General features: G+C 64.2%; 108 protein-coding genes, 2 tRNA genes and 6 pseudogenes (2 of these 116 cut by a window edge). 56 read left to right on the top strand and 60 right to left on the bottom strand.

Annotation, left to right across the window (positions count from 1 at the left end):
* Positions 1-738, top strand: partial view of an iminosuccinate reductase BhcD gene (gene bhcD / locus OU426_RS07030; protein WP_267633219.1) — the 3' portion only. It extends 222 nt beyond the left edge of the window; 738 of the gene's 960 nt are visible here — the last part of the coding sequence; the start codon falls outside the window, past its left edge; it ends in the stop codon at positions 736-738.
* A gap of 68 nt (positions 739-806) precedes the next feature.
* Positions 807-1,799, top strand: coding sequence for a type I glyceraldehyde-3-phosphate dehydrogenase (locus OU426_RS07025; protein ID WP_267633218.1), 993 nt, complete (start codon positions 807-809; stop codon positions 1,797-1,799).
* Between the two features lie 2 nt (positions 1,800-1,801).
* On the opposite strand, the gene OU426_RS07020 is transcribed toward OU426_RS07025, so the two are convergent.
* A complete protein-coding gene (locus OU426_RS07020) occupies positions 1,802-2,449 on the bottom strand; it encodes a ribonuclease T2 family protein (protein ID WP_267633217.1) in 648 nt (215 codons plus the stop codon).
* 151 nt (positions 2,450-2,600) lie between these two features.
* On the opposite strand from OU426_RS07020, the gene OU426_RS07015 reads away from it, so the two are divergent.
* From OU426_RS07015 to OU426_RS07000, 4 genes are all read left to right on the top strand, one after another.
* Positions 2,601-3,353 (top strand): DUF1013 domain-containing protein, encoded by a 753-nt coding sequence (locus tag OU426_RS07015; RefSeq protein ID WP_267633216.1) that lies wholly within the window; start codon positions 2,601-2,603, stop codon positions 3,351-3,353.
* A gap of 49 nt (positions 3,354-3,402) precedes the next feature.
* A complete protein-coding gene (locus tag OU426_RS07010) occupies positions 3,403-4,182 on the top strand; it encodes a helix-turn-helix transcriptional regulator (protein WP_267633215.1) in 780 nt (259 codons plus the stop codon).
* 98 nt (positions 4,183-4,280) lie between these two features.
* Positions 4,281-4,826, top strand: a complete 546-nt coding sequence (locus OU426_RS07005; RefSeq protein ID WP_324289802.1) for a YbhB/YbcL family Raf kinase inhibitor-like protein — start codon at positions 4,281-4,283, stop codon at positions 4,824-4,826.
* Between the two features lie 59 nt (positions 4,827-4,885).
* The gene (locus OU426_RS07000; RefSeq protein ID WP_267633214.1) at positions 4,886-5,257 is read left to right on the top strand and encodes a methylglyoxal synthase; all 372 of its coding nucleotides are present in this window, start codon (positions 4,886-4,888) and stop codon (positions 5,255-5,257) included.
* A gap of 3 nt (positions 5,258-5,260) precedes the next feature.
* Here OU426_RS07000 and OU426_RS06995 read toward each other — a convergent pair whose 3' ends face one another.
* The 8 genes from OU426_RS06995 to OU426_RS06960 all read right to left on the bottom strand — a co-directional run bounded on the left by OU426_RS06995 (position 5,261) and on the right by OU426_RS06960 (position 9,612).
* The gene (locus OU426_RS06995) at positions 5,261-5,635 is read right to left on the bottom strand and encodes a nuclear transport factor 2 family protein (protein ID WP_267633213.1); all 375 of its coding nucleotides are present in this window, start codon (positions 5,633-5,635) and stop codon (positions 5,261-5,263) included.
* Complete coding sequence (recR, locus tag OU426_RS06990; protein WP_267633212.1) at positions 5,635-6,234, bottom strand: recombination mediator RecR; 600 nt, start codon at positions 6,232-6,234, stop codon at positions 5,635-5,637. The genes OU426_RS06995 and recR overlap by 1 nt, the downstream gene beginning before the upstream one ends.
* A gap of 94 nt (positions 6,235-6,328) precedes the next feature.
* Positions 6,329-6,598 carry a hypothetical protein gene (locus OU426_RS06985; protein WP_267633211.1) on the bottom strand — a complete coding sequence of 90 codons (270 nt, stop codon included), beginning with the start codon at positions 6,596-6,598 and terminating at the stop codon, positions 6,329-6,331.
* The gene (locus OU426_RS06980; protein ID WP_267633210.1) at positions 6,595-7,278 is read right to left on the bottom strand and encodes a hypothetical protein; all 684 of its coding nucleotides are present in this window, start codon (positions 7,276-7,278) and stop codon (positions 6,595-6,597) included. Before OU426_RS06980 ends, OU426_RS06985 begins: the two co-directional genes overlap by 4 nt.
* Before the next feature lie 70 nt (positions 7,279-7,348).
* Positions 7,349-8,785: an APC family permease gene (locus OU426_RS06975; RefSeq protein ID WP_267633209.1), complete on the bottom strand. Its 1,437-nt coding sequence runs from the start codon at positions 8,783-8,785 to the stop codon at positions 7,349-7,351.
* Positions 8,786-8,794: 9 nt separating this feature from the next.
* Positions 8,795-8,962 carry a hypothetical protein gene (locus OU426_RS06970; protein WP_267633208.1) on the bottom strand — a complete coding sequence of 56 codons (168 nt, stop codon included), beginning with the start codon at positions 8,960-8,962 and terminating at the stop codon, positions 8,795-8,797.
* 6 nt (positions 8,963-8,968) lie between these two features.
* On the bottom strand, positions 8,969-9,352 hold the full coding sequence (locus tag OU426_RS06965) for a hypothetical protein (RefSeq protein ID WP_267633207.1): 384 nt from the start codon (positions 9,350-9,352) through the stop codon (positions 8,969-8,971).
* Between the two features lie 2 nt (positions 9,353-9,354).
* Positions 9,355-9,612, bottom strand: a complete 258-nt coding sequence (locus tag OU426_RS06960) for a hypothetical protein (RefSeq protein ID WP_267633206.1) — start codon at positions 9,610-9,612, stop codon at positions 9,355-9,357.
* A gap of 278 nt (positions 9,613-9,890) precedes the next feature.
* Here OU426_RS06960 and OU426_RS06955 point away from each other — a divergent pair, with 278 nt between their 5' ends.
* The 5 genes from OU426_RS06955 to OU426_RS06935 are packed head-to-tail and all read left to right on the top strand — an operon-like array spanning position 9,891 to position 15,161.
* Entirely contained in the window at positions 9,891-10,787 is an 897-nt protein-coding gene (locus tag OU426_RS06955) for a class II glutamine amidotransferase (protein ID WP_267633205.1), read from the top strand.
* 4 nt (positions 10,788-10,791) lie between these two features.
* Complete coding sequence (locus OU426_RS06950; RefSeq protein ID WP_267633204.1) at positions 10,792-11,481, top strand: GXGXG domain-containing protein; 690 nt, start codon at positions 10,792-10,794, stop codon at positions 11,479-11,481.
* A gap of 9 nt (positions 11,482-11,490) precedes the next feature.
* Positions 11,491-12,816 (top strand): FMN-binding glutamate synthase family protein, encoded by a 1,326-nt coding sequence (locus OU426_RS06945; RefSeq protein WP_267633203.1) that lies wholly within the window; start codon positions 11,491-11,493, stop codon positions 12,814-12,816.
* A 32-nt stretch (positions 12,817-12,848) separates the two neighbouring features.
* Positions 12,849-14,156: a type III glutamate--ammonia ligase gene (glnT, locus tag OU426_RS06940; RefSeq protein ID WP_267633202.1), complete on the top strand. Its 1,308-nt coding sequence runs from the start codon at positions 12,849-12,851 to the stop codon at positions 14,154-14,156.
* A 33-nt stretch (positions 14,157-14,189) separates the two neighbouring features.
* On the top strand, positions 14,190-15,161 hold the full coding sequence (locus OU426_RS06935; RefSeq protein ID WP_267633201.1) for a GlxA family transcriptional regulator: 972 nt from the start codon (positions 14,190-14,192) through the stop codon (positions 15,159-15,161).
* 57 nt (positions 15,162-15,218) lie between these two features.
* Here OU426_RS06935 and OU426_RS06930 read toward each other — a convergent pair.
* Together OU426_RS06930 and OU426_RS06925 are read right to left on the bottom strand one after the other, a co-directional pair.
* A pseudogene (locus OU426_RS06930) lies at positions 15,219-15,928 on the bottom strand (IS6 family transposase).
* A gap of 71 nt (positions 15,929-15,999) precedes the next feature.
* Positions 16,000-17,661, bottom strand: a complete 1,662-nt coding sequence (locus OU426_RS06925) for a winged helix-turn-helix domain-containing protein (protein ID WP_267633200.1) — start codon at positions 17,659-17,661, stop codon at positions 16,000-16,002.
* Between the two features lie 152 nt (positions 17,662-17,813).
* Between OU426_RS06925 and OU426_RS06920 the strand changes: the two genes are divergently transcribed.
* The 3 genes and pseudogenes from OU426_RS06920 (at position 17,814) to OU426_RS18180 (ending at position 19,275) form a co-directional block, all read left to right on the top strand.
* Positions 17,814-18,278 (top strand): YybH family protein, encoded by a 465-nt coding sequence (locus OU426_RS06920; protein WP_267633199.1) that lies wholly within the window; start codon positions 17,814-17,816, stop codon positions 18,276-18,278.
* A gap of 106 nt (positions 18,279-18,384) precedes the next feature.
* A pseudogene (locus tag OU426_RS06915) lies at positions 18,385-19,094 on the top strand (IS6 family transposase).
* A gap of 61 nt (positions 19,095-19,155) precedes the next feature.
* On the top strand, positions 19,156-19,275 hold the full coding sequence (locus tag OU426_RS18180) for an FNR domain-containing protein (protein WP_506737133.1): 120 nt from the start codon (positions 19,156-19,158) through the stop codon (positions 19,273-19,275).
* Positions 19,276-19,590: 315 nt separating this feature from the next.
* Here OU426_RS18180 and nadE read toward each other — a convergent pair whose 3' ends face one another.
* Positions 19,591-20,379, bottom strand: coding sequence for an NAD(+) synthase (gene nadE / locus OU426_RS06910; RefSeq protein ID WP_267633198.1), 789 nt, complete (start codon positions 20,377-20,379; stop codon positions 19,591-19,593).
* 179 nt (positions 20,380-20,558) lie between these two features.
* On the opposite strand from nadE, the gene OU426_RS06905 reads away from it, so the two are divergent.
* Positions 20,559-21,050 (top strand): BrnA antitoxin family protein, encoded by a 492-nt coding sequence (locus OU426_RS06905; protein WP_267633197.1) that lies wholly within the window; start codon positions 20,559-20,561, stop codon positions 21,048-21,050.
* A 26-nt stretch (positions 21,051-21,076) separates the two neighbouring features.
* On the opposite strand, the gene OU426_RS06900 is transcribed toward OU426_RS06905, so the two are convergent.
* From OU426_RS06900 to OU426_RS06875, 6 genes are all read right to left on the bottom strand, one after another.
* Entirely contained in the window at positions 21,077-21,286 is a 210-nt protein-coding gene (locus tag OU426_RS06900; RefSeq protein ID WP_267633196.1) for a hypothetical protein, read from the bottom strand.
* 897 nt (positions 21,287-22,183) lie between these two features.
* The gene (locus OU426_RS06895; protein ID WP_267633195.1) at positions 22,184-22,726 is read right to left on the bottom strand and encodes an ImmA/IrrE family metallo-endopeptidase; all 543 of its coding nucleotides are present in this window, start codon (positions 22,724-22,726) and stop codon (positions 22,184-22,186) included.
* Positions 22,716-23,081: a helix-turn-helix domain-containing protein gene (locus OU426_RS06890; protein WP_267633194.1), complete on the bottom strand. Its 366-nt coding sequence runs from the start codon at positions 23,079-23,081 to the stop codon at positions 22,716-22,718. The genes OU426_RS06895 and OU426_RS06890 overlap by 11 nt, the downstream gene beginning before the upstream one ends.
* 229 nt (positions 23,082-23,310) lie before the next feature.
* Positions 23,311-26,217, bottom strand: a complete 2,907-nt coding sequence (locus OU426_RS06885) for a DNA translocase FtsK (RefSeq protein ID WP_267633193.1) — start codon at positions 26,215-26,217, stop codon at positions 23,311-23,313.
* A gap of 11 nt (positions 26,218-26,228) precedes the next feature.
* Positions 26,229-27,404 (bottom strand): aminotransferase class I/II-fold pyridoxal phosphate-dependent enzyme, encoded by a 1,176-nt coding sequence (locus OU426_RS06880; RefSeq protein ID WP_267633192.1) that lies wholly within the window; start codon positions 27,402-27,404, stop codon positions 26,229-26,231.
* A gap of 231 nt (positions 27,405-27,635) precedes the next feature.
* Positions 27,636-28,967, bottom strand: coding sequence for an amidase (locus tag OU426_RS06875; protein WP_267633191.1), 1,332 nt, complete (start codon positions 28,965-28,967; stop codon positions 27,636-27,638).
* Between the two features lie 80 nt (positions 28,968-29,047).
* Between OU426_RS06875 and OU426_RS06870 the strand changes: the two genes are divergently transcribed.
* From OU426_RS06870 to OU426_RS06860, 3 genes are all read left to right on the top strand, one after another.
* The gene (locus OU426_RS06870) at positions 29,048-30,268 is read left to right on the top strand and encodes an FAD-dependent monooxygenase (protein ID WP_267633190.1); all 1,221 of its coding nucleotides are present in this window, start codon (positions 29,048-29,050) and stop codon (positions 30,266-30,268) included.
* Positions 30,269-30,513: 245 nt separating this feature from the next.
* A complete protein-coding gene (locus tag OU426_RS06865; RefSeq protein ID WP_267633189.1) occupies positions 30,514-31,056 on the top strand; it encodes a ClbS/DfsB family four-helix bundle protein in 543 nt (180 codons plus the stop codon).
* A gap of 272 nt (positions 31,057-31,328) precedes the next feature.
* The gene (locus tag OU426_RS06860) at positions 31,329-31,691 is read left to right on the top strand and encodes a nuclear transport factor 2 family protein (RefSeq protein WP_267633188.1); all 363 of its coding nucleotides are present in this window, start codon (positions 31,329-31,331) and stop codon (positions 31,689-31,691) included.
* Positions 31,692-31,785: 94 nt separating this feature from the next.
* Here OU426_RS06860 and OU426_RS06855 read toward each other — a convergent pair whose 3' ends face one another.
* From OU426_RS06855 to trxA, 3 genes are read right to left on the bottom strand one after another with little or no spacing between them, the layout of a single operon-like run.
* Positions 31,786-31,968 carry a Trm112 family protein gene (locus OU426_RS06855; protein ID WP_267633187.1) on the bottom strand — a complete coding sequence of 61 codons (183 nt, stop codon included), beginning with the start codon at positions 31,966-31,968 and terminating at the stop codon, positions 31,786-31,788.
* The gene (locus OU426_RS06850; protein ID WP_267633186.1) at positions 31,965-32,606 is read right to left on the bottom strand and encodes an LON peptidase substrate-binding domain-containing protein; all 642 of its coding nucleotides are present in this window, start codon (positions 32,604-32,606) and stop codon (positions 31,965-31,967) included. The genes OU426_RS06855 and OU426_RS06850 overlap by 4 nt, the downstream gene beginning before the upstream one ends.
* A 6-nt stretch (positions 32,607-32,612) precedes the next feature.
* Positions 32,613-33,530, bottom strand: a complete 918-nt coding sequence (gene trxA / locus OU426_RS06845) for a thioredoxin (protein WP_267633185.1) — start codon at positions 33,528-33,530, stop codon at positions 32,613-32,615.
* 212 nt (positions 33,531-33,742) lie between these two features.
* On the opposite strand from trxA, the gene OU426_RS06840 reads away from it, so the two are divergent.
* Positions 33,743-34,393, top strand: coding sequence for an SH3 domain-containing protein (locus OU426_RS06840; protein ID WP_267633184.1), 651 nt, complete (start codon positions 33,743-33,745; stop codon positions 34,391-34,393).
* A 106-nt stretch (positions 34,394-34,499) separates the two neighbouring features.
* On the opposite strand, the gene OU426_RS06835 is transcribed toward OU426_RS06840, so the two are convergent.
* From OU426_RS06835 to OU426_RS06805, 7 genes are all read right to left on the bottom strand, one after another.
* Positions 34,500-36,323, bottom strand: a complete 1,824-nt coding sequence (locus tag OU426_RS06835; RefSeq protein WP_267633183.1) for an aminopeptidase P family protein — start codon at positions 36,321-36,323, stop codon at positions 34,500-34,502.
* Positions 36,316-37,314, bottom strand: coding sequence for an ABC transporter ATP-binding protein (locus tag OU426_RS06830; RefSeq protein WP_267633182.1), 999 nt, complete (start codon positions 37,312-37,314; stop codon positions 36,316-36,318). The genes OU426_RS06835 and OU426_RS06830 overlap by 8 nt, the downstream gene beginning before the upstream one ends.
* Positions 37,311-38,300 (bottom strand): ABC transporter ATP-binding protein, encoded by a 990-nt coding sequence (locus OU426_RS06825; protein WP_267633181.1) that lies wholly within the window; start codon positions 38,298-38,300, stop codon positions 37,311-37,313. Before OU426_RS06825 ends, OU426_RS06830 begins: the two co-directional genes overlap by 4 nt.
* Position 38,301: 1 nt before the next feature.
* Positions 38,302-39,156 carry an ABC transporter permease gene (locus OU426_RS06820; protein ID WP_267633180.1) on the bottom strand — a complete coding sequence of 285 codons (855 nt, stop codon included), beginning with the start codon at positions 39,154-39,156 and terminating at the stop codon, positions 38,302-38,304.
* Positions 39,153-40,094 carry an ABC transporter permease gene (locus tag OU426_RS06815; protein ID WP_267633179.1) on the bottom strand — a complete coding sequence of 314 codons (942 nt, stop codon included), beginning with the start codon at positions 40,092-40,094 and terminating at the stop codon, positions 39,153-39,155. The genes OU426_RS06820 and OU426_RS06815 overlap by 4 nt, the downstream gene beginning before the upstream one ends.
* Positions 40,095-40,166: 72 nt before the next feature.
* Complete coding sequence (locus tag OU426_RS06810) at positions 40,167-41,753, bottom strand: ABC transporter substrate-binding protein (RefSeq protein WP_267633178.1); 1,587 nt, start codon at positions 41,751-41,753, stop codon at positions 40,167-40,169.
* Positions 41,754-41,985: 232 nt separating this feature from the next.
* Positions 41,986-42,585, bottom strand: coding sequence for a helix-turn-helix domain-containing protein (locus tag OU426_RS06805; RefSeq protein WP_267633177.1), 600 nt, complete (start codon positions 42,583-42,585; stop codon positions 41,986-41,988).
* Between the two features lie 159 nt (positions 42,586-42,744).
* On the opposite strand from OU426_RS06805, the gene OU426_RS06800 reads away from it, so the two are divergent.
* The 6 genes from OU426_RS06800 (at position 42,745) to OU426_RS06775 (ending at position 48,957) form a co-directional block, all read left to right on the top strand.
* A complete protein-coding gene (locus OU426_RS06800; RefSeq protein WP_267633176.1) occupies positions 42,745-43,923 on the top strand; it encodes an MFS transporter in 1,179 nt (392 codons plus the stop codon).
* 9 nt (positions 43,924-43,932) lie between these two features.
* Entirely contained in the window at positions 43,933-44,979 is a 1,047-nt protein-coding gene (locus OU426_RS06795; protein ID WP_267633175.1) for a glycosyltransferase family 4 protein, read from the top strand.
* Positions 44,976-45,602, top strand: coding sequence for a glycosyltransferase family 29 protein (locus tag OU426_RS06790; RefSeq protein ID WP_267633174.1), 627 nt, complete (start codon positions 44,976-44,978; stop codon positions 45,600-45,602). Before OU426_RS06795 ends, OU426_RS06790 begins: the two co-directional genes overlap by 4 nt.
* An 88-nt stretch (positions 45,603-45,690) precedes the next feature.
* A complete protein-coding gene (locus OU426_RS06785) occupies positions 45,691-46,713 on the top strand; it encodes an aspartate-semialdehyde dehydrogenase (protein WP_267633173.1) in 1,023 nt (340 codons plus the stop codon).
* Positions 46,714-46,755: 42 nt separating this feature from the next.
* Positions 46,756-47,271, top strand: a complete 516-nt coding sequence (locus OU426_RS06780; RefSeq protein WP_267633172.1) for a hypothetical protein — start codon at positions 46,756-46,758, stop codon at positions 47,269-47,271.
* 63 nt (positions 47,272-47,334) lie between these two features.
* A complete protein-coding gene (locus tag OU426_RS06775; protein ID WP_267633171.1) occupies positions 47,335-48,957 on the top strand; it encodes a DUF4139 domain-containing protein in 1,623 nt (540 codons plus the stop codon).
* A 102-nt stretch (positions 48,958-49,059) separates the two neighbouring features.
* On the opposite strand, the gene dapD is transcribed toward OU426_RS06775, so the two are convergent.
* Positions 49,060-49,887, bottom strand: coding sequence for a 2,3,4,5-tetrahydropyridine-2,6-dicarboxylate N-succinyltransferase (gene dapD / locus OU426_RS06770; protein WP_267633170.1), 828 nt, complete (start codon positions 49,885-49,887; stop codon positions 49,060-49,062).
* 60 nt (positions 49,888-49,947) lie between these two features.
* The gene (locus tag OU426_RS06765; RefSeq protein ID WP_267633169.1) at positions 49,948-50,880 is read right to left on the bottom strand and encodes a threonine/serine dehydratase; all 933 of its coding nucleotides are present in this window, start codon (positions 50,878-50,880) and stop codon (positions 49,948-49,950) included.
* A gap of 118 nt (positions 50,881-50,998) precedes the next feature.
* On the opposite strand from OU426_RS06765, the gene OU426_RS06760 reads away from it, so the two are divergent.
* On the top strand, positions 50,999-51,874 hold the full coding sequence (locus OU426_RS06760) for an LOG family protein (RefSeq protein WP_267633168.1): 876 nt from the start codon (positions 50,999-51,001) through the stop codon (positions 51,872-51,874).
* Between the two features lies 1 nt (position 51,875).
* Here the strand turns inward: OU426_RS06760 and OU426_RS06755 are convergent, their stop codons facing one another.
* Both OU426_RS06755 and OU426_RS06750 read right to left on the bottom strand, forming a co-directional pair.
* Positions 51,876-53,063, bottom strand: coding sequence for a TIGR03862 family flavoprotein (locus OU426_RS06755; protein WP_267633167.1), 1,188 nt, complete (start codon positions 53,061-53,063; stop codon positions 51,876-51,878).
* Positions 53,060-54,370, bottom strand: a complete 1,311-nt coding sequence (locus OU426_RS06750) for a mechanosensitive ion channel family protein (protein ID WP_267633166.1) — start codon at positions 54,368-54,370, stop codon at positions 53,060-53,062. Before OU426_RS06750 ends, OU426_RS06755 begins: the two co-directional genes overlap by 4 nt.
* A gap of 72 nt (positions 54,371-54,442) precedes the next feature.
* On the opposite strand from OU426_RS06750, the gene OU426_RS06745 reads away from it, so the two are divergent.
* Together OU426_RS06745 and OU426_RS06740 are read left to right on the top strand one after the other, a co-directional pair.
* The gene (locus OU426_RS06745) at positions 54,443-54,733 is read left to right on the top strand and encodes an HNH endonuclease family protein (protein WP_267633412.1); all 291 of its coding nucleotides are present in this window, start codon (positions 54,443-54,445) and stop codon (positions 54,731-54,733) included.
* A 109-nt stretch (positions 54,734-54,842) separates the two neighbouring features.
* Positions 54,843-55,103: a YMGG-like glycine zipper-containing protein gene (locus OU426_RS06740; protein WP_267633165.1), complete on the top strand. Its 261-nt coding sequence runs from the start codon at positions 54,843-54,845 to the stop codon at positions 55,101-55,103.
* A 2-nt stretch (positions 55,104-55,105) separates the two neighbouring features.
* On the opposite strand, the gene OU426_RS06735 is transcribed toward OU426_RS06740, so the two are convergent.
* Positions 55,106-55,729: an enoyl-CoA hydratase/isomerase family protein gene (locus OU426_RS06735; RefSeq protein WP_267633164.1), complete on the bottom strand. Its 624-nt coding sequence runs from the start codon at positions 55,727-55,729 to the stop codon at positions 55,106-55,108.
* 130 nt (positions 55,730-55,859) lie between these two features.
* Between OU426_RS06735 and OU426_RS06730 the strand changes: the two genes are divergently transcribed.
* From OU426_RS06730 to lpxK, 6 genes are all read left to right on the top strand, one after another.
* Positions 55,860-57,374 (top strand): DUF2125 domain-containing protein, encoded by a 1,515-nt coding sequence (locus OU426_RS06730; protein WP_267633163.1) that lies wholly within the window; start codon positions 55,860-55,862, stop codon positions 57,372-57,374.
* Between the two features lie 107 nt (positions 57,375-57,481).
* Positions 57,482-58,825: a TldD/PmbA family protein gene (locus OU426_RS06725; RefSeq protein ID WP_267633162.1), complete on the top strand. Its 1,344-nt coding sequence runs from the start codon at positions 57,482-57,484 to the stop codon at positions 58,823-58,825.
* Positions 58,812-59,594, top strand: a complete 783-nt coding sequence (locus tag OU426_RS06720) for a 3'(2'),5'-bisphosphate nucleotidase CysQ (protein ID WP_267633161.1) — start codon at positions 58,812-58,814, stop codon at positions 59,592-59,594. Before OU426_RS06725 ends, OU426_RS06720 begins: the two co-directional genes overlap by 14 nt.
* Positions 59,595-59,646: 52 nt before the next feature.
* Entirely contained in the window at positions 59,647-59,892 is a 246-nt protein-coding gene (locus OU426_RS06715) for a DUF4170 domain-containing protein (RefSeq protein ID WP_267633160.1), read from the top strand.
* Positions 59,893-59,899: 7 nt separating this feature from the next.
* Positions 59,900-61,117 (top strand): 3-deoxy-D-manno-octulosonic acid transferase, encoded by a 1,218-nt coding sequence (locus tag OU426_RS06710; protein WP_267633159.1) that lies wholly within the window; start codon positions 59,900-59,902, stop codon positions 61,115-61,117.
* Positions 61,117-62,115, top strand: coding sequence for a tetraacyldisaccharide 4'-kinase (gene lpxK / locus OU426_RS06705; protein ID WP_267633158.1), 999 nt, complete (start codon positions 61,117-61,119; stop codon positions 62,113-62,115). The genes OU426_RS06710 and lpxK overlap by 1 nt, the downstream gene beginning before the upstream one ends.
* 54 nt (positions 62,116-62,169) lie before the next feature.
* On the opposite strand, the gene OU426_RS06700 is transcribed toward lpxK, so the two are convergent.
* Genes OU426_RS06700 through OU426_RS06690 form a run of 3 tightly spaced genes read right to left on the bottom strand, consistent with a single transcriptional unit; the run spans position 62,170 to position 64,532 of the window.
* On the bottom strand, positions 62,170-63,306 hold the full coding sequence (locus OU426_RS06700) for a CaiB/BaiF CoA transferase family protein (protein ID WP_267633157.1): 1,137 nt from the start codon (positions 63,304-63,306) through the stop codon (positions 62,170-62,172).
* Entirely contained in the window at positions 63,303-63,977 is a 675-nt protein-coding gene (locus OU426_RS06695; protein WP_267633156.1) for a DsbA family protein, read from the bottom strand. The genes OU426_RS06700 and OU426_RS06695 overlap by 4 nt, the downstream gene beginning before the upstream one ends.
* Positions 63,978-63,983: 6 nt before the next feature.
* Positions 63,984-64,532: a DUF721 domain-containing protein gene (locus OU426_RS06690; protein ID WP_267633155.1), complete on the bottom strand. Its 549-nt coding sequence runs from the start codon at positions 64,530-64,532 to the stop codon at positions 63,984-63,986.
* A 56-nt stretch (positions 64,533-64,588) separates the two neighbouring features.
* On the opposite strand from OU426_RS06690, the gene mutY reads away from it, so the two are divergent.
* From mutY to OU426_RS06675, 3 genes are all read left to right on the top strand, one after another.
* Positions 64,589-65,680 carry an A/G-specific adenine glycosylase gene (gene mutY, locus OU426_RS06685; RefSeq protein WP_267633154.1) on the top strand — a complete coding sequence of 364 codons (1,092 nt, stop codon included), beginning with the start codon at positions 64,589-64,591 and terminating at the stop codon, positions 65,678-65,680.
* A 25-nt stretch (positions 65,681-65,705) separates the two neighbouring features.
* Positions 65,706-66,848, top strand: a complete 1,143-nt coding sequence (locus tag OU426_RS06680) for an alkane 1-monooxygenase (RefSeq protein WP_267633153.1) — start codon at positions 65,706-65,708, stop codon at positions 66,846-66,848.
* Positions 66,849-66,943: 95 nt separating this feature from the next.
* Positions 66,944-67,153 (top strand): hypothetical protein, encoded by a 210-nt coding sequence (locus OU426_RS06675; protein ID WP_267633152.1) that lies wholly within the window; start codon positions 66,944-66,946, stop codon positions 67,151-67,153.
* Between the two features lie 106 nt (positions 67,154-67,259).
* Here the strand turns inward: OU426_RS06675 and OU426_RS06670 are convergent, their stop codons facing one another.
* The 3 genes from OU426_RS06670 to OU426_RS06660 form a co-directional block, all read right to left on the bottom strand.
* Positions 67,260-68,384, bottom strand: coding sequence for a site-specific DNA-methyltransferase (locus tag OU426_RS06670; RefSeq protein WP_267633151.1), 1,125 nt, complete (start codon positions 68,382-68,384; stop codon positions 67,260-67,262).
* A gap of 80 nt (positions 68,385-68,464) precedes the next feature.
* Positions 68,465-69,100, bottom strand: coding sequence for a ribonuclease HII (gene rnhB, locus OU426_RS06665; protein ID WP_267633150.1), 636 nt, complete (start codon positions 69,098-69,100; stop codon positions 68,465-68,467).
* Between the two features lie 169 nt (positions 69,101-69,269).
* Entirely contained in the window at positions 69,270-69,725 is a 456-nt protein-coding gene (locus OU426_RS06660) for a hypothetical protein (protein WP_267633149.1), read from the bottom strand.
* 215 nt (positions 69,726-69,940) lie between these two features.
* Here OU426_RS06660 and OU426_RS06655 point away from each other — a divergent pair, with 215 nt between their 5' ends.
* The 5 genes from OU426_RS06655 (at position 69,941) to OU426_RS06635 (ending at position 73,811) form a co-directional block, all read left to right on the top strand.
* Complete coding sequence (locus tag OU426_RS06655) at positions 69,941-70,186, top strand: hypothetical protein (protein ID WP_267633148.1); 246 nt, start codon at positions 69,941-69,943, stop codon at positions 70,184-70,186.
* A 33-nt stretch (positions 70,187-70,219) separates the two neighbouring features.
* Positions 70,220-70,924 carry a winged helix-turn-helix domain-containing protein gene (locus OU426_RS06650; protein WP_267633147.1) on the top strand — a complete coding sequence of 235 codons (705 nt, stop codon included), beginning with the start codon at positions 70,220-70,222 and terminating at the stop codon, positions 70,922-70,924.
* Between the two features lie 57 nt (positions 70,925-70,981).
* Positions 70,982-71,341, top strand: coding sequence for a DsrE family protein (locus OU426_RS06645; protein WP_267633146.1), 360 nt, complete (start codon positions 70,982-70,984; stop codon positions 71,339-71,341).
* An 81-nt stretch (positions 71,342-71,422) separates the two neighbouring features.
* Positions 71,423-72,517 (top strand): carboxynorspermidine decarboxylase, encoded by a 1,095-nt coding sequence (locus tag OU426_RS06640; protein ID WP_267633145.1) that lies wholly within the window; start codon positions 71,423-71,425, stop codon positions 72,515-72,517.
* Positions 72,518-72,569: 52 nt separating this feature from the next.
* Positions 72,570-73,811 (top strand): saccharopine dehydrogenase family protein, encoded by a 1,242-nt coding sequence (locus OU426_RS06635; RefSeq protein ID WP_267633144.1) that lies wholly within the window; start codon positions 72,570-72,572, stop codon positions 73,809-73,811.
* Positions 73,812-73,874: 63 nt separating this feature from the next.
* Here the strand turns inward: OU426_RS06635 and OU426_RS06630 are convergent, their stop codons facing one another.
* The 3 genes from OU426_RS06630 to OU426_RS06620 form a co-directional block, all read right to left on the bottom strand.
* On the bottom strand, positions 73,875-74,627 hold the full coding sequence (locus OU426_RS06630; protein ID WP_267633143.1) for a heparan-alpha-glucosaminide N-acetyltransferase: 753 nt from the start codon (positions 74,625-74,627) through the stop codon (positions 73,875-73,877).
* Positions 74,617-75,204, bottom strand: coding sequence for a VOC family protein (locus OU426_RS06625; protein ID WP_267633142.1), 588 nt, complete (start codon positions 75,202-75,204; stop codon positions 74,617-74,619). Before OU426_RS06625 ends, OU426_RS06630 begins: the two co-directional genes overlap by 11 nt.
* Positions 75,205-75,225: 21 nt before the next feature.
* Positions 75,226-75,301 (bottom strand) — tRNA-Arg (locus OU426_RS06620).
* A 211-nt stretch (positions 75,302-75,512) separates the two neighbouring features.
* Between OU426_RS06620 and OU426_RS18150 the strand changes: the two are divergent.
* Both OU426_RS18150 and OU426_RS06610 read left to right on the top strand, forming a co-directional pair.
* Positions 75,513-75,668, top strand: a pseudogene (locus OU426_RS18150) (transposase); the annotation flags it as partial.
* A 411-nt stretch (positions 75,669-76,079) separates the two neighbouring features.
* On the top strand, positions 76,080-77,093 hold the full coding sequence (locus tag OU426_RS06610; RefSeq protein WP_267633141.1) for a ShlB/FhaC/HecB family hemolysin secretion/activation protein: 1,014 nt from the start codon (positions 76,080-76,082) through the stop codon (positions 77,091-77,093).
* A gap of 338 nt (positions 77,094-77,431) precedes the next feature.
* Here OU426_RS06610 and OU426_RS06605 read toward each other — a convergent pair whose 3' ends face one another.
* Positions 77,432-79,000, bottom strand: a complete 1,569-nt coding sequence (locus OU426_RS06605) for a winged helix-turn-helix domain-containing protein (protein ID WP_267633140.1) — start codon at positions 78,998-79,000, stop codon at positions 77,432-77,434.
* Between the two features lie 334 nt (positions 79,001-79,334).
* Between OU426_RS06605 and OU426_RS06600 the strand changes: the two genes are divergently transcribed.
* Positions 79,335-80,837, top strand: a complete 1,503-nt coding sequence (locus tag OU426_RS06600; protein WP_267633139.1) for a response regulator — start codon at positions 79,335-79,337, stop codon at positions 80,835-80,837.
* 28 nt (positions 80,838-80,865) lie between these two features.
* On the opposite strand, the gene OU426_RS06595 is transcribed toward OU426_RS06600, so the two are convergent.
* From OU426_RS06595 to OU426_RS06580, 4 genes are read right to left on the bottom strand one after another with little or no spacing between them, the layout of a single operon-like run.
* Positions 80,866-82,470, bottom strand: a complete 1,605-nt coding sequence (locus OU426_RS06595; protein ID WP_267633138.1) for a response regulator — start codon at positions 82,468-82,470, stop codon at positions 80,866-80,868.
* Entirely contained in the window at positions 82,391-82,750 is a 360-nt protein-coding gene (locus OU426_RS06590) for an Hpt domain-containing protein (protein ID WP_267633137.1), read from the bottom strand. The genes OU426_RS06595 and OU426_RS06590 overlap by 80 nt, the downstream gene beginning before the upstream one ends.
* A gap of 9 nt (positions 82,751-82,759) precedes the next feature.
* Complete coding sequence (locus OU426_RS06585; RefSeq protein WP_267633136.1) at positions 82,760-85,585, bottom strand: response regulator; 2,826 nt, start codon at positions 85,583-85,585, stop codon at positions 82,760-82,762.
* On the bottom strand, positions 85,585-86,493 hold the full coding sequence (locus tag OU426_RS06580; protein ID WP_267633135.1) for a substrate-binding periplasmic protein: 909 nt from the start codon (positions 86,491-86,493) through the stop codon (positions 85,585-85,587). The genes OU426_RS06585 and OU426_RS06580 overlap by 1 nt, the downstream gene beginning before the upstream one ends.
* A gap of 101 nt (positions 86,494-86,594) precedes the next feature.
* On the opposite strand from OU426_RS06580, the gene OU426_RS06575 reads away from it, so the two are divergent.
* Positions 86,595-87,026, top strand: coding sequence for a PEP/pyruvate-binding domain-containing protein (locus tag OU426_RS06575; RefSeq protein WP_267633134.1), 432 nt, complete (start codon positions 86,595-86,597; stop codon positions 87,024-87,026).
* A gap of 85 nt (positions 87,027-87,111) precedes the next feature.
* Here the strand turns inward: OU426_RS06575 and OU426_RS06570 are convergent.
* Positions 87,112-87,546 (bottom strand): annotated as a pseudogene (locus tag OU426_RS06570) (IS6 family transposase); the annotation flags it as partial.
* Positions 87,547-87,756: 210 nt separating this feature from the next.
* Between OU426_RS06570 and OU426_RS06565 the strand changes: the two are divergent.
* The 3 genes and pseudogenes from OU426_RS06565 to OU426_RS06555 all read left to right on the top strand — a co-directional run bounded on the left by OU426_RS06565 (position 87,757) and on the right by OU426_RS06555 (position 89,600).
* Positions 87,757-88,770: an NAD-dependent epimerase/dehydratase family protein gene (locus OU426_RS06565; RefSeq protein ID WP_267633133.1), complete on the top strand. Its 1,014-nt coding sequence runs from the start codon at positions 87,757-87,759 to the stop codon at positions 88,768-88,770.
* Between the two features lie 71 nt (positions 88,771-88,841).
* Positions 88,842-88,918: transfer RNA gene (locus OU426_RS06560), tRNA-Met, on the top strand.
* A 203-nt stretch (positions 88,919-89,121) separates the two neighbouring features.
* Positions 89,122-89,600: pseudogene (locus OU426_RS06555) on the top strand (transposase).
* Between the two features lie 57 nt (positions 89,601-89,657).
* On the opposite strand, the gene OU426_RS06550 reads toward OU426_RS06555, so the two are convergent.
* Together OU426_RS06550 and OU426_RS06545 are read right to left on the bottom strand one after the other, a co-directional pair.
* Positions 89,658-90,332, bottom strand: a complete 675-nt coding sequence (locus OU426_RS06550) for an SDR family NAD(P)-dependent oxidoreductase (RefSeq protein ID WP_267633132.1) — start codon at positions 90,330-90,332, stop codon at positions 89,658-89,660.
* A 3-nt stretch (positions 90,333-90,335) separates the two neighbouring features.
* Positions 90,336-91,715, bottom strand: a complete 1,380-nt coding sequence (locus tag OU426_RS06545; RefSeq protein ID WP_267633131.1) for a GH1 family beta-glucosidase — start codon at positions 91,713-91,715, stop codon at positions 90,336-90,338.
* Between the two features lie 302 nt (positions 91,716-92,017).
* On the opposite strand from OU426_RS06545, the gene OU426_RS06540 reads away from it, so the two are divergent.
* The 3 genes from OU426_RS06540 (at position 92,018) to OU426_RS06530 (ending at position 95,603) form a co-directional block, all read left to right on the top strand.
* A complete protein-coding gene (locus OU426_RS06540; RefSeq protein WP_267633129.1) occupies positions 92,018-93,112 on the top strand; it encodes a LacI family DNA-binding transcriptional regulator in 1,095 nt (364 codons plus the stop codon).
* Positions 93,109-93,852, top strand: a complete 744-nt coding sequence (locus tag OU426_RS06535) for a basic amino acid ABC transporter substrate-binding protein (RefSeq protein WP_267633128.1) — start codon at positions 93,109-93,111, stop codon at positions 93,850-93,852. The genes OU426_RS06540 and OU426_RS06535 overlap by 4 nt, the downstream gene beginning before the upstream one ends.
* An 86-nt stretch (positions 93,853-93,938) precedes the next feature.
* Complete coding sequence (locus OU426_RS06530; protein WP_267633126.1) at positions 93,939-95,603, top strand: amino acid ABC transporter permease; 1,665 nt, start codon at positions 93,939-93,941, stop codon at positions 95,601-95,603.
* Positions 95,604-95,716: 113 nt separating this feature from the next.
* Here OU426_RS06530 and OU426_RS06525 read toward each other — a convergent pair whose 3' ends face one another.
* Genes OU426_RS06525 through OU426_RS06510 form a run of 4 tightly spaced genes read right to left on the bottom strand, consistent with a single transcriptional unit; the run spans position 95,717 to position 99,632 of the window.
* Positions 95,717-97,033, bottom strand: coding sequence for a TRAP transporter large permease (locus OU426_RS06525; protein WP_267633125.1), 1,317 nt, complete (start codon positions 97,031-97,033; stop codon positions 95,717-95,719).
* Complete coding sequence (locus tag OU426_RS06520; protein ID WP_267633411.1) at positions 97,030-97,584, bottom strand: TRAP transporter small permease; 555 nt, start codon at positions 97,582-97,584, stop codon at positions 97,030-97,032. The genes OU426_RS06525 and OU426_RS06520 overlap by 4 nt, the downstream gene beginning before the upstream one ends.
* A 3-nt stretch (positions 97,585-97,587) precedes the next feature.
* On the bottom strand, positions 97,588-98,622 hold the full coding sequence (locus OU426_RS06515; RefSeq protein ID WP_267633124.1) for a TRAP transporter substrate-binding protein: 1,035 nt from the start codon (positions 98,620-98,622) through the stop codon (positions 97,588-97,590).
* A gap of 59 nt (positions 98,623-98,681) precedes the next feature.
* A complete protein-coding gene (locus OU426_RS06510; RefSeq protein ID WP_267633123.1) occupies positions 98,682-99,632 on the bottom strand; it encodes an MBL fold metallo-hydrolase in 951 nt (316 codons plus the stop codon).
* A 228-nt stretch (positions 99,633-99,860) separates the two neighbouring features.
* Here OU426_RS06510 and OU426_RS06505 point away from each other — a divergent pair, with 228 nt between their 5' ends.
* Positions 99,861-100,298 (top strand): MarR family winged helix-turn-helix transcriptional regulator, encoded by a 438-nt coding sequence (locus tag OU426_RS06505; protein ID WP_267633121.1) that lies wholly within the window; start codon positions 99,861-99,863, stop codon positions 100,296-100,298.
* Here the strand turns inward: OU426_RS06505 and OU426_RS06500 are convergent.
* Positions 100,295-100,909, bottom strand: a complete 615-nt coding sequence (locus tag OU426_RS06500) for a MarR family winged helix-turn-helix transcriptional regulator (protein ID WP_267633120.1) — start codon at positions 100,907-100,909, stop codon at positions 100,295-100,297. The genes OU426_RS06505 and OU426_RS06500 overlap by 4 nt on opposite strands.
* Between OU426_RS06500 and OU426_RS06495 the strand changes: the two are divergent.
* From OU426_RS06495 to OU426_RS06485, 3 genes and pseudogenes are all read left to right on the top strand, one after another.
* Positions 100,889-101,437, top strand: a pseudogene (locus tag OU426_RS06495) (VOC family protein). The gene OU426_RS06500 and the pseudogene OU426_RS06495 sit on opposite strands and share 21 nt — an antisense overlap.
* Positions 101,430-103,043 (top strand): FAD-dependent oxidoreductase, encoded by a 1,614-nt coding sequence (locus OU426_RS06490; protein ID WP_267633119.1) that lies wholly within the window; start codon positions 101,430-101,432, stop codon positions 103,041-103,043. Before OU426_RS06495 ends, OU426_RS06490 begins: the two are co-directional and overlap by 8 nt.
* Positions 103,040-103,225, top strand: a complete 186-nt coding sequence (locus tag OU426_RS06485; RefSeq protein WP_267633117.1) for a DUF2783 domain-containing protein — start codon at positions 103,040-103,042, stop codon at positions 103,223-103,225. Before OU426_RS06490 ends, OU426_RS06485 begins: the two co-directional genes overlap by 4 nt.
* 25 nt (positions 103,226-103,250) lie before the next feature.
* Here OU426_RS06485 and OU426_RS06480 read toward each other — a convergent pair whose 3' ends face one another.
* From OU426_RS06480 to OU426_RS06460, 5 genes are all read right to left on the bottom strand, one after another.
* A complete protein-coding gene (locus OU426_RS06480; RefSeq protein WP_267633116.1) occupies positions 103,251-106,286 on the bottom strand; it encodes an efflux RND transporter permease subunit in 3,036 nt (1,011 codons plus the stop codon).
* On the bottom strand, positions 106,283-107,356 hold the full coding sequence (locus OU426_RS06475) for an efflux RND transporter periplasmic adaptor subunit (RefSeq protein ID WP_267633115.1): 1,074 nt from the start codon (positions 107,354-107,356) through the stop codon (positions 106,283-106,285). Before OU426_RS06475 ends, OU426_RS06480 begins: the two co-directional genes overlap by 4 nt.
* Positions 107,353-108,420 (bottom strand): efflux RND transporter periplasmic adaptor subunit, encoded by a 1,068-nt coding sequence (locus tag OU426_RS06470; protein WP_267633114.1) that lies wholly within the window; start codon positions 108,418-108,420, stop codon positions 107,353-107,355. The genes OU426_RS06475 and OU426_RS06470 overlap by 4 nt, the downstream gene beginning before the upstream one ends.
* Positions 108,421-108,543: 123 nt before the next feature.
* Entirely contained in the window at positions 108,544-110,052 is a 1,509-nt protein-coding gene (locus OU426_RS06465) for an aldehyde dehydrogenase family protein (protein ID WP_267633113.1), read from the bottom strand.
* A 5-nt stretch (positions 110,053-110,057) separates the two neighbouring features.
* Positions 110,058-110,126, bottom strand: the 3' portion of a protein-coding gene (locus tag OU426_RS06460; RefSeq protein ID WP_267633111.1) for a cupin domain-containing protein. It continues 279 nt past the right edge of the window; the window shows 69 of its 348 coding nt (coding positions 280-348); its start codon lies off the right edge, out of view; it ends in the stop codon at positions 110,058-110,060.

The raw sequence follows: 110,126 nt of genomic DNA, 5'->3' as shown, positions 1-110,126 counted from the left end.
CTCGCGCGCGGCATGACCAACCACCAGTCGACCGTCTATCTCTTCGACCCCGAGACCGGTCGGCCCGTCGCGATGGTGGGCGGCAACCTTCTGACCGCGCTGCGCACCGCGGCCGCCTCGGCCATCTCGATCGACCGGCTGGCGCGCAAGGACGCCAAGGTTCTGGGCATGGTCGGCGCCGGGCATCAGGCGGCCTTCCAGCTGCGCGCCGCCGCGCGCGTGCGGAGGTTCGAGAAGGTCATCGGCTGGAACTACCATGCCGATATGCTGCCGAAACTGGGGGAGGTCGCGGCAGACCTTGGCCTGCCGTTCGAGGCCGTCACGCTCGACCGGATGGTCGAGGCGGACGTGATCGTCACCATCACCTCCTCGCCCGCCGCCTCGCTGATGTCGGCCCATGTCAGCCCCGGCACCCATCTGGCCTGCATGGGCACCGACACCAAGGGCAAGCAGGAGGTGGAACCCTCGCTTCTCGCCCGCGCCCGGCTCTTCACCGACGAGGTCGCGCAATCTGTCACCATCGGCGAGGCACAGCATGCGATCGCCGCGGGCCTGATCCGCGAGGCGGCTATCACCCCCATCGGCGCGGTGATCGCGGGCATGACGCCGGGGCGGCAGAGCGCGGAAGAGATCACCCTTTTCGACGGCACCGGTGTCGGTCTGCAGGACCTTGCCGTCGCGGGCGCGGCGGTCCGGCGGGCCGAGGCACGGGGCCTCGGCGTATCGGTTACAATATAAGGGTTTTCCGGCGGTTGCCTGCGGATATGCTTCATGATCTGTGAAGGCGGATCAGGGCGGAGGACATCATGCCGGTTCGGGTAGCGATCAACGGGTTCGGCCGCATCGGCCGTTCCGTCCTGCGTGTCTGGGCCGAGAACCCCGCGCGAGCCGGAATCGAGGTTGTCGCGATCAACGATATCGCCCGGCCGGACATGGCGGCCTATCTTTTCGAATATGATTCCACCTTCGGCCCGTTCCGGGGCGAGGTGCGGCTGGACCCCGGCGCGCTTGTCGTCAATGGCCATCCGATCCGCCTGACGGGCGAACGCGACCTCTCCGCGCTCGATCTTTCCGATATCGATCTGGTGATGGAATGCACCGGCCGGGCGGGGGCAAGGGCGGTGGCGGACGCCGGGCTGAAGGCCGGGGCGGGGCGGGTTCTGGTGTCGGGCCCGGCGCTGACGGCGGACTATACCGTGGTGCTTGGCGCGAACGAAGGCGGGCTGACGGCGGCGCACCGCGTGGTCTCGAATGCCTCCTGCACCACCAATGCGCTTGCGCCGCTCGCACGTCTTCTGGATCAGGCGTTCGGGGTCGAAACCGGCTGGATGACCACCATCCATTGCTACACCGGCAGCCAGCCCACGGTCGACGCGCCCGCCGCCGATTTCGCCCGCTCGCGTGCGGCGGCGCTGTCGATGGTGCCGACCACGACCTCGGCGCAGAAGCTGCTGGATGTGGTGCTGCCCGGGCTTGCCGGGCGGATCGAGGGCGCGGCGGTCCGGGTGCCCGTCGCCTCGGTCTCTGCTGTCGATCTGACGGTGACGCTGGCTGCGAGGCCCGGTGTGGCGTCGGTGAATGCCGCGCTGAAGGCCGCAGGCGGGGTGATCGGCGTCACCGACCGGCCGCTCGTCTCTTCCGATCTCCGGGCGCGGCCGGAAAGCATCGTGATGGCGCTGCCCGAGACACGGGTGACGGCGGGCGGCCTTGTCCGGGTCTTCGGCTGGTACGACAATGAATGGGGCTTTTCCAACCGCATGATCGATATCGCGCGGATGATGGGCGGCTTCGGGCGCTGACCTCAGCGGACACTGTCCATCAGCGCATCCTTCAGCCGACAGTCACGCGCCGCATTCGGAGCGCAGGCACGGAAGCCAAGGTCGGGGTCCAGGCAGAGGCGCACCTCGTCGATCCGGTCGTCTTCGCAAGTGACGGTGATCATCCCCGGCGCCAACCCCGGGTTCGCCTCGATGAACGCCTCTTCCACCACGCTTGCGGGCAGGCGGATATCGCGCGCCAGATCGCGCAACGCGGCGGGTATCGTCACCGCCCGATAGGCCTCGCGGGACAGCGCGAAATAATCCCCGGCCGACAGGCCCGAACAGCGGCCGTGCTTCTTCCATTCATGCCAGGCAAGTCCTGCCGACCCCATAATGTCCACCATCGCCGCCGTCTCTGCCCGCGTCGCCTCGCGCACGACACTCCGGCAATAGCTCGGCCAGCCCTCCTCATACTGCGGCCAGAGACCGTGGAGCGTGAAGCCGAACCCCCGGCCCGCGTCGCACTGGCGGTCGCCGCGCGCGTCGCCTTCCAGTGCGCACCAGCTCGGCGACCAGCCGAGCGACAGGATGTAATAGTCGAAATCGCCCGCCCGTTCCCCCTCGGCCCGCGCGGGGCCAGCGGCCGAAAGGCCAAGCGACAGACAGAAGGCAATGAGGCTTACGCGCATTTTCTCTTTCCATGGCAGTCGTCCGCGACTATATAGCGCCCAACCTTTCCCTGAAAACGTGGAATGGCGGCGCCCAAGGGCCCGCAGCCGTTTTCCCGGCACAGGAAAGATTTGTCCGGCCCCCCGGGGCATGAAGCGAAGGAGAGATCCGATGACGAAACCCCTGATGGCCAAGGCGACTGCCGTCTGGCTGGTGGACAATACGACGCTGAGCTTCAAGCAGATCGCGGATTTCTGCGGGCTGCACGAGCTGGAAGTGCAGGGCATCGCCGACGGCGATGTGGCGGTGGGCGTGAAGGGTTTCGACCCGATCGCGAACAGCCAGCTTGAAGCGTCCGAGATCGAGAAGGGCGAAAAGAACCCGCTTCACAAGCTGAAGCTGAAGTTCAACGCGGCCGCGCTCGGCGAGGAAAAGCGCCGCGGCCCGCGCTACACGCCCTTGTCGAAGCGTCAGGACCGCCCTGCCGCCATCCTGTGGCTGGTGAAGTTCCACCCCGAACTGGCGGATGCCCAGATCGGCAAGCTCGTTGGCACCACCAAGCCCACGATCGCCGCGATCCGCGAGCGGACCCACTGGAACATCGGCAATATCCAACCGATCGACCCGGTCGCGCTTGGCCTCTGCCGCCAGTCGGAACTTGATGCCGCCGTGCAGAAGGCCGCGAAGAAAAAGGCCGCCGAAGGCGCGATCATGTCGGACGACGAGCGCCGCAAGCTCGTCTCGACCGAACAGTCGCTCGGCATGGCGCCCGATGCGCGCCATGATCCGGCAATGGCCGCGATCGAAAGCTTCATGGCCGAGAGCCGCGAGGCCGAAGAGGCCGCGCCGCAGGATTTCTCGAACGCCGACGCCTTCTTCAACCTGCCCGACGAGGGCGAGGATGACGACGAGGACGACAACTGATCTTCAAAGACCCCGGCCCAGCGCCGGGGTTTTGCTTTCTGGGGCGCACATGGACGGCAACCGGGCGACAGGCCCTTTCGGCCAGACCATCCGGCAGGTGCGTGAAGCGACCTTCCGCCAGCTCTGCCTGCCCGCGCCTGCCCTGATCCTCGTCGATGCCGGGGAAAAGCGAATCGGCCGGGCGGGTCGGATCACGGCGGCGTTGCCTGGTCAGATCCTGCTACTGCCCGAGGACGAGCCGCTTGCTGTCACGAACCTGCCGCCGGAAGGCGGCCACTATCGGGCGCGCGTGATCCCGATCGAGCGCGAGAGGGTAGAAACCGCCTATGAACGGCTTCAAATCGCGCGCCGACCGTCTGCGGGTGCCGTTCAGGCGGTGGCGCCCGGCGCAAGAAGCCGGGAAACCTTCGAGACGCTCTTTGCGATGGGTGACGCACTGCCGTCCGCCATTCGGGCACTTCGCGTCGAAGAGCTGCTTCTTTGGCTGGCAGAGGATGGCGCGCTTCTGCCGCTTGCGCCGCCGCCGTCGATCACCCAGCGCCTGCGGAACCTGATGGCGCCGGATCCCGGTTCCGAATGGACGGCGGGCCGCGCCGCCAAAGCCTTAGCCATGAGCGAGGCGACCTTGCGTCGGCGGTTGAGGGCGGAGAGCGCCAGCTTTGCCGCGCTTCTCGTCGATCTGCGCATGGCCCAGGCGCTGAGCCTTCTGCAAGGCACCGACCTGCCGGTCGGTGCGGTGGCGGCGGCGGTAGGATATGACTCGCCCTCGCGGTTCGCGGTGCGCTTCCGGGCGCGGTTCGGGCTCTCTCCGCGCGAGATAAGGGCATAGGCCGGGCGGATTGATCGGATCGGCACAGTGGGTGATCGGTGCGGGCGCGCATCTAGAGGTGCCGCAGGTTAGGAAGGCTCCGGCTAACGGAGGTTTCCATGAAACGAATGACGACTGCTGTCCTGGCACTGCTGGCTGCATCGGTAACGACGGCGCGGGCAGAGATGCAGCTGACCTCGCCCGACATGGCGGAAGGTGGCAGCCTTTCGCTCGCGCAGGTTTTCAACGGTTTCGGCTGCGAGGGCGGCAATCTTTCGCCCGCGTTTGACTGGACCGGCGCGCCGGAGGGCACGAAGAGCTTTGTCCTCACCGCCTATGACCCGGACGCGCCGACCGGGTCGGGCTGGTGGCACTGGACGGTCTTCAACATTCCCGCCGACACAACAGACCTGCCGGGAGGCGCGTCTGTCGGCGCGGGTCTGCCCGAGGGCGCGGTCGAGGGCCGCACCGATTTCGGCGCGCCTGGCTTCGGCGGGGCCTGCCCGCCGCCGGGCGATGCGCCGCACCATTACGTCTTCACCCTTTTCGCGCTGAAGGAGGCAAGCCTGCCGCTTGATGAAGGCGCGTCGGGCGCGATGGTCGGTTTCATGGCACGCGCCAATGCCATCGAAAGCGCGACGCTTACCGCCACCTACGGGCGCTGAGGGCTGGATTTCGATGCGGGCCGGGGGCAGAACGGGCAGAGATGACCCGGGAGGTTCCGATGGCACTCAGGCTCGCACTCGTCGCGCATGACGCGAAGAAGGAAGAGATGATCCTGTGGGCCGGGCGGCATCTCGCCCGGCTTCAGGCCTGTGACCTCTACGGCACCGGTACCACGGGCGCGCGTGTTGAGGAGGCGACCGGCCTTCCGGTCACGCGGATGAAGAGCGGCCCTCTTGGCGGTGACGCCCAGCTTGGCGCGTTGATCGCCGAAGGGCGGCTTGATGCGCTGATCTTCTTCACCGACCCCTTGTCGGCGCTGCCACACGACGTCGATGTAAAGTCCCTGATCCGGCTTGCGGTCCTGTACGATATCCCGCTGGCCATGAGCCCGGTCACCGCCGATCTGCTGCTGGCGGGGCTGCTGCCCTAGACCTCAGTACCTTTCGACCCACTGCCGACGCCAGGCAGGCGCGGGATAATCGTCGGGCCAATATTCGGTCTGCTGTCGGATCAGACCGTCGGCTACTTCATGAAAGGTCACCGCGCGGGCAATGACCGTGCCATCGCTGACAGTGACATCCGTCACGACCTCCGCCCCCTCGGCGACGATCCGGTTCAGCGTGAACGTCCATCGCCCGCTGGTCGGATAGGCATGGTTCAGCGCCGCAAAGTTGGCCCGGCCATTGACCCTTTCGCGGCTTTGCGGCCAGTCGATCACCACATCTTCGGCCAGCCAGCGGGCGGCAGCGGCGAAATCGTTCGTACGCATCGCATCCCAGTAGGCCAGTACAGTCGCGCGCGCCTCCATCAGAAGCGTTTCCGCGCGCGGAGCGCTGCACTGATCGTGCCGTCGTCGAGATAGTCGAGTTCGCCACCGATCGGCACGCCCTGCGCGAGCGAGGTCACGGCGACGCCGGTCCCCTCCAGCGCCTCGGCAATGTAGTGGGCGGTGGTCTGGCCGTCGACCGTGGCGTTCAGCGCGAGGATCACTTCGCGCGTGCCCTCCTGTGCCACGCGGGCTGCAAGCCGCGGAATGCCAAGCTCGTCCGGGCCGACGGCATCTAGCGCCGACAAGGTGCCGCCCAGAACGTGATAGCGGCCGCGGAAGGACTGGCCGCGCTCCATCGCCCAGAGGTCGGCGACATCCTCGACGACGCAGATCTCGCCGGTCGCGCGGCGCTCGTCGGAGCAGATGTCACAAATGTCAGAGGTGGCGATATTGCCGCAGACCGCGCATTCGCGGGCATTGCGGGCGACGCCTGCCATCGCCTCGGCCAGGGGCGCCATCACCTGACCACGCCTCTTGATCAGATGCAGGACCGCGCGCCGGGCCGAGCGCGGCCCGAGGCCCGGCAGGCGGGCCATCAGCTCGATCAGAGCCTCGATTTCGCGGGTGGCGTCGGACATGGGCGGGCCTTCGCGGGGCAGGTTGCGGTTTCGGGCGACGATGAATCTCTCCGGCGCCGAAGTCCAGCCCCCCAGGCTACGCTCGCGGGAGGGCTTAGCCGCGACTGTGCGCCCAGACGGCGGCGCGGATGCGGGCGGTCTTGTAGGCATCAAGCGCCGCCATCGCCCAGACGAAGAGGCCGCCCGCCATCTTGCCCACGAAGGACACGTCGGGGGAAGCGGTCTTCAGCGTGAAGGCGCCAAGCAGGATGATGAAGAACAGGAAGATCAGACCGCGCATCGGCTGGCGGTTCATGACCTGGCCGACGCCGGGCAGAAGAAGAGCGACGGCGAGGACGAGATGGGGATTGGGCGGCGGCTTCATGCGGCTTCCTTCAGTTGGTCGAGAAGGTCGGCGCGCAGCGCTTCCAGCCGGTCGAGGTAGGGTGCGATGCGTGCCGCAGCGAGCGGCTCCTGCCCCATTTCGGCGTCGCGGAAGATCAGATAGCGCGAGCGATCAGCCTCTTCGGCGAGGAAGACGATGCGCAGACCCTTGGGGGAGATGAGCAGTTCCTTCACGCGGGGATCAGCGAAGAGCGAAGCCGCATGGCGCGCGATGAGCGCCTCGTCCGGCACGGCGGCAGCATTGTCAGATCGGACGGCGATCCCGTCCGGCAGCGAGACAGGGCGCGGCAGGATCTGGGGCAGGCGGGTGAAATGCGTGAAGGGCTCCTGCCCCGATGGCCGTGCCATCAGGTCGAGCGTCGCGGCCAGCGGCAAGGGCTCGGGCAGGCTGACCATCACCCAGAGCGCTGGCAGTTTGCGGAAGGTCAGGCTGTCGGGCACGACCTGCAGGTCGAACGACCGTTCGCCACGCCGCCCGGTCATCCGAGGAAACCCACCGGGCTGCAGGCGGCTCTCGCCGCCGTCGAACAGCTGCCGCACCTCGTCGAAATAGCCCGCCCGCGCCCGTGCCCGCACGCCTGTCGCGCAGAACAACCGCCAGGCTAGAAATATCGCCAAAAGGGCGGCCAAGGCGGCGAGCGTCGGGGTGAGCGCAGGCAAGAACGTCCTTTCTCATGGCTCGACCCGCCCTTGCGGGCGGGCCTTTAAGTCGTGGGCCGGCAAGGGCCGATCAGTACCCCTGCGGTTTCGGCCAGGGCATGGTGAACTGCGCCCCGCGGTTCACGAAACGGTAGCGCCAGAAGTGGAACCAGAGCGAGACGACGATGTAGAAACCGATCATCGCCACGAGCTGGGTCCCGTAGCCCAGGAACACCGCGAAGAAGGTCAGCGCGCAGAGGGCGAGCAGGGTCACCGCAGGCAGCGGGTGGAACGGATGTTCATAGCCGCGCTTGATCGAGTTCAGCGGCCATTTGCGGCGGAACATGATGATGTTCAGCGGCATGAACGTGTATTCCAGAAGCCCCGACAGGATCGAGAAGGTGATCACCTGATCGAGCGGCGCCCCGAGCGCGAATATGAGCGCGATCGGCACGAGGAAGATGATCGACCGGTAGGGCGTGCGGTAGCGCGGATGGACCGCGCCGAACCAGCCCGGCAGATACTTGTCACGGCCCATCGCGAACCAGGCGCGGCTGGCGTCGTTGATGCAGCCGTTGGCGCTGGCGAGCGTCGCAAAGAGCGTGCCGAAGCCCAGAAGCCAGATCAGCCCGTTCGACCCCGAGAGGCGTGCCGTATCGAACAAAGGCGCGACCGAGCCGTTCACACCATCGCCGAGGAATTCCCACGGCAGCACGCCCGAACAGACATACCAGGTGAGCGTCGCTGCGATCAGCAGCGTCATGATCCCGGCCAGCGTACCGAAGGGCAACGCGCGGGCGGGCGAGCGCACTTCTTCGGCCGCCTGCGTCGTGCCTTCGATCCCGAGGTAGTACCACAGGCCGAAATGCATGGCCGCCAGCACGCCGATCCAGCCATAGGGCATCTCGTGCCCTTCAAATAGCGCCGTGTGCTGCATAATGCCGCCGCCGAGGATGCCGGAGGTCGAAAGGAACAGCACGAGGATCGCAAGGAAGGCGATGGCGGTGATCACCAGGTTGAACGTCAGCGTCGCAAGCACGCCGCGATAGTTCAGCCAGGCCAGGAACATGATGACGAGAATGATGAACGGCCGCTGGTCCAGCTCTCCGGCATAGCCCGTCATCCCTGCCACGACCGAGATCAGGTAGCCAGCGGTGATCGCGTTCGCCGCTTCCAGCATCGTGTAGGCGAAGACGAGATAAAGTCCGACGTTGAAGGCCATCAGCGGCCCGACGATATGCTTGGCCTGAGTATATTGCCCGCCCGCCGCAGCCACGGTCGAGGTGACCTCGCTGTCGATCATGGCGACGCAGGTGTAGAGGATGCCCGCGAACCAGCAGGCAATGAGCGCCGCATAGGCGCCACCTTTGCCGACCGCGAAGTTCCAGCCCATATACTCGCCGACCAGAACGATGCCCACGCCCAGCGCCCAGACATGTGCCGGGCCGAGAACCCGCAGTAGCCCGACCTTGGTGCCGTGCGGACCCATCCCGTCCATGGTCTGAGAGGTAATGTCGATATCAGCCATGATCCGCCCTCACCTGTGCTGTTCTTCGGTCATGGCCTCGAGCTCGCCTTCGCGCGAGGAGGTCAGGACATCTTCGGAATAGCTTGAATCGACCTTCATCCAGTCGATCACCATATAGAGGCCAAGAAGCGCCGAGACGCCCCAGGCCACATATTCGAGGATTTGCCAGGTTTCCATTTTCCCCTACCTCCTGTCGCCGAACTTTTCCGCGATCACTTCGCGGTATTCGACTTCCGAGAATTTCAGCATCAGCACATAGTAGAGGACGATCACGACGATCATCGCGATCAGCGCCCCAGCCGAGAAGCTGTAGTCGAACCGCGCGAGGATCAGATCGTGAGCGGAGGCCGGGTCATAGCCCAGCGCCTCGTACTGGGCGGCCTGCGCAGCCGTCTGACCGAGCGATTCCCAGGTCGGGCTGTCGACCGGCTCAGCGACGATCTTCGCCGCGCCGGCCATGCCAAGCCAGAGCGGCACGAACAGCGCGCCAACCGTGAGAATGACCAGCACGATCACATCGAAAAGCTGGCTCGCCTTGCCTTGTTTCGGAGGTTCGTAATGCGCCATCTCTACCCCCTGCCTTTGCGGGCTTCATCAAGGAACTTGATGTCGAGCCCGTACATGAAGTCCCGGTCCTCGCGGTAATGCCTGAGCATCGCTAGGATCGCGCCGGTGTTGAACAAAAGCACGATCGCGCCGCCGATCAGCAGGATCGTGCGCGCCGCGCCGCTGGGCGCGAGGTTCCAGGTGGCGAGTGCCACGAAGATGATCGCGAACCACAAACCGATCACGAAGGCCCAGGCAACGCGCACGTCGCGTCGGTGCATGGACTGAATTCTATCATTCAGCTGACTCACCTTTTCCTCCCCTGGGCCGGATCGTTACCGAAGGTGGCGAGGCCCGTCGCCTTTTTCTCTTCGGCAAAATTGTTTGCCCGAAAGGAAACATGGGGTGCGACAATCTGTCAAGGAAAACCCGACTGGGCCGCGGAATGCTGACAATCGCCCCGCGTTTTTCCCGTAAGGTGAAAATTGTTTCTTGCCAGTTGAACGTCGCAAATCTCGGTGCTAGCGTTCGGACAAGCGGAGAAAAGGAGACGAATCCGATGTGCGGCATCGTTGGGCTGTTTCTGAAGGACCCAAAGCTGGAACCGAAGCTGGGCGCCATGCTGACGGATATGCTGATCACGATGACCGACCGGGGGCCGGATTCGGCCGGGATCGCCATCTATTCCGGCGCCAAGGACGGGCTGGGCAAGATCACGATCCAGTCGGCAGCCCCCGATGAGGACTTCGAAACGCTCGACGCCGATCTGCGCAACGCGATCGGTCAGCCGGTAGCCCTCCTCGTCAAGAACACGCATGCGGTTCTGGAAGTGCCGCTCGATCAGCTGGACGCGGCGCGCTCGGCGCTCCTGCATTTGCGCCCGAACGTGAAAGTCATGAGCGTCGGCGACAGTATTGAGATTTTCAAGGAGGTCGGCCTGCCGAAGGACGTGGCCGCGCGCTTCGATATCGCGAAGATGAAGGGCTCGCATGGCATCGGCCATACCCGCATGGCGACCGAATCGGCCGTTACCACCATGGGCGCGCATCCTTTCTCGACCGGATCGGACCAGTGCCTTGTCCACAACGGCTCGCTTTCGAACCACAATTCGGTCCGTCGCGAACTTCGCCGCCATGGCATGACCTTCGAGACCGAGAATGACACCGAAGTTGCCGCTGCCTTCCTCAGCCACAAGCTGCAGGATGGTGAAAGCCTCGGAAATGCGATGGAAGCGACGCTGACCGACCTTGACGGGTTCTTCACCTTCGTTGTCGGCACCAAGAATGGCTTTGGCGTGGTGCGCGACCCGATCGCCTGCAAGCCTGCCGTCATGGCCGAGACAGACGAATATGTCGCCTTCGGCTCGGAATATCGCGCGCTCGTCAACCTGCCCGGCATCGAGGACGCCCGCGTCTGGGAACCGGAACCGGCCACCGTCTATTTCTGGGAGCGTTGAGCGAATGCAGAGCTTCGATCTGGGCAAGGACGGCCTGAGGGCGCTGAACAGCGCCCTTCACGCGCTGAAAGGCCAGACCAACATGACCGCCTGGGAGGTCATCAATCCCAAGGGCGCCCACGCGATCGCCGCCGGGGTCGATGCGCCGGTGGACATCACAGTGCGCGGGTCGACCGGCTATTACTGCGCGGGCATGAACAAGCAGGCGACGATCCGCATCAAGGGATCGGCGGGGCCGGGCGTGGCCGAAAACATGATGTCGGGCGCCGTGATCGTCGATGGCGACGCCAGCCAATATGCGGGCGCGACAGGGCGCGGCGGCCTTCTGGTGATCAAGGGCAATGCCTCTTCGCGCTGCGGCATCTCGATGAAGGGGATCGACATCGTGGTGCATGGCAATATCGGCCACATGTCCTGCTTCATGGCGCAATCGGGCAATATCGTTGTCCTCGGCAACGCGGGCGAGGCGTTGGGGGATTCGCTCTATGAGGCGCGTATCTTCGTACGCGGCACGGTCAAGTCATTGGGCGCCGACTGCATCGAAAAGGAGATGCGCGACGAGCATCTTCTGATCCTCGAAGACCTGCTGCGCCGGGGCGAGGCCGACGCGAAGGCCAAACCCGAGGAGTTCCGTCGCTACGGTTCGGCGCGCAAGCTCTACAATTTCAACATCGACAATGCGTCGGCATATTGAGGCGCCCGGATGAGCGATTTTCCCCATACGCCCCCGAAATTTTCCTGGACCTTCTCGCCCGAGGCGAATGCCGAGATACGTCGCGCAGCGGCGTCCGGCATCTATGACATTCGTGGCGGCGGCTCGAAACGGCGCCTGCCACATTTCGACGACCTTCTCTTTCTCGGCGCGTCGATCAGCCGTTATCCGCTGGAAGGCTACCGCGAGAAATGCGGCACCGATGTCTGGCTCGGGACGCGCTTTGCCAAGAAACCGATCCATCTGGATATACCGATCACCATCGCGGGCATGAGCTTCGGCTCGCTTTCTGGACCGGCAAAAGAGGCATTGGGCCGGGGCGCGAGTGCCGCGGGCACCTCGACCACCACCGGCGACGGCGGCATGACCGAAGAGGAACGCGGCCATTCCAAGACCCTTGTCTACCAGTACCTGCCCTCGCGCTATGGCATGAACCCCGACGATCTGCGCCGCGCCGACGCGATCGAACTGGTGGTGGGCCAGGGCGCGAAACCTGGCGGCGGCGGCATGTTGCTTGGCCAGAAGATTTCCGACCGGGTCGCGATGATGCGCAACTTGCCAAAGGGCATCGACCAGCGGTCGGCTTGTCGCCACCCCGATTGGACCGGGCCGGACGACATGGAGATCAAGATCCACGAACTGCGCGAGATCACCGACTGGCAGATCCCGATCTATGTGAAGATCGGCGGCGCCCGGCCCTATTACGACACGGCGCTCAGCGTTAAGGCCGGGGCCGATGTCGTGGTTCTGGACGGGATGCAGGGCGGCACAGCGGCGACGCAGGACGTGTTCATCGAACATGTGGGCCAGCCTACGCTTGCCTGCATTCCTCAGGCAGTGAAGGCCCTGCAGGACCTCGGCATGCACCGAAAGGTGCAGCTGATCGTCTCGGGTGGTATCCGCAATGGCGCGGACGTGGCCAAAGCGCTAGCACTTGGTGCCGATGCCGTGTCGATCGGCACGGCGGCGCTGATCGCGCTTGGCGACAACGACCCGGCACTCGAGGCCGAATACCGGAAGCTCGGCACCACGGCCGGGGCCTACGATGACTGGCACGAGGGCCGAGACCCCGCCGGGATCACCACCCAGGACCCGGAGCTATTCAACCGCTTCGACCCGATCCTCGGCGGGCGGCGCCTGAAGAATTACCTCAAGGTCATGACGCTGGAGGCGCAGACCATCGCTCGGGCCTGCGGCAAGAACCATTTGCACAATCTGGAACCCGAGGACCTGTGCGCGCTGACGATCGAAGCCGCCGCAATGGCTGGGGTGCCAATCGCGGGAACGAACTGGATACCCGGACGCAACGGGTACTGACCAAGGAAAAAAGACAACAGGGAGCTACGAGAATGGCGAAAGACCTTGCCAAATGGGCCAAGGAACACGGCGTCAAATACTTCATGATCTCCTATACCGATCTCTTCGGGGGACAGCGCGCGAAACTTGTGCCCACCCAGGCGATCGGTGACATGTCGGTCGAGGGCGCGGGCTTCGCCGGGTTTGCGACCTGGCTCGACCTGACGCCTGCCCACCCCGACCTGATGGCGGTGCCCGACCCCGACAGCGCCATCCAGCTGCCCTGGAAGAAAGAAGTGGCCTGGGTCGCTGCCCGCGCCACGATGGAGGAAAAGCTCGTCGATCAGGCGCCGCGCAACGTGCTGGAGCGGCTGATCGCCGAGGCTGCGAAAGACGGTCTTCGGGTCCGCACCGGGGTCGAGCCCGAATTCTTCATCCTGAATGCCGAAGGCTCGGGCGTGTCCGATATCTACGACACGGCGGAAAAGCCCTGTTACGACCAGCAAGCGGTGATGCGCCGCTATGACGTGATCTCGGAAATCTGCGACTATATGCTGGAGATGGGCTGGGAGCCCTACCAGAACGACCATGAGGATGCGACCGGCCAGTTCGAGATGAACTGGAAATATGATGACGTGCTGCAGACCGCCGACAAACATTCCTTCTTCAAGTTCATGGTCAAGTCGGTGGCCGAAAAGCACGGCTTCCGTGCCACCTTCATGCCCAAACCGTTCAAAGGCCTGACCGGTTCGGGCTGCCACGCCCATATCTCGGTCTGGTCGCTCGACGGTAAGACCAATGCCTTTGCCGACAAGAAGGCGGAACTGGGCCTTTCCGATCGTGGCCGCCATTTCCTTGGCGGGATCATGAAGCACGCCTCCGCGCTTGCGGCGATCACCAACCCGACGGTGAACAGCTACAAACGCATCAATGCGCCCCGCACCACATCCGGCGCCACCTGGGCACCGAACACCGTCACCTGGACTGGCAACAACCGCACCCATATGGTGCGCGTCCCCGGCCCCGGCCGGTTCGAGCTGCGCCTGCCCGACGGCGCCGCCAACCCCTATCTCATGCAGGCGGTCATTCTTGCCGCCGGGCTCGACGGGGTGCGCACCAAGGCCGATCCGGGCAAGCGGCACGATATCGACATGTATCAGTTCGGCCATACGGTGAAGAACGCGCCAAAACTGCCGCTGAACCTTCTCGACGCTCTGCGCGAGTACGACAAGGACAAGCTGCTGAAGGCGATGATGGGCGAGGAGTTTTCTGCGGCCTATCTCAAGCTGAAGCACCAGGAATGGAACAGCTATTGCTCGCACTTCTCCCGCTGGGAAACCGAGAATACGCTGGATATCTGACCCCCAGCCGGAAGAAGCCGGGCCTTGAGACCTATGACCGACACCAGCCCCATCCAGTTCGGCTTTCTTCTCTTCCCCGGTTTTCCGATGGCCTGCATGACCTCGGCCATCGAACCCCTGCGTGCGGCTAACGAGATCACCGGTCGCCGTATCTTCGCCTGGCGGCTGATCGCAGAGACGCGCGCGACCGTCCGGTCCTCGGCCGAGATCGGCTTTGAGCCCGACGCGACGCTGCAGGAGGTGGTGGGGCTCGACCATCTCTACCTCCTCTCGCCCCCGACGGCGGACTATGGCGACCCCCGCCGCAGCCCGGCGCGGCTGCGCTGGCTCGACCGGACCGGCGTGACGCTTGGCGCCTTTTCGGGCGGTATCTTCCCCCTGGCGCGGGCTGGGTTGATGGAGGGGCGCACCTGCTCGGTTCACTGGTGCTATGAGGCTGCCTTCAAAGCCCGGTTCCCCGATGTGGACACCACCGAGACTGTCATCTGCCGCGACCGGCGCCGTGCCACCGTGTCCGGTTCTGGCGCGGTCTTCGGCCTGATGCTGCGCCTGATCGAGGAAAGGCTGGGCCGCGATTGCATGACCGAAGTCGCCTGCTGGTTCCAGCACCCGGTCCCGCATGAGGAAGACATGGCGCAAAAGACCCCTGTCGGCCGATCAGACAGCCTTTCTGAGCAGCTGGCAGCGCCCGTCCGCCGGGCGATCGACCTATTCTCGACCCATATCGAGGATCCGCTGCGCATTCCCGACGTGGCCGAGGCGGTCGGCCTGTCGAACCGCCATTTCGAGCGTCTCTTCAAGCAGGAAACCGGGCAAAGCCCGCTGAGATATTACCACCAGCTCAGGCTCAGAAAGGCTCGCCAGCGCGTCCTCTATTCAAAAGATGGCCTGCGCGATATCGCGGTGTCGGTCGGCTATCTCACGACTGCGACGCTCGCGCGCCATTATACCGAGATGTTCGGCCTGTGCCCGCGCGACGAGCGTCGCCTGGCCCAGGCCGGATAAGTTCGGGGGATTGCCAACTTATTTTCGCCTGGTTGAGAGGAGTGAGATCCTTGCCGGTCAAGCGGCCATTTCCGCAGCATAGTCTTCCCAGATGCCAAAAGCATCGGTCCTGGCGTGGCGGTATGAGATTGCGGAGAGTTGATAGCGGCGGGGTCGAAAGACGGTGTTGATCTGATCATGGGCAGCCAAAAATCTCTCTGCCTGCCGGGATGATTTGAACCGGCCCATGAGCTTCTCTTGCTTCCGGGTCGGTCGGTGCGAACCCTCGATCCGATTATTGATCCCCTTGTGGGCGCGGTGGTCGGCGTCCGGGGCCAACTGACGGATCGGTTTGATATAGCTGCGTAACTTGTCCGTGATGATACCGCGGGGCTGGCCAAAACGGGCGATCAGTTGCCGCAAGAAGCGTTTGGCCGCTTTGGCATTTCGCCTTGGCTGCACCAGAATGTCGAGCACATCCCCGCGCCCATCCACGGCCCGCCACAACCAAATCTTCACGCCGTTGATCGGCACGACGACTTCATCAAGGTGCCACCTATCCGCCGCAGCGGGCCGATCACGCTTGATGCAATGTGCGAGTGCCGGCCAAACCGGTTCACCCATTTGCGAATGGTCTCCCGACTGACCATGACGCCCCGTTCGGCGCGCAGATCCTCAACGTCCGCCGTGCTCAGCGCGAACCGGTGGTAGACCCACACGGCGTAAGCGACGACTTCGCGGGGGAACCTGTAACCTTTCAGGCGGGGCATCTCGGCTGGTATCCTCATGACGACCGCCTAAACTCCACCACAGGCGACGGCAAGTTGGCTATGCCGTTTGGCGTGATAGCGCAGCAGAATCAGGTTTCCGGAAACCCTGCCGCCAGCAAACCTCGTCGCAAGCGGTCGGCATAGGCTTCGTCCGAGATCCGGATGTAGGCCAACCATTTCTCAACAGTGAAGCCTGGGACGAGCGCGTTCACCTCCGCGACGAGGTCCTTCAACGAGTTCGTTTCGCCGATTTCCGCCAGAAGTGCCGCGAGCAGCACGTGGGACGGCTGGTGAGCCGGCATCTGGGCCGCCGCCTGACGGATCAGCGGTAAGCCTTCGTCATAGCGACCCTGGAAGTAGTAGGCTTTGCCCAAGAGATACCTGTATCGGGGAGGATGAAGCGGATCGGAGATCATGATCTGCTTCATGTAGGCTTCGGCTTCCTCTGCGCGGCCACCGTGAGACAATAGTAGGCCGTACCGCCAGTCGACGAGTCCTGGGTTCAGCTGAAGGGCCTGATCGTACAGAGTGAGGCCCGCGGACGGGCCACTCTGCCAGTTGAGGATCCAGCCGAGCGTCGCGCGGGCAGTTGCGCTGGTCTCGTCAAGTTCGACGGCCTTGCGGGCATAATCGCCGGCCCATTTCAGGGCATTAGGGGTCTGGAATTCGCCGGCAAGGGGAGAGGAGGAATGCGGCTCCAGCCAGGCCAGCAGATAGGTGTTGGCGATGCCCTCAACAGCTTCGGAATAGCGAGGGTCGATGGCCGCGGCCCGTTCGTAAAGGTCGCGCGCCGTTGCTATGTTTTCGCCCCGTTCCCTGCCTTCGGTGTTCCGTAGCAAGGCGTCGCCCTGCAGGACCAGATCGTAGGCGGTCATGTCCGGCGGCTGACTGCGCGCGATACGGTCAAGCTCTACCTTGGTGATCTGACGGTCTAGGATGCTGGCAATTGTCCCGACAAGAGCAGTCTTCGCGCCGAAGAATCCGTTGACCTCGCCGTCATATTGACCGGACCAGACTTGAACGCCGTCTGCAACATCTGTCAGCTGCAGATTGAGGATGATCCGGGCATCGTCACGCCGGGTGCTTCCCGTCAGGAGGAACCGGGCGTTAAGCTGGTCTCCGATGTCGCGTATCGACGCGGTACTGCCCTTGAAGCGAACCGTCGAAGACTGGGCAATCACAAGAATAGACCCGAACCGCGACAACGCAAGCGAGATGTCTTCGGTCAGTCCATCTGCGAAATAGTCGTCGTCGGCTTCTGTCGCCGCGCCCTCCAAGGGCAGCACCGCCAGGAGCGGCCTGCTGTGAATCTTCGGCTGGGCTGAAGAGAGCGCCCATGTGCCGAGCAGCGCGACAATCAGCGCCAGGATGCCGAACATTGCCGTCAAGGCCATGCTCTTGCGCCGGGCAGGCGTCGGGATCTTGCTTGGTCCGGTCTCAACCTCTGCCGCGAAGAGGTAGCCACGGCGAGAGACGGTCTTCAGCATGCGCCGCTCGCCGTCCGAAAGCGCAGAGCGGATGTCGCTGACGCAGCGCGTCAGGGATTCCTCTGACACCGTCACGTCGGGCCAGATCGCGTCCAGAAGTTCCTCCTTGGAAACAACTCGTCCGGCAGAGGAGACAAGGTAGATCAGGACGCTGAGGCTGGTCGGGCGCAGTTCGATGGGGCCTTCACGCCCTCTCAGCATCCGCTGCGAGGGTAGAAGCTCGAATTCCCCGAACACCAGCTTTTCGGACGCCGCGAATGTCACGCCACCCTCCACAGATGACCGAAGATACCATGAACTTTCAGAAGGTTTCACGGATTTTTCAGGACTTGATGCGCCGAAGCGCCACCCTTTTGGCAAGCCCCGGGGGCATTCCGCCCTGGGGCGCGCAACCTCGTGCTGAAAAGGACACTCCGATGAAAGCTCTTAAGACACCGATCGTCGCTGCGCTGCTATTCGTGGTGCAGGGCTCGATCGCCCATGCCGACGACGTCGCGGACGCGTCAGCGGCCAGCGATGCATTCTACGCGAACCTGTCGGTCCTGGACGACGGCTCGGCGATGTCCACGGTCTTCGCGCAGACGCCCTACATCACTTTTGTGGGGCCTATGTCGAAGGACATCGTCGTCGGCTGGCCCGCGCTCAAGAACTACTTCGCCAATGCGAACGAGCGGTTCAATCGGCGCGAGGCGCGGATCGAGAACCGGTCACTCCATGTCAGCGGGTCCGTCGCCTGGGAAGTCGGGCTGGAAGTCGGTGAATTCGAGCTGAAGAACGGCTCGGTCCTGCCGGTAAACTGGGTGGTTACGAACATCTATGAGAAGCAGGCGGACGGGACATGGCTCATCGTCTCTCATCACGTCCAGCCCGGAGCGAAATAGCGCCGCGCGATCACGTGACCTTGGCGGGCGCATGACGGGCGCACTCTAACTCCGGCGCGGGCATTGCCAACTTGCCGCCGCCTGTGGTGGAGTTTAGGCGGTCGTCATGAGGATACCAGCCGAGATGCCCCGCCTGAAAGGTTACAGGTTCCCCCGCGAAGTCGTCGCTTACGCCGTGTGGGTCTACCACCGGTTCGCGCTGAGCACGGCGGACGTTGAGGATCTGCGCGCCGAACGGGGCGTCATGGTCAGTCGGGAGACCATTCGCAAATGGGTGAACCGGTTTGGCCGGCACTCGCACATTGCATCAAGCGTGATCGGCCCGCTGCGGCGGATAGGTGGCACCTTGATGAAGTCGTCGTGCCGATCAACGGCGTGAAGATGTGGTTGTGGCGGGCCGTGGATGGGCGCGGGGATGTGCTCGACATTCTGGTGCAGCCAAGGCGAAATGCCAAAGCGGCCAAACGCTTCTTGCGGCAACTGATCGCCCGTTTTGGCCAGCCCCGCGGTATCATCACGGACAAGTTACGCAGCTATATCAAACCGATCCGTCAGTTGGCCCCGGACGCCGACCACCGCGCCCACAAGGGGATCAATAATCGGATCGAGGGTTCGCACCGACCGACCCGGAAGCAAGAGAAGCTCATGGGCCGGTTCAAATCATCCCGGCAGGCAGAGAGATTTTTGGCTGCCCATGATCAGATCAACACCGTCTTTCGACCCCGCCGCTATCAACTCTTCGCAATCTCATACCGCCACGCCAGGACCGATGCTTTTGGCATCTGGGAAGACTATGCTGCGGAAATGGCCGCTTGACCGGCAAGGATCTCACTCCTCTCAACCAGGCGAAAATAGGTTGGCAATCCCCCTTTAGGCGGTGCGCGACAGCGGCGCCGAGGCGGTGATCGTCATATCGAACCAGAAGCTCACTCGCAGGGTGGTTCATGACATGGAAACCCACGGCATTCCCGCCTTCGGCGCAATCTGGGACAGCTGATATGACGGCCCATGCTTTCGTGACTCCATGGCCGAATGGACCGTCCCGCTTTCGCGGCAGCGCGCATGGACGCCAGAAGCGGCTCAAATGCGCGAGCCAAACTCGCCGTCGCCATATTGCCGCCCTGACAGCGTGTCCGTTCGTGGCGCAACGAGCGGCATCTGTCCCATGATACGCCCATCTATCCGCGAGAGGATCACAGCATCGGATCGCGACAACAAGCACCCGTACATCCGGGACAGTAGCGGCAGACCGATGCTCAGGGGTTGGCCCGCCGCTCGCGGGCGGGCGCTCGCTTGTGGCCCTTCAGTCAGGCTAAGCCGGTCGGCGCAGCGTCTCGGGGATGAGGCAGACTGGGATCGGTTCCATCTTGTGGCGGTTGGCGGCGTTCAGGCGGCGGTAGATGGCTAGGACTTCGGTCTGACGTTTGGTCAGCGCCGCTTCGTCACCTGAGAAGGTCATCGCCCATTCGAGCTCGGGATAGGAGGCGCCGATCTGGTCTTCGTCGGTGCGCGCGTCGCCCCAGAGCCCGTCGGTCGGCGCGGCCTTGAGGATCGCCTCACCGACGCCGAGGACCCGGCCGAGAGCAAAGACATCGGTCTTCATCAGATCGGCGATCGGGCTGAGATCGACGCCGCCATCCCCATATTTGGTATAAAAGCCAATGCCGAAATCCTCGACCTTGTTGCCGGTACCGGCAACCAGAGAACCGTGAAGCCCCGCAAGATAATAGAGCGTCGTCATCCTCAGACGCGCCCTTGTATTGACCAAAGCCATGTCACGCGAGGGAGAATCAGGGGAGTTTGGGAGGGCGTTAACGAGGCGGTCGTAGGGCTCGGTCAGGTCTACCTCGGCGCCTTCGACATTGGGGTGGCGGGCGGTGAGATTTGCGATGTGGGCGCGGGCGCGGGTGACCTGGTCGGGGGACTGGTGGATCGGCATCTCGACCACGAGCGTTGGCAGGCCGGTTCGGGCGCAAAGGCTTGAAACGACTGCGGAATCTATGCCGCCGGACACGCCGACGACGAAGCCTTTCATGCCGGCTTTCCGGGTATACTCCCCCAGCCAGCCGGTGATGTGATCCGCTACTTTTTCTGCCTGCATCTGCCCTGCTCCGCTAACCCCGACCAGCATAGCAAGCCGCGCCCGGGGCCGCCAGCATCCGTCCCGCCCCCGTCTGGCATCCGTCCCGCATCCGTCCCGACAGGATCGCGCGCGCCCTTCACCGCTTCTTTCCCCCTGCCCCGCCATCCTGCCCGCCGCCAGAACAGCCGGAGAACCGGATGCCCGCCCTGACCAAAGCCGAACGCGACCGCGCCATCGCCTATCACGACCTCGCCTGCACGATGCGCGATCTGGAGGCCGACCTGCGCTGGGGGCTGAACGGCTCGCTCCGCATCCCGCGCGACTGGCAGGAGATGCTGCGCGAACCGGCGCTTCCCCGGAAGGTGAAGCTGACGCTGAGGCTCGACGAGGATGTGGTGGCCTTCTTCCGCGCCATGGGCGGCTTTCACCTGACCAGGATGAACCGGGTCCTGCGCAGCTTCATGCTGACGCGGCTCGCGGGCGTGGCGACGGGGCCGGAGATGGTGGGCTACCGCCCGACGGCGGAGGAGGAGGAACGGAGCCTGCGCCGCGAGGTGCTGGCGCTCGTGGAACGCGAGCACGAGGCACGGGCGGCGGCGGAGCACCAGGCCTCCGATGCCGAGAAACGGCGGGCAAGGATCGCCTATCTGAAAGGGGTGAAGGCGGCGAAGGAGGGTAAGCCGGGCTGAAGCCCGGCCTACGCTTGCTATGCCGACTATGTTTGCGGCGTCGCCCCGGCGCCGCGCAGCTTTTCCGCACCCTCGTGATTCGAGACAAAGACGTGGATATCCTCGCCGAACTCCGATTTGAGACGCGCGATTGCGTCATCGCCGTCATGGGCCATAACCTCCACATGACGCCCGACACTATCGGGTTCCTTGCGCCAGTAGATGGCGTAGTAGGTCCGCAGTCCTTGCTTTTGCATTGCCGCCCACAAACCTTCCGACCAGTGACCAAGTCACTGATCTCATTGTTAGCCGCATGCAGCCCGCGCCACCAGTGCGTTCACGTCATCGGCGCTGCGCCCCGCCCGATCAGGTGGCCTGCCAGTGGCAGGACACCCGGGCGGTTGGCTGGAGGCGCAAGCTGGAGGCCAAGGGGTTAACCACCCACTCCGGACGGTGCCAAATCGGGGCGCGTCTGCCTGGGCGGGCGCGGTTACGCGCCTGCCGGGGGCAGGCAGGCGCGGCCCGATTTCGTCATATCGCCGAAATCGGGCGAAGGCGTCGCGCAAGGAGAAGGTAGGGTGCGTGATTTCTCGCGCCTTGCACACCGGGATGGATGGGTGCGCGCTTGCACGCACCCATCCAGTTCCACTTACTTCGGCTTCTTGATTGTCTCGACCACATGAGTCGACTTCTTTTGCTCAGCTTTCTTGACCGTCGTGAAGCGCCCAGTGGTCGCGCTGCGGCCAATCTTGAAGGTAGATTTTGCCATTTGGATTCTCCGTATTTGGCATTTTCAGATTGGGTGGGCGATCATCGCCCACCCGAGCCTCATCTGAGGATGGCCTTACTCAGGAATGAGAATTGGCCAAGCGCGCAGACCGAACGCTTTCGCGAACAGCGTCTGGCCGGTCGCCGGGCATTTCCGCACAGAGCGGAAGATGTACCGGAAACCGGGGGGAGCCGGGGGAAGCGAGTGCTTTTCCAAGGCTACCATTCCTTCGGCAGGGCGTATCTTGCCAAATCAGCAATATCGACTTATCTTCAGTGTTTGCGAAGCACTGAATTCTTCTGCTGATCGGCTCGGCATCGTCGAGCCCCTCATGCACGATGCAGAATTCGATTGGGGCTCAGGGGCCAACCTGAGCCTCTTTCGTTTACAGTTCTCCCTTGTTCTTTAGGTCGGAAAGTCGGTTGCTGGCGGCCTCCCACGACACGCCGAAGCGTGTCATCAGGTCGGCAGACTCATCGGGGGCGAAGATATGCGCGCGCGGCATAAGAAGGGCTGCCGCGAAGCGGTTTGCTTGAGGTTCAGCGAGCATATAAGCGCGTGTACCATCTCGCTTTGAAGCACGGGCCATTGGAGCATTCTTGTGCAGAGCGAGATGCCCCAGTTCATGCGCGAAAGTGAACCTTGCACGCCCATCGCCCTCGCACGCTCGCTCGTACACATCTTCCCTGAAACGAATAAATGTGCCTTGCGGGCAAGTCAGCCCTTCAGCCCGGCCCATCTCTTGCTTCGTTCCAATTTGGAATTCAGCCACCTCCATGAGGTTGCATAAGACATTCTCAACAATACGAACGACATCTAGATAGGGAGTATTGCCAACCTTCAACATGTCGCGCAGGGCGGCGGCGCGCGCGTCAATCTGACTCCACTTCATCGGTGGCACCAAGTAGTCATCCGGATCAATCGTCATGACCCTCTCCCTTCTTTAGGATAGAAAAGATCTGGTTCAATTCTTCTTCTGAAAGAGTATTCATGCGACGCGCCATCAACCCGAAAGTGTCTCGCTGAAGCTCTGTATCGCCTTCAAGTGTGAAGGCCTTGCGCGACCGGTCGGCGGCCTGCTTGACGCGATTGGCGGCCTCTCCTGCCAAACGATACACACGAATTACGAGGTCTTCGAACCGGGCCGGCGGGGACTTTCTTCCCGTCTCGACTGCGGAAATAAAGGCGGACGAGACCTCGAGCTTCTCCGCCATGTCCAGCAGTCGTTCGTCTTCGTTGATGCGAATTCGCCGCAATTCCTTTCCGATTTCTGTGGTTGCCATAGTGGTTCTCCCGTTCTCTTCACGCCAAATATAGTGCGGCGGCGCGCAAGCGCAACCCATAAGGTTAATTTTTTTCCGTCGCAGGTTAATCGTGCGTCCGCGCCTCGGCCCCGCAGAACTGGCGTAGAAGTTGGGTGAACACTATCTGTGGCTTCGGATTTGGGCGTTAGCAAGGTTGGCGACCTTACGCCGACCCCTTGGTGCGCGGTTGGAGAGGTGTAGTGCGGCCCTACTGCTCCGGCACCAAGATCTCCCGCTTGCCCACGTGGTTGGCCGAACTGACGAGGCCCTCTTCCTCCATCTGCTCCACCAGCCGGGCGGCCTTGTTGTAGCCGATGCCGAGTTTGCGCTGGATGTAGGAGGTACTGACCTTGCGGTCCTTCAGGACCACCGCCACCGCCTGATCGTACAAGGCATCGTCGCCGTCGCCGCCGCCGAGGCCGAGGACGAGGTCGATGTCGGCCTCATCCTCCTTGTCCGGGCCGTCGACGACGCCGGACATATATTCGGGCGGGCCGAAGCTCTTCAGATGCGTCACGATCTCCTCGACCTCTTCGTCGGAAACGAAGGGCCCGTGGATGCGGGTGATGCGGCTGCCGCCGGCCATGTAGAGCATGTCGCCCATGCCCAGAAGCTGTTCGGCCCCCATCTCGCCCAGGATCGTGCGCGAGTCGATCTTCGAGGTCACCTGGAAGGAGATGCGGGTGGGGAAGTTCGCCTTGATCGTGCCGGTGATGACATCGACCGAGGGGCGCTGGGTGGCCATGATCAGGTGGATTCCGCTGGCGCGGGCCATCTGGGCGAGGCGCTGGATGCAGGCCTCGATTTCCTTGCCCGCGACCATCATCAGGTCGGCCATCTCGTCGACGATGACGACGATGTAGGGGAGTTTCTTCGGCTCGATTTCCTCGGTCTCGAAGATCGGATCGCCGGTGTCCTCATCGAACCCGGTCTGGACGGTGCGCTTGAACATCTCGCCATTGTCCAAGGCTTCCTTCACCCGGCCGTTGTAGCCGTCGATGTTGCGGACGCCCATCTTCGACATCTTGCGGTAGCGCTCCTCCATCTCTCCGACCACCCATTTCAGCGCGACGACGGCCTTCTTGGGGTCGGTGACGACGGGGGAGAGAAGGTGCGGGATGCCGTCATAGACGGACAGTTCCAGCATCTTGGGATCGATCATGATCAGGCGGCATTCCTCGGGCGAGAGCTTGTAGAGGAGCGAGAGGATCATGGTGTTGATGGCAACGGATTTGCCCGAACCGGTGGTGCCCGCGATGAGAAGGTGGGGCATCTTGGCGAGGTTTGCCACGACCGGCTGGCCGGCGATGTCCTTGCCAAGGGCCAAGGGCAGCTTGTGGTTGCCGTCGCCGAAGTCGCGGGCCGAGAGGATCTCGCGCAGCACGACCTTTTCGCGGTGGGCGTTCGGGAGTTCGATGCCGATGACGGACCGACCCGGGACGGTCGAGACGCGGGCGGAGAGGGCCGACATCGACCGAGCGATATCGTCGGCCAGGCCGATGACGCGGGAGGCCTTGAGGCCCGGGGCGGGTTCGAGTTCGTACATGGTGACGACCGGGCCGGGGCGGACCGAAACGATGTCGCCTTTCACGCCGTAATCGTCGAGGACCGATTCCAGCATGCGGGCGTTTTCTTCCAGCGCCTCGTCGGAAAGCTGGTGGCGCTGGATCGTGGTGGGGCTGGACAGCAGCGACAAGGGCGGCAGTTCGTAGGCCGGGCCCGCCGGTTCCTCGAACTTCAGCCGCGGCTGGCTTTCCGCCTCGGCCTGGCGCGAGGGGGCGGGCTTGCGGGCGGAATGGCGGATGACGCTGCGCTTGGCGTCGGCCGCGGCAAAGCCGCCCGGCTGGGCAAGGCGGGCGGGCGCGGGCGCGTAATTCGCGTCGGGGTCGATGGAGAAGGCGTCCACATCGGCCTCGTCCCATTCCTCAAGCGGCTCACCTTCCATGGCCGGCGCCAGAGGCGCGGAGGCCAGAGAAGTGACGAGCGGTTGAACAGAGGGCTTCGATAGAGGCGGCTCGACCCGGCCGGACGGCGAGGGAGCGCTGCCGCGCGCCTTCACGGCATCGGCGATGCGCGAGCGGATGCGCTCGGCGCTTGGCGCCTCGGTCTGCCAGATCATCTCGGACGGGGCCTGTTCGACCAGTTCCGGTTCCAGCTCGATTTCATCCACCGGATCTGCCGCGGTGAAGCGGCGCAGAAGGCCGGAGAAGAGCCCGCCCGACACGGGTTCCGGCGAGACCGAGAGTGGCTGCGCCCCGACATCACCGAAGCGCGGCTCCGCCCGGAGAACCGAGGCACGGCGCTGACCCACCGCAGGCGCAGCGGAGGCAAAATCCTCGGCTTCCGCCTCGTATCCGGCACTCGCCGAATAGCGGGCAAGGGCTGCGGCGCGCTCGGCCTCCTGGGCCTCGCGCCGGGCGCGGTGCCTGTCCTGCAGCCCTTGCGCGGTGCGGGCCGACATTGCGGCGCCGGTCGTCAGCGCGCGCAGGATACGGTCATAGGAGAGGATGGTCGCGAACAGGGCGCGGCGGCCGATCTGCACCAGCTCGCGCCGGTCGAAGCCCAGAACGAAGAGCATCATGGCCATGGCCAGCGCCATCAGCAGCAGCCCGGTCATCGCGAAGCTGACATTGCCAGAAGCCGGAACAACACCCATGAGCGAGCCAAAGACCGTATCGCCGAACATGCCGCCATAGCCGAAGACCTGGTTCCAGTCGGCACCCGGCTCCCGCGCGGCGAAGGCAACGGAGAGGACCGCAATCGCGATGGGCGCAAAGATCGCCCGGCCCATGGCGCGTTCCTCGCCCCGATGGGCCATGAAGCGCACCCCCCAGGTGACAAGCACGAGCGCCACGCCCCAGGCGCCGCGTCCGGCGATCACGTAAAGCGGCGCGGCGATGGCGGCGCCGATCCGGCCGAGAAGGTTCTGCACCGGCTGATCGGAGGCAGTGAACCAGCTTGGATCGTCCGGCGAATAACTCACCAGCATCAGACCCACGACGAGGCCAAGGCCAAGAAGGGCGGCGCCCATCAGCTCTTTCCCGCGCCGTTCGATCGCGGCCTGGGTCTTCTGGTCGACCAGAGGATCGCGCCTGCGTGCCTGATAAGATGCCATACGAACCGTCCCTACCTGTAAATGCAGTCGCGGAGCCGCCTGAGCCCCTGCCGCATGTCTTCCTTTGGCGCGACCATGGCCACGCGGATATAGCCCCTGCCGGGATTGTCGCCCGCCACCTCGCGGGCGAGATAGGCGCCGGGCAGCACCCGGACGCCGGTTTCTTTCCAAGCCTTCAGCGCCGCCTGCTCGCCATCCTCGACCGGAAGCCAGAGGAAGAAGCCGCCTTCCGGGCCTTTGTAGCCCTGGATCCCGGCAAAGACCTCGTCGGCGATCTTGAACTTTTCCTGATAGAGCGCGCGGTTTTCATCGACATGCGCCTCGTCGGCCCAGGCGCGCGCGCTGACCCTCTGGATCGGCAGCGGCAGCGGCGCGCCGCCATAGGCGCGGAGCTGGCGGAAACGGCGGATCGCCTCGGACCCGCCCGCGACGAAGCCTGACCTGAGACCGGCGAGGTTCGACCGTTTCGACAGGGAATGAAAGACCGCAACCCGTTCGGGGTCGGTGCCGAGTTTCGCCGCCACATCAAGCGCGCCAGTTGGGGGCGCCGTGCGCCAGATTTCAGAATAGCACTCGTCAGAGAGAAGCGTGAACCCGTAGGTCTCTGCGAGCGCGAGGAGCGTTTCCAGATAGGCGCGCGGCGCGACGGCGCCCTGCGGATTGGCGGGCGAGCAGAGATAGACAAGTGCCGTGCGTTTCAGAATATCGGGCGAGAGGCTTTCGTAATCGGGCAGAAAACCGGTCGCGGCCGTCGCGGGCACGAAGATGGGCTCGGCGCCCACCGAAAGCGCGGCCGCCGCATAGGGCTGATAGAACGGGTTCGGCATCAGGACGGCGGGTCGGCCACCCTTCGCCTCGGGGCAAAGGGCGAGGCAGGCATCGAAGAGCCCCTCGCGCGTGCCGTTCAGCGCCATGATCCGGTCGGGTGTTACGGCGGCGCCGTAGCGCCGCGCGATCCAGGCGGAGATGGCGGCCAGAAGCTCGGGCGCGCCCTCGTTCGGCGGGTAGAGCGAGAATTCGGAGAGATGGTCGTTCATGACCTCGCCCACGAAGGGCGGCATCGGATGGCGCGGCTCGCCGATGGTCATGGCAATGGGCTCGCCGCCCGGGGGATGGGCGTCGATGAGTTTCCGCAGACGCGGAAAGGCATATTCGGGCAGGTTCGAAAACCGCTCTGGAAACGCCATTCTTGCCTCAATCGCCGGGGTCGTTGCGCCCCGTTTGACGGGGACTCTAGCCAATGGCCCGGTGCGGGTCCAGAAAAAGCGAAGGTTTTGCGGCGCTTGGGATCGTACCCTGTGGCTTTTCGGCCCCGGCCGGGGCGCTTGCCCCCGAACTGCGTGCTGCCTCGCGCCCCTTTCCCCACGTTCTGTCCCGAAATACTCCGGGGAGCGCGAGGGGCAACGCCCCTCGCCTCTTCAGGCGGAAAGGGTGGTCTCCGCCGCCGCCCCGAGGCGAAGAAGCGCCTCTTCCCCCATCGCCCGGCCCATCAGCATCAGCCCGCAGGCGGGTGTGGCGGTCGGCAGGGTCAGTGCGGGCAGGCCCATCAGGTTGGCGATGCGGGTGTTGCGCAGGGCCAAGAGGTTTTCGGCGGTGAAATAGTCCGGATCGGTCTCTAGCCGGCGGGCATCGGGCGGCAGGATCGCCGCCGTCGGGGCGAGGACAGCGTCATATCCCGCGACCAGGGCCGCCCAGTCGGTGCGGATCGCATGGAGGCGGCGCCAGGCGGCGACGAAATCGGCGCCGCTGTACTGGGCGCCCGAACGGAAGCGTTCGCGCACCGGGGGATACATCCTGTCTGGCGCGGCCTCGATCACCTCGCGCCAGATGCCGTAGGCTTCGGTGGTGAAAAGGACACCGGCAAGCGCGAAGGCCTCGGTGAGGGCCGGGAAGGCAACGCGTTCGATGCGGGCGCCACGGTCGCTGAGACGCGCCAAGGCTTCATCGAAGGCGGCAAGCGGTGTGTCGCGGCAATTTTCCAGCGCAACGGTTTCGATCACGGCAAGGCGGGCGCCCTTTAGGCTCGCTCCGGTCAGATCGGCAGGCTTCGTCCCTTCGAGCGCCGCAAGCATCAGGGCGGCGTCCTCGACCGTGCGGGTCAGGGGCCCGACCGTATCGAACCGTTCGACCAGCGGCACGACCCCGCCTTTCGCGACCCGGCCATGCGTGGTCTTCAACCCGACGAGATTGTTCCAGGCCGCCGGAATGCGCACCGATCCGCCGGTGTCGGAGCCCACAGCGGCGGCGGCGAGGCCGAAGGCGACCGAGGCCGCCGCACCCGAGGAGGAGCCGCCGGGTACGAGGGCTGCGTCGTTCACGTTGGGCGGCGTCGCGGTCATCGGGTTGAGGCCGAGACCCGAGAAGGCCAGCTCTGTCATATGGGTCTTGCCGAGGCAGACGAGGCCCATGGCGGTCGCGTTCCGCAAGACCTCGGCATCGCGGCCGGGCACCCGGCCCGCGAGCAACTGCGAACCGGCTTCGGTCGCGACGCCCGCCGTATCGAAAAGATCCTTCCAGCTGACCGGCACGCCGTCGAGTGGCGAGAGCCTGAGGCCCGCCTTCGCCCGCGCCTCGGCAGCTTCCGCCTCGGCCAGCGCGCGATCCTCGGTCAGGCGGGCATAGATCCGGTCGGCGGCGGGGTCGGCATGGATCGCTGCGAGATAGTCCTCGACGAGCCATGTGGGGATGAGGTCCCCGCGCCCGATCGCCCGGCCCTGTTCCGCCGCGCTCATCCCCCGCCAATAGGTCATCCGCCCCTCCCGCTTTCGCCATGACGGTAGCGGCAAGGCGGCGCATGGACAATCCCGCGCGGGCCGCGCCATAAGGGGATATGGATCATGATGTCATCCTCATCGGCGGCGGTCTGAACGGCCCGGGTCTTGGCCTCGCGCTGGCCCGCGCGGGCCTTTCCGTCGCGGTCATCGACGCGCAACCGGCCCGGGCGCGGGCCGAGGCGGCGTTCGACGGGCGGGCCTATGCGCTTGCCATTGCCTCAAAACGGCTCCTGACGGCGATCGGCGTCTGGCCCGCACTGGCGGCAGAGGCGCAGCCGATGCTGAAGGTCGTGGCCTCGGACGGGCGACCGGGCGAAGGCGCCTCGCCCCTGCGGCTGACCTTCGACAGTGCCGAGATCGAGGAAGGGCCTGCGGGTTTCATGGTCGAGGACCGGCATCTTTACGCGGCCTTTCTGGATGCGATGCAGAGGACGCCGGGCCTGACCCATATCCCCGGTACCACCGTCACCGGCCACGAACCCGGCCCGGCGGGCGTCACCGTCTCGCTCTCGGACGAGCGGCAGCTGAGCGCGCGGATGATCGCGGCCTGCGACGGGCGCGCCTCGCCCACCGCCGCCCGCGCGGGCATCCGCCGGGTCGGCCATGCTTATGGCCAGACCGCGCTGGTCGCCGCCATCGCCCATGAACGCCCGCATAATGGCGAGGCGCATCAGTTCTTCATGCCCGCCGGACCGCTGGCCATCCTGCCCTTGACCGGCAACCGGTCGTCCATCGTCTGGAGCGAGCGGGAAGAGAGCGCCCGCGCCATCGCGGCGCTGGATGACGAAGGGTTCCTCGACCTCCTCCGCCCGCGCTTCGGAACGTTCCTTGGCGAGATTTCGCTGGCCGGTCCGCGCTTTTCCTATCCGCTGACCCTGACGCTTGCCGAACGCTATGTCGCGCCCCGGCTGGCGCTGGTGGGCGATGCTGCGCATGGCGTCCATCCGATTGCCGGACAGGGGCTGAACCTCGGGCTGCGCGACGTGGCGGCACTGGCCGAAGTGCTGGTGAATGCCCACCGCCGGGGCGAGGATATCGGCGCCGAAGACGTGCTGGAACGCTATCAGAGCTGGCGGCGGTTCGACGCCACGACGCTCGCACTCGGCATGGATGCGGTGAACGGTATCTTTTCGAACGACAATTCTCTCCTGCGCACCGGCCGCGACATGGGCCTCGGCCTCGTGAACCGTATCGCCCCCCTGCGCCGCGCCTTCATGCGGCAGGCGGCAGGCCTCACGGGGCAGACAGCGAAGCTGCTGGCGGGACAGTCGTTGTAGCCCGTCACCCGGGATTTGCCTGTGGGACGGTCCCCATCGCGGGAGCCTGGGCTTTGGCCGTGGCATTCGGCGCGCGGCAGGCCTCAGGCAACGCTGGCCAGTAATATCTAACAAGATCAATATGTTCCGGTATGATGCGGCGTAAAGTGCCACAAGCTTTGGCAGCGTGCCGCCTGCCGGAATCGCGCAAAACGTGCTAAGGGCTCGATTGACGCGCCAGCAATGACCAGAGGTACGATAGCCCCATGGCCCGACCGACGACCAAGACCGAACTGATCGAGGCGGCAGACACGCAGTTCGGGAAGCTCCTCAAACTGATCTCTTCGATGAACCCGGCAGTGCGCGCGGCGCCGCTCTTCTATGGTCCGGGCTTTGTGGGCAAGGAAGCCCACTGGGCGCGCGACAGGAACCTGCGCGACATTCTCGTGCACCTGTATGAGTGGGACCAGCTTCTGCTCAACTGGATCGCGTCGAACCGGGCCGGAGAGAACAGACCCTTCATTCCCGCGCCCTACAACTGGAAGACCTACGGCGACATGAACGTGGAGATCTGGCGCAAGCACCTGAGCACGCCTTGCGAGGAGGCGATGCGATTGCTCGAAGAGAGCCATCACAAGGTCATGGCGGCGCTCGGGCAGTTCAGCAATGAGGAGTTGTTCAGGAAAGGGGTTCTCACCTGGACGGGCACGACGACGCTCGGGTCCTACTGCGTCTCGGCCACGTCGAGCCACTACGACTGGGCGATGAAGAAGATCAGGGCGCATATCAAGGCGTCCGCCGACCTTTAGGGAGCTTGGGCCGAGGGCCTTCTCAGCGGGATCGAAGCTGGCGGCGGTTCGACGTGACCGCGCTGGCGCCGGGTATGGATGGGTAAATGGGTTTGCCCGAACGTCCGTTCGTTTCTGCGCACCAATGTGAGCCGGAATAAAGAATGTTTGGGACCTGAGCGGTTTCAAGCGTAGCATGGCCATCGAAGAGGCGCTTTTGATGTGCGCTTTCTGGTGAGCGTCTTGTCGGGTCTTCACACCTGAGGGGCTCGCGCGCAGGGGGAAATGAAGCCATGACCGACCAAGAAACTGTCGCTGCCATCGTCGACGTCGTCCACACCTACGTGACGGCCATGACCGCGGGCGATCGTCCCGCGCTTGAGCGGATATTCTTCGAGAAGGCGAGCGAAGTGGGTCACTTCGATGGCGAACTTCTCTGGAATTCTCGCGATGCGTTCATTCGTATGTGCGAGGAGGCGGCGAGTGGTGCGGCAAACGTTTCCTGGTCGATTCGCAGCCTTGCGGTTCACGGTGACATTGCGGTCGCGCATGTCGAGGATGATTGGGCGGGAATGCGTTTTGACGACCTGCTGACCCTTGTCCGCCACGAAGGAGCGTGGCGCATCGTCTCGAAGGTCTACCGGGTCCAGTCCTGACAGGGTTTGTGATGCTTGCACTCGACTCCGGACGGTAGGATCGAATGGGCCTGAGGGGCAGAAGGGCAGTGAGCGGATTGGAAAGCCCCGCCTCTCACCCGATCTCGCGCGCTTCATCCACCAGCATGATCGGGATGCCTTCGCGGATCGGGAAGGCGAGTTTGCCGGAGGTCGAGATCAGTTCCTGCCGCTCGGCATCGTATTTCAGCGGCGCCTGCGTCAGCGGGCAAACGAGGGCTTCCAGCATGCGGCGGTCGAACTCGGGGCGGTCGGTCATTGCAACTGTCCTTCCCCGTCGGCGCGGAGTGCGAATTCGATCAGCATTTGCAGGGTTTCGCGTCTGAGGGGCAGGGTCGGCGCCTCGAGTAGCGCCTGCTTGTCCTCGTGGTCGAAGGGGCAGAGCATGGCGAGCGCGTTGATCAAGACCTCGTCAGGCGCATCTTCCAGCCCCTCCCAGTCGGTGGCGAGCTTCTTCTGGGTGAAGAAGCGGCGGAGGAGATCGAGGAAGGCGGGGCGGTCGAACCGTTCGTCGGTCTCTGGTTGGCCAAGGTCACGCTCGAACCCTTGCCAGCTGATCTCGGCGCGGAGGTAGGGGGTGAAGCCGGTGACTTCGCGGGTCAGGCGGAAGCGGCTTATGCCGGACAGCGCGATCATGTAGCGGCCATCCTCGGTCTCGTTGAACGAGGTAAGGCGACCGGCGCAGCCGATGGCCGAGAGGCGCCTTTGCCCTTCGGGGGCGGGGCGGGGCTGGATGATGCCGATGAGGCGTTCGCGCGATTTCAGCACATCGTCGAGCATCGCGAGATAGCGCGGTTCAAAGATATGGAGCGGCAGCCGCCCGCGCGGCAGGAGGAGAGCGCCCGGCAGCGGGAAGAGCGCGATCACCTCAGGCAGGTCTGCGGGCTTCAGGAGCATAGGGCCTCAGACGAAGACCATGGACGACAGCTTGCGGCGGCCCTTCAGCACGATCGGATCGTTGGGTTTCAGCGCGTCGAATATCTTGAAGAGCTGGGCCTTGGCGGCGCCGCCGTTCCATTCGCGGTCGCGGCGGAAAAGCTCGAGAAGTTCCTCGACCGCGCCTTCGACCTTGCCCGCGGCGTGCAGCGCGAGCGCGAGGTCGTAGCGGGCCTGATGGTCGTCGGGCGCGGCGAGCGTGCGGTTGAGAAGCTCGGTCACCGGGCCGGCGCTTTCGGCCTGGCGGGCGAGGTCGAGCTGGGCGCGGGCGGCTTCGACCTCTTGCGCTTTCGCGATCTTTTCCGGCGCGGATTTCAGAAGCGCCTCGGCCTGGTCGAGATTGCCCATGGCGAGATGCGCGCGCACGAGGCCGCCGAAGGCGGGCGCGCTTTCGGGTTCCTCGCCCAAGATCGCGGCGAAGGTTTCGGCGGCATCGACGGCGGCGCCTTCGGCGAGCATCTCTTCGGCCGCCGCGATCGCGTCGGAAAGGCCACCGTCACCGGCGAGCGTCGCGAGTTTGGCCACGAATTCCTTGATCTGCGAGCCGGGAATCGCGCCCTGGAAGCCGTCGACGGGCTTGCCCTGCCAGAAGGCATAGACCGTGGGGATCGACTGGATGCGCAGCTGCGCGGCGATCATCTGGTTTTCGTCGACATTGACCTTGGCCATGCGGACCTTGCCGCGCGCCGCCGTCACCTCGGCCTCGAGCGCGGGGCCGAGCGTCTTGCAAGGCCCGCACCAGGGTGCCCAGAAATCGACGATCACCGGGATCTCGCGCGAGGTCTCGATCACATCCTTCATGAAGGTCGCTTCGGTGACGTCGCGGATGAGATCACCCACAGACGGGCTGTCGGACGGGGCGGGCTTCTGGCCGAATTCCAGCATGGCGGTCCTCTTAGAGCGTATGGATCCTATATGAGCGCTTCGCCCGCAAAGGCCAAGAGGGGCTGACTGGCGAATTCCCGCCCGTTCAGGGACATGGGCCGTAGAGCGCGGGAACCGGACTCTCCGGCCGGGGGTTCTTTCGTCCGAGCGCCGCAGTTCAACCCCGAACAGTCGGGACCGCGGTGCGGGCACGAACATTGAAGGAGTATATCATGTTCAAGAAGCTTGTGATCTCGGCCGGTATTGTCGGCCTGATGGGTTCCGGCGCCGCGATGGCGATGGAATCGGCGGCGACGACCGATCTGAACCTGCGCCAGGGCCCCGGCCCGCAATATGCAATCGTCGGCGTGATCCCGGCGGGTGCCGCCGTCGAGGTCGAAGGCTGCGTGGACGCCGCCAACTGGTGTCAGGTGACCTATGAGGGCAACACCGGCTGGTCTTTCGGCGACTATCTGACCACGAAGGTCGGCGAAGAACCGATGATCCTGACGATGGACCGCACCAAGACCCAGGTGAAGACGGTGGTCTATGAGGAAAACAAGGATGCCGCGGCTGCGGCGGGTGGCACGATGGGTGCCATCGCTGACGCGCTGATCGCCGGTCCGGCCGGCGCCGCGGTCGGCATGGTCGCCGGTGCGGCGGCGGGCGGCGAGTCTGCCCCTGACACCAAGGTAACCACCTACGTCACCGAGAATCCGGTCGATTACATCTATCTGGACGGTGAGGTTGTGGTCGGCGCGGGCGTTCCCGATACCGTGACTGTCTATCCGGTTCCGGAAAGTGAATATTCCTATGCCTATATCAACGGCGTTCCGGTCGTGATCAACAATGCGGACCACAGCATCGTCTATATCGTCCGCTAAGGTGGGACAGGCTGTCGAGCGCAGCCGCCGTCCGGTCCGCCTCTGGACCGGATGACGGGGAAACCCGGGTCAGAGATGACCCGGGTTTTCTTATGCCTTCGCCCCGTCAGAGCGCCGCGGGGGTCTGGCCATGCAGCCAGGCCAGCGCGCGGGCGCTGAGGGACGGGCCGATGCGCCGCGCGACGTCGGCGTGGTAGGCAGAGAGCCAGGCGCGTTCGGCGGCACTGAGCGCGGAGAGGTCTATCAGATCGCGCTGGAAGGGCACGAGCGTGAGCGATCGGAAGGCGAGGAAACCGTCCGGTTCTTCGACGATCTCGACGGTATTCTCCAGCCGGATGCCGAATTTGCCCTCGCGGTAGAGGCCGGGCTCGATGGTCATGACCATGCCGGGCTGCAGGTCGACCGGATTGTATCTGCGCCCCAGCCGGGCGGGATGTTCGTGGACCGACAGGCAGTGACCGACGCCATGGCCGGTGCCATGGTCATAGTCGGCACCGATATCCCAGAGCGGGCGGCGGGCGATGGCATCGATATGATGGCCCTGCGTGCCGCGCGGGAAGCGCAGCGAGACAAGGGCGTGGAAAGCGCGGAAGACCGCCGTCGCGGCGGCGCGATAGCCGTCTGGCAGCGGGCCGCCGAAGGTGAAGATGCGTGTCGCGTCGGTGGTGCCGATGTCATATTGCGCGCCCGCGTCCAGAAGGTAGGGCGTGCCGGGGCGGAGGATCGCGCCGCCGGAGGCCGGTGCATGATAGTGGCACATGGCGGCATTGGCGCCGGAGGCCGAGATGGTGGCGAAGCTCTCGCCGAGATAGCCTTCATGTGCTGCCCGGAAGGCAGCCAGCCGTTCGGCGGCCTCGTGCTCGTTCACCGGTTTGCCAGCGGCGGCGCGGGCGGGCACGGATTCCGCCAGCCAGGCGGAGAACTCGGTCCAGGCGATGCCGTCGGAGATGTGGCAGGCGCGCATGCCAGAGAGTTCGGCCGCATGTTTCACCGACTTGGCAGCGGTGGCCCAGCCGGGTTCGGCCAGCACCTCGGCGCCCTGCGCCTGAAGGGCAAGGCGGACGGCGGCGGGCGAACGGTCTGGGTCGATCAGGGCGCGGGTTCCTGGCGCCGTCGCCGCGATATGGGGCAGGAAATCGGCGGGCGGCGCGAGGGTGAGGCTCGCAGGCAGATGATCGGCGAGGTCAGTGCCGATCTTGGCCGGATCGACGAACCAGCGGATATGGCCATTTGCGTCGACGGTCAGGAAGGACTGCGGCGCGGGCAGGAAACGCGTGTCGGCGCCGCGCACGTTCAGAAGCCAGGCGATATTGTCGGGCTGGGTCTCGACATAAAGCCCCGCGCCGCGCGCCGCCATATGAGCGAGAAGTGCGGTGCGTTTGTCGGCGGCGCTGCGGCCCGCATATTGCAGCGGCATCGGCCAGACCTTGCCTTGCGGCGCGTCTGGCCGGTCGTGCCAGATCGCATCGACCGGGTTCTGATCGAGCGGGATCAGCGCGGCGCTGGTCGGGGCAAGCGCCGCCGCGAACCGGTCGTGCCACGAGGGCGGCAGAAGCATGGCATCGAAGCCGACGCGCCAGCCGGGCCGGGCGGCGGTGGCGAGCCAGGCCTCGGGCGGCTCTGCCTCGATATGGTAATGCTGGAAGAGACGCGGCGGACATTCGGCCAGCGCCTGCACCCGGTAGCGGCCATCGACGAACAAGGCCACCGTATCGGCGGTGACGATGGCCAGCCCCGCGGTGCCGGTGAAACCGGTGACATGGGCGAGCCTCTCGTCGCAGGGCGCGAGATATTCGCCCTGATGGGCGTCGTAGCGCGGGACGAGGAGGGCATCGAGCCGCCGCGTCGCCAGTTCGGCGCGCAGGGCGGCAAGCGTCGCAGCAATATGCGCGGCGGTGGGCACCGCAGCCCGGGACAGGTCGTCAGCCATTCAGGGCAATCTCATCGGCATGGTGGCAGGCCACTTCGCCACGCCCGGCGATCGGACGCAGGTCGGGGCGCGCCGTGCGGCAGATGTCGGTGGCGCGTGGGCAGCGCAGGTGGAAGGGGCAGCCGGGCGGGATATTCAGCGGCGAGGGCAGTTCGCCTTGAAGCCGTGCCCCCCGGCCCCGGTCTGCCGGATCGAGCGAGGGCGCGGCGGAGAGAAGCGCCTGCGAATAGGGATGGGTCGGCGCGGAAAAGAGGCTTTCGCTGTCACCGATCTCGACAATCCGGCCGAGGTAGATGACCGCGACCCGGTTCGAGACATGGCGGACGAGCCGCAGGTCGTGGGCGACGAAGAGGATGGTGAGGCCGAGCCTTTCCTGCAGTTCGAGAAGCAGGTTCACCACCTGCGCCTGAACCGAGACATCGAGGGCCGAGACGAGCTCGTCTGCGATCAGCACCTCGGGCTCGACGGCGAGCGCGCGCGCGATGGCGATCCTTTGGCGCTGGCCGCCGGAAAACTCGTGCGGGAGTTTTTCCGCCGCGTCCTGCGGCAGGCGGACGAGGTCGAGGAGTTCGGCCACGCGGGCCGGGATCTCGGCAGCCGGGCGCATGCGGTGGACGCTCAGCGCCTCGGTCAGGATCTGGCCGCAGGTCATGCGGGGATTGAGCGAGGAATAGGGATCCTGAAACATCATCTGGACCCGGCGGTTGTAGGTCCGGTCGCGGCGGGTATGGGCGGCAAAGATGTCCTCGCCGCCGAAGCTGACGGTTCCGGCGGTCGGGCGGTAGAGCCGGACGACGGCGCGGGCAAGCGTGGACTTGCCACAGCCCGATTCACCGACGATGCCCAGGGTTTCGCCGCGCCGGAGGTCGAGGTCGATACCGTTCAGCGCCCGCACCGCCCGGCCGGGGCGGCGGGCGATCAGATCGGCGAAACTGCGGCCGAGCGGGAAGGCAAGATGCAGGTCACGGATTTCGAGGACCGGGGCGCTCATGCCGCGTCTCCCTTCGCGAGGCTTACCGGATGGTGGCAGGCCGCGGAGCGGCCGGGGGCAAGGCGGTTCAGAGCCGGATCGGTCGCGGTGCACTGGGCGCTGGCCGAGGGGCAGCGCGGCGCGAAGGCGCAGCCTTGCGGCAGCGCGTCGAGCGCGGGCGGGGTGCCCGGCACGGAATAAAGCGCCGTGCGCGGCGCGACGCCTTCGGGGACGGACCGCATCAGGCCCATCGTATAGGGATGGCGGGGGTCGGAAAGGAGGGGGGCTACCGGCGCCTCCTCGACGATCCGGCCGGCATACATGACCGCGACCCGGTCGCAGGTCTGGGCGACGACGCCGAGATCGTGGGTCACGAGGATCACCCCCATCTCATATTCGCGGGCAAGCCCGAGGATCAGGTCGAGGATCTGCGCCTGGATCGTCACGTCGAGCGCGGTCGTGGGCTCATCGGCCAGAAGAAGCTGGGGCCGCGCGGCCAGCGCGATGGCGATCATCACGCGCTGGCGCATGCCGCCCGAGAACTGGTGGGGATAGTCATCGAGCCGTGCGGCCGCCGAGGGGATGCCGACATGGTCAAGCATCTCGATTGCGCGCCTGCGGCGTTCGCTGCGGCCAAGGTCTGTGTGCGCCTTCAGGACCTCGGTCAGTTGCATCCCGACGGTGAGAAGCGGGTTCAAGGAACTCATCGGTTCCTGAAAGATCATCGCGATCTCTCGGCCACGCACCGAGCGCAGCGCGCGTTCGGACAGAGACGCGATGTCGCGGCCCTTCCACCGGACCTCGCCGGTGACGGTGCCGTAATGGCGCGAAAGGCCGAGGATCGAACGCAGTGTCACCGACTTGCCCGAACCGCTTTCGCCGACAAGGCCCAGAACCTCGCCGCGGCCAAGGGTGAAGGACACGTCGCGCACCGCAGGCAGGGCGCGGCCAGCGCGGGCGAAGGTGGTGGATAGGTTCCTGACCTCAAGGATCGTGTCGCGTGTCATGTCAGCCCCTCGGCCTCAGAAGGTCTGCCATGGCGTCGCCCAGAAGCGAGAAGCCGAGGCCGGTCAGGACGATGGCGATGCCGGGCATCAGGCTGAGCCACCAGGCGGTGGTGAGGAAATTGCGGCCCTCGGCGATCAGGACGCCCCATTCGGCCTGCGGCGGCTGGGCGCCGAGGCCGAGATAGCCGAGCGACGAGCCGAGGAGGATCGCGAGCGCCATGTCGGTCATCCAGTAGACGATGACCGGGGTGATGGCGTTCGGCAGAAGGTGGCGGAAGATGATGCGCCGGTCGGAATAGCCCATCACAAGGCCCGCGGCGGCATAATCGTTGCCCATCTGGCCGATCACCTCGGCGCGCATCAGCCGGGCATAATAGACCCAGCCCACCAACGTGATCGCCACATACATGTTCACGAGCCCCGGCCCCAGAACCGCGACGACGGCGATGACGAGAACGAGAAAGGGGAAGGTGATGATCGCATCGACGAAGCGGCCGAAGATCATGTCGGCAACACCCCGGTAATAGCCCACGAGCGCGCCGACCGTCACGCCGATCAGAAGCGCGAAGATTGTGGCGAGGATCGCCATCTGCATGTTGATCCGGTAGGCCCAGATCACCCGGGACAGGGCATCGCGCCCCAGCATGTCGGTGCCGAACGGATGGGCGGCGGACGGCGGCTGGCCGACCGCGGTATAGTCGATGAAATTCGGATCATAGGGCGCGAAGAGCCCGGGAAAGAGCGCCAGAAGCGTCGATAGGCCGATGATCGCCGCGCCCAGAAGGAAGCCCGGGCGGCGGAGCGCGAGCGCGAGGCGCGAGCGGCCTTTGGGCAAGGATAGGGTCACATCACTCATGTCAGCCGCATCCTCGGGTCGAGCCAGCTTTGCACAAGGTCGGTCAGCAGGAAGACCGCCGAGACAAGGACGGCGAAGGTGAGCGTGAGGCCCTGGATCAGCGGATAGTCGCGGGCGAAGATCGCTTCCAGCATCAGCCGCCCGACGCCGGGCACGGCGAAGACCGTCTCGGTCACCAGTGTCCCGCTCATCAGGTTGCCGATGGAAAGCCCGAGGAGGGTGACGGTCGAGATCAGCGCGTTCCTCAGCACATGGCGGCCGAGGATCAGGCGCGACGGCAGGCCCTTGGCGCGGGCGAACTGGACATATTCGGCGTCCAGAACCTCGATGATCGCGGCGCGCAGGTTCCGCATCACGATGGCGGATGTGTAAAGCGCGATGGTCATCGCAGGCAGGAAGAGCTGGTGGAGGTTTTCAAGGAAACCATGCCCGATGCCGCCGACCGGAAAGAGCCGCGCGCGGGCGGCAAGGAAGGTCAGAAGGACGAGGCCGATATAGAAGACCGGCATGGAAAGGCCGACCTGGAAGATGGCGCGGATCGCCGCGTCGGGCCAGCGGCCGCGATTGAGCGCGGCAACGAAAGCCAGAGGCCCGGCGATCAGGAGCGAGAGGGTCACGGCATAGAGGGTCAGGAAGGCGGTGGTAGGCAGCCGGTCGAGGATCACGCCGAGTGCGGGGGCCTTCATCAGGATCGAGCGGCCGAGATCGCCTTGCAGCGTGTTGGTCAGGAACAACCAGAACTGTACGAGCAGGGGCTGGGTCAGCCCCAGCCGTTCGCGGATCGCCGCGAGGTCGGCGTCGGAAGCCTTGTCACCCGCGATGGCAATTGCCGGATCGCCGGGCAAGAGCCGCACGAGCAGAAAGATGATCACCATCACGATGGCAAAGGTCGGCACCATGAGCAGGAGCCGCTTCGCGATATAGGCCAGACTTTGCATGGAACCTCTGGAAAGAAGGCGCCGCCGCAGGGGGCGTTCGGGGGAACGGTGCGGCGGCGCTTGCGGCCAGCCTCAGCGGCTGACCGTCGCCTCTTCGAAGACATTGGCGCCGAGAGGGGTCTGGACATAGCCCGAGACCTGTTTCGACACTGCGACCGCGAAGGGGGTTTCGTACATGAAGAGAAGCGGCGCGGCTTCGGCGTAGATCTTCTGCATCTGCGCGAATGCGTCGCCGCGTTTGGCCGGGTCCATCTCGGTCTGGGCCGCTTCATAGAGGCTGTTGAAAGTCGCATCCTCCCAGCCGGTGCCCACCGCTTTCGCGGTCGGCGTATGGCCGAGCCAGCCGACGACCTGGCTGGCGTCGTTCACGTCGTTCACCCAGCCGTAGGTGTGGATGTCGAACTCGCCTGCGCGGTTCTTGGCGCCGCGGGTCGGGCCGTCGACCTGCTCGACCACGAGGTCGATGCCAAGGGGCGCCCACATCTGCTGAAGGGCGGCAAAGATCGTCGCATCGTCGGCGGAACCGGCGAGCGTGGTGAAGGTGATCTTGGTGCCTGCGGGCAGACCGGCTTCAGCAATGAGCGCCTTGGCCTTTTCGAGGTCATAGCCGTAGAGCGGATCCATGTTGATCGAATCCTGCGTCGCTGCCGCCATCAGAGGCGAGGACATCGGTTTGCCCGCACCATGCAGGACGAGGCCGATCAGCGCCGCCTTGTCGGTCGCGTAGTTCAGCGCCTGCCGCACGCGGACGTCGGCCAGCGGGTTGGGCGAGCCGTCTGCCCGCGTGGCGCGGACGTTGATCGGCGAATAGATGATCCGGGTCGAGGGGAAGAGCTCCATATTGAGCTTCCCGTCGGCCTTCAGTTCCGCCACCCGAGCGAAGGGTACGAACTCGGCCACGTCGACCTCGCCCGCCTGCAGCTTCAGGATGCGGGTCGCGTCATCGGGGATGACCTGGAAATGCACGCCGTCGAGATAGGGCAAGGGCTTGCCGTCGGCGCCCTGGCGCCAGTAGCCCTTGTTGGCGCAGAAATCCATCGTGGCGCCCTGTTCGAAGCCACAGAGGTAGAAGGGGCCGGAACCGACGCCCGGCCCGCCCTTGGCGAAGATCGCGGCGGATTTTTCCTGATCGGTGGCGCCCGGCGCGGAATCGAAGGCGGCCTTCGAAACGATTGCGGTGTTGAAGGTCGCGAGCATCGTGAGGATGGTCGGGTCGGGGGTCTTGAGCGCGATGGTGATCGTGTCGCCGTCGGCGGTGATGCTGTCGATCGAACCGATGAGACCGGCCCAGGACGAGAGATCGCCGTTCCTCGCCCGGTCGAGCGAGAAAACCACGTCGGTGCCGGTGAGCGGGCTGCCATCGGCGAAGGTCACGCCGGAACGGAGCTTCAGCGTCACGGTCTTGCCGTCGGCGGACAGTTCGTGGCTTTCGGCCAGCCCCGGCTCCACCGACTTGCCGTCGGCGCCAAGGCGCAGAAGCGTGTCAAAGAGGCTGCCGACCATCCAGATGTCGGGGTTGCGGTCGGCATAGATCGGATCGACGAGCTGCGATCCGTCATAGCGGGCGAAGTTGAGGATGCCGCCGCGATCCTGCGCGAAGGCAGGGGTGCCGAGGACGGCGGCGAGCGCGAGGGCCGAAGCGATGCGCCGGGTATTCATGGTGACCTCCCAGTCGATTTGGTTGTGTGATTCGATTTTGTGTAAGCCTGAATAAACGACTTCTCCAAAATACTATAATTTTTTTTAGTATTGATGCAGAAGAAATCAGCTCATGGCCCGAAGCGCCCCGTCGCTGACGGCCAGACAGACCGGCGGGAGCCGATTTCTTTCAAGAAATCGGACCGGAGCCTTTCCAAAACTCCGTCGGCCCTACGGCAGGGTTGTTCTGGGTTCAGGCCTTCTGCGCGGGCCTGCGCACGGGAGAGGTGGTCACCCAAAGCTCGACCGACCCCTCATCGCCGAGCACGATCGAATGATGCGGGCGGGTCGTGTCATGGTGGATGCAATCGCCCGGTTCGAGCAGATAGGTCTGGTCCCCCAGATGATATTCGAGCCGCCCGGAGAGGAGATGCAGGAAGGCTTCGCCGGTATGGCACATCTTTTCCGACACATGTCCGGCGGGGCGATGGACGATCTGGGGATGCATGAGCGCACCGGCGAAGCCGGGGCCCAGCATTTCGTAGAACCGCCGCTCGGCGCCCAGAATGAAGGTGCGGCGCTTGTCATGCGGCACATGGGCCGAGAAATCCTCGGGCACGCTGACGAGCTGTTCGATCGTGGTCTGCAGCGCGGCGGCGATGGCCATGAGCGAGGAAAGCGACGGGGCCGAGAGGCCGCGCTCGACCTGGGAAATGAAGCCGGTGGTCAGTTCTGCCGCCGAGGCCACCCCTTCGAGCGTCATGCCAAGCACCTTGCGGCGATGGCGGATCGCACGGCCGAGTGGCGGCACTTCGGGCGCCTTGCGCGGGCGCTTCGCCGGTTTCTGGTCCATCTGCTCCTCCCCGAGCCGTCCGGCCACCAAGCAGGCCACTAAAACTGATTTTAGTATATCTAAACCGACCTCGGCGGGAAGGTAAAGACGAAGCTGCGCGGACCCCTTGCGGGCGCCGGCCGCTTGGCACAGGGTGCCGCGGCGAAGCGGGAGGGCAGGATGGCGGCAGGTCTGGTATGTCTGGTGGCGGCCTATGTGCTGAGCCAGTTCTTCCGCTCGTTCCTCGCGGTGCTGACGCCGGTCCTTGGCACCGAACTCGGCGCCGGGCCGGACGATCTGGCCATCGCCTCGGGCCTGTGGTTCATCGCCTTCGCGCTGATGCAGTTTGCGGTGGGCTCTGCGCTCGACCGGCTCGGGCCGCGGCGGACGGCGGCGGCGCTGTTGGCGGTGGGCGGCGGCGGCGGGGCGCTGATCTTTGCGCTGGCTACGGCGCCCTGGCATCTGTGGCTCGCGATGGCGCTGATCGGCATCGGCTGTTCGCCCGTCCTGATGGCATCCTATTTCATTTTCGCGCGGGTCTATCCGCCCAAGGTCTTCGGGGCGCTTGCCGGGCTGACGGTCGGCGTCGGATCGCTTGGCATTATCGTGGGATCGGCGCCCCTGGCCTGGATCATCGGTGCGATTGGCTGGCGGGCGACGCTGGGCGCGCTGACGGCGATCACGCTTCTGGTGGCGGCGGGCATTCTGGTTCTGGTGCGCGATCCGGCCCCGGCGGCGGAGGCGCGGACGGAACCGGGCACGTTTGGCGACCTCTTCGCGATCCGCGCGCTCTGGCCGGTCGCGGCGCTGATGCTGGTGGCCTACGCCCCGGCGGCGGTGATCCGGGGCCTGTGGGCCGGGCCTTACCTCAGTGGCGTCTATGGCGCGGATGCCGACGGGATCGGCCTTGCAACGCTGGTGATGAGCCTCGCCATGGTCGCGGGCAATCTGGTGATCGGACCGCTTGACCGGCTGGTCGGGTCACGGAAATGGAGTGTCGTCGCCTGCGTCAGCCTGTCGGCACTGGCGCTTGGCGCACTCGCCTATGCCCCGGCGGCAGGCTTCTGGACGGCGGCGGTGCTTTTGGCGGTGCACGGATTTTTCGGCGCCACCTACCCCGCGATCATGGCCCATGGCCGCAGCTTCCTGCCGCCGCATCTGATCGGGCGCGGGGTGAGTTTCATCAACATGTTCTCGATCGGAGGAGCGGGGATCATGCAGTTCGCCTCGCGCCCGGTCTATCGTGCGATGGAGGGCGGCAGCGCCGAGGCGACCTTCCGGGGCCTCTTCCTCTTCTTCCTTGTGCCTCTCATCGCCGGTCTGGCGATCTACCTTTTCAGCCGCGACGAACGGGTCTAGTCAGGGGGGATGAAGCGCCCTTCCCCGCCTGACATCGCCGTCATCGCCCCGAACCTGAAACGCCGCCTCTCGGGCGTGACGACAACCGTGGTGCGGCTTCTGCCCTTGCAGGCGCGCATGATCGGCATCGTGGCGACCGGGCCGGGCCTGCCGGATCATCTGCCGCACCTGGCCCTCTGGCGCTGCTTCCTTTTGCCGCGCGTCCGTTGGCGCGTCTGGCATGCGCGGCGGAATACCGAGATGGCGCTGGGGCTGATCCTCCGGCATCTCTTTCGCCGCAGGCTGCGGCTTCTTTTCACCTCTGCCGCCCAGCGCCATCACAAGGGCTTTACCAAATGGCTGATCCGGCGCATGGACCGGGTGGTGGCGACCTCGCCGCAGGCGGCCTCCTACCTTGAGGTGCCCGCAACGGTGGTGATGCATGGCGTCGATTGTCAGATCTTTGAGCCTGCGACGGACAAGCGCGCGCTGCGGCGGGAACTAGGGTTGCCGGAGGAGGCCTGCCTGATCGGCTGTTTCGGGCGTATCCGCGCGCAGAAGGGCGTCGATCTGATGGTCGATGCCGCGCTGGCGCTTCTGCCGGGGCGACCCGAAGTGCAGATGATCTTTACCGGCCGGGTCACGGACGACCAGAAAGGCTTTTTCGAGGAACAGCAGGCGCGGCTTAGGGCCGCCGGTGTCGCCGACCGCGTGCATTTTCTGGGCGAGATCGACTGGGACGCGGTGGCGCGGCACTACCGGGCGCTCGATCTCTTCTGCGCGCCCGCGCGCTGGGAAGGGTTCGGGCTGACGCCTCTGGAGGCGATGGCCTCTGGTGTGCCGGTTGTCGCCTCGCGCGTGGGTGCTTTCGAGGCGCTGATCCGGCCGGGGGAGACCGGAACGCTGGTGGCGGCCGGAGACGCGGCGGCGCTGACCGAGGCGATCCGCGACTGGATCGACGATCCGGCGCGTCTTGCCGCGGCCGGGCCGGTGGCGCGGGCGCATGTCGAGACGAACCACCGGATCGAGGGCGAGGCCGAGAGGCTTGTCGCAATCTACCGCGAGATGCTGGCATGAACCGGTTTTCCTTCCTGATGGCGCGGACGCTGCGGCAGGAGGCGCCGCTGATGGCGCTGTCGGCGGGGCGGGCCAGCCTGATGGCGGCGCTTGAAAGAAAGAGCGTCGCGCTTGTGGGCAATGCGCGGTCGCTGGAGGCGGGCACTTTCGGGGCGGAGATCGACGCGGCCGATATCGTAATCCGCATCAACCGGGCACCGATGCCCTCTGCCATCTCTCACGGCACGCGGACCGACTGGCTGGCGCTGGCGACCTCGATCGGAGCGGCGGACATGGAGCGGGTGCGGCCCGCGCGGATTCTGTGGATGTCGCACAAAAGGAAGCGGCTGCCGTGGCAGGTGGCGTCCTCTCCGGGCTTCTACCTGCATCCGCTGGAAGACTTCGGGCGGCTGAAGCAAGTGCTTGGCGCGCCGCCGACGACCGGGCTGATGATGATCGACCTGCTGGCGGCGAGCGGATTGGCGACACTGTCGCTTTACGGATTCGATTTCTTCGCCTCGCTGTCGCTGACCGGCAGCCGGACGGCAGACCAGGTGCCACATGATTTCGGGGCAGAGGCCGCGTTCGTGGCCGATCTGATGGCCCGCGACGGGCGCATTTCGCGGCAGGCTGCCCACGGGTAACTTCCCAAATGCCGCGCTGCCGCATCTTTCGCTTTTATTGCCGAAACTGATCGGATAAGGGGCCTCTTCGGAAGAAGGAGAACCCCAGATGGGCTACAAGGTCGTTGTCGCCGGCGCCACGGGGAATGTGGGCCGTGAAATGCTGAATATCCTCGCGGAACGGGAGTTCCCGGTGGACGAGATTGCCGCACTTGCCTCGCGCAAGTCTCTCGGCACCGAAGTCAGCTTTGGCGACAAGACTATCAAGACCAAGGATCTGGACACGTTCGATTTCACCGGCTGGGATATTGCGCTCTTCGCGGTCGGATCGGACGCTACGAAGGTCTACGCGCCGAAGGCGGCGGCGGCGGGCTGTGTGGTGATCGATAACTCGTCGCTTTACCGCTACGACCCCGATGTGCCGCTGATCGTGCCGGAGGTGAATGCCGACGCGATCGAGGGCTACCGGAAGAAGAACATCATCGCGAACCCCAACTGCTCGACCGCGCAGATGGTGGTGGCGCTGAAGCCCATTCATGACCGGGCAAAGATCACGCGAGTGGTCGTCGCGACCTATCAGTCGGTGTCGGGCGCAGGGAAAGCCGGGATCGACGAATTGTGGGATCAGACGAAGTCGATCTACAACCCGGTGTCGGAAGTGCCGCCGAAGAAGTTTTCCAAGCAGATCGCCTTCAACGTCATTCCCCATATCGATGTCTTCCTCGACGATGGCTCGACCAAGGAAGAATGGAAGATGGTGGCCGAGACGAAGAAGATCCTCGACAAGTCGATCAAGGTCACGGCGACCTGCGTGCGCGTGCCGGTGTTCGTCGGCCATTCCGAGGCGGTGAACATCGAGACCGAGGAGTTCCTCGACTGGCAGGAAGCGCAGGAGATATTGCGCGAGGCGCCGGGGGTGATGGTCGTCGACAAGCGCGAGCCTGGTGGATACATCACGCCGATCGAATGCGTGGGCGAGTACGCGACGTATGTCAGCCGTATCCGGCAGGATTCGACCATCGAGAACGGTCTGAACCTGTGGTGCGTCAGCGACAACCTGCGCAAGGGCGCGGCGCTGAACGCGGTGCAGATTGCAGAGCTTCTGGGCAACCGCTGCCTGAAGAAGGGCTAACCTTTCGTTAACCAGAATCACCCGAGGGTCTCGGTCATGGACATGGCCGAGACCCTTTTCTTTTGCGACCGCAGCCAATGGCAGCGCTTCGCTGCGCTTTGCCGTGAGGCGGATCAGACGCCGGGCACGGTTCTGCGCGATCTGATCCGGCTGGAAATCCAGCGGCGGGAGCGGAGGGCAGCGAGGAGTGACGAAGTCATCGACGAGCGGCTCCTCGGGCGCCTTCGGCTTCTCGTCGCTGAGGCCCTCGCTGAGGCAGGCAGTTGGGTAGAGGCGCAGGCGCGCCTTCGGGCGCGCGGGCTTGACTATGTGCCGAAGGGTGGCGGGCTTCTCCTCATAGACGCAGATACGGGCGAAGTGCTCTGCAAGGGATCAAAGGCCGGGCCCGGCTATCTCGACCTCGTCATCCGGTTCGGTACGGGCTTTCCGGACCATCCCAGACCGGGGCTTGCGCTGACCACGCTCCGGCAAGGCGGGAATACCCGACCGGCGGGAGCGCGGACCGGTGTTGCAACCAGGAGAGAAACATCCAAGATCGGCGCATCGACGCGCGTCTGATCTTCGAGCCCCAAAGCCCACGAAGACCGGGGCGCGGCTCACGCCACCGGTCACGAGGTTTCCATGCGTCCGCTTTTTCTCTCGCTCATCGTCTTGCCGCTGCCGCTTCAGGCCGAGACCTTGTCCCTTCTCGCCGATCCGGCGCGCGCCACCGTCTATCCGGTGGGCGCGACCGTCGTCTGGCAGATCGAGGCCGATCTTGCGCAAGGTGCGAACCGGCTCGCCGTCACCGGCCTGCCTGCCGATACCGACCCGCTGACCCTGCGGGTGTCCACGCCGGGTGGCGTGACACTCGGCCCGGTGACATTGGCGGCGGACCGGTTGCCGGACCTGCCCGAGGACGCGGCCCTGCGGCACTTGCGCGACGAAGTGGCGCGGCTGGAAGATGCGCTCGCTGCGAAAGAGGCGGGCGTTGCGGCGATCCGCGCCCGAGCGGATGCGGCGCGGGCGCAGGTCGACTTCCTGAAGGGCCTCGGCAATGCCGGACTGCCCGGCGCCGATGTCGAGGCCTTGGCGGCCGCGACCGCGCTGGTGGGCGAAAGGGTGCTCGCTGCCCGCGAAGCCGCCATCGCCGCCGAGGAAGAGGCGCGTCAGGCCGACCGGGCGCTGACCCCGGACCGTGAGGCGCTGGCGGCCGCGCAACAGGCATTGGAGGCGAAGTTGGCGGAGCCCGCCGATGGCGGCCTTCTGACGCTCGACGTGACCGCAGCGACGGCTGGGAATACGGTGATCGAGGTCACGACCTTCGTCGGCGATGCTGGCTGGCTGCCGGTCTATGACCTGTTCCTGACAAGCGAAGGCAAGCCCTCGCTGACCATCGAGCGCGGGGTCGCTGTCACGCAGATCAGCGGCCGGGACTGGGCGGGCGTCGAACTTACGCTTTCGACCGCCCAGCCCGGACGCCGGGCGGAGCCGTATGGCATCTGGCCGGACCATCGCCAGATCGTCAGCGAAGAGGCGCTGAAGGCGGCGATGGCGGAGGAAATGAACGTCGGCGCGCTAGCTAGTCCGGTGGTCGAGGAGGCAGCCGTTGAGTACGATCGATCCTGGAGCCCGATGGTCGGCTATCAGGGCGCGACGGTGGTCTATCACTTCCCTGGGCAGGTCGATCTGCGCAGCGGCTCGGACGCGCTGCGGTTGCCGCTCGGGCAGACAGTTGCGACACCGGACTTGTACGCCGTCGCCGTCCCGCGGATGGAGACCACTGCCTACCGCTATGCCACCTTCCGCAACGACGGCGCGGAACCCCTCTTGCCCGGCCGGGCCGCGCTTTATCTTGACGGCGCCTTTGTGGCCGACGGCACCCTGCCGATGATCGTGCCGGGCAGCGAGGTCGATCTGGCCTATGGGGTTCTGGACGGGATCACATTGGAACGCACGATGCCCGACCGGATGGAGGGGCAGGAAGGTCTGCTCACCTCATCCAACCACAGGGAAGAAGCGGTGACGATCACGGTCGAGAACCTGACCGGCGAGGCCTGGCCCCTGCGGCTTTACGATCACGTGCCCTATTCCGAACAGAAGGACCTTGCGATCAGCTTCACCGCCGAACCCGCGCCGACGATCACCGACGACGAGGGCAAGCGCGGCATCCTGCGCTGGGACTTCAACCTTGCGCCGGGCGCGACGCAGGTGATCATCGTCAAGACCTCGCTGCGCTGGCCGGACGGCTATCTGCTGCAATAGACCCTTTCCGAGGCCGCTCTTCGCCCCTCGCAAGGCTCATCTCTCAAGCGAAGAGAGCCGCGAGGCTCGATGAGCGGCCCGTCAGCCGCGCCGCGTCTAATCTCAGTCCCTGAGCAAATCGTTGATCGAGGTCTTCGCTCTTGTCTGGGCGTCGACCTTCTTCACGATCACCGCGCAGTAAAGGTTGATGCCGCCCTTCGAGGGCATGGACCCGGCCACGACGACCGATCCGGCGGGCACTTCGCCATACATCACGTCGCCCGTCTCGCGGTCGACGATCTTCGTCGATTTGCCGATATAGACGCCCATGCCGAGGACCGCGCCTTCGCGGACGATGCAGCCTTCGACGACCTCGGACCGCGCGCCGATGAAGCAATTGTCCTCGATGATCGTCGGGCCCGCCTGCATCGGTTCCAGAACGCCACCGATGCCGACGCCGCCCGAGAGATGCACGTTCTTGCCGATCTGCGCGCAGGAGCCGACGGTGGCCCAGCCGTCGACCATCGAGCCCTCATCGACATAGGCGCCGAGGTTGACGAACGAGGGCATCAGCACCACGCCCTTGGCGATATAGGCAGAGCGGCGGACGATCGAGCCCGGTACGGCGCGGAAACCGGCCGCGCGCCACTGGTTCTCGCCCCAGCCCTCGAATTTCGAGGGCACCTTGTCCCACCAGGTGGCCTTGCCATTGCCGCCGGGGATGACCGCCATGTCATTCAGCCGGAAGGACAGCAGCACCGCCTTCTTCGCCCACTGGTTCACATGCCAGTCGCCGTTCGCGCGCCGTTCGGCGACCCGCAAAGTACCCTTGTCCAAGGCTTCGAGCGTCGCGTCGACCGCGTCGCGCACCTCGCCCTTGGTGGTCAGACCGACCCCGTCGCGTGCCTCCCAGGCGGCTTCGATGGCTTTTTCGAGCGCTTCATTCGACATGGGCGGTCCCTTTCCTTCACGTAGCGGCAGACTGGCCTATAGTTGCGCGTCGGACCAAGATCAATGCGACCCTTCCTGCAAGGGATCCGGCGCGGGGTTGGCGCCACAGATCAGAACCGCGAGGCGCTCCTCCGGTTCGGGCCGGTAGGCACCGGACAGGAGCGCAGCGATTGCCGCGGCGCCTGCTGGTTCGACCATGAGCCGCAGGTCCTGCCAGAGAAGCCGCCGGGTCTCCATGATCGCCGAATCGCTGACGAGAACCGATTGCACTCCGACTGACTGACAGAGGCCGTAGGAGATGCGGCCGATCTGGCGGGCGCCGAGCGCATTGGCGGCGACGCCGGAAACCTCGACCCGCGTCTCTGGCCCATCGGCCAGCGCGCGGTTGAGGGTCGGCGCCAGCTCCGGCTCCACCGCAACGATGCGGCGCGCTTTGCCAAACCAGGCCGCCGCCCCGCCGATCAGCCCGCCGCCACCGACGGCGATCAGAAGCGTGTCGGCCTGAAGCCCCTGGTCCTGCCATTCGCGGAAAAGCGTGCCCTGCCCCGCCACCGTCGCGGGCGCGTCATAGGCATGGATCTGGATCGCGCCGGTCTTGGCCTCATGCGCCTCAGCCGCTGCCAGCGCCTCGGCATAGGTGCCGGGCACGACGGTCAAAGTGGCGCCCGTACGGCGGACGAGGTCGATCTTCGCCGGCCCCGCCAGTTCGGGCACGAAAATATGGGCCTGATGGCCAAGACTGTGCGCGGCATACCCAACCGCAGCGCCGTGATTGCCGCCCGAGGCCGCAACGACGCCAGCAGGCGGCACCGGCAGCGACAGGAGCGAGTTGAAGGCGCCGCGCGCCTTGAACGATCCGGTATGCTGCATGTGTTCGAGCTTGAGTTCGACCGGCCGGTCGAGGCCCGGCAGCGTGACGGTCATCACCGGTGTCCGCCGGACATGGCCTGCCACGCGGCGCGCAGCCGCCTCGATCTCTGCCGTCCAGTCCATGCCTGCCCTCCGCGTTCGAATTCCGACCGGACCCTAGCCTGCCTTTCACGGCTCTGCGAGGGGCGTTGCGTCTGGTCGCGGAATGGCATCACATGGGCGAAAAGGACCGAGGACCCAGATGAAAGACGACCAGCGCCGCCATCCGTTCCGCGACAGCCATCAGGACGCGGTGGCGGCCGAACGCATTCCCGATACGCCACAGACCCGCGCGCCCGCCTACCGGCTGGCCTTCATGGACGACGATTTCCTGACGCGTGAGGAACTCAGGCCGGTCAGGCTGCAACTGGAGCTGCTGAAGCCGCAGATGCTGCTCGACGAGCGCGGGATTCTTTCAACCATCGTGCTCTTCGGCGGCGCGCGCATTCCCGATCCGGCGCACAAGCACAAGGCCCGGACCCCGGTGCTGGGCGAGCTTTCGCACTATTACGACGAGGCGCGGCGCTTCGCCAAACTGATGACGGAACGCTCGCTCGACAGTTACGGGCGCGAGAATGTCATCGTCACCGGCGGAGGCCCCGGGGTGATGGAGGCGGGCAACCGTGGCGCACACGAGGCAGGGGGGCATTCGATCGGCCTAAATATCGTCCTGCCGCACGAGCAGGCGCCGAACGGCTACGTCACGCCGGACCTCTGCTTCAACTTCCACTATTTCGCCATCCGCAAGATGCATTTCCTGATGCGCGCCAAGGCAATCTGCATCTTCCCCGGCGGCTTCGGCACGATGGACGAACTGTTCGAGTCGCTGACGCTGATCCAGACCGGGCGGATGAGCCGAATCCCGGTCCTGCTGTTCGGTCGGGCTTTCTGGGAGAAGGTGGTGAACTGGCAGGCCCTTGCGGACGCGGGCACGATATCGCCAGAGGATCTCGATCTCTTCAAATATGTCGAGACCGCCGAGGAGGCGATTGCCGAGATTGACCGGTTCGTCTTCGTGCCAAAGACCGAAATCCCGATTGGAAACGGCGGGCAATTAGGCCCTTTTCAGCCGGAATAGACTATATTTGCAGCCACCTTGCCGCCGCCAGACCCGCATGGCGGCCGGTGGCGAGGCAAGCGGTCAGAAGATAGCCGCCCGTGGGCGCTTCCCAGTCGAGCATCTCTCCGGCCGCGAAGGTACCGGGCAGCGCGGTCAATTCCAGATCGTCGGTCAAACTGTCGCGGCTGATGCCGCCCGTCGATGAAATCGCCTCGGCGAGCGGGCGCGGCCCGGCGTGACGGACGGGCAGGCGCTTGACCAGTGCAGCAAGCGCGCCGGGCGTGTCGGGCAGCGGCCGGCCCCATTCCTGCAGAAGCGCGAGACGCGGCGCGTCGAGGCCCGCCGCTTTGCGCAGGTGGTTCGACAGGGTCTCGCGCCCGCGCGGCCGGGCGAGGCGCTCCGCGAGCGATGCGAGCGGCCTGTCGGGGGCGAGATCGAGCGTCAGCACCGCGCCGTCGCGCACGGCGGCCGACAGGGCATAGATTCCGCCGCCCTCGATCCCCCGGGTGGAGATGACGAATTCGGCGCGAACAGTCTCTGTTCCGGTCGAAAGTGCGCAGCCTTTCACGGGCTGGCCGAAGTGCCGGCGCATCGGATCGGACCAGTTGACGCAAAAGCCCATGTTGGCGGGCCGGAAGGGCGCGACCCTCACGCCCTTTTCTTCAAGCCACGGCACCCAGGCGGCGTCAGACCCGAGCCGGGGCCAGCTTGCACCACCAAGCGCGAGTATGGTTGCATGTGGTGCGACCACGCGCGTTCCCTCGGGCGTCGCAAAACGGAAAAGCGCCCCTTCCAGACCTTCCCAGCGCCAGCGGGTGCGGATCTCGGCCCCCTGCGCGGCGAGGCGCCCGAGCCAGACGCGCAGAAGCGGCGAGGCCTTCATGCCGACCGGAAAGACCCGGCCGGAGGAGCCGGTGAAAAGCGCCTGCCCAAGCCCGCGCGCCCAGTCCTGCACCGCCTCTGGCCCGAAGGCGCCGACGATCGGACGCAGCCAATCGGCGCTGATCCTTTCAAGGAAGGGTTCCAGCGCCTCGTCCTTGGTCAGGTTCAGCCCCGATTTTCCCGCCATCAGGAACTTGCGGGCGACGGTTGGCTTGGCCTCGCAGATCAGCACCTTCACGCCTGCGGCGCCCAGCGCCTCGGCCGCCATCAGCCCGGCCGGCCCCGCGCCGATCACGAGCGCCGGGACGTCTTCCGGCGCGCTCATCCTTTCTGCGTCCGCATTTCCACGACGCGGCGCGGATAGGGCATTTCGATCCCCTCGGCCTTCAGCGCCCGCCAGATCGCGAACAACACCTGGCTTTGGTATTTGTTGCGTCCGTCGTCTATGCCGTTCACCCAATATTCGACGGCGAAATCGACACTACTCTCGCCGAACGCGCGCAATTCGCAGTCCGGGCCATCCGGCGCGGTCAGCACGAAGGGCAGGTCCGCCACCGCGCGCTCGATGATCGCGGGCACCCGGTCGATGTCGGTCTCGTAGCTCACCGAAAAAGGCGCCTCATAGCGATTGGCGCTGCCCTGATCGGAATAGTTCACCACCCGGGTTGTGATGAAATGTTCGTTCGGCACCACGATCCAGCGGCCGTCGAAGGTTTCGAGAATGCAGGCCCGCGCTGTCATCTTCACGATCGTGCCCGTCTCGCCGCCGTCAAGCTCGACATAATCGCCGACGGTCGTCTGGCCCTCGATCAGGAGGATGATGCCGGAGATGAAGTTGGCGGCGATCTGCTGGAGCCCGAGCCCGATCCCCACACCCAAGGCGCCGCCGAGAAGCGCGATGGTCGTGAGGTCGATCCCCATGATGTTCAGGAGGAGAAGAAAGGCCGCACCGAAAATCACCACCTCTGCCGCCTTGGCGGCCAGTTCGCGGGTGGCGGGGCGCAGTTCCTCTTGCGCCTTGATATAGTCCGCACTCTGCCGGTTCGACCAAGAGCCGAGCCAGAAGAGCAGGCTTCCGGCAATCAGCCCCCGAATGAGTGCCATGACCGAGAAGGTGATGTTGCCCATCTCGACCGTCAGGCTTTCGAGCCAGTCCGACACCGGCCCGAGAAGGCCGAGCGCATTCAGCGCCGCGACGGGGATCAGCACATAGCGCCCGAGGAGCCTGAGGAACGGGTCGGTCAGCACATGCGCGACGAAGAGACGTGCGGCGAAGAAGAGGAAGAGCCGCTTGCCAAAGGCGATGACGGCGCCCGAGCCGAAGACCTGGCGGGTGAAGGCCTCGCCCACCGCCGTGAAGCCATAGGCAAGAAGCGGCAGGACCATCGGCACGAAGCGCAGGGCAAAACGCAGGAGTGCCGCGAAAAGCCCCGCGCCTTCGGTGCGCGGGCGCACCCAGGCCTCGATCCGCGGCACGATCTTGCGGGTGGCGAAGGCCGCCGCGCCCCAGGAGACGATCAGAAGCGCAAATTGCGACCAGGCTGCCGGGCTCGTCGCCCAGCCCATCGCGAGATCGCGTCCCTGGTCGAGATAGCTGCTGATCGTCTGCAGAAGGCTTTCTTCGCCGTTCATTCCATCCCTCGCGGCTTTCCTCCGTCTCTGGCAAGATTGCGGGCGGCTGGCAAGGGAGAGGCAAGGATGGAAGTGGAAAGTTCCGTCTGCCCGCTTTGCCTCAGGCCGCTGCCGCCGGACGTGCCGCAGAGCGATCATCACTTGATCCCGAAGCTCAGGGGCGGCAAGGGCGGGCCGGTGGTGCGGCTGCACCACCTATGTCACAAGGAAATCCATGCCCGCTTTACCGAAGCGGAGCTTGCCCGCGATTTCGCCAGTATCGAGGCGCTGCGCACCGCGCCGCGCATGGCCTCTTTCCTGAGCTGGATCGCCCGCCGCCCGCCCGGCTTCATCAGCCGGGTACCCGGGCCAAGGCGGCGCTGACGGTCGCCTGTCGCAGGAATCCGCCGATGGCGGCCCGACGGGGGCGCGGGAGGCGACGAAGCGCGCTAGAATGGCCCGCGCAGGGGAATGGTGACAGATGGAGACGATCATGAAGAGATATTTGCTGTTGCTGCCGGTCCTGGCAGCGCTGTCGGCCTGCCAGACCCCGGAGCAGACCGCCATGGCCGGTGCCGCCACCGGCGCGGCGATCGGCGCCGTTGCCGCCGATGACGGTGACGAGCTGAAAGGCGCGATCGTCGGCGGGGCCGTCGGTCTGGCGGCGGGTGCCCTGATCGGGCAGACCAAGCAGCCGGGCATGTGCCTCTATCGCGACCGCTACGGGCGCGAATATACCGCGGCCTGCCCGTAAGCCTAGCGCAAAGGCTGGATCAAGGCCTTGATGGCGGCGGCATGGTCTTTGTCCGCCGCCAGTACATCTGCCGCGAGGGTGCGCGCGGCAGACAGAAGATCGTCGGCCGGAACGATCCGGTCGACGAGACCCCAGGCCAGCGCCTCGGGCGCTTCGATCCGCGCGCCGGCCATCAGGATCATCTTGGCACGCGCCGGGCCAATCAGCGACGCGAGCCGCGCCGGGTCGGACGGCTGCGGCAGGAAACCGAGCCGCATCACCGGATAGAAGAACTTGGCCTCCGGCACGCAGAGCCGGATATCGCAGGCCAGCGCCATGCCGAAGGCGCCGCCCGCGAGCGTGCCGTTCAAGGCCGCGATCGTCAGGCAGGGAAGCGCCGCAATGGCTCGCGAAAGCCTTTCCCAGACCGGGTCGGTCGCGAGCCCCGCGCGCGCTTCGTCGAGATCCGCCCCGGCCGAAAACACCCGACCCTCGCCGGTAAGGATCAGGGCGCGGGTGCCGTCGCTCGAAGCGGCTTCCGCGGCGTCGGCGAGCGCGGACAGCATGTCGCGGGTCAGAGAATTTGCCTTCTCGGGCCGCCGGATTGTCGCGACCGTCAGTCCGTCGTATGTTTCAAGCGCGATCATCGGGTGCCATAAATTTGCCGGATAGAGCCTGTTAAGCACAGGCAATGGCGGAATTCCACCAGCCCCCGACCTTGACCGCGGGTGTATCTGGTTGAATTGTCGCGCCCGAACTCTTTCGAAAGGCTATTCCATGAAAACCCTATCCCATGTCAGCGCCGCCGCGCTTCTTGCCGCTCTTGCCTCGTCCGGTGCCGCCTGGGCGGACGTGACCGCCGATCATGTCTGGCAGGACTGGAAGAGCTATTACACCGACCTCGGCGCGACCGTGACCGCAGGCTCGGAAGCGACCGAGGGCGATTCGCTTGTGGTGCGCGATCTGAAGATCGTAACCGAGGTGCCCGACGGGTCGAGCGAAGTGATGGTGCCGGAGCTGCGCTTCCGCGATCTGGGTGACGGCACGGTCGAGGTGACCTTCTCGCCGGAAGTGCCGATGACCTTCCACGGCAAGACCGAGGACGGGCCCGACGCCGACATCGCGATGAAGATGGCGCACAAGGACATGGTGTCGATCGTCAGCGGCACGCCCGAGGACATGACCTATGCCGTCACCGCGCCGGAAGCGAGTGTCGAGATCGACCAGCTGAAGGTCGAGGGCGAGGAGCCACCCTTCAAGATGAAACTGACCGCCCGCGACGGCAAGGGCACCTACCGGTCGGTCAAGGACGCGGGTCGCACCGCGACCTCCGATTTCTCGGCCGCGGCGATGGATGTGGTCCTGACCGGCGCCGATCCCGAAAGCGGCAATACCTTCAATCTCGAGGGCACGATGAACGGCCTGACCGGCGTGGGCAGCTTCGTGATGCCCGAAGGCATCGACATGCAGAACCTCGGCGCGGCGCTGAAGGCGGGCGCGCTGATCGACGGCACTTTCGCCTTTGCCGACGGCGCCTACAGCGTGACCGGCACCGAAAGCGACGGCGATTTCACCGTCAAATCCTCGGGCGGCGCGGGCAAGCTCAACTTCCATATGGCCGCCGACGGCATCGCCTATGGCGGCGAGGCCCGGGAATCGAAGTTCGAACTGACGTCGGCCACGATCCCCTTCCCGGTGATGGCGGAGCTTGGCCAGTCGGCCTTCAACCTTGCCATGCCGGTGACGAAATCGGACGAGGCACAGCCGGGGGCCTTCCTTCTCAAACTCGTCGATCTGAAACTCTCGGACGATATCTGGAACCTCTTCGACCCGACGTCGCAATTGCCGCGCGATCCGGCGACGATGGTTCTCGACCTGTCGGGTTCGCTCAAGCCGCTCTTCGATCTCTTTGATCCCGAGGCGGCCAAGGCGCTGGAGGCCGAGGCCACCGATCCGCTCGCCGCACCTTCGCCCTTCGAGGTGACCGAGGCGAAGATCAACCAGCTGCAGGTCAAGGCGGCGGGTGCCGAACTGACCGGCACGGGTGCAGCGACCTTCGACAACAGCCAGACGCCGCCGAAACCGGTGGGCGAGATCAACCTCAGCGTCACAGGCGTAAATGCGCTGATGGACAAGCTGACGGCGATCGGCCTTCTGCCCGCCGACACGGCGATGGGCGCGCGGATGATGATGGGCATGTTCGCCGTGCCTGCGGGCGACGATGCGCTGACCTCGAAGATCGAGTTCAAGGAAGACGGCGGCATCTACGCCAACGGCCAGCGCATCCAGTAAATTTCACGCGATCCTTCAAGGGCCGTCCGGGTGACCGGGCGGCCCTTTGGCTTGGCAAATCCCGCAAGAGGGCTTAGGTCGCTTTGCAAGAGGCAAGGAAGACCATGATGGCAGACAGGCTGGAAGCTTTGACCGATGCGCTTCTGTCGGCGGCGCGGAGCGCCGGTGCGACAGCGGCGGATGCGATGGCGCTCGACGGTACCGCGATTTCGGCCGATGTGCGGCAGGGGCGGCTGGAACAGGCCGAACGGGCCGAAGGCGTCGAGATCGGGCTGAGGGTCTTCGTGGGCCAGCGGCAGGCCTGCGTCTCGGCCTCGGACCAGTCGGCGCGGACGATCGCCGACATGGCCGAACGCGCCGTTGCCATGGCGCGAGAGGCGCCCGAGGATGATACGGCGGGGCTCGCCGATCCGTCGCAGCTGGCGAAAGGCTGGGATCTGGCGTCGCTGGAACTGACCGACCCGGCCGAAGACCCGTCGGCCGCGGCGCTGGAAGCGGGCGCGCGGGCGGCAGAGGCGGCGGCGCTGGCAGTGAAGGGCGTGAGCCAGGTCGAGGCGGGCGCGGCCTTCTCGCGCCGCAGATTGTTCCTTGCCGCCAGCAACGGTTTCGCGGGCGGCTATGCCCGCAGTTCGCATTCCCTGTCGGCTATGGCGATCACCGGCGAGGGTCTGGCGATGGAGCGTGACTGGGCGGCCGAAAGCCGCGCCTGGGGCGCCGACATGCCGTCGGCCGAGGAAATCGGCGGGCGCGCGGGTGACCGCGCGGTGGCACGTGCCGGGGCGCGGCGGCCGAAGACCGGCGCTTACCCGGTCCTGTTCGATGAACGGATTTCCTCAAGCCTTGTCGGGCATCTTCTGTCGGCGGTGAATGGCATGTCGATCGTGCGCGGCGCCTCGTGGCTTCGAGACAAGCTTGGCCAGCAGGTGCTGCCCAAAGGGCTGTCGATCACCGAAGACCCGACCAGACCGCGGCTGTCCGGCTCGCGCCCCTTCGACGGTGAGGGGCTGCCGACCGGAGTGCGCCAAATCGTGGCGGACGGGATGCTGACTGGCTGGACGCTTGATCTTTCGACCGGTCGGCGGCTGGGAATGCAGTCGACCGCATCGGCCTCGCGCAACGTCTCCTCGCCGCCCGCGCCGGGCAATGGCAATATCGCGCTGACGCAAGGCGCGCACAGTCGCGAGGACCTTCTCAGCGACATGGGCACCGGCCTTCTGGTCACCGGTTTCATCGGCGCCTCGATCAACCCCAATACGGGCGATTATTCGCGCGGCGTCTCGGGCTTCTGGGTCGAGAAGGGCGAGATCGCCTATCCGGTGAACGAATGCACGATCGCGGGCAACCTGCGCGACATGCTTCTGGCGATGGTGCCCGCGAACGATGCCCGCACCCACCTGTCGCATGTGGTGCCGAGCCTTCTGGTCGGGGGCCTGACCCTTGCCGGCGAATGACGATCTGGCGCTGCTGACCGAGGCGGCGCGGGAGGCGGGGCGCATCGCGCTGACTTTCTGGCGGCAGTCGCCCGAAACCTGGGACAAGGGTGACGGCGCCGGGCCGGTCACCGAGGCCGATCTGGCGGTCAACCGGATGCTGGAAGCCGAATTTCGCGCCGCCCGCCCCGACTATGGCTGGCTGTCGGAGGAGACGCCCGACAGCGATCTCAGGCTGAACGACGAGCGGCTGTTCATCATCGACCCGATCGATGGGACCCGCGCCTTCATCGATGGCACACGCGACTTCGCACATTCGTTCGCGGTGGCCGAAAACGGCCGCGTGACCGCCGCCGTCGTCTATCTGCCAGCGCAGGACAAGCTCTATTCGGCGGGAATAGACACTGTTTCGACGCTGAACGGGCGGCCGATCTCTGCCTCGGCCGCTGAAAGCCCAGACGGTGCAACGCTGTTGACGGCGCGGCCAAACCTTGCGCCCGAGCACTGGCAGGGCGGTGTGGTGCCGCCGGTCCGGCGCATGTTCCGCTCTTCCATCGCCTGGCGGCTTTGCCTGGTGGCAGAAGGCGCCTTCGATGCGATGCTGACGCTGAAACCGACCTGGGAATGGGACGCCGCCGCCGGGACGCTCATCGCGGCTCAGGCGGGTGCGCTGGTGACCGACCGCAGGGGCGCCGCTCTTCGCTATAACGGCACCCCGCCGCGGCTCGACGGCTGTCTCGCAGCGGCACCCGGGCTGCACCGGGCGCTGATCGACCGGCTCACGCGCTAGCCTCGCCGCCGAAGCTGCACTAGATTTGATACCGAAGCCAAAGGACCATCCCATGACCCAACGCCTGCATCTCGTGTTCGGAGGGGAGCTTGTGAGCCCCGCCAAGAATGTCTTCCGCGATGTGTCGAAAATCCATGTCGTGGGTATTTTCCCCGATTATGCCAGCGCCTTCGCGGCCTGGAAGGCCGAGGCGCAGCGCACGGTCGACGATGCCCACATGCGCTATTTCATCGCCCATCTCCACCGGCTGCGCGACGAGGCGCAGGCCTCGGGTCCGACCGAAGAGCTCGGGTTCTGACGGCCCCATGGCCCGTTCGCTCGCCCTTGGGCTTTACCTTCTGCTCGCCGAGCGGGCGGAGGCCGGATGGCGGGCGGAAGACCTGCCGCCCCGGCCCGACGGCCGCCTCGTCTGGCTGCATCTGGCACGCGGCGGGCGGGCAGAGGCCATGGCCCAGATCGCGCGCGAGCTTCGGAGGACGGACCCGGGCCTGACACTTCTGATCACCTCCGAAACTGTGGCCCTGCCCACCCTTCCCGAGGAGGCGCTGCAGGCCCCGGCGCCGCAGGACAGGTTGCCCGCCGTGCGCGCCTTCCTCGACCATTGGAGCCCCGACGCGGGGCTGATGCTGGGCCGCGACTTGCCAGCGGCACTGATTGCCGAGGCGCATGGCCGGGGGATGCCGCTGATCCTCGCCGAGGCGGGCGCGGGCTCAGGCACCGCCTTCTGGAAGCGCGGGATGGTCGGGTCGGTGCTTGGACGGTTCAACCGGATCTTTGCAGAGAATATGGAGGGGCTGGCGGCTTTGCGGCGCCTCGGCGGGCAGGCGCTGAAGCTGGAGCTTGGCGGGCGGATCGAGGAAAGCACCGATCCCCTGCCTTACAATGAGGCCGAACGCGAGGATCTGGCGCTGCAATTGCGCGCCCGGCCGGTCTGGCTCGCCATGGCCTGCCCCGAAGAGGAAGAGGATGCGGTGATCGCCGCACAGGTCCATGCGCAAAGCCATGCACATCGGCTGCTTCTGATCATCGCGCCGCTCGACCCGGCGCGCGCGCCCTCGATCGCGGCGAAATGCGCCGACGCGGGCCTGGTTTCCGCAACGCGGGCCGAGGAGGAGGAGCCCGACGAAGAGGTGCAGGTTCTGATCGCCGACGGGCTGTCCGAGGCGGGCCTTTGGTACCGGCTTGCGCCGGTCACGTTCATGGGCGGCACTCTGTCGGGTGCGGAGGGCACGCGCTGCCCGTTCGAACCGGCGGTTCTGGGCTCGGCGGTCGTGCACGGACCGAAGACAGAGCGGTTCGGTTCCTCTTACGCGCGGCTCGCCGAGGCGCGCGCGGCGCGTGCCGTTGCGGGGCCCGAGGATCTGTGCGCCGCCATCGCCGACCTGATCGCGCCGGACAAGGCGGCGGCTCTGGCCCACAACGGCTGGTCGGCGACATCGAGCGGGGCTGAGGTGGCCGAACGTACCGCCGCCGCCCTCTGTCAGCTTATCGGCGGTGCGCCCGCGCGGGTCGGGGTGAAGTGATGGCGCGGCCGCCGGATTTCTGGTTCGCGCCGCCCGACAAGCCCGGCTGGCAAGCCCGGCTTCTGGCGCCGCTTGGACTTGCCTATGCCGCTGCCACCGCCCGCAGGCTGGCACGGGGTGGGGCGGGTTTTGATCCCGGCGTGCCGGTGATCTCGGTCGGCAATCTGAACGCGGGCGGCACCGGAAAGACGCCCACGGTGATCGCGCTTGCCGAACGGCTCGCCCAGCGCGGTATCGCGGCCCATGTGGTCAGCCGGGGCCACGGCGGGCGCCTGTCCGGGCCGGTCAGGGTCGATGAGCGGCGGCATGTGGCGGCGGATGTGGGGGACGAGCCGCTGCTTCTGTCAGCTTTCGCGCCGACCTGGGTTGCGCGGGACCGGGCGGCGGGCGCCCGCGCCGCAGTCGCGGCGGGCGCTCAGGCCATCCTTCTCGACGACGCACACCAGAACCCGGCCTTGAGAAAGCATCTGTCGATCGTCGTGGTCGATGCCGCCAAGGGCTTCGGCAACGGCTATTGCCTGCCCGCGGGACCCCTGCGCGAGCCCGTCAAGGCGGGCCTCGCCCGTGCCGATTTGGTGCTGTCCATCGGGGCTGACAGCGCGCAGCAGGATTTCCGCGCCCGCTGGGGTGCGATGCTGCCCTGCCCGCTGATCACCGGGGCGCTGGAGCCCTTGCAGACCGGAATGGACTGGCAGGGCCTGCGCGTCCTCGCCTTCGCCGGGATCGGATATCCTGAGAAATTCTTCGCCACGCTGCGGTCGCTCGGCGCCGATCTGGTCCGCGCGGAGCCGCTCGACGACCATCAGGCGTTCACGCCGGCCCTGCTGAAGCGGCTGGAGACCGAGGCGGACGTGCGGCGGGCGCAACTGGTGACGACCGAAAAGGACGCAGCCCGCCTGCCCGCGAATTTTCGGCCGAAAGTTCTGGCGCTGCCCGTCCGGCTGCGGATCGGGGACGGTTCGGCGCTCGATGCGCAACTCGATGCCCTGAACTGGTAGCGGAGGCGAAAAGTCTTCAAAGACTTTTCACAAATTCCTTCGAAGGAATTTGCCTCAGCCGCGCCGACGTGCCCTTACCTCGGCATCATGCTCGCCGAGCCTCGGCGAGGGACGGTCAAGCGCCAGGTCTGCGGCGGAAAAGGTGAAGGGCGAGCGGACGGTGGGGATGCCGTCTATCTCTCGCTTCATGCCGCGCGCGACGATCTGGGGATCGGCGAAGACATCGGAGAGGTCATTGATCTGGCCCGCCGGAACGCCCTCGCGCTCGCAGGCGGACAGGAGGTCGGCCTTGGTGAGGCTCTTCGTGGCACCGTTCAGAAGTGCGGTCAGCTCCACACGATTGGCGATGCGGTCGGCGTTGGTGCGGTATCTGGGGTCGCCCGCCACGCCCTCCAGCCCGAGGATCGCGCACAGCCTGCCGAATTGCCCGTCATTGCCGGGCGCGAGGATCAGCCAGCCGTCGGCGCAATCGAAAACCGCATAAGGCACAATATTGGGGTGCGCATTGCCCAGCCTGACTGGCGCCCTGCCGGTCGCCAGATAATTCATCGCCTGATTGGCCATGATCGCCGTCGTCACGTCGAGAAGCGCCATGTCGACCTGCTGGCCCTCGCCCGTCCGGTCGCGCTGATGCAGCGCCGCAAGAATGCCAGTCGCGGCATAGACGCCGGTGAAGATGTCGGAGACCGCCACACCCACCTTCTGCGGCTGGCCATCCGGATCGCCGGTCACCGACATCAGTCCGCCCATGCCCTGAATGATGTAATCATAGCCCGCGCGATGGGCATAAGGCCCGGTCTGGCCGAACCCGGTGATCGAGCAATAGACGAGGCGCGGGTTGACCGCTTTCAGGCTGTCGTAATCCAACCCGTATTTCTTCAGCCCGCCGACCTTGAAATTCTCGATCAGCACATCGGCATCGCGCACCAGATCACGAACGAAGGCCTGGCCTTCCTCGGTGCGGAAATCGGCGATGACCGAGCGTTTGCCACGGTTGCAGGCGTGGAAATAGGCGGCCGACCGGTCGCCGTCGCGTTCGATGAAGGGCGGGCCCCAGCGGCGGGTATCGTCACCTTCGGGCGCCTCGACCTTGATTACGTCGGCGCCGAGATCGGCGAGGATCTGGCCCGCCCAGGGGCCGGCCAGAATCCGCGCCAGTTCGACGACCTTCACACCCTGAAGTGGCGTCACTTGGCGAGCGCCGCGTCGAGAAGGGCGGCGAAGTCGGCATAAGACATCTCGCCCGAATGCAATTCGCCGTTGATCAGGAAGGTGGGTGTGCCCTTCACATTGTCGTTCGTCGCATTGGTCTGATAGGCCGTGACCATGGCCTTGGCCTGCTCATTGTCGTTCAGGCAGGCGTTGACCTGATCGGCGGTCATGCCGGCTTTGAGGCCGATCTTCCTGAGTTCGTCGGCGATGCCCTGATCGGCGCCAGAGGCAAGCCAGTCGCGCTGACCGTCATAGAGCATGTCGGAGATGCCGAAATATTTCTCGGGTCCACCGCAGCGCGCGACCATCGCAGCCCAAAGGCCGTATTTGTCGAAATAGACCTCGCGGTAGACGAACTTCACCTTGCCGGTGTCGATGTAGTTCTTCTTGAACTCGTCATAGACCGTGTCGTGGAAATTCGCGCAATGCGGACAGGTGAAAGAAGCATATTCCACCACCGTCACCGGCGCATTCTGATCGCCGAGGATCATGTCGGGCACCAGCGAGACGGCGGAACTGGTGGTGGCGCTTTCCTGCGCCGAAGCAGGCGGGATGAGCGTGGTCAGCTCGGCCGTGGTGGAGCCTGCGTACCACCAGGCGCCGCCAACGGCGGCAAGCGCGGTAACCGCCGGAACGAGAAGCTTTTTCATCATCGGTCAGCCTTTCCTTGATCGGGGCCGAGATAAGACTTTTTCCCCCAATGCTTCAAGCGCCGCGCGCAGGGTTTCGTCGCTAACCTCACGCGAAAGTGCTTCGGCGGCGGCATGGATCGCCGGATCGGGGGCAGGATCGGCGGGTTTCGGCCGGAACGGGGTCTGGCCCTCGGCGAAACCCGCCGCCGCCGTCTGGGTCAGCGTGATGCGGGCAATGGCATTATAGCCATAACAGCCGTTAACCTTTTCCTGAATGCGCGGAAGCTGCATCTGCACCACGGGCGCGGCGGCGCCGGACACGAGAAGGGTGAGCGTGCCGCCCATCCCCTCGCGGCCATAGCCGATGCGGACCGGCTGGGCGATGGCGGCGACCTCCTCGCCCACGATCTCGGCCCATTGGGTCAGAAGCCGCGACAGGGCAAAGCCGCGCGTCTCGCCCGCCTTGCGGATCCGGTCGCGCAGAAGCCCCGCCGCCGGTTCAAAACCGCGCAGACGGCGGTCGCGGCGCGGCGTCGGATCGTCCTTGTCTGGGGGTTGCGAAGCGGCGCTCATTCGGATCACGTCTGAAAGGGTCGGCGTCATCATAGGGGCGCGAGGGAGTTTTGGGTATGGCGAATGAGCGGGTCGATACGGCGGCGGTGGGCGAGGCGCTTCTCGGCTGGTACGACCGGTCGGCGCGGACCATGCCCTGGCGCACCGGCCCGGAGGCGCGGGCGCGGGGCGAGCGGCCCGATCCCTACCGGGTCTGGCTGTCGGAAGTGATGCTGCAACAGACGACGGTCGCCGCTGTCAACGGCTACTTCAACCGCTTCACTGCCCTCTGGCCGAGCGTCGCGAACCTTGCCGCCGCGCGGGACGAAGAGGTGATGGCCGAATGGGCGGGGCTTGGCTATTACGCCCGCGCCCGCAACCTTCTGAAATGCGCCCGGGCGGTGGTGGACCGGCACGAAGGGCAGTTTCCCGCTGAATTAGAGACGCTTTTGGCCCTGCCGGGCATCGGCCCCTATACTGCCGCCGCCGTCGCCGCCATCGCCTTCGACCGGCCTGCCACCGTGGTGGACGGCAATGTCGAGAGGGTGGTCGCGCGGCTTTTCGCAATCGAGACCCCGCTGCCGAAGGCGAAGCCGGAGCTCCAGGCGCTCGCCGCCCGGCTGACGCCTGACAAGCGCCCCGGCGATCACGCGCAGGCGATGATGGACCTTGGTGCCACGATCTGCACGCCGCGCAGCCCGGCCTGCGTCCTCTGCCCCGTCACCGAGCGGTGCCTTGGTCGCCGTGCTGGCATCGCCGCCGACCTGCCGCGCCGTCTGCCGAAGCCGGAAAAGCCCGAACGACGTGGCTTTGCCTATGTCGTTTGCCGGGCCGATGGCGCGGTGCTGCTGGAACGGCGGGCGGAAAAGGGGCTTCTGGGCGGCATGCTCGGCTGGCCGACAAGCGAGTGGTCGGCCGATCCCGTGCCCGCGCCGCCGGTTGCCGCCGACTGGCAGACCCAAGGCATGGTGCGCCACACCTTCACCCATTTCCATCTGACGCTCACCGTCCTGACGGCGACCGTGCCGCAGGGGGCCAACCCCGACCGGGGCTTCTTCCTGCCCTCGTCCGAGTTCGACCCGGTGGCGCTGCCGACCGTGATGCTGAAGGTTCATGACGCGGCGTCCCCTGCTTCTGCGCCGATTGAGCGCAAGGGGCGGCGGCGCTAGACTGCGCTCAGTCCGGGGAGGGTCCATGTCCGACGCGAAAGACATTTCCCATCCGCTTGCCGCGCTGCCCTTCTGGCTGTCGCTCGGGCTTTTGCCCTGCGTCTGGCTTGCAGCCACCCGGGGCGGCTGGGCGCTTCTGGCGCTGCCGGTCTATGGCTGGGTTCTGCTGCCCTTGTTCGACGTCGCACTCGGGATTAACGAGGAAAATCCCGATACGGAGACGCCCGAGAAAAAGCTCTTCTGGTATCGGCTCATCACGCTCATATGGTTCCCGATCCAGGCGATGGTGATCTACGGCGCGCTCTGGTGGGCCACACAGACCGATGCCTTGGAGCTATGGGAGAAGTTCGGCCTGTTCTTCGGCGTGGGCATCGTCACCGGCGCGGTGGGGATCGTCTATGCTCATGAGCTGATGCATCAGAAGAATGCGCCTGAGCGCTGGCTGGGCGATCTGCTGCTGGCGACTGTGCTTTACAGCTATTACCGGACCGAGCATCTTCTGGTCCATCACCGCTATGTGGGCACGCCGCGCGATGCGGTGTCTGCCCGCTATAACGAGAATTTCCACCGGTTCTTCCTGCGCGTCCTGCGCGAAGGGCCGGGGTCGGCGTGGCGGGCGGAAAAGCAGATGCTGGCGCGGGCGGGGCGCGGGCCGTTCCACCGGACAAACCCGTTCTGGCGTTACGGGGCGCTGATGGCACTGGCGCTGATCGCGGCCTTCGCGGTCGGCGGCTGGCTGGGGCTGATGCTCTTCATCATCCAGGCCTATGTGGCGATCTGGCAGCTGGAACTGGTGGATTACATCGAACATTACGGGCTTTCCCGCAAATATCTGGGCGAGGGCAAGTACGAACATATCAAGCCCCACCACAGCTGGAACGCCGCGCACAAGGCGACGAACTGGTTCCTGATCAACCTGCAGCGCCATTCGGACCATCACTACAAGCCCGACCGCCGCTTCCCGCTTCTGCAGACCTATGGGACCGATGAGGCGCCGCAATTGCCCTATGGCTATCCGGCGATGACGACGCTCGCGCTGATCCCGCCCCTCTGGCGGCGGGTCATGAACCCGAAGGTCCGCGCCTGGCGGCGGCAGTTCTACCCCGAAATCACCGATTGGGCGGATTACAACAAGGGCCGCCTGCCTTCGCCGAAAGGCGCGAGCTGAGGCGCGACAGGTAGGGTTTACCGCCGTTGTGCCTTGGCGAAGGCGGCGTAGAATGGCTCCGGTCTGGTCCTTGGAACCGGAAGGGGGAGAGAACCATGAAGGGATCGCGGAAATTCGCCTGCCTCATCCTGGCTTTGCTGGTGGGCGCCGGTCAGGCAATGGCCGAGCAAAGCTGCAGCGCCTGGATGGATCAGGGCGACGGCACCTCCTGGACGACCTGCGTCGATGAGAACGGCACCCAGCGCTGCTACCGGGTCAACAATACGCCCGGCAGCACGGTCTTCGAGGTAAGCTGCTCGCAATGACGGGCGCCTGACAGGAAAGACCCCGCCGTATCGCTACGGCGGGGCAAGGTATGTGCCGTGGTTCAGGCCACAGGCACCGGCGGTAACTTTGAATTCAGAGTGATATTCAGTGCGGGCGGCCGGTCTGGTCGGCCTCCATCTCGGCGCGGATCTGCTGGCGCAGAAGGTCGATCGGCACCATCTTTCCGTCGCGCTTGAAATGCCAGTAGGTCCAGCCGTTGCAGGACGGCGCCCCTTCCAGATGTGCGCCGACCTGATGGATCGAGCCCTTCACGTCATTGCCGACAAGCGTGCCATCGGCGCGGACCTTGACCTTGAAGCGGTTGCCGATCGAGAAAAGCTCCTCGCCCGGCCGGAGCATGCCGCGTTCCACCACCTGGCCGAAGGGCACGCGCGGTTCGGCGCGTTTCGATCCGGTGATTTCCAGCGCTTCCTTGTCGAACTTGCGGATCTTCGCGATGCGCTTTTCGGCGGCCTCGCGATAGGCGGCCTCGCGTTCGATGCCGATGAACTCGCGCCCCAGCATCTTGGCGACCGCGCCCGTGGTGCCGGTGCCAAAGAACGGATCGAGCACGACATCGCCGGGGTTGGTGGTACCAAGGATGACGCGGTGCAGAAGCGCTTCGGGCTTTTGCGTCGGATGGGCCTTGTCGCCTGCCTCGTCCTTGATCCGTTCATTGCCGGTGCAGAGCGGGATCACCCAGTCCGACCGCATCTGCACGCCTTCGTTCAGGGCCTTCAGCGCCTCGTAATTGAAGGTGTATTTGCCCGCCTCGGACTTCGAGGCCCAGATCAGGGTTTCGTGGGCATTGGTGAAGCGCTTGCCACGGAAATTGGGCATCGGGTTCGATTTGCGCCAGACAACGTCGTTCAGGATCCAGAAGCCCTGGTTTTGCAGCTCCGCGCCAAGGCGGAAGACATTGTGGTAGGAACCGATCACCCAGATCGCACCGTTGGGTTTCAGAATGCGCCGGGCGGCGGCCAGCCAGTCCTTAGTGAACTGGTCATAGGCCTTGAAACTGTCGAACTGGTCCCAGTGGTCATCGACGGCGTCGACCTTGGAATTGTCGGGCCGGTGCAGATCGCCCCTGAGCTGCAGATTATAGGGCGGATCGGCGAATATGAGGTCGACCGAGCCTTCCGGAAGGCTGCGCATCACCTCGATGCAATCGCCCGCAATGATCTGGTTCAGCGGCAGGCTTGCCGCCTTTTTCTGTGTCGTCACTGTCATCTCTGCCTCGTTCCGGTCTGACGCCGGGTGTTGGGTCCAAGATGAGTCAGGAGTGATTCGCCGTCAATTTCTTTTTTGAATCAAGCACTTATGATTTCTGCTTGATACAAGATATTGTGGACGGGCTTGAACGAACGCCTATGGTGTGGGGTCACACCAAGATTTCGAAGCGCTGCCAGATGGTCCTTGGTGGGGTAGCCGGCGTTCTTTGCCCAGCCGTAGCCCGGGTGCTGTTGCGCCAAATCCACCATAATCCGGTCGCGCGTCACCTTGGCCACGATCGAGGCCGCCGCGATCGACATCGACCGCGCATCCCCCTTCACCACCGCCTCTGCCGACAGCACCAAGCCGCGCGGCAGGAGGTTGCCGTCGATCAGGCAATGGCCGGGCACGCGCGGCAGCGCCTCTATCGCGCGGACCATCGCCAGATGGCTGGCGCGCAGGATGTTCATCTCGTCGATCTCCGCGACCGAGGCGAGACCGACGCCGACCTCGGCCTGCGCCCGGATCGCTGCATAGAGGGTTTCGCGCCGCTTTTCGCTCAGCTTCTTGGAATCGTTCAGCCCCGCCGGCAGGCGTGCGGGATCAAGCACCACCGCCGCCGCGACCACGGGGCCGCACAGCGGCCCGCGCCCGGCCTCGTCAACGCCGGCGACGAGAGTGAAGCCGCGCGTCATCGCGGCCCCTTCGAAGGAAAGATCGGGAAGCTCTGCCATGCCCTCCCTTCGCCGGTCGGCCGGATGAAGGCAAGAAGAAAGGCGGGTGAGGCAACACCCGCCTTTCTAGACCCCGAATGACAGGGGATGCTCCGGGGTCTCTGCTCGATATTGCCCCTGTTTGAATTTCACTCAGAAAATGCCCGAAGGCGTACTCGATAAGGAATTGTCAGTAACGGGCCTGTTCAATGCGATAGCCATAGTCGCGCAGGCACTGCGGCCCATAGACCGTGCGGGTGCCGACGCTGGTGCGGATGTCAAAGCCGCATTCGGCGGGAACCTTGCGGGCCAGCCCGAATTCCTTGAGGCAGCGGGCCGAGACCACTTCGCGCAGGCGACCGCCGACGGTGACGTCCATCACGCATTCAGACGGGATGTAGCGCGCCTTCTTGTGATTGCGGTCGTCGCCCTGGTAAGTCCAGTCGTCCCCGACATAGGGATAGGGATTGCGCGTCACCCGGTCGGTCTTGTTCTTGTTCTTGTTGACCTGGTTGATGAGAAGGCCGACGGCGGCGGCACCGAGAAGAAGCTTCAGCACGTCCTTGTCCTCGGCCCGTGCCGGGGCGGCCATGCCGGAAAGCGCGAGAGCGGCGGCGGCGGCAAGGCTGATCATCTGGCGTTTCATCGGCTTGTCCTTTCGTTTCGTGGCGCGGCGCGGGCTGGCGTCGCATGGGCCAGGCGCCCTTGGTCGGCGCCGTTGCCAGAAACGTGGCGGCGGGGCCGGGTGAGGGCAATAACGCCGCCCGGCTATCGGATAACCGCCGCCGCAGACAGGGCCGGTTGGCTTTGCTATTGCATAGCAAGGGGCGAAGAGGCAGGTTTCCGCCCATGAAAGCCCCGATGCAAACCCTTCGTGTCCTTCTTCTCGCGCTTCCGCTGATCGCGCTGACCGGCGGCGCGGCGCTTGCCGACTGCACGGTGAAATACAAGGCCAAGCAGGATAATCCGCTGAAACTTCAGGCCGGCCAGACGACCCTGCCCGAAGCCGCCTGCGGATCGAAGGAAGCTGCCGCGGCGGCACTTGCGCCGATCCTGGCACAGCAGGGCTGGACGCTTCTGGCCATTACCGCCATTCTCCCCGGTTAAGGGCGACGCTGCCTGCGGCTCGGGGAAGACGGCGTGAACGAATCCGTGACGATTGCGAAGGATGTGCTGCGCTCGGGCAATCGGGTGCTGGTGTGGGGTATTGCGGCCATTGTCGCGATCCTCTTGGTCGCCGCGATCCTCCTTTTTGCCTCGCTCCCAGATGCCAATGCCTTCAACACGCGCGTTGAACAGATCTTCATCCAGAACGACGCGCTGACGACCGGCGACCAGATCAAGCTTCTGGAAATTCTCGCCCAGTCCGGCACTGCCTTTTCCGAAGTGCTGACCAGCTACCGGATGATCATCTTCGTGCTTCTGGTCTTTTCGACCGCGATGCTGATCGCCGCGCTGGTGTTCCTGGTGATGATCCTCGCGCTGAACCGGCGGATGGAGACGATCCAGAAGCAGGGCATCCAGGTCGCCTCGCTTCTGATCAGCCGGGGCGAGAATGCCGTGGTGCTGAACGATATGGAATTCAAGCTGACCGAGGCGGCGATCGAGACCTTGTCGGTTCTCGCCGAGGCGCGGCTCGATGACGATATCCTGACCGGCGCCCAGATCGAATCGGTGATCTCGGGCAAGCGCGAGGCCGATTGCGACGAGGCGGCGGGCGCGATGCGGATCAAGCGGCTGAGGGATGCTCTGGGCAACCAGATGGTTTCGGAACTTCTGGTCAAGAACATCGCGCGGCGGGGCTATACGCTTGCCGTCAACAAGGACGCGATCCGTATGATCTAGGGCGGATTGCCACAAAACAGAACAGTAAGCGATCGCTCGTAGGAAAGGGAGGCTGCGATGAAATTCCTGATCCACATCACGACCGGCTATGAGAACCCTTCCAAGGCGGCGCTCGGCTTTCTGATTGCCAAGACCGCGGCGGAGGAAGGGCACGAGGTGACTCTCTTCCTGGCCGCTGACGCCTCGGTACTGGTACGGTCGGCCGTTGCCGAAAACCTTGTCGGAATCGGGACAGGTGCACTTAAATCGCATCTCGAGGCGCTCAGCGCCAAAGGTGTTCCGATTTTCGTGTCCGGGCTCTCTGCAAAGTCACGCGGCATGACCGCACCCGACGAAGCGCTGGTGCCAGTACAATTCGCGCTACCTCCCGAACTCGTGCGACTGACCGCAGAGGCAGATCGGGTTCTTTGTTACTGACACCCGACGCCGCCGGTTCTTGCGTCTGATCCCCCGTGGCCCTATAGGGGCGCTTCCGTTTGCCAGACCGGGGGGTGGCCCATGATTCAGACGCCCTTTTACCTGATCGACAAAGCGAAACTTCTTCGCAACATGGAAGTCATCGACCAACTGCGCGCAGGTTCGGGCGCGAAGGCGCTTCTGGCGCTGAAATGTTTCGCGACCTGGTCGGTCTTCGACCTGATGCGCGCGCACATGGATGGCACGACTTCTTCGTCGTTGTTCGAACTCAGGCTGGGACGCGAGAAGTTCGGCAAGGAGACCCACGCCTATTCCGTCGCCTGGGCGGATCAAGAGATCGCGGAGGCAGTGGGATATGCCGACAAGATCATCTTCAACTCGATCGGCCAGCTCGAACGGTTCGACAATCATTCCGCGGGCATCGCGCGCGGCCTCAGGCTCAACCCGCGCTTCTCGACCTCCGGCTTTGACCTGGCCGACCCGGCGCGGCCATTTTCGCGTCTCGGCGAATGGGATGCGGACAAGATCGCCCGCGTGATCGACCGGATTTCCGGCTTCATGATCCATTACAATTGCGAAAACGCCGATTTCGACCTGTTCGACCGGCAGCTGACGCGGATCGAGGATGAATTCGGCGCGCTCCTGAAGCGTGTCCAATGGGTCAGCCTGGGCGGCGGCATCCATTTCACTGGCGACGGCTATCCGGTCGATGCGCTTGCAGCACGGCTGAAGCGCTTCAGCGAAACCTTCGGCGTGCAGGTCTATCTGGAGCCGGGCGAAGCGGCGATCACCAATTCGACCTCGCTTGAGGTGACGGTCCTCGACCTTCTGAACAACGGCAAGGACCTCGCCGTGGTCGACTCGTCGATCGAGGCGCATATGCTTGACCTTCTGATCTACCGCCAGCCCGCGCGCCTGCCGCAGTCGGGCGATCACGCCTATCAGGTCTGCGGCAAATCCTGCCTGGCCGGGGACATCTTCGGCGAGGCGCGGTTCGAGCGGCCGCTGAACGTGGGTGATCGGATCTCGGTCGCCGATGCGGCCGGTTACACGATGGTCAAGAAGAACTGGTTCAACGGCGTGGGCATGCCGTCGATCGCCATACGCGAACTGGACGGGTCCGAGCGCCTCGTCCGGCAATTCGGCTACGAGGATTACGCCTCCAGCCTGTCATGAGAGGGAAACCCTCTCCCCTTCCCCTGTGCCTCGAGAATAAGGAGCAGCCGAAGTGAAACGGAATGTATTGATCATTGGCGCCGGTGGCGTCGCGCAGGTCGTGGCGCACAAATGCGCGCAGCATAATGACGTGCTGGGTGATCTGCATATTGCCAGCCGCACGAAGGCCAAGTGCGATGCGATCATCGCGTCGGTCCATGAGAAGGGCGCGATGAAGGTTGCAGGGAGATTCGAGGCCCATGCCGTCGATGCGATGGACAGCACGGCGGTGGCGGCCCTGATCCGCCAGACGGGCGCAGAGATCGTGATCAACGTAGGCTCGCCCTTCGTCAACATGACGGTCCTGCAGGCCTGCATCGACAGCGGCGCGGCCTATATGGACACGGCGATCCACGAGGATCCGGCGAAGATCTGCGAAACGCCGCCGTGGTACGGCAACTACGAATGGAAACGGCGCGCAGCCTGCGAACAGGCGGGCGTCACCGCCATCCTCGGCGTCGGCTTCGACCCCGGGGTGGTCAATGCCTATGCCCGGCTGGCGGCAGACGACTATCTGGATACGGTCGAAAGCATCGACATCGTCGACATCAATGCAGGCTCGCACGGCCGCTGGTTCTCGACCAACTTTGACCCCGAGATCAATTTCCGCGAATTCACCGGAACTGTCTATTCCTGGCAAAAGGGCCGGTGGCAGGAGAACAAGATGTTCGAGGTCGGTCAGGAATGGGACCTGCCGGTCGTCGGCAAGCAGAAGGCCTATATGACCGGCCATGACGAGGTCCATTCGCTTGCCGCCCGCTACCCGGACGCCGACGTGCGCTTCTGGATGGGGTTCGGCGATCATTACATCAATGTCTTCACCGTCCTGAAGAACCTCGGCCTCCTCTCCGAAAAGCCGGTGAAAACCGCCGAGGGGCTCGAGGTAATCCCGCTCAAGGTGGTGAAAGCCGTGCTGCCCGACCCCGCCTCGCTCGCCCCCGATTATACCGGCAAGACCTGCATCGGCGATGTGGTGAAGGGCATGAAGGACGGCAGACCTGCCGAAGTCTTCATCTATAATGTTGCCGACCACAAGGAAGCCTATCAGGAAGTGGGCGCCCAGGGCATCTCCTACACCGCAGGCGTCCCCCCGGTCGCCGCCGCGATCCTGATCGCCAACGGCACCTGGGACGTGAAGAAGATGGCCAATGTCGAAGACCTCGACCCCAGACCCTTCATCACGCTATTGAACCGCATGGGTCTGCCCACCCGGATCAAGGATGCACAGGGCGACAGGCCAGTGGATTTCGCCTGATCCTTTTCACGCTGGTCCAAATATCCCGGAGGGGTGCGGGGAAGCAGAGCCTCCCCGTCTTTTTCAGACCAGCCCCAGCCGCACCGCGAGCCAGACCGAACCGAACAGCACCGGCTGGTGGATCAGATAGACCAGCAGGCTGTGCCTGCCGGGCAGGGTCAGCCAGTAAAGCGCGCCTTCGGGCGGCGCGACCGACCGCAGGCGGGACCAGTGGCCGTGACGGCTTGTGAGCTTGGCCACAGCGAGTCCGGCAAGAACCGGGGCAAGCCAGGGGAAGGTCGGCACATAATCGACGGCATGGACCGGCAGGGTCGTCAGTCCCGTCCACAGAAGCCAGGGCATGTCGAAGGCGCCGGTCTGCAGGAACCGGGGCGCCAGAAAAGCGGCGACCGCCGCGGCGAGAGTCACCGCGACCGGCAGGCGCAGGAACAGAAGGCCGATGAGGCTCGACACGGCAATCGAATGCAGGATGCCGAAGAAGACGAAGCTTCCCGCACCGAAGAGCTTCCATGTGCCGAAACTCACCAGTACCGCCCCGGCCGCGACCTGGGCGAGGCGTTTGAGGAAGGCCGCCCAGCGGATGCCCGACCCATGCGCGAGCCAGAGGCCGATGCCCACGAGAAAGAGAAAGGTTCCGGCAACGGCGCGCGCATAGATGGCCCAAAAGCCGGTCACCATCACCTCGGGCCCGATCCTGCCGAAGGCCGCAAGATCATAGCCGAAATGATAGATCGCCATGGCGACAAGCGCCGCGCCGCGGGCGAGATCGAGCGCGATGATACGTCCCCGCGCGACCGGCGAAGCCTCAGTCGCCATAAGGATCCTGCGGCCCCCGGTCGTCCGACAGCGAACCCTGCCGCCGGGCGATCAGCACCTCGATCGCGTCGGCGAGGTGGATTTCTGCTATCGCATGATCGCCCCGGTCAACCCGGATCAGATGCGCCTGATGCAGCACGTCGGCATGGGAATGGCCGAAGGGCGGCTCGAACCGGTAGGCGGCAAGCTCGACCAGAAGCCCCATCGGATCGCGGAAATAGATCGAATCCATGAAACCGCGATCCTTGACCCCGGAATGGGAAATCCCGCGCTCATCAAGGCGTGCCACCGCCTGCGAGAACGTGGCCTTCGATACGGCGAAGGCGATATGGTGCAGCCCGCCCACATGCGGCTTGCGCGGCGTCGGGTCCGCCACCCGGTCTTCATTGGTGAAGACGGTGATCAGCCGCCCGTCGCCCGGATCGAAGTACAGATGCCCCTCGCCCGGATTATCGAGGTTCGGCTGATCGAAGACGAAGGGCATGCCCAGCACGCCCTCCCAGAAATCGATCGATGTCTGGCGGTCGGCACCGAGCAGCGTGATATGGTGAACCGCCTGGACCTGGATCTTGCGCATCTCCGCCCCCTACCGCCGGACTGGCGGCCCCGACAGGATTCGAACCTGTGACCTACCGCTTAGGAGGCGGTCGCTCTATCCCCTGAGCTACGGGGCCTCAAGGACTTAGCGGACCTAGTCACTTGTTAGTCACTCAATCTAGGACCGCTTGGAACCTCAAACTTTGTCTTGGATAGGCTTTGATCTTCCCGAATGCAAGCGAGCGGTGTCCGATGGCAGAACCTGGAGGCCAGATCGCGAACACCTGACCTGCCACGGGATTTTTCCTCTACCGATGATTGGAGTCGGGCCCAAGCTGAGGACGGACAATGAAGCGAACGAGATTGACGGACGAGCAGATCATCGGGATCCTGGCCGAGCAAAAGGCCGGGGCGAAGTGCGCGGACCTTTGCCGAAAGCACGGTATGTCGGAAGGCACGTTCCATGCCTGGAAGGCGAAATATTCCGGGATGACGGTGTCCGAGCCCAATGCCCGTTGGTCGCCCGACTTCGTGCATGACCAGTTCGCCTGCGGGCGGCGCTTCCGGGTGCTGAACGCGGTCGATGAAGTCACGCGCGGGTGCGCGCGAGCCAACGTCGCGACGAGGAATTTCTGACAAAATCAGCCCTATAGTTCAGTGTTGAAGATTCTTCGTTTCTCGCTAACCATCTGATCAGACGACGCAGACCGAGAAATCGGCGCCTGCTGGGGGGAAGCAGAAATTATCAGGCAATGCACAATCGCGCTCGCGCTTGTTTTCTTAAGTGCCGCGTCATCTGGTGCGCAGTCCTTCTTCACCAATCTGGGCACGGACCCGTCGACCGGTGTCGACCGAGGATCCGCATCGATCGTTCGCCCTGTTGATCAGCGCACCGTCTATCTTACGTTCTCATCCATGGGTGCAGCCGAGATCGGCCCTTACATCACTTCGGCAACCCTTGCCTGGCCGGATCTGTTGCGAAATGACGATCAACTTGATCTGGTCCTGGCGCTCGGCGGCCTTTCTGAGACGGGCGGGTTGGAACTCGTCGCTGCCGGCGTGGGGTATCGACAAGAGATAGCCGGCACGGGAACCACGCTTTATTTCAACGCCGACCACGGAGACTATGCTCTTGGTTCGGTCAGCAGCATGGCGCTTGACATCAAAGGCTCAGTCTCGAATGCCGCCTTGGGCGCAAGAAAGGTTTGGGCTCACCCCGACCACTCGCGTCTGACCGCTTCCATCGAACTGGCATTGCGAGAAGATCGCAGCCAACTTCTCGGGGTCAGCTTTACGGATGAACGGCTGCGCCTGTTACGTGCAGCTCTCAGATATGAGCGCGGGCTGCCGTTTTCGGTCCAACAACGCTACGGCCTGTCCGTCACCAAAGGCTTCGATGGGCTTGGTGCCTCGCCTGACGCCAGCCCAACAGGCTCCGCGCCGGGCGTTTCTGTTGATTTTCTGAAGGCGGCATTCAGCGCAGAATTCTCCACCCCGCTTTCGCCACGCTTTCTTGTCAATGCAGGGGTCGTTGGGCAGTGGACGAACGACAGTTTGCCGGTTTCGCAGCGGTGCGGCTATGGGACCAATTCCTATGCGCGCGGTTTCGACCAAAGCTACGTGAACGGCGACAGATGTTTCGGCGGCCGGGTCGAGTTGGCCTACAACTTCGTGCTGCCATCGCCCCAGGCGACTTCGCTTGACCTCAGACAGGGGTTCTTCGGAATTGACGGGGGTGTGACCGAAGATCTTGCGAACCGCTTTGTGCCCGCAAACAGCGACAAGTGGTCCAGCTTGTCGGCCGGGATACGTGTCGCCAAAGGAGATTTCATAGGCGAGGCGGTGTTAACCAAGATCCTCGACAAGCCAGTCGGGGCATTTGAACAGGACGACACAAGGTTCTGGTTCCAGATGGCCCTGAGGTTCTGAATGCGCAATTCGGTTTGGTTTCCGGCTTGATCCGATTGCCCGGCTTACTGCAATTGGCTGGGTCCGGCGTCGCTCAAGTCGCGTTGTCGTATTGGATCGGCGCACCTCAGCGGGATGCGATCCCGGAAAAATGGTTGGCCTATACGGTTCGAATTGCGCCGCAAGGGCCGCCTCGATTCCGATACCGGGGCATTGTCGCGGGGTAGTTCTTCTTACTACAACGATCAACCGGCCACAGGGTAGGTTGGGAGACTGGCCGCCCCCCGAAGGTTCGACCAGTGCCGATCATGCAGCGCGCTTGTTGCGGAATTATTTGAATTCTCACAAAATACTGACTGTCAGTGCAGTTTCGGCAGGTGCATCGCAACCTCCTCGGGCACGATCGCTGGCCCAAAGCGCCTGACAAAAAGGTTAACCGGTGTCAGTAGCGAATTTTCCCGATGGCGCGGATCCTGGTAGAGGCGCGCGGACAAATATGCCACCTGTTTCAGCATGGCCGTCGCGTGATCTCGCTTCACCATCAGCGCTATGCCCTTCGCGCGGAGTGATGGCTTCACATGATCGGTGAAGAAGGGTTCGAAATACAGCATCGCGGCGGGGTGTCGGCGATAGAAGCGTTTCAGAAGGGCGGCGCGCTTATCGTATTGGCCGGTGGCTGTATAGGCTTGAACGAGCATGTAAAGGGCGTGGTAGTACTGCATCGAGCCATCGTCGCTCAATTCCAGCGCCTGTGACAGATGAGCCTCCGCCTCTTCCATCTCGCCGATGAAGCCAAGCATCTGTCCGAGAACAGCCAAAGTTGACGTTATCGACCGGTCGGCCCGATAGGCATTGAACGCCAGTTCCAGAGCAAGGTCGCGATAATTCTGGTTCACGAAGTAAAGCAATTTGGCTGCCATGATCGCGTGCGCGGGGCGACTTTGAGCATAGTCCAATGTCTCGAGGACAAGGTTTTCAATTTCCGCTTCATCGGCCGCGCAGTTTGCGGTGCCGTCTTTGAAAAGCTTTATTCCGTGCTTGACGTACTTGGCATGGATATGCGTGGCCCACATGATCTTGATCGCAGGATCGTCAGGGTGGGCCACTCTGAGTGGCCGCAACCGGCGGTCGGCCTCGTCCCATGACCATTCTGCGGCTTTGGGCTGCACCGAGTCGTAGATTGCGACTGCAAGGGGCTTTGCGGTCGCTCCGTTCTCCGCGGCGTCCCACCAATGGGAGGAAATCGCCCGTTGCGCGATCAGACGTGACTGCGTCTGCATGTCCGCCAAGCGACCCGCGCCGAGATCCAAGGCAAATTTGGTGACGTCCAGTATCCGATCGTCCTTGCCGCTGCGCGTCATGACGATACTTTCGACGCCGGCAGGGTTCTTGAAAAAGCTGACCTGGATCGAGATCGCCGGCCCCGTCCCACGTTGCGCCTTCGAAAAGTCTGGCGCCAATGCCGTTTTTTGTTCCGGGCCGAGAATTTTCCGAAGCTCGGTCTGCAGCAGCTTTCCAAACTCTGTCGCGTAACCGCTCATCTCGTCCAGGCATTGCAGCCCCATGAATGGCCCGACGACCACGAATGTATCGGAATAATCCGCGACAACGCTTTTTGGCGAGTAGAGCCATACGTAGCCCTCGCCGTACTGTGTGCGAATGAAGCGCGGTTCGCTCGCGCTGTCGCCGAGTTTGTTTCTGATCCGACTGATCAAAAAGTCTATGTTCCGATCGTTCTTTTCCGATCCTGGTTCACTGACCGCATCAAGGATCTGGGCGCGCGTCAGCACACGGCCAGCGGATTCGTTGAACAGCTGAATTGCGCGCCGTTCCAGCCGCGTGAACTTTACAACATAGCCATCGTCGAATTGCGCCGCCGAGTAATCCCGTTCGAAGCGCAATCCGCCTGTTGGCGCATAATTGGTCATCGTTCCCCGTGGGCGCTGACATTCCCCTACGGCAATGTAATCTCTGGAGTGCCAAAGTCTAGAAGCCATTGGCGAATGACTGAGCGGACGATTTTCAGCTCCGAATGATCTGACCGGCAGCATTCACACCAAGGTCGCGGGACAGGGTCAGTGGCAGCGCAACCATGAAGGGCAGCAGCAGCTAAACCAGCCCAAACAGCAATATCTGAACGCTCATTTTCGTTGGCATGTCAGACCAACGTGAATAGGATAGGGAGATAATCAAGTGCTTATGGGGGCGAGATAATTTGGAAAACGGGTTGTGCACAGTGTGCCCTGTGATTTTTGGGGTGGCATGACTGTAGGCAACCGCATCCTTGTCGTCGATGACGATGCCTTGGCGCGGCGCAAGCTTGTTCTGGCGGTCAAGGCACTTGAACTTGCGGTCGAGGATTTGGACGGTGGCGAAACGGCGTTGGAAAGGTTGCAGCAGCCTGGAATAGATCTTGTTCTGCTGGACATCGAAATGCCGGGAACAAATGGCTACGACGTTCTTGATGCATTGCGGTCTTACCCCGAAGATCGCCGCCCGCCGGTCATTGTTGTTTCAAGCCTGGATGACCCCGAAGAGATCGCCCGTGCGATTGAACTCGGCGCAGTCGACTTCCTGCCGAAGTCATTTAATGCGGTTATCCTAAGGGCCAGGATTAATGCGAGCCTGCGCGAAGCGCAGCGTCAGGAGCAAGACAGACGGACATTGCAGCAAATCCGGCGACTGACGGAAGCCGCCGAAGCGCTTGACGGAGACGAGCGGAACCCGAGGGATCTGGCCATCGACGATCTGGCCAGACAGGAGGGGGCGCTTGGCACTCTGTCTCGGGTTCTGCTGAACAAGTCGATCATGGTGTACAATCGCCGCTTGAGCCAAGCGCATCAGATCCGCACCTTGAACGGTATCTTGCTGCTGCTTTTCATCGGGGCCGCTTTCGGGCTGAAGCCGGCCATCGCCAAACTGAGCCTGGCCGAGGTTCAAAACCCGCTTTCAGTTGCCTGCTACACAATGGGTCTTTCCGCGGTCATCACGACCCTGTACGCCATCGCCTCCAAAGCCAGGCCGCCTAAGGTTTCCTGGCGCTCGGCGGGGTTCTTCGCGGTCCTTGCCTTCCTGACGTTCCTTCCGCAAGTGCTGCTTTTCTGGGTGGCCGAGACTGTTCCTGGCGTGCTGATTGCCATCCTGGTGTCACTTGAGTCGTTCCTGGTTTTCTTTATCGCGGCTGCTATCGGGCTTGAGAACCTAAGCCTCAGGCGATTTGTCGGCCTGCTTTTCGGAGTTTCGGGCGTGGGCGTCCTTTTGCTGCCGTTCTTTGATGTCGACAACAGCTCGGTCCATATCCTCTGGCTGTTCGTCACGATGCTGATCCCCGCCTGTTTTGCGAGCGAAACCATCATGATGTCGCTGTCAAAGGCGATTGACGCCGACCTCATAGCGGTGGTCGCATTGATATTCGGTCTGTCTGCCGTGGTCCTTTTCGCGGCCACCGCGCTGAGAAGCGGATTCGTCCCGTTAAGCATTGTGCCGGGCAAATTCGAATTGTCGGTGATCGTTTTTTCTCTGGCCGATTCAGTTGCAATGATCGCGCTGGCAAAGCTGATCGACTATGCGGGACCGGTGTTCAGCGGCCAGAAGGCCTACACGGTTTCAATTGGCGGGGTTCTTTGGAGCATGCTGCTTTTGAACGAAGTTGTTTCTCCGACGAGTTTCGCCGCACTCTTGCTGATATTGGTTGGTCTTTATTTCGTTGCGAGAAAGGCCGCCGTTGAGCGGCTTATTTCGAGCCCGGCCCAAGCCTCGGCGTAATTGAACTGCCGTCAGGTTTGATCCCCGGTCACCGGAAGGTTCGCTGTATGACCAGTTCTTCGTTCTTGGTCTTAGGCTCGACCAGATACATGCCAATGATAATCACGCCGAAGGCCACCCAGGCGAAGGCCGAGAGTTCCTCGTTCAGCAGCAACATGCCCCAAACGACCCCCGCGATCGTCATTGCATAGGCGCTTTGACTGTAAAAAACGGCCCCTGCGGTTGCGATCAGATGGAAGGCGAGCAGGAGCGAGGACGAGCCGACGACGCCCATGAAGACCACGAGAAGTTCAAGACGTCCGATCTGGGGGCCAAGCGGCATCAGGTCGCCGTTCCAGTAGGCAAAGGGTAACAGCAGCGCGGCGGAAATGCCCATCATCAAGCCGACCGACGCGAAGATGTCGATATGTTCGGGTCTCTTTCCCGCCAGCACCAGAGATTCAATAGCGAACAGAAGCGGGAGCAGCATGGCGAAAACAAGCCAAATCCCCTCTCCGCCCGACGACAGATCGGATTTGGTCAGCAGCACCATGCCAACGCCGACCAGACCAACCAACAGACCTATCAGGCGGCGGGGAGAGGCACTTTCCATCTGTGTGACGGCCGCAAAGCCGAAGGTCATGAAACCTTGCAGCGTGACGATCAGCGACAGCATCGATGCTTCAACATGCTCTGTCGCGACAAAGGTTGTCATGCGCTGTAGGATCCCGGCGAGGAACGCCCAGGACAGGAAGAAAAAGAATTCGCGAAGGCCAAGGCGAGGCAGCTTTCCACGATAGGCGGCAATGGAAAAGCAGAAGATCGCGGCAATCGTGTTCACCCAAATTGCCAGACCGAGAGGGTTGGAGCCAAGCCCTGAGGCCATGCGAGAAAGTGCGGGCGTAAGCCCCCACACGACCCCAACGGCGAGGACAAGAAACGAGCCTTGCAAGGTGTGTATGGCCTTCTTGAGCTTTCGTTCGCGCTCGTAGATCTCGGCCGCCATGCCGCGAAACATGCTTGCCAGATGGCCGATCGGATCGTCATGTGCCGCAAGGTCGTCCAGCCCCAGGCTTTCAGGCTTGAACCGGCCGCTTTCCAGAACGCTTGCGGCCGCAGTCAGGCGCTTGATGCGCCCGAAATATTCCAGTTCCTGGTCGCGGAAACGCTTCCTTGTGAGCCCCGCCTCCAGACGCGCCCGCAGGATGGTCGGGTTGAAGGTCTTTGGAAGGAAATCTTCTGCACCAAGTTCAATCGCGCGGACAAAGCTCTCGGTTTCATCGTCCAAGGCGGAGATGACGATAACGGGGATATGGCGCAGTGTTTCGTCTTTCCTGAGCGCGCCAAGCACATCGAAGCCATCGACCTCCGGCATCATGATGTCCAGCAGCAGCGCATCATAGGGTTCTGCGCGCAGCATGCCGAGGGCAATGGCGCCGTTCTCGGCCACATCGGCCGCATAGCCCAGATTCTGCGCAGCCATGCGAATTTTCTTGCGGCTCAGCGCATTGTCATCGACGACGAGAATTCTTGCACCCGCGACAGTCCCCGCGGCGACTTGCGACACCGATTGATCATTCATTCCCGGCAACCAGTTTCTTGAGAGATGCTTTGGCAGCTGCGAACGCGTCCGTGATTGCGGCCACCTGTCCAACGGCATCCGACACCGCCCCAGACTTGCAGGCTTGTTCAAGGCGTTGGCACAGGTTGGCAAGATCAACAGCGCCAAAGTCCCGGCCGTTCGACTTGAGGCTGTGTGAAGCAATTCGAAGAGTGTCCAAGTTACCGCTCGCAGCGGCTCTTTCCATTTTAAGAAGGTTGTCTGGCGCAACGACGAAGAACTCATTGAGGAGTTCGAGAAGGTCGTCCTGGTCTCCACCAATCACGCCGAGGAGGCGCGCGATGGCTGACTCGTCAATGTTTGCATCCCTCATCCCGCTCTCCTAAGTCCGGCGGACTTGTCCTGCTTCTGCCTGGCCGATGCGATGCCGCCGAGCGGCATCGATGCTGGCAGCAAGCGCTTCGACGTCGATGGGCTTGCTCAGGTAGTCATCCATTCCCGATTTCAGGTAAGTTTCGCGTTCCGTGGCCATGGCATTCGCGGTCAATGCAACGATATAGGGAACGCGGCCGGGAGGTAGGATCGACCGAATTCTGTTTGTCGCCGCGATGCCGTCCATGTCCGGCATCTCGATATCCATCAGGACAATGTCGAACTCTTCCTCTCGACACCGCGATATTGCCTCGGCGCCGCTGCCCACGACCACCGCCTCGAAGCCCAGAGTCTTCAGTATCTTCTGGCCGACTTTTCGGTTGATCGAATTGTCGTCCACCAGCAGCACATGCAGTTCGCAGGTCTGGATGGGCAAGGCGGCGGTCGCAGCGCGATCGGGACTGAGGTGAACGCGATGATCGGGCGCAAGAGCTTTCAACAATGCAGCGAGGAGCTGCCCGGATTTGGCCGGTTTCGGCAGCGTGGCCGCGTAGTCCATGCGAGCTGCCCCTTCGCGAAACTCCACGTCCAGCGGCGCGACCGAGGTGAAAAGTATCATTGGTGGTGCAGCCTCGCCTAACGATGTGCGCGCGGCAGTGGTGAATTCAAATCCGCTCATGTTTGGCATCTTGAAATCCACCACGATCACGTCGAAGCGTTCACCTGAGGCCAGCAATTTCAATGCTGTTTCGGGGGAGCCAACCGCCGTCGGCAGCAACTCCCAGGCCCGAAATCTTTCGTTTAGAATCAATTGATTGGTTCGATTGTCGTCAACGACGAGAATTCGGGACCCCTTGATTGTCTCCAGCATCGCCGCGCGATCCAACCGATCAGGCAACTCGGCGACCTCACATGGAAGCGTAAAGGCAAAAGTCGTCCCTTCGCCGGGCACACTTTCGACGCCGATCGTACCACCCATGAGTTCTACAAGCCGCTTGGTGATCACCAGCCCAAGCCCGGTTCCGCCGTATCTGCGCGTCGTCGACGCGTCGACCTGGCTGAAGGACTTGAAGAGACGATCCATCCTGTCGGCAGGAATGCCGATACCCGTGTCGCGCACGGTGAAGGTCAACATCATGGTCGCTCCGGGCGTCTGGCTCGCATCCGGAAAGTCCGTCGAAACCGTCAGAATGACTTCGCCGACCTCGGTGAATTTCACGGCGTTGTTGAGCAGATTCATGAGAATCTGCTTCAGCCGGATCGGATCCCCGTAAACCGCGATGGGAACGTCGGGATCGATCCGGCAGGCCAGTTCAATACCTTTCTCGGAGGCCTTCGCGGCGACAAGCTCGGCTGCGCTTTCGATGGTTTCGGTCAGGTCCATCGGCGTCCGCTCAAGTTCAAGAGCGCCGGCCTCGACCTTCGAAAAATCGAGGATGTCGCTGATGATCGTCAGGAGCGTGTCCGCGGCCGTCGCTATCGTGTCGCTGAAATCGCGTTGTTCTTCTGTCAGCGGCGTGCCGGATAGAAGCGTGCTCATGCCGATGATACCATTTAAAGGCGTCCGGATCTCATGGCTCATCGTCGCAAGGAAAGCACTTTTCGCCTCGTTGGCTGCCTCTGCGGCGTCCTTCGCGCGCTTGAGTTCGTCTGAAATCCGCTTGATGTTGGTGATATCCGAATGGACGGCAACCGTGCCGCCCTTGTCGGTGATGCGATTGTTGATCTGTTGCCATTGGTTGCCCGCCATTTCCTGGATGTAGGGCGGGCCAGGCGAGCGATGTCGCGTGATCTGCCGTTCGATCCATTGTTCGGGATCCTGATTGGCGTTCGGGAAACGACCGGCTGTGGCGGCGCGGCTCACGATCTCAGCGAACGGTGTACCGGCCGAGATCTCGCCATCGTTGCCCAACATGATTTCACGGTAGCGGTGATTGGCAACGACCAACCGCTCATTGCGATCAAAGAGCGCAAAGCCTTCCGAGATGCTCTCGATCGCATCGGTAAGCTGGCTGCGCGCCTCGCTGGCGGTCGCTTCGGCATGCGCAAGGTCCGCTGTCCGCTCAGCGACGCGCGCTTCGAGCATGTCGTTTGAATGCCGCAACTGCTGTTCGTAGGCGTTCTGGCGCGCCTGCATGTCGTTGAAAGCCCGCACCACGCGGCCAATCTCGTCGTCGCTGGACCAGTCCACAGGAGCGCGGTTGCCGCTATTTTGCGCCTCTTGGATCGAATTCAGAAGAAGGGCGAGCGGCCGGCCAATGATGCGCTTGTTGGCGGCCAGCGTTGCTGTAACCACGGTTGCCAGCAGGATACCGGCCAGGAAGGTCACGAGTATCATCCGCTCGCGGGTCATCTCGGCCAGGCGCGCCTCGGTCAGGGCTACGCGAAACAGGCCGATTTTGATGGGCTGATCCCCGCTATTGTAGAGAATATCCAGTGAATCCGTGTAGTTCGACCTGTCCAACAGCGCCAGGTCGCCGACAGATGCGACAAGCCGGTTCCTTTCATCGTAGACAGCAGCAGCCGACACATCCGGGTCGGTTGCAAGTGCGGCGAGGATCAGTTTGATCTGTTGATCCGCGACGTTCCAAAGCGACTCGGCCACTACGGCGCTTTGAATCTCCACCAGCTTGTCCAGCTTGATCCGCAATTGCTCGGCCGCAGAGCGCCGGGCATTCCATTCGAACAGGCCGAATACAATGAGTGTCGAGAGCAGCACGAGCGGCACGACAAAGAGCAGGAACTTCCCCTGGACCGATCTGCCAAATCCGTCTCGGCTGGCGGCGGCTTTCGGGTCAAGGTCGGAATCCCGCGCCGTGCCTGGCACCGCGTTCATCAGAACTCCTCGGCGAAGTAGCGTTCGACGATCGCGTCGATGTCGATTTTCGCAAGGCCCGCATTGAAGCGGTCACGCATTGCATGGCCCGCTTCGTCGTCGTTGAAACAGAGGAACAGCGTCTTGTCGTCGAGAGTCTTGCTGTCGAATTTAAGTATCTCTCCGCCGCCACTCAGCGTTGGCTCGGTTGCCAGAAGATAAGACATCACCAACTTGTCGATGACAGCCATGTCGATCCGCTTGAGCATCAGCTTGCGCAGGTTGGTGACGTCATCAGGTGCCGGGATTGCCCGGACCCAGCCGGTTCCGGCCTTTTCGTCAAACTCATCGGTATTGGCATAACCCAAGACTGTCCCGACCTTGAGTTTCTGTTCGCCGATGTCGTCGATGCTGGTCCACTCGACCGGCGCATCCATGTTTTCTGCGAACCCCAGTGGGCCGGTTCCGATCGGCTCGGAAGCCACGAAACCTTCGACATGCCGACAGTGGTAGCCCGGATAGTAAGCCGCAATCTTCATATCGTCTTTCGCATCAGAGATCGCGCGCTTCCAGGGAAGAACCCGAACTTCTGCTTCAAGACCTGCTGCCGCGAAGGCCTGCCTCACCACCTCTGTTGTCGCACCGCCCTTGGGCAATTCGGCCGATGCATATGGCGGCCACTCCAGTGTGGAAATGACAACGGAGTCCGCCAGGGCAGAATTGATCGCAAACACCTGAACAAGCGGCACCAACGCCGCAATCGCGAGGGCTCGAAACCTGGCCGCTCCCGTCTGCAGGGAACTGGCCAGAACTGTCGAGAAACTTCTGCGACGCGCCCACACATTTCCGCTCGGATCAACCGAAGCCTTTTCTGATGTGGGCGTCCCGGTTGGGGTGGTCCGGTTCCTGCGCAAACCTAGGAGTGACATGCCACTTTCCCTTCCTGAAACCCGCTCCGGAAAGGTGTGGAGAAAATGTTGCAGGATTGTGTGATTTCTCCAGTTTGTGAGCGGCGATAGGTTGGCCCTCGATGCACCCGGTGGCGGTGCGCGTTGGCGTGTTGATTCTGCAACTGGTTGAGGCGGACGTGGCCGGCATCGTTTTCACGGGCGATCCGGTAACCTGTGCGGACGAACTTGTTATCGAGGCCGACTCAGGTTCCCGCGAAAAGATCGTTCAAGGTCTAGTCGTTCCGGATCGCAGCCGGATCGGGAGCGCCGAGGGTGTGATCCAACGCGTTGCGAGCTTCGAGGACATAGCGGTACGCCGGGATCCGGACGGATCGACACTGCAGCAGGTGGTGGTGCCTGAACTGGCAGAAAGTCCTTGCCGCACGACAACGGATCTCGATGCCCTCGGCAGCCTGGTTCCGAAGTCGGAAGGGGTGTCCGGGCCGGGACCTCATGTTGTCGCATGGGCACTTTCGGGCGGACGCTGGACCTGCTTCAACGGCGGCCAATAATGAAACCACCATTCGCCTGTTCGGGAGGAGAGCTGAAGCGTTCGTACCAAGTCGCCGCATTGCATCGTGAGATCAATCAATGGGGGATCACGCTGATCCCGGCAGTGTTGGCTCTGCTGCGGTCGATGACGATCTTGCGGGGTAGTCCGTTCACCTCAAGGGCGCGTGCGAAGAACTTGGTCGCAGCCGTCTTGTTGCGCCGCTTGGACAGCATCAAGTCGAGGGTTTTCTGAAGCTTATCGATCGCTCGGCAAAGATAGACCCACTCGCCCTTCACCTTGATGCAGGTCTCGTCCATACGCCAGGATCGATCCGCCGGGGCCTTTCGGCGCCGCGCCGTGCTTGCGATCAGCGGCGAGTACTTGGCCAACCAGCGGTTCAGCGCCGCATGGTCCACTCGCGCGCCCCGCTCTGCCAGGATCTCTTCAAGGTCGCGGTACGACACCGTGTACCGGACGTAGAAGAATACCGCGAACAGGATCACATCTTTCGGAAACCGCGCGCCCTTGAACGAGATCATCGCCCCGCCTTCGCCCGGTGTTCCTGGAGGACTGCAATGTCTGGTCACGACCCGCTCGGGTCAACCGAAGACGTTCGCGACAGAGCCCTTTCATCTTGGCCCAAATACCTCCGGGGGGGCCGGGGGCAGGCCCCCGGCCCTGCCCGAAAGAACCAAGACTTGGACTTGAGGCGCGCGGGCGCTATTGAGACCAAAAGGCGCGGGGGTGGCATGAAGCGGATCTATGTGACGGGGGCGGCAGGCTTCATCGGCTTCCACCTGGCCGAACATCTGCTGGACGAGGGCTTCATCGTCCACGGGTTCGACGGGATGACACCCTATTACGATCCGGCACTGAAAGAGGCGCGGCTCGCGCGGCTTACCGGGCGGAACGGTTTCACCTTCACCCGCGGGATGCTGGAAGGGGCAGGGAAACTCGCCGCAGACATCAGGGCCTTCCGCCCCGACGCCATCGTCCATCTCGCCGCCCAGGCCGGCGTGCGCTACAGCCTCGAGGCGCCGCGCTCTTATCTTTCGGCCAATATCGAGGGCACGTTCAACGTGATGGAGGCGGCGCGCGATCAGGGGGTGAAGCACCTGATGCTCGCCTCCACCTCCTCGGTCTTCGGCGCCAATACCGAGATGCCTTACCGCGAAACAGACAAGGCAGATACCCAGGTCTCTCTTTACGCCGCAACCAAGAAGGCGACCGAGAACCTCAGCCATTCCTGGGCGCATCTCTACAATCTGCCCACAACCTGCTTTCGGTTCTTCACGGTCTACGGGCCATGGGGGCGGCCCGACATGGCACCTTTCAAGTTCACCCGTGCGATCCTAGCGGGCGAACCGATCGAGGTCTACGGACAGGGCGACATGTACCGCGACTTCACCTATGTGACCGATCTGGTTCGGGCGCTGCGGCTTCTCATCGACCATCCGCCTGTCCGCCCGGCATCGCCCGACCAGATTGCGGCGGGCGACAGCCTGTCGCCGGTGGCGCCCTGGCGGGTAGTGAATGTCGGCAATGGCGAGAAGGTGAGCCTTGGCGATTTCATCGCCGCAATCGAAGCGGCGGCGGGCCAACAGGCGGTGAAGAAGTTGATGGGTATGCAGAAGGGTGATGTGGTCGCGACCTGGGCCGACAACGGCCTTCTCGCCCGCCTGACTGGCTACCGCCCCGAAACGAGCATTCGGGAAGGCATGGCGCGGTTCGTGGCCTGGTACCGCGATTATTTCGGCTTCTGACGTCCCGGGGCAGACGGAGCGATTCCGCCCTTGACGCGGCCGGGGGCCTGACATACCTACGCCGCCCAAGTGGCTAGGTAGCTCAGCTGGTTAGAGCGTGCGACTCATAATCGCAAGGTCGAGGGTTCGAGTCCCTCCCTCGCCACCACTTTTACATCCGAGATCGTCCCATGACATCCATGAAGCCTTTCTTATAAGGGTTTGTGCAGATCGTTTGTCCGTTGCGGTCCGGGACAGTCCAACACGGTGCCCCGGACCATGCCCCTGAGTGATGCCGCGATTCGAAACGGCTCTGTTGCACAAATCGCGTGAGGGATTCATCTCGTGAATCCAGAGTGGTAGCTGGACTGCATGAGCAGACCAACACCCCCGACCTGCAAGACGAGGAACTGGCCCGCCTATAGCGAAGCGCTGAAGCGCCGCGGCGCGGGGACGATCTGGTTCGATCCTGCCATGATGTGGGAAGCGACGCCGACCGGCAAGTGCTCGCGGCAGCCCGACTACAGCGACGCCGCCATGCTGCCCGAGGTGCCGCCGCAATCATCCCGCCCCGCAAGAACGCCAAACTCTGGAAACCTGGCACCGCCGGAGCTGTCGCGCGCAACGAAATCCTGCGAACATCGAAGCGTGTGGGTCGAACCATCTGGCGACGATGGAGCGGTTACCACCGCCGAAGCCGCGCTGAAACCAAGATGCACTGCATCAAGCTCCTCGGGCAGCATCTTTCCGCGCGGGACTTCGACCCTCAGGTTGCAGAGTTCCAGGTCCGTTTCGCCGTCCTAAACGGGTTCACCGCCCTCGGCACACCCATCACGGAGGTCGCAGGATAGGTCCGCCCGGGGAAAGGCCAGGTCCGGTCAGAAGCCGATTTTTGCAACAGAGCCCTGTCACCAGGCGATAGGACGGCCATCCCAGGTCTGAAAGCTGCCGCTGGCCCGGCGGTCTGCTTCGGAAATGCGTAAAATCAGCCCGCGGGCGGCGTCGGCCGCGTCGATTTCCGCGTCCGCCCCCCCCATGTCGGTGCGCATCCATCCCGGGTGCAACAGTAGTACTTTCAGGTCCGGATAATCATAGGCGAGCTTCCGCGCCCCCATGTTCAGCGCCGCTTTCGATTGCCGGTAGGCGTAATCGCCGTCAGGGTCGAGACCTTCGGCCATCGACCCGGCTCGGGAGGATATCATCGCGACCGTGCGGCGGCGCCCCGCCATCAGATTTGGCAAGAGCGCGCGGGTCAGAAGCAGGGGCGCCAGCGCGTTCACCTTCATGACCTGGGTGAAGTCGTCGGCGTGAAGATCGCTGAGCCCGCCCGTCGCGCCGCGGATCGCGGCATTGTGGACGACGACCCCTACCGGCAGCGCCCCAAACACCGCCGGAAAGGCGGCAACGGCATCGGCGTCGGCCAGATCAAGCGGCAGCCAGCGGATGTCGCCATCCGCCAGGGACGGCGGGTCATCTGGCAGGGTACGACAGACTGCAACCACGGAGGCGCCGGAGGCGGCAAACAGGCGAACCAGTTCGAGGCCGAGACCCCTGTTGGCGCCGGTCACGACGACGGCGGACATCTGTCAGCGCCCGTTTCGGGCGATGTGTCCGTAGACCTCGCCCGAATATTTCAGCCGCCGGTCAAGGCTCTTTCGATCCAGATAGGCGAGACCGAATTGCGACGCATAGCCATAGGCCCACTCGAAATTGTCGATGAGGGTCCAGGCGAAATAGCCCTTCACCGGCACGCCGGAGTCTAGGGCTTTTGACACCTGCTCAAGGTGGTCGACGAAATATTCGGCACGCTCCAGGTCAAATACCCGTCCGTCCGCTCCGGGCGTTTCGGCGGGCGTCGCCAGGCCGTTCTCCGTAATGAATATCTGCCCGGGTGCATATTCGCGGTGGACATATTCAAGGGCTTCGCTGATGCAGCGTGGCCAGATTTCCCAGTTCAGCGCCGAATTGCGGCCCGGCGGATTCGTCCGGGTGAAACTGAGCGGCGGCAGCTCGCTGCCTGTGCCGATCACCGAACGGCGGTAGATGTTCATGCCCAGAAAGTCGAGCGGCTGTGCGATCAGCGCATTGTCGTCCGGCCGGATGTCGGGCAGGTCCACGGCGCAAAGTTCCAGAATGTCATCGGGATAGCGGCCTTTGAAAACCGCATCGAGGTACCAGCGGTTCTGCACACCTTCGAAGCGTTTGGCAGCGGCCCGGTCCTGGGGTGCGCTGCTGGCCGGATGGACGACGTTGAAATCCAGGACGATGCCTACATCCGCCCCAGGGGCGGCGGCGCGGATCCGCGGCACCGCCAGACCGTGCGCCAAAAGCGCATGGTGGCTGGCCGTGAGGCCACCCTTGACACCATCGGTGAACCCCGGAGCATCTTCACCATAGGCGTGACCCGTCCATGCAAAGGTCCAGGGTTCGTTCAGCGTGGTCCAGCTTTTCACCCTGTCCCCGAGGGCGGCAACCGCAATCTCGGCGTAGTCGGCAAACCGGTTGGCGGTTTCCCTGACATACCAGCCGCCGTCATCCTGAAGCTCTTGCGGCAGGTCCCAGTGGTAGAGGGTGACGAAGGGCTCGATCCCGGCGCGGAGAAGTTCGTCGATCAGGCGGTCATAGTAGCCGATGCCCTTCGCATTGACCTTGCCGCGACCGCCCGGCTGTATGCGCGGCCAGCTGAGCGAAAAGCGATAGCTTCCAAGACCCATCTCTCGCAGCAAGGCGATGTCGTCTGGCCAGCGGTGATAACTGTCACAGGCCACGTCGCCAGAGGAACCATCACTGATCACGCCGGGTCGGCGCGTGAAAGTGTCCCAGATGCTCTTGCCCTTGCCGTCGGCATCCATGCCGCCTTCGATCTGATAGGATGATGTCGCGGCGCCGAACCTAAAGCTTGCCGGGAATCGCAAAGCGGCAGCACGTGCTTCTAACGGCAGAGCGGGTTTGGGGGTGTTCGACATCACCTTTTCCTCTCGCTGCACGGGACTTTCGGGTGCCACTTTTGTGGCTCGTATTCTATAAAAACGTTTTTATTGCTTAATCTCGACAAGTCAAGCGGCCCTTGCTGTGTCCAACTCGCCGAGCTGCGATTCTGGATGCAGCGGTCTTGGGCTGACTATCTCAAGCGGCAGATACCGAAGGTCATGCCGCTTGCGACGTCGTCAGCCAAGCAGTGACAGGCCTTAGGCCTTGACTCGACCCGGCGATGTCATAAAAACGTTTTTATGAGAAGCCGGAGCCAATGGTCAGGAGTGGGGCAGCCATGACGGCCCGACGGTCGCATAGCGCGCCGAAGGGTATGCGCCCGACCGTGAAGACACTCGCCGAAGTGACCGGCTATTCCATTGCGACCGTTTCCAAGGCGCTGAACGACTCGCCGGTGGTCACGGAAGACACCAAGGAACGCATCCGCGAAGCGGCAAGGCAGATCGGCTATTCGGTCAATCCGCGCGCCGCCTCGCTGCGCACCGGAAAGACCTTTCAGGTGGCGGTCCTCATGCCGATATCGGTTGCCGAGGGCCACGAATGGAACGGCGTCGAATATGCCGAGATATTAAGCGGTATCAGCCAGGCGCTTGAGGGCTCGCCCTACCAGCTGTCGATATACCCGATCCGCGATGCGGACGAGGGTCTGAAGGTCGCCGGAACCATCGTCCGGCGCGGGCTGGCCGACGGGATCGCCTTTTCCGGCATCCGCCAGAGCGATCCCCGCATCGACTTCCTCAGCAGCGCCGATTTCCCCTTCGTGGCGATGGGGCGCTGCGACACTGCCGCGCGCTACGCCTTCGTCGATATCGACAGCCACTGGATCGCGCTGGACGCGACACGCCGCCTGATTGCCGGGGGACACAGTCGCATTGCACTGATCAATCCCCGTCCCGACCTGGCCTACGCGCAAAGCCGCGCCGAGGGGTTCCGCACCGCATTCGCCGAAGCGGGTCTGCCGGATTGTGACGATCTGATCGCCGAAGGCGACCTGACGGCCCGGTTCGGGCGCGACACCGCACACCGGTTGCACGGCAATGCCCGCCCGCCGACCGGCTTTATCTGCGTGAACGAGGCAACGACACTCGGTGTCCTCGCGGGTCTGCGCGACCTCGGTCTTTCGGCCGAGAGCGACGTTTCGGTGATCGCCTATGACGATCTCAACGTCTCGGAATATTTCGCACCGCCACTCACCACGCATTTCCAACCGGTCGAGGATCTCGGCCGCACATTGGGAGAGTTCCTCCTCCGCCGCATGGCGGGGGAGCCGCCGTCGGACCTCCAGAAGGTCTTCCGGCCAATACTGATCCCGCGCCAGCCCGACCGGCTGATCGAAACGGGACATCTTGCGCAACAGAGGAGAAGAAGATGAAAACCACTATCCTGGCCGCAGCGATCGCCACCCTGGGATTTGCTGCAAACGCCGCCGACCTGGGCGGCGCCCATCTGAAGGTCGGCTCCGACACGACCTATCCGCCCATGGAAACCGTCGATCCCGCAACCGGGCAGATCGTCGGCTTCGACGTCGATGTGGTGAATGCGATCTGCGAGCGCATCAATTGCACGGCCGAATTCGTGACCACCGCCTGGGACGGCATCTTCGGGGCGCTGCAGCAGGGCGAATTCGACCTTGTCGCCTCGGGCGTCTCGATCACTGACGAACGCAAGCAGACGATGGATTTTTCTGAGCCCTACATCATCGTAAGTCAGGCGGTGCTCGTCCGGGTCGAAGACGAGGGGATGACGCTTGACGACATCAAATCTTCGGGCCGCAAGCTTGCCGCGCAGACCGCGACGACGAATGCCCAGCTGGCCGAAGAGCTTGTCGGCCGCGATAACGTCGCGCTCTACGACACGTTCGTGGGCGCGGTCGTGGCGCTGCAGAACGGCGATGTCGCGGGTGTCGTGATCGACGGCACCTCGGCCGCCGCCTACGAGAAGGAATTCGCAGGCAGCCTTATCATCGGGATCACGGGCCTTCAGTCCGACCCGCTCGGCCTCGTCTTCCGCAAGGGCGACGAGAATGTGGCCGCCTTCAACGAGGGGCTGGCCGCGATCCAGGCTGACGGCACGCTCGACGCGCTTGTCGCAAAATACTGGACGACCGAGTGACAGCCACTTCGGGTACTGAAGTGCCCGCCGGGCCGCGCGCGGTTGCCGCGCACGGCCCCCCTTTTCCCTGAAAGATATGGACCGCCATGCACCGGCTCGCTCGCATCCGACCCAGCAATCTTGTCATCCTGACGATGCTGCCGTTCATTCTGTACCTCTTCACCATGGTGCCGAATTACAAACGGTCGATCACGGCGATCCTCGGCGTCGAGCAGGGGGCCCCGGTCCTCCTGCGCGACTGGTTCCTGATCATGGCGGTGCTGGTCCTGGGCATCATCTGGCCGGTCCTGAGGTTGCGCGGCGCAACCGAACAGGGGCGCAGCCGTACCCTGGCCATCGCAGCGCTTCTGGGCAGCGCCATCCTGGCGGTGGCGTTGGCGGCCTTCGGCGATCTGTCGGCACTCGCCTCCTCGATCGTGGCCAATTCGCTTGATCCGGCGACCTCGGACTTGGTGATCAAATCGACCACCCCGCGCCAGCTGACGCCGGAAGCGGCGGCCCATGTCGCCACAGTGTTCGGCAAGGGTCTTCGGCTCTATTCAGGCGTGATCGTCGTCCTTTCGCTGGCAGGTCTTGTTGAACTGGGCGTCGCGAAGGGCCGGACCATGATCGGTCGCTGGGCATCGCTGGCGCTTCTGGCACTCAATGTCGCTGGGTTGGCCTATCTCCTGCTCGCGGCGCACCTTGGTTTTGCCTCAGGCCTCTTCACCACGCTGCGCGCGGGCATCTTCGCCTATCTGCTGGCGGGCAGCCTCGGTCTGATCTGGGCAGGGCTTCTGTTCCTGCGCCCCTCGAAGATGACCACCCGTATCTGGGGCGCGGCCTGCGCCGCAGCCATTCTCGTGGCGGCCATCCTCTGGAACCTGCCGCATGAGCGCTTCGTTCTTGTCGGCTCGCTCGACAAGCGGGTGGCGATCGTGAAGGGAACGCCGAAGGCGCTCGTCGATGCCATCCGCTTTGCGGAGTTCGACCCGACGCTCGACCGCGAGATCGGGCTTCGCAGCTCTGCATCCAACGAGAATGCCTTGAAGGCGCTGGCCGACGGCAGCCAGGTCTCGGCCGCACTCGTTCCGGCAGAACTCGCCCCTGAAGGTCAGCCGATCCTGTGGGAGATCAGCCAGCTGCCCGATCGCTACCGCGTTCCGGCGCTCCTTTTGTTTGTCGGCGGGCTGCTCATCGGTCTTCTCACCTTCTCGGCCCATCAGCACGGCCGCCACCCGCTCTCGGTCAGTGCCGAGTTCTTCATCGACACGGTGCGCGGCATCCCGATGCTGGTCATTATCCTCTTCGTCGGCCTGCCGTTCGCTGGCGCGCTGAAGGATATCTCGGGCGGCGCCATCGAAATGCCAAACGTCCTCAGGGGGGTCATAGCGATCGCGATCGGATATTCTGCCTATCTGGCAGAGATTTTCCGGGCGGGCATCGAGGCCGTGCCAGCGGGGCAGATAGAGGCAGCCCGCTCGCTCGGCCTCAACAATTACAAGGTCGCGCGGCTGGTGGTTTTGCCGCAGGCCCTGAAGATCGTGATCCCGCCGCTTGGCAACGAGTTCATCGCGATCCTGAAGGACACCTCGCTCCTGTCGATCCTCTCGGTCCGGGACGTGACCCAGCGCATGCGGGAGTTCCAGTCGGCAAGCTTCCTGCCCTTCGCCCCGTTCAACTCGGCCGCGATCCTTTACGTGATCCTGACACTCGGCGCCGCGAGCCTGATTTCAAGCATCGAAAGGCGGCACGATACCAAACGGCGCTAGCTCGCACTCTCGACTGGCGGGTCGCCGCGACCGGCGGACGCCGATGCCAGCCGTGGGGAAAGATACCTGGTGTAGTCAGCGCAGCGATACTACCGGGTGGCTTTCCGTTCGGCCTACATCTTTCCGACGAGCCAGAGCGACAGCGACGGCACCACGATCAGCAGCGTAAGGCGCACGATGTCGGCAATCCAGAACGGCAGCACCCCGCGGAAGATCGTGCTGAGCGATACGTCGCGCAGGACGCCCCTCAGCACGAAGACATTCATCCCGACCGGCGGCGTGATCAGGCTGATTTCGGTGACCACGACCACGATGATGGCAAACCAGATCATCGCATTTTCGGGGTCAAGCAGCAGTTCGTTGGTGAACGGCAGCTTGTACATCAGCGGATAGAAGATCGGTACGGTCAGGAGGACCATCGACAGGCTCTCCAGAACGCACCCCAGAAGCATGTACACGAGAACGATAAAGGTCATGACCATCCAGACCGGCATCTCGTGATCGGCGACGAAATCGGCGAGCGCGTCGGGCAACCCCGCGTAATTGATGAAGTTGGTGAAAAGCTCGGCACCGATGATGATGGCGAAGATCATCGCGGTGGCGCGCACGCTGTCGAGCGTCGCCTCAAGGAAGTCGGCCCGGCTCATCGTGCGCAGCGCGAGCGCAATGACGACCGCCGCGGCCGCGCCCATCCCCGCCGCTTCGGTGGGCGTGAAGAGGCCGCCGTAGATCCCCGCCATGATGAACAGGAAGAGCCCGAGCACGCAAAGGACACCGACCATGTCGGAACGGGTCATCGGCACGGTCGCCCTGCCCGCCGGCGCAAGCGCAGGGTTGAAGGCAACCGCCACGCGCACAGCGATCAGATAGAAAAGAACCGCGACCGCACCCGGAATGATCCCGGCGACGAAGAGTTTCGCGATATTGGTTTCGGTCAGAAGGCCGAAGATGATCAGGATCACGCTCGGCGGGATCAGGATACCGAGCGTGCCACCGGCCGCGATCGCGCCTGTGGCGAGCCGGTCGTCATAGCCATATTTCCGCATCGACGGCATCGCGACCTTCGACATGGTCGCAGCGGTGGCAAGCGACGATCCGCAGACTGCGGAAAAGCCGCCGCAAGAAAAGACCGCCGCCATGGCAAGCCCGCCGCGCATGCGCCCGAAGATCCTGTCAGCCCCGGCATAGAGCCCATGCGCGACGCCGGACGCGGCCAGAACGTTGCCCATGAAGATGAAAAGCGGAATGACCGAGAGGCTGTAGGACAGCGATGTATCGAAGGCGACCTGGCCGGTCATCGACCAGGCAGGCGCCCAGCCGCGCATCAGGGCAAAGCCGATGCCGCCCACCGCCGCCATCGCAAAAGCGATCGGAACCCGGATGAAGATCAGCAAAAGAAGGACCGCGAAACCAATCAGGGATTCGATCATAGCGCGCCCTCCCCGGGCTGGTTCGCGTCGGCGGGTTCGCTTGGCGGGATGATGCCGCGCAGGAAGGCGATGAACGCGCACAGAAGGCAGGAAAAACTTGCAAGATAACCGAACGGCGCCAAGGGAATGTGCAGCGCGTTGGTGACTGTCCCGTCCATCGCCGCCTTGTAGGCATGCGATGCCAGGCGCCAGGAGAATGTCGCCAGGAGCGCCGCTGAAAACAGGCCCGCGAACGCTATCATCAGCCGGTTTGCCGAGGCGCCCACCATCGAGGCAAGGAGGTCGACCTCGACGTGCTCCACCCGCTCGGTCGTCAGTGGCAGCGCGGTGAAGACAAGCGCTGCCAGCATGATCTCGGTCATCTCGAAGGCGCCGCTCAGCGGCGCCCCGAAGAAATATCGCCCCACCACATCCACGCAGGTTATCAGGATGAGGATGAACAAGATAAGAGCGGCTCCGACCCCGAGTGTCCGTTCCAGAAAGAGCCGGATGTCTAATGTCTGGTCGTCGCCGGAGGAACGGCGCCTGAACCTTTGCCGAAGCCGCTCCATCACTCAGTACTCCACACCGGTTTCCGCGCGCAGGGCCTGCAGCGCCGCTGCGCCGTCGTAACCGTCCTTGGCCACATCCTCGGCCCAGGTCGCTTCGAACTTTGCGGCGCTCGCCTTGATTTCCTCGAGGAGCGGCGCGGGGGCGTCATAGACTTCGATGCCGGCCTCGTTGATCGCGGCCTTTGCCGCCTCATCCGCCGCATTCCAGGCGATCCCCGCCAGTTCGGCGAAGGCAAGTCCCGAGATCGCCTCGATCGCAGCCTGATCCTCGGGCGAGATTTCGTTCCACTTGGCCTCGTTCATCACCAGGAACCAGGTGGTGTTGTAGAAACCGCCGGGCACGCGCATCGTGTATTTGATGTCATTCGTCAGTTTGAACGCGGTCAGCGCCTCGTAGGTGAAGGTGACGCCATCGATGACGCCGCGCGACAGCTTCTCGTAGACCTCGCTCGACGACATGAAGAGCGTGGTCGCCCCGAGGTCGGCCATGAGATCGGAGATATAGCCGCCCGGCACGCGGATCTTCAGCCCGGACAGATCGGCCCGGCCTTCGATCTTCCGGTCCTTGGAATGCAGTACACCGGGGCCGTGCACGAAGAGGCCGAGGAGCTTCACACCCTGATGTTCCTTCTGTGCCTCAAGCTGGCCCGAATAGATGTTCCAGAAGGCTTTTGAGGCGGCGACAGCATCGTCGCCGATGAACGAAAACTGGCCGATCCGCGACCGCTTGAACCGGTCGTCCGTCGTGAAGGAATGCAGGCCGTAGGCGATGTCGGCGACCCCTTCGGCCGCTATGTCAAAATGCGCCGGGGGCGGGCCCATCGGCTTGGCAAGGACCCGAACGGTAACGCGGCCTTCGGTGACTTCCTCGACCTTGTCGGCCCATGGTTCGACCGCATTGACGACAAGCGGATGGCGTGGCGGCAGCCAGCTTGACAGCGACAGGGTCGTCTCTGCAAGCGTGCTTGTCGCGGTCGCGCCGATCGACAAGACGACACCGGCCAGAAGTCGGCCCAAGCCTTTCATGTTAACGGTCATTATTGTTCCTCCTCCATGGAAACTGTCACTCGCTTGTTGGCCCCCGCGCGCGGCTGCCGCTATCCTTGCAGCGCATCCCACATTTCGCGGTCGCGCGCCGCGGTCCAGATCCGCGGCGTATCTATGCCGCGCGCCTCGTCGTAGGCGCGCGACACGTTGAACGGCAGGCAGTGTTCGTAGATCGCGTAGTCCTTGAATTTCGGATCACATTCGGCGCGCACCGCGTCCCAGGCTTCCTTCAGGCTGCCGCCGCGCGCCGCGACCCTCGCGGCCGGGCGGTAGGTGCTTTCGACGAAATCGGACGTCGCGGCGATGGCCTTCGCGACCATCTCGCGGCCCACAAGGGCATCACCCCGCCCCGGCGCGATCGCGACCGGATCGAAGCTCGCGATATTCTCCAGCGTCCCGGCCCAGTCGGCGAAATGGCCATCGCCGCAATAGCAGGCGGAGTGATATTCGACGATATCGCCGGTGAACATGACCTCCTGGTCCGGCACCCAGACTACTGCGTCGCCTGCGGTATGCGCGCGGCCCAGATGCTGGATGTCGACCCGGCGTCTACCGAGATAGACCGTCATCGCATCGCTGAAGGTCGTCGTCGGCCAGGTCAGGCCGGGGATTTCTTCATGCCCCTGGAAGAGCCTCGGAAAGCGGGCAAACTCACTGTCCCAGTCTTCCTGCCCGCGCTCGACCACCATCGCTCGCGCGGCGTCGGACATGATGATCTGATCCGCGCCATAGGCCGAGGCGCCAAGCACCCGGACGGCGTGATAATGGGTCAGCACGACATGGCTGATCGGCTTGTCGGTGACGGACCGCACGCAGTCGATCACCTTGCGCGCCAGCCGCGGCGTCGCCTGCGCCTCGACGATCATCACGCTGTCGTCGCCGATGATGACGCCGGTGTTCGGATCGCCCTCTGCGGTGAAGGCATAGAGCCCCTCGCCCACCTTGGTGAAGCTGGTTTTCTTCTCGGCAAGATCGCCCGCCGATGCGAAGGCTTTGCTCATTGTCTCTCCTCAAGTGGCTCGGAACGGGCACTGGCGGGCCGCAATGGCCGGTGGCGGCTTCTGGCGCATGTCGGGTTGCGCATGTCGTTCAGCGCCCCCCTCGCGAACCGATTCTGTTCTCTCCCTCGCAACAGAACATGTCGTTGCAAATGCAACCAAGTCAAGTTAATTGTTGCAGATGCTACAAATCACCCTATCACTGCGACGTCAGCAGGCAGGGGAACTGGAATGAGACGTCCGCCGAAATTCAACTTGAATGAGTTCCTGCCCTATCGCCTTACGGTGGCTGCAGAGCGTCTAAGCGTCGACTTTTCGCGCAATTACGCAAAGACCTTCGGCCTGACGATTGCGGAATGGCGCGTCCTCGTTCACCTTACCCAGACCGGCGAGATTTCGGTTCGCGACGTGGAAAAGCGGGTCGGGCTTGAGAAATCGAAGGTCAGCCGCGCCGCGTCGCGGCTCGAAACCGCGGGCTATCTGACCAAGAGCGTGAATATGGATGACCGCCGGTTGGTCAAGCTCGCCCTGACCGAAAAGGGCTGGGAGCTTATGGCCGATCTCATTCCCGTCGCCATCGCGCACCAGGACCGCCTGCTCTCCAGACTGGGCGACAAACTCGAGGCCTTCATGACGACACTGACCCTGATCGAGGACGAGGATATCTAGCCTTTCCCCCTCGATCTGCGCCGGCCCTCGACCGCCCGCTTCAGCGCCTCCAACCCCTGATCGAGCGCGGCCCGGTCTTCCGCCGACATGGATTTCAGGATCTCTGAGGCGCGCGCCTCGACCTGCGGCAGTATTTCGTTGAAGAGAGCCTGCCCCTCGGCGGTGATCCCGTAAACGCGCAGCCGCCTGTCGTTGTCGGGGGTCGTCTTGGTGATCAACCCCTTCTCTTCAAGTCTTGCCGCGGCCCGGCTGACCTGGACCTTGTCGAGTGTGGTGCGCCGACCCAGCTCAAGCGAATCGATCCGCTGTGCCCGTGCTAGAAGGAAGATCAGCCGCCATTCTTCACGTTTCAGACCGTAGGTTCGGCCATAAACCTCAATCAGTTGCCGGGAAAAGGCTTCGGCCGCGACCGCCAGACGATAGGGGAAAAAACTCTCTAACTGCATGATGCGCCCCTCTTTTCCGTGAGTGGAGATCATTGTTGTTGCGAACGCAACGAATTTTGTGGATCGGGCGGCATATTTGTGACATTGATATATCATTGCATTTGCAATGATTATGGAGGAGGAGTCACAATGAACGCGCCGAGACTGAAGCTGGAGCAGATCCATCATGTCGCCTAAAGCTGCAAGGACGCGAAGGAGACGGTCGAGTTCTACACGAAGAATCTCAATATGGCGTTCGTTCTGGCCATCGCAGAGGATCAGGTGCCCTCGACGCACGAACCCGATCCCTACATGCATCTGTTTCTTGACGCCGGGAACGGCAATGTGCTCGCCTTCTTCGAACTGCCGACGAAGCCCGAAATGGGCCGCGACCCGAACACGCCGAAATGGGTCCAGCACCTCGCCTTCAAGGTGAAGGATCGCGACACGCTGATCGGGTTCAAGAACCATCTGGAAGCCAATGGCGTCGAGGTACTGGGCGTGACCGACCACTCGATCTTCCACTCGATCTATTTCTTCGACCCGAACGGCCACCGTATCGAACTGGCCTGCCCGGATCCCGACGAAGAAGCCCTGCTCAAGCGCCTCGACGCGGTGAAATGGGACATGCTTGAAGAATGGTCGCGGACCAAGAAGGCCCCGCAGCACGCCGCCTGGTTGCATGCAAAGGAGCTTGGGAAGGGCTATGTTTAAGACCTACTCCTATCCCGAGTTCGCATACGTCCAATCGCGCGAGCAGACATCCGGCCAGGTCAAGCGCCACTCGGTTGTGGTCGTCGGCGCCGGCCCTATCGGGCTGACGGCGGCGCTCGACTTTGCGCAGCGCGGGCTCGATGTAGTCGTCCTTGACGACAACAACACCGTTTCGATCGGCTCGCGCGCCGTCTGCTATGCCAAGCGGCCGCTGGAAATCTGGGATCGGCTCGGCGTCGCGAAACAGATGATCGACAAGGGCGTCGGCTGGAAGATCGGCCGGGTCTTCTTCCGCGATCAGGAAGTCTATCAGTTCGATCTCCTGCCCGAGGACGGCCACAAGATCCCGGCCTTCATCAACCTCCAGCAATATTATCTGGAGGAATACATGGTTACCGCCTGCGAGGCCAACCCGCGGATCGACCTGCGCTGGAAGCACAAGGTGGTCTCGCTGAGCCAGAAGGAGGATCACGCCCGCCTCGCCGTCGAAACGCCGGACGGCATCTTCAACATGGAGGCAGACTGGGTCGTGGCCTGCGACGGCGCCAATTCCGACATCCGCAAGATGGTCGGCGCCGACTTCACCGGCCAGTTCTTCCAGGACCGCTTCCTGATCGCCGATATCGTGATGAAGGCGGGCTTCCCGGCCGAGCGCTGGTTCTGGTTCGATCCCGATTTCCACCGGGGCCAGTCAGCGCTTCTGCACCGGCAGTCGGACGATGTCTGGCGGCTCGACTTCCAGCTTGGTTGGGACAGCGATCCCGAGGAGGAAAAGAAACCCGAGCGGATCATCCCGCGCGTCAAGGCGATGCTGGGCGAGGATGTGGAGTTCGAGCTGGAATGGGCGTCGGTCTATCAGTTCGCCTGCCGCCGGATCGACAAATTCCGCCACGGACGCGTAATCTTTGCCGGTGACGCGGCGCATCAGGTGTCGCCTTTCGGCGCGAGGGGCGCGAACACTGGCGTTCAGGATATCGACAATGTTGGCTGGAAGCTCGCAGCGGTGGTGCGGGGCGAAGCGCCGGTGGCGCTGATCGACAGCTACGACACCGAACGCGCCTTTGCAGCGGATGACAACCTGCTGAACTCCGCCCGGTCGACCGACTTCATCACACCGAAGAACGCGGCCTCGCGGCGGTTCCGCAAAGCCGTCCTTACCCTGTCGAAGACGCATCCGTTCGCCCGCCCGCTGGTGAATTCCGGCCGACTCTCGACGCCGACACCCTATCAGCACAGCCCGCTCAATACGCCGGACGAAGGCACCTGGCACGGGCGGATGCTGCCCGGCACTTGCGCCGCAGACGCGCCCATACGGGTCGGCGGCAAGGACGGTTGGCTGCTCGGCCTCCTTGGCGAGCGTTTCACCCTTTTGAGTTTCGGTACCAAGGTCGCGCCGGTTGACGCCGGGCCGTTCTCGCCCAATCTTCTGGTCGCCGGAAAGGACTTCCACGACACACTGGGTCACGCGACCGAACGGTACGACGGCAAAGAGGGCGCGGTCTATCTGATCCGCCCCGACCAGCATGTCGCCGCCAGATGGCGCACGTTCGACGCCGAAAAAGTCCGCACCGCAATCGGTCGCGCCACTGCAGGAGCCGTGAAATGAGCCTTGTCCTGACCCCCAATATCGAAGCGCCCGACGCCTTCTACGAAGCGCTGACCGAGGCGCAGCGCGAGATGACAGAGGAACAGGCGAACGACATGAACGCGCGGCTTGTCCTTATCCTCGCAAACCAGGTCGGCAGTCTGGCCGACCTGCGCGAGGCCATTCGCCTGGCCAAGGGCTAAGGCGGATCACCCGCCACTTGCCCCGCTATTCCGGCTTCACCCGGAAGACCGCGAGGTAAAGCGCCGGGGCGAAGACCAGCGTGATGACCGTCCCGGCGATGATCCCGCCCATCATCGCATAGGCCATCGGCCCCCAGAAAATCTGGCGCGAGATCGGGATCAGCGCGAGGCTTGCCGCGGCGGCGGTCAGCAGGATCGGGCGCGCGCGGGCGTCCGAGGCCTCGAACACCGCCTGCCAGGCGCTGCGACCGGCGGCCTTCAACACTTCGACCTCGTCAATCAGGATGATCGAATTGCGGATCAGGATGCCGATCAGCGCCAGAACCCCGAGGATCGCCACGAAACCGAGCGGCGCGCCCGACGGCACCAGCGCGGCCACGACCCCGATCAGGCCAAGCGGCGCGACGCACAGGACGACGAATGCCAGCCGGAAGCTCTGCATCTGGATCATGATCAGGACGAGCATGATCAGGATCATCAGGGGCACGACCGCCGCGATCGGCGCCTGACTTTCGGCCGAGCTTTCGACCGTGCCGCCGACCACCGCCTGATAGCCGGGCGGCAGGCCGGCGTTGAAGGCTGCGACCTTGTCCTTCAGTGCGGTGACGATGGTCGCGGGCTGATCCTTGGTGGTGATCGCCGCCTTGATGGTAATCGTGGGCATCCGGTCACGCTGATGGATCACCGGCTGCTCGGTCTCATAGCGGAAAGTCGCGACCGAACGCAGGGGGATGGCCCGGCCATCGCCCGCCGACAGCTGAAGATCGGGCAACGCCTCGACCATCTCTCGCGAGCGTGCATCGCCGCGTGCGAGGATCTTGATCAGATAGGCCGCGTCACGCAATTCCGTGACCGGCGAACCGGCGTAGATCGCATTCAGCGCCGCGGCGATATCGCGCTGCGAGATGCCCAGCTGGCGCGCCTTGTCCTGCAGGATATCGACCCGCACCACGCGCGCCGGTTCGTTCCAGTCCATCACGATATAGGACAGCCGCGGATCCGAGGCGATGACCGCCGTCAGCTCGCGCGCCTTGTCGCGCAAAAGGTCGATATCGGGGCCGGACAGCCGATATTGCACCGGGCGCCCGACCGGCGGGCCGATCTCCAGAAACTTGACGAAGATGTCGATGCCGGGAAAGTCGCTGGCGGCAATGGCGCGCAGCTTCTCGCGCAGCGCGTCGCGCGCCTCGACCGAAGGCGTCTGGATCACGATCTGCCCGGTATTCGGCCCCGGCGTCGGCACATCGTACGACAGAAGGAAGCGCGGCGCGCCCCGCCCGACATAGGACGACCAGAAAAGCACATCGGCATCGCCGTCGAGCACTTGTTCCATCCGGTCCATCTGCGCCTTCGTCTCGGCGATCGAGGCGTTCTGCGGCAGGGCAAAATCGACGACCAGTTCCGGCCGGTCGGAGTTGGGGAAGAACTGCTGCTCGACAAAGCGCATGCCGGAGATCGACAGGGCAAAGACCGCAACCGTCACCCCGATCGTCACCCAGCGATAGTGCATCGCCGCCCGCAGGACGCGGTGAAAGGCGTGCCGTACCCGCCCCGGTTCGCCCGAATGATGTTTCATCTTGCGGGGCAGCAATGTGACGCCGATCAACGGCGCGAAAAGCACCGCGACCACCCACGACACCAGAAGCGAAACCGCGATCACCACGAAAAGCGAAAAGGTGAACTCGCCCGCCGCCGAGGAATTGAGCCCGATGGGAATGAAGCCCGCAACCGTTACCAGCGTGCCCGACAGCATCGGGAAGGCGATGGAGGTCCAGGCGTAGGACGCCGCCGATGTCAGGCTTTCACCCTTCTCCAGGCGCGAGATCATCGTCTCGATCGCGATCATCGCATCATCGACCAGAAGCCCCAGCGCGATGATCAGCGCGCCAAGCGAAATGCGCTGCAGCGTGATGCCGGAATATTCCATTACAACGAAGGTGATGGCCAGAACCAGCGGAATGGTCAGCGTGACCACAAGGCCCGCCCTCACCCCAAGCGAGATGAAGCTGACCGCAAGCACGATCAGCACCGCCTCCAGCAAGGCCTGCAGGAAATGGCCCACCGCTTCATCGACCACATGGGGTTGGTCGGCGACCTGATGAATGTCGATCCCTATCGGCAGAACGGCCGTGGCGCGCGCCATCACCTGTTGCAGCTCAGCCCCGAACTCGATGATGTTCGACCCCTGTTTCATGCCGACGGCAAGGCCGATCGCCTCCTGCCCGCGATAGCGGAACAGTTCTGACGGCGGATCCTGATAGCCGCGCCGGATCTCGGCGACGTCGGTCAGCCGGAAGAACCGGTCGCCGACGCGCAGGTTGATGTCCTGCAGGCTCTGCGTGCCGGAAAACTGCCCGCCGATCCTGACAAGGACACGCTCGGGCCCCGCCTCGATCACGCCCGACGGCACTATGGCGTTCTGCGCGGCCAGCGTCGCCTGCACCGCCTGCTGGTTGAGGCCAAGCGCCGCAAGCCGTTCGGTCGAGAATTCCAGAAAGATCACCTCGTCGCGCGTCCCGAAAATCTCGACCTTGCCCGCGTCGGGCAGGGCCTGGACCGCGCGCTTCACTGTCTCGACATAATCGCGCAGCTCGCGCGGCGAAAAGCCGTCGGAGGTGAAGGCATAGATATTGCCGAACACATCGCCGAAACTGTCGTTGAACTGGAAGCCCGCGAATTTTGCCGGGAATTCGGGCCGGATATCGGCCATCATATTGCGGACCTTCTGCCAGATGCGCGGCATCTGATCGGCCTTGGTCGTCGGCAACAGCTCGACATAGACGATGGAAACCCCTGCCTGCGTGACCGAGCGCGTGAAATCCAGCTCGTCGAGATCTTCGAGCTTCTTCTCGATCCGATCGGTGACCTGGGTCCGCATCTCCTGCACGTCGGCGCCGGGCATGGCGGCCGAAATGATCATGGTCTTGATCGAGAAACTCGGGTCTTCCTCGCGTCCGATGTTGAAATAGGACATGGCGCCCGCGACGACCGAGACGATCATCAGGAACCAGACGAAGGACCGATGTTTCAGCGCCCAGTCGGAGAGGTTGAAACCTGTCATTCGGATACCCTCAGACCAACTTTCTGGCCGTCCTGAAGCGAGTGGATGCCGCGCGTGATGATCTCGTCTCCCGCCGACAGCCCGGATGCGATGATGGCGACGCCGCTGAACTGGGCGCTGAGCGTCACGGGCATGAGATGCGCCGTATCATCGCTCCGGTCGACCACCCACACTGCCGCCTTGCCGTCGGGGTCAAGAACCGCGGACAGCGGCAGGACGATGGCCGCACCTGTCGTCTCTCCGGCGACCGGTGCGTGCGCTGAATGGACCAAGGCACCAAGCCGGAACGCAATCGGCGGCGAGATGAGCCGCAGATGGGCGCGCCGGGTGCGCGTGTTCTTCTCGGCCACCGGGTCGATCCGGTCGAGTGTCGCGCGCACCGCGATAGCGGGATTTGCGACGAGACTGGCGATGAACTCGGCGCCGGGGGGCAGTGCCGCTGCATCCTCTTCGCTGAGGTCGATGACCACTTCGCGCTCGTCGGTGCCAGAGAGCTGCAGGACGGGCTGCCCGGCCGACAGAACCGCCCCCGGCTCCTGATGGGTCAGGGTGACGATTCCGGCCTGCGGCGCCTTGAGCGTGGCGAGCTGAAGCAGGTCCTGTGCCCGCGCCCGCGCCGCCCGTGCCTGTTCCAGCCGCGCCTCTGCCGCGACAAGCGCGCGTTCGGCATCGTCAAGCTGGGTCTGGGCGCCCGCGCCGCGCGCGGCAAGTTCCTTGGCCCGGCCGCGGGCGTCCCGCGCAGTGTTGGCCTGGGCCTCGGCCACGGCCACGCCTGCTTCCGCCGCCCGCACACCCGCGTCCAGATCGGTCGATTCCAGCCGCGCCAGCACCGACCCTTCGGCAACGATATCGCCCAGGCTGACCGGCCGCTCGGCAATCGTGCCCGCGATCGGAAAACCGAGATCGACCTGAACCTTGGCGGCGACGGTGCCGACGTAGGCAATCGATAGAGCGTCCTGCAGGTTGACTATTTCGGACACGACCGGGCGCGGCTCGGTCGCTTCGGGGGCGGCCTCCTCGGCAAGGGCTGACCCGGCGAGGAGGGTGACAAGAACCGGCCAGAGTTTCATTGCCCACCCTCCGCCGCCCGGACCAGCCGCCCGGGAAACAGCAGCTGCGCCCCGCGCCCCACGATCCGGTCGCCCGGCTGCAGCCCGCCCGCGACGACGATCCAGCCGGTCTCATACCGCCCGACCTCGATCGGCGCCAGCGACACGGCGCCCGTCGCCGGGTCGACTCGCCAGACCGCGGGCCCCGCGCCCGTCGCAGCAAGGGCGGTATAGGGCACGACAAGCGTTCCCGGCTCCTCGGTGGTCGAGGTGCCGCGCACCGCCTCGCCATAGATCAGGCCGGGCGGCGGGTCGGGAATGTCGATGTTCACCTCGACGGTACCGGTCGCCGCATCGACCAGCGGGGAAATCTCGCCAATCGTGCCCGCGAATTCGGTCGACGGGTCCGAGAGCCGCGAGATTCGGATCGTGCTCGGTCGCGCTTCCTGGGTCAGCAACACCTCGGGCACCTGAAACACCGCCTGAACCCCGGTCGAGAGGGCAAGCTCCAGGACCGGCTGCGCCGCGCCGACGATCTGCCCCGCCTCCGCCATCCGCCGGGTCACGATGGCATCCTGCGGCGCCACAAGTTCGGTATCGTCGAGTGCCTTTTTCGCGCGATCGAGATCGGCGGTCGCCTGCGCCAGCGCGCCTGCGGCGATCTGAAGCCGGTCTGCGGCCGCGTCCCGGTCGGCGCGGGTCGTGGCCCCGCGATCAAGAAGCGCCTCGGCGCGCGTCAGGTCCGCCCGCGCCTGCCGCTCGTCGGCGGTCGCGGTCTCAAGCCCGGCCTCGGCCGCCCGCAGCGCTTGCTTCTGCTGGACCGCGTCCATCCGGGCAAGCGGCGTTCCGGCGCTGACGCTTTGCCCTTCCTCGACCAGAACGGCCACGATCCTGCCCGCGAGCGGAAAGGCCGCATCGATACTGTCCCGCGCCCGCAATTCGCCGGTCAGCGCATAGACCCGGGTCTGGGTCCCGGGTTCGATGTCGACGATCTCGACCGCGAGCGGTTCTTCCTGGGCGCAGGCGGGCCGGGCGGTCACGCTTGCAACTGCAAGCAGAAGGAAAAGAACTGCGCGCCCGTTCATCTTTGAACCACCCCAAGACGCTGTATGATTGAGCTCAGCATAGCTGATGACCGGGCGGGCGCCAGCCCCGGTCCGGCTGATCGGACGCGCCCAGACGCGCGGGAAAGTACCGATCCTGAGAGATTAGGACAGCGGGCGCCCGCCCGCATCGAGGAACCAGTCGTCGGGATAGGGATACCACCAGCCCTGGATGGTGGGCTTATGGTCGATGATCACCATCTTCGACCGCCGGAAGGCATCGAGCCCCTGCCGACCGAGTTCCCGGCCAAGGCCCGAGGCCTTCCAGCCCCCGAACGGCAGCGCGTCATTGTCAATGAGCGGGTTGTTGACCCAGACCATCCCCGCTTCCAGCCGCTCCGCCGCCTCCATCGCCTCGTCGAGCCGCGTGGTGAAGACCGAGGCGCCGAGGCCAAAGGGCGTATCATTCGCCCGCTCGATCGCCTCGTCGAAGCTCTTGACCCGCACGACCGCCGCCACCGGGCCAAAGCACTCCTCGCTCAGGATCGCCATCCCCTCTTGGCAGCCCGTCAGGATCGTCGGTTCATAGAACCAGCCCTTCGGCTGGCCATCCGGAATCCGCCCGCCCGTGACGACCGTCGCGCCCTTGGCCCGCGCATCCTCTACCAGCCGCATGACCTTGGCCCGCGCCGCCTCGCTGACCAGCGGACCGATCTCGCTTTGCTTCAGCCCGTTGCCGATCCTGAGCTGCTTTGCCCGCCGGGCGAACTCCGCGACGAAGGCGTCATGGACCCCGTCCAGCACATAGAACCGCTCGGCCGAGGTGCAGACCTGCCCCGACAGATGAAAGGCCGCCGTCACCGCCCCCGCCGCCGCCACATCAATGGGCGCGCTGTCGCAAATGATCATCGGGTCAGACCCGCCCGCCTCGATCACCGCGGGCTTCATCGCGCTCGCCGCCGCCGCGCCCACCGCACGGCCCGCCGCCACCGACCCGGTGAATGCCACCGCATGGGTCAAGGGCGAGGCGATCAGCGCCTCGGCTAGCGCCGCGCCACCCGGCAGGCAGGCCACCAGCCCTTCGGGCAGGCCGCTAAAATGTTTCATGAATTCCAGTGTCGACAAGGTCGTCGCCGGCGCGGGCTTGATCACGCAGCCATTCCCGGCGGCGAGCGACGCCGCCACCGTCCAGCACATCAGCAGCACCGGAAAATTGAACGGCATGATATGGACCGAGACCCCGTAGGGTTCATACCGCGCATATTGGAACGATCCGGCCTGCGTCGTGCCCGCGACCTTGCCCGCCTCGTCCCGCGCCATCTCGGCGTAATACCGAAAGATCGGCGCGACATTGGCGATCTCGCCAATCGCCTCCGGGTAAGGCTTGCCCATCTCGCGGCTCATCAGCACTGCCGCCGGGCCATGGTCCGCCGCCTCGATCCGGTTTGCCAGCTCATGCAGCGCCTTCGCCCGCGCCTTGGCGTCCCACCGCTTCCATTCCCCCTGCGCCCGGTTCACCCGTTCCAGCACCGCCGCCATCTCGTCGGGCGCGGCCTCGGCCACATGCCCGACCACCTCCAGCGTTGCCGGGTCGATGACAGCCCGCCGTCCGCCCGAAAGCGGCCGGTAGTCCGGGGTGAGGTAATAGGCGGGGCGGTCGGGATCGAAGGTCATGGGCCTCACCGGATCATGTAAACTTTCTTGATCGTCTCATGGACGGTGCAGACCCCTTTCCAGTCCTGCGGAAA

This window comes from Frigidibacter sp. RF13, from assembly GCF_026626305.1.
Taxonomy (GTDB): Bacteria; Pseudomonadota; Alphaproteobacteria; order Rhodobacterales; family Rhodobacteraceae; genus TMP-24.
The sequence above is the reverse complement of the archived record's forward strand: the minus strand, read 5'-3'. Positions and strand labels throughout refer to the sequence as shown.

What these genes read in the sequence shown, in the direction of transcription:
- OU426_RS07025 (WP_267633218.1), top strand. Translation starts at nt 807, where the DNA reads ATGCCGGTTCGGGTAGCGATCAACGGGTTCGGCCGCATCGGCCGTTCC.
- OU426_RS07020 (WP_267633217.1), bottom strand. Translation starts at nt 2,449, where the DNA reads ATGCGCGTAAGCCTCATTGCCTTCTGTCTGTCGCTTGGCCTTTCGGCC.
- OU426_RS07015 (WP_267633216.1), top strand. Translation starts at nt 2,601, where the DNA reads ATGACGAAACCCCTGATGGCCAAGGCGACTGCCGTCTGGCTGGTGGAC.
- OU426_RS07010 (WP_267633215.1), top strand. Translation starts at nt 3,403, where the DNA reads ATGGACGGCAACCGGGCGACAGGCCCTTTCGGCCAGACCATCCGGCAG.
- OU426_RS07005 (WP_324289802.1), top strand. Translation starts at nt 4,281, where the DNA reads ATGAAACGAATGACGACTGCTGTCCTGGCACTGCTGGCTGCATCGGTA.
- OU426_RS07000 (WP_267633214.1), top strand. Translation starts at nt 4,886, where the DNA reads ATGGCACTCAGGCTCGCACTCGTCGCGCATGACGCGAAGAAGGAAGAG.
- OU426_RS06995 (WP_267633213.1), bottom strand. Translation starts at nt 5,635, where the DNA reads ATGGAGGCGCGCGCGACTGTACTGGCCTACTGGGATGCGATGCGTACG.
- recR (WP_267633212.1), bottom strand. Translation starts at nt 6,234, where the DNA reads ATGTCCGACGCCACCCGCGAAATCGAGGCTCTGATCGAGCTGATGGCC.
- OU426_RS06985 (WP_267633211.1), bottom strand. Translation starts at nt 6,598, where the DNA reads ATGAAGCCGCCGCCCAATCCCCATCTCGTCCTCGCCGTCGCTCTTCTT.
- OU426_RS06975 (WP_267633209.1), bottom strand. Translation starts at nt 8,785, where the DNA reads ATGGCTGATATCGACATTACCTCTCAGACCATGGACGGGATGGGTCCG.
- OU426_RS06970 (WP_267633208.1), bottom strand. Translation starts at nt 8,962, where the DNA reads ATGGAAACCTGGCAAATCCTCGAATATGTGGCCTGGGGCGTCTCGGCG.
- OU426_RS06965 (WP_267633207.1), bottom strand. Translation starts at nt 9,352, where the DNA reads ATGGCGCATTACGAACCTCCGAAACAAGGCAAGGCGAGCCAGCTTTTC.
- OU426_RS06960 (WP_267633206.1), bottom strand. Translation starts at nt 9,612, where the DNA reads ATGCACCGACGCGACGTGCGCGTTGCCTGGGCCTTCGTGATCGGTTTG.
- OU426_RS06955 (WP_267633205.1), top strand. Translation starts at nt 9,891, where the DNA reads ATGTGCGGCATCGTTGGGCTGTTTCTGAAGGACCCAAAGCTGGAACCG.
- OU426_RS06950 (WP_267633204.1), top strand. Translation starts at nt 10,792, where the DNA reads ATGCAGAGCTTCGATCTGGGCAAGGACGGCCTGAGGGCGCTGAACAGC.
- OU426_RS06945 (WP_267633203.1), top strand. Translation starts at nt 11,491, where the DNA reads ATGAGCGATTTTCCCCATACGCCCCCGAAATTTTCCTGGACCTTCTCG.
- glnT (WP_267633202.1), top strand. Translation starts at nt 12,849, where the DNA reads ATGGCGAAAGACCTTGCCAAATGGGCCAAGGAACACGGCGTCAAATAC.
- OU426_RS06935 (WP_267633201.1), top strand. Translation starts at nt 14,190, where the DNA reads ATGACCGACACCAGCCCCATCCAGTTCGGCTTTCTTCTCTTCCCCGGT.
- OU426_RS06920 (WP_267633199.1), top strand. Translation starts at nt 17,814, where the DNA reads ATGAAAGCTCTTAAGACACCGATCGTCGCTGCGCTGCTATTCGTGGTG.
- nadE (WP_267633198.1), bottom strand. Translation starts at nt 20,379, where the DNA reads ATGCAGGCAGAAAAAGTAGCGGATCACATCACCGGCTGGCTGGGGGAG.
- OU426_RS06905 (WP_267633197.1), top strand. Translation starts at nt 20,559, where the DNA reads ATGCCCGCCCTGACCAAAGCCGAACGCGACCGCGCCATCGCCTATCAC.
- OU426_RS06900 (WP_267633196.1), bottom strand. Translation starts at nt 21,286, where the DNA reads ATGCAAAAGCAAGGACTGCGGACCTACTACGCCATCTACTGGCGCAAG.
- OU426_RS06895 (WP_267633195.1), bottom strand. Translation starts at nt 22,726, where the DNA reads ATGACGATTGATCCGGATGACTACTTGGTGCCACCGATGAAGTGGAGT.
- OU426_RS06890 (WP_267633194.1), bottom strand. Translation starts at nt 23,081, where the DNA reads ATGGCAACCACAGAAATCGGAAAGGAATTGCGGCGAATTCGCATCAAC.
- OU426_RS06885 (WP_267633193.1), bottom strand. Translation starts at nt 26,217, where the DNA reads ATGGCATCTTATCAGGCACGCAGGCGCGATCCTCTGGTCGACCAGAAG.
- OU426_RS06880 (WP_267633192.1), bottom strand. Translation starts at nt 27,404, where the DNA reads ATGGCGTTTCCAGAGCGGTTTTCGAACCTGCCCGAATATGCCTTTCCG.
- OU426_RS06875 (WP_267633191.1), bottom strand. Translation starts at nt 28,967, where the DNA reads ATGACCTATTGGCGGGGGATGAGCGCGGCGGAACAGGGCCGGGCGATC.
- OU426_RS06870 (WP_267633190.1), top strand. Translation starts at nt 29,048, where the DNA reads ATGGATCATGATGTCATCCTCATCGGCGGCGGTCTGAACGGCCCGGGT.
- OU426_RS06865 (WP_267633189.1), top strand. Translation starts at nt 30,514, where the DNA reads ATGGCCCGACCGACGACCAAGACCGAACTGATCGAGGCGGCAGACACG.
- OU426_RS06860 (WP_267633188.1), top strand. Translation starts at nt 31,329, where the DNA reads ATGACCGACCAAGAAACTGTCGCTGCCATCGTCGACGTCGTCCACACC.
- OU426_RS06855 (WP_267633187.1), bottom strand. Translation starts at nt 31,968, where the DNA reads ATGACCGACCGCCCCGAGTTCGACCGCCGCATGCTGGAAGCCCTCGTT.
- OU426_RS06850 (WP_267633186.1), bottom strand. Translation starts at nt 32,606, where the DNA reads ATGCTCCTGAAGCCCGCAGACCTGCCTGAGGTGATCGCGCTCTTCCCG.
- trxA (WP_267633185.1), bottom strand. Translation starts at nt 33,530, where the DNA reads ATGCTGGAATTCGGCCAGAAGCCCGCCCCGTCCGACAGCCCGTCTGTG.
- OU426_RS06840 (WP_267633184.1), top strand. Translation starts at nt 33,743, where the DNA reads ATGTTCAAGAAGCTTGTGATCTCGGCCGGTATTGTCGGCCTGATGGGT.
- OU426_RS06835 (WP_267633183.1), bottom strand. Translation starts at nt 36,323, where the DNA reads ATGGCTGACGACCTGTCCCGGGCTGCGGTGCCCACCGCCGCGCATATT.
- OU426_RS06830 (WP_267633182.1), bottom strand. Translation starts at nt 37,314, where the DNA reads ATGAGCGCCCCGGTCCTCGAAATCCGTGACCTGCATCTTGCCTTCCCG.
- OU426_RS06825 (WP_267633181.1), bottom strand. Translation starts at nt 38,300, where the DNA reads ATGACACGCGACACGATCCTTGAGGTCAGGAACCTATCCACCACCTTC.
- OU426_RS06820 (WP_267633180.1), bottom strand. Translation starts at nt 39,156, where the DNA reads ATGAGTGATGTGACCCTATCCTTGCCCAAAGGCCGCTCGCGCCTCGCG.
- OU426_RS06815 (WP_267633179.1), bottom strand. Translation starts at nt 40,094, where the DNA reads ATGCAAAGTCTGGCCTATATCGCGAAGCGGCTCCTGCTCATGGTGCCG.
- OU426_RS06810 (WP_267633178.1), bottom strand. Translation starts at nt 41,753, where the DNA reads ATGAATACCCGGCGCATCGCTTCGGCCCTCGCGCTCGCCGCCGTCCTC.
- OU426_RS06805 (WP_267633177.1), bottom strand. Translation starts at nt 42,585, where the DNA reads ATGGACCAGAAACCGGCGAAGCGCCCGCGCAAGGCGCCCGAAGTGCCG.
- OU426_RS06800 (WP_267633176.1), top strand. Translation starts at nt 42,745, where the DNA reads ATGGCGGCAGGTCTGGTATGTCTGGTGGCGGCCTATGTGCTGAGCCAG.
- OU426_RS06795 (WP_267633175.1), top strand. Translation starts at nt 43,933, where the DNA reads ATGAAGCGCCCTTCCCCGCCTGACATCGCCGTCATCGCCCCGAACCTG.
- OU426_RS06790 (WP_267633174.1), top strand. Translation starts at nt 44,976, where the DNA reads ATGAACCGGTTTTCCTTCCTGATGGCGCGGACGCTGCGGCAGGAGGCG.
- OU426_RS06785 (WP_267633173.1), top strand. Translation starts at nt 45,691, where the DNA reads ATGGGCTACAAGGTCGTTGTCGCCGGCGCCACGGGGAATGTGGGCCGT.
- OU426_RS06780 (WP_267633172.1), top strand. Translation starts at nt 46,756, where the DNA reads ATGGCCGAGACCCTTTTCTTTTGCGACCGCAGCCAATGGCAGCGCTTC.
- OU426_RS06775 (WP_267633171.1), top strand. Translation starts at nt 47,335, where the DNA reads ATGCGTCCGCTTTTTCTCTCGCTCATCGTCTTGCCGCTGCCGCTTCAG.
- dapD (WP_267633170.1), bottom strand. Translation starts at nt 49,887, where the DNA reads ATGTCGAATGAAGCGCTCGAAAAAGCCATCGAAGCCGCCTGGGAGGCA.
- OU426_RS06765 (WP_267633169.1), bottom strand. Translation starts at nt 50,880, where the DNA reads ATGGACTGGACGGCAGAGATCGAGGCGGCTGCGCGCCGCGTGGCAGGC.
- OU426_RS06760 (WP_267633168.1), top strand. Translation starts at nt 50,999, where the DNA reads ATGAAAGACGACCAGCGCCGCCATCCGTTCCGCGACAGCCATCAGGAC.
- OU426_RS06755 (WP_267633167.1), bottom strand. Translation starts at nt 53,063, where the DNA reads ATGAGCGCGCCGGAAGACGTCCCGGCGCTCGTGATCGGCGCGGGGCCG.
- OU426_RS06750 (WP_267633166.1), bottom strand. Translation starts at nt 54,370, where the DNA reads ATGAACGGCGAAGAAAGCCTTCTGCAGACGATCAGCAGCTATCTCGAC.
- OU426_RS06740 (WP_267633165.1), top strand. Translation starts at nt 54,843, where the DNA reads ATGAAGAGATATTTGCTGTTGCTGCCGGTCCTGGCAGCGCTGTCGGCC.
- OU426_RS06735 (WP_267633164.1), bottom strand. Translation starts at nt 55,729, where the DNA reads ATGATCGCGCTTGAAACATACGACGGACTGACGGTCGCGACAATCCGG.
- OU426_RS06730 (WP_267633163.1), top strand. Translation starts at nt 55,860, where the DNA reads ATGAAAACCCTATCCCATGTCAGCGCCGCCGCGCTTCTTGCCGCTCTT.
- OU426_RS06725 (WP_267633162.1), top strand. Translation starts at nt 57,482, where the DNA reads ATGGCAGACAGGCTGGAAGCTTTGACCGATGCGCTTCTGTCGGCGGCG.
- OU426_RS06715 (WP_267633160.1), top strand. Translation starts at nt 59,647, where the DNA reads ATGACCCAACGCCTGCATCTCGTGTTCGGAGGGGAGCTTGTGAGCCCC.
- OU426_RS06710 (WP_267633159.1), top strand. Translation starts at nt 59,900, where the DNA reads ATGGCCCGTTCGCTCGCCCTTGGGCTTTACCTTCTGCTCGCCGAGCGG.
- lpxK (WP_267633158.1), top strand. Translation starts at nt 61,117, where the DNA reads ATGGCGCGGCCGCCGGATTTCTGGTTCGCGCCGCCCGACAAGCCCGGC.
- OU426_RS06695 (WP_267633156.1), bottom strand. Translation starts at nt 63,977, where the DNA reads ATGAAAAAGCTTCTCGTTCCGGCGGTTACCGCGCTTGCCGCCGTTGGC.
- OU426_RS06690 (WP_267633155.1), bottom strand. Translation starts at nt 64,532, where the DNA reads ATGAGCGCCGCTTCGCAACCCCCAGACAAGGACGATCCGACGCCGCGC.
- mutY (WP_267633154.1), top strand. Translation starts at nt 64,589, where the DNA reads ATGGCGAATGAGCGGGTCGATACGGCGGCGGTGGGCGAGGCGCTTCTC.
- OU426_RS06680 (WP_267633153.1), top strand. Translation starts at nt 65,706, where the DNA reads ATGTCCGACGCGAAAGACATTTCCCATCCGCTTGCCGCGCTGCCCTTC.
- OU426_RS06675 (WP_267633152.1), top strand. Translation starts at nt 66,944, where the DNA reads ATGAAGGGATCGCGGAAATTCGCCTGCCTCATCCTGGCTTTGCTGGTG.
- OU426_RS06670 (WP_267633151.1), bottom strand. Translation starts at nt 68,384, where the DNA reads ATGACAGTGACGACACAGAAAAAGGCGGCAAGCCTGCCGCTGAACCAG.
- rnhB (WP_267633150.1), bottom strand. Translation starts at nt 69,100, where the DNA reads ATGGCAGAGCTTCCCGATCTTTCCTTCGAAGGGGCCGCGATGACGCGC.
- OU426_RS06660 (WP_267633149.1), bottom strand. Translation starts at nt 69,725, where the DNA reads ATGAAACGCCAGATGATCAGCCTTGCCGCCGCCGCCGCTCTCGCGCTT.
- OU426_RS06655 (WP_267633148.1), top strand. Translation starts at nt 69,941, where the DNA reads ATGCAAACCCTTCGTGTCCTTCTTCTCGCGCTTCCGCTGATCGCGCTG.
- OU426_RS06645 (WP_267633146.1), top strand. Translation starts at nt 70,982, where the DNA reads ATGAAATTCCTGATCCACATCACGACCGGCTATGAGAACCCTTCCAAG.
- OU426_RS06640 (WP_267633145.1), top strand. Translation starts at nt 71,423, where the DNA reads ATGATTCAGACGCCCTTTTACCTGATCGACAAAGCGAAACTTCTTCGC.
- OU426_RS06630 (WP_267633143.1), bottom strand. Translation starts at nt 74,627, where the DNA reads ATGGCGACTGAGGCTTCGCCGGTCGCGCGGGGACGTATCATCGCGCTC.
- OU426_RS06625 (WP_267633142.1), bottom strand. Translation starts at nt 75,204, where the DNA reads ATGCGCAAGATCCAGGTCCAGGCGGTTCACCATATCACGCTGCTCGGT.
- OU426_RS06610 (WP_267633141.1), top strand. Translation starts at nt 76,080, where the DNA reads ATGGGTGCAGCCGAGATCGGCCCTTACATCACTTCGGCAACCCTTGCC.
- OU426_RS06605 (WP_267633140.1), bottom strand. Translation starts at nt 79,000, where the DNA reads ATGACCAATTATGCGCCAACAGGCGGATTGCGCTTCGAACGGGATTAC.
- OU426_RS06600 (WP_267633139.1), top strand. Translation starts at nt 79,335, where the DNA reads ATGACTGTAGGCAACCGCATCCTTGTCGTCGATGACGATGCCTTGGCG.
- OU426_RS06590 (WP_267633137.1), bottom strand. Translation starts at nt 82,750, where the DNA reads ATGAGGGATGCAAACATTGACGAGTCAGCCATCGCGCGCCTCCTCGGC.
- OU426_RS06585 (WP_267633136.1), bottom strand. Translation starts at nt 85,585, where the DNA reads ATGAACGCGGTGCCAGGCACGGCGCGGGATTCCGACCTTGACCCGAAA.
- OU426_RS06580 (WP_267633135.1), bottom strand. Translation starts at nt 86,493, where the DNA reads ATGTCACTCCTAGGTTTGCGCAGGAACCGGACCACCCCAACCGGGACG.
- OU426_RS06575 (WP_267633134.1), top strand. Translation starts at nt 86,595, where the DNA reads ATGCACCCGGTGGCGGTGCGCGTTGGCGTGTTGATTCTGCAACTGGTT.
- OU426_RS06565 (WP_267633133.1), top strand. Translation starts at nt 87,757, where the DNA reads ATGAAGCGGATCTATGTGACGGGGGCGGCAGGCTTCATCGGCTTCCAC.
- OU426_RS06550 (WP_267633132.1), bottom strand. Translation starts at nt 90,332, where the DNA reads ATGTCCGCCGTCGTCGTGACCGGCGCCAACAGGGGTCTCGGCCTCGAA.
- OU426_RS06545 (WP_267633131.1), bottom strand. Translation starts at nt 91,715, where the DNA reads ATGTCGAACACCCCCAAACCCGCTCTGCCGTTAGAAGCACGTGCTGCC.
- OU426_RS06540 (WP_267633129.1), top strand. Translation starts at nt 92,018, where the DNA reads ATGACGGCCCGACGGTCGCATAGCGCGCCGAAGGGTATGCGCCCGACC.
- OU426_RS06535 (WP_267633128.1), top strand. Translation starts at nt 93,109, where the DNA reads ATGAAAACCACTATCCTGGCCGCAGCGATCGCCACCCTGGGATTTGCT.
- OU426_RS06530 (WP_267633126.1), top strand. Translation starts at nt 93,939, where the DNA reads ATGCACCGGCTCGCTCGCATCCGACCCAGCAATCTTGTCATCCTGACG.
- OU426_RS06525 (WP_267633125.1), bottom strand. Translation starts at nt 97,033, where the DNA reads ATGATCGAATCCCTGATTGGTTTCGCGGTCCTTCTTTTGCTGATCTTC.
- OU426_RS06520 (WP_267633411.1), bottom strand. Translation starts at nt 97,584, where the DNA reads ATGGAGCGGCTTCGGCAAAGGTTCAGGCGCCGTTCCTCCGGCGACGAC.
- OU426_RS06515 (WP_267633124.1), bottom strand. Translation starts at nt 98,622, where the DNA reads ATGACCGTTAACATGAAAGGCTTGGGCCGACTTCTGGCCGGTGTCGTC.
- OU426_RS06510 (WP_267633123.1), bottom strand. Translation starts at nt 99,632, where the DNA reads ATGAGCAAAGCCTTCGCATCGGCGGGCGATCTTGCCGAGAAGAAAACC.
- OU426_RS06505 (WP_267633121.1), top strand. Translation starts at nt 99,861, where the DNA reads ATGAGACGTCCGCCGAAATTCAACTTGAATGAGTTCCTGCCCTATCGC.
- OU426_RS06500 (WP_267633120.1), bottom strand. Translation starts at nt 100,909, where the DNA reads ATGGATCTGCTCCAGCTTCAGTCTCGGCGCGTTCATTGTGACTCCTCC.
- OU426_RS06490 (WP_267633119.1), top strand. Translation starts at nt 101,430, where the DNA reads ATGTTTAAGACCTACTCCTATCCCGAGTTCGCATACGTCCAATCGCGC.
- OU426_RS06485 (WP_267633117.1), top strand. Translation starts at nt 103,040, where the DNA reads ATGAGCCTTGTCCTGACCCCCAATATCGAAGCGCCCGACGCCTTCTAC.
- OU426_RS06480 (WP_267633116.1), bottom strand. Translation starts at nt 106,286, where the DNA reads ATGACAGGTTTCAACCTCTCCGACTGGGCGCTGAAACATCGGTCCTTC.
- OU426_RS06475 (WP_267633115.1), bottom strand. Translation starts at nt 107,356, where the DNA reads ATGAAACTCTGGCCGGTTCTTGTCACCCTCCTCGCCGGGTCAGCCCTT.
- OU426_RS06470 (WP_267633114.1), bottom strand. Translation starts at nt 108,420, where the DNA reads ATGAACGGGCGCGCAGTTCTTTTCCTTCTGCTTGCAGTTGCAAGCGTG.
- OU426_RS06465 (WP_267633113.1), bottom strand. Translation starts at nt 110,052, where the DNA reads ATGACCTTCGATCCCGACCGCCCCGCCTATTACCTCACCCCGGACTAC.